We start from the raw sequence: 115,343 nt of genomic DNA, 5'->3' as shown, positions 1-115,343 counted from the left end.
TTTCGCCGGCTCATTGCTAAAGGAAAAGTCAGTACCTGCAGGCTCCTCGGGAGCCCCTGAAACCGTCATAGGCTGGGATACTGCTATTCGGTAATCCAGTTTGCCTAGCTGACCTTTGGCATACACGCTCAATTTTCTCAGAAACTGGTCATTAACACCATTGGTTGCCTGCTGATAGAGCGGTGCATCAAGTGTTAAAATACCACCTGTACTTGGTGAAGCGTAGCGGTTAAGGCCACTCCACCCTGTAAGTCCGGCGCCAAACGAGAGCTTTTCCTTATCAACTGCATATTCAATCAATGCATCATGAAAGAAGGCACCATCGTATTTAGGTGAATGAAAATTGAAGTTATTCTGACCAAACTGGGTATAGAAAAACACTTTATCGCTGACCTGGGCAAATACCTGGAACCTGAGCCTGCGAATGCTAATGTCGCTGTAACTGTCTGTATCGTATCCGTTGATCGTGGTGCCCGGGTTCATTTGCGTGTTTCTCAGCCAGATCTGGCCCAGCCCGGAGAGCTTTACGTAGCGACTGCCATCTTCATTGAGCGAAAATACAACGCCTCCTCTTTTTGGTTTTTCTTTTTCCGAGTTATCCTGTGCCCTCGAAAGCACTGATACAAATATCAAGCATGCTATTAACAAAAAATGTTTTTTCTCCATTGGATGAGATTTTTTTAATTCAGTTTAAATTTTAAATTTTCAAATAGGTCAAGGTCAGTCTCTTCGAGAAGATTAGGTTCCCTGTCATCAATAACTATCCCGGTCACTATAAGTTTGTCCTTTTCGATTTTTTCACGGATATAAGGTATACCGGAAAGTTTTTTGACCTGTAAAGCTACATGACGATGCATAAGATACCAACCCCTGTCATACAGCCCAAAGTTTAAACCGACTATCTCTTCCGCAAGGGCCTCCACATAGCTACGGGCTTCTTTCCATAATGTTATACCGGAGTGGTCATCGAGCAAATATTTCAGCACCTGACAATTGAGGTGTCCTACAAAAACGAGCTGGCTCACTGCTTCTTCCTCAATACAGCGCCTGAGCCAATTCATATTATAAGCATTCGTTTCGGTAATTATTCCTCCTAATACATTATGAATGATCAGGTTTTTGCTATCCATAACCTCCAGTGGGCTCTTACAGTCACTACAAAAAATCATGACCGTTTTTTCCGTGATCTGATCGCAGTAAGATTTTAAATTATTCATGCTTTTGCTATTTTTCGTTTTGACATTGGGTGGCCAGACCATGAAATTTCTTTACCACCTTCATAAATGTTTGGTACTTTTCTGGTTATTGCTACACTAACCTTTCCTGAGTATATTCTGGCATTCCGCGACAGTGCCCGCCCGAATATTACCTGATTGAGATCATGGCTGCTCTTCTGCCCCGGGGAGAGGCTTACCTCATCATAAAACTCGATCTCATCGTGAACAGCGTCATATAGTGCACCTATAAACACCACTTCATCTGGGATGTCGAGGCCATCCTTTCTGAGCCGGTCTCTTACAGTTTTGAGGTTCGCCATATGTGAAAATACCCTGGCATTAACTGCATTTATATTATGCCCTATCACATAGATAACCGACGCAAACCCCCTGATAAGTCCGATACTGCGCAGGATGCTGCCAACACGCCGGGCCATCTCCTCCACCGCAAAACCTACCTGTAATCCCCCCACTTCTTCGCCCTCGTATTCAATAGTGAGGTAGGATTGCTTATCTATATGTGGGGCAGAATGGGATGTGGCCGAATGTAATGCAGGCCGGAAGATGCCGGACAAGCGCTTAACAGCCGACCAAACCAGAAGTAACCTTAATATGAGCCGACTTAGCGGAGACTGATCACTGTTATACAGGTGCCTCAGATTATGTCGGCCAGGTTCCTCACGGATCAGGTATCCGGGTGTAGTTCTGGAAGGGCAGGCCCTGGTGTAGTATTTACTTTGCTCCGGTTTAAAATAAAACTCAACACCAAAATATCCGGGTGTATCAAAAGTTTCAATGTCGGGTCTTATTTGCTCAATGCAGTTTTTCAGGGAGTATTCCTTATCATTCATGCAAAACATAACCTGAAACCTCTTAGGATCACTCTTTTGTGTCGGGGGCTGTAATATACTTTTAACCACATTATCAAAACAACTCCACTCAAAAGCTTCCTGCCACAGGAGCAGTACCTCTTCTGGCTCTGTAAGTGGCCCTGTTTGAAGCAAGGGATCGGCCAGATACCCGGCACCGACACCCAGTGGTTCCCAAGCCTCCCCGAATTTATGGTCAAGGGCATCTATTTCCAATAGTAGCTCCAGACATATCAAATCATGTAGTGTGATATTTTTGCCATCAGGTAATTTGTCTGGCTGGTGCTCTATGGCTGAAACCATGCCTGACCACCCGGGGTGAGAGAATTGCTGACAGAAGAGGTATTGCTCAAACAAGGCCTGATCTTCTACTAATATCTTAAGCAAATCCCCGATGTTGCATTGTCCTTCCACAAGCAGTTTCCGCGGTCTGGAGCTTTTAAAAATTCTACCCTGTTCATTTTGCTCAACTTCCTTAACGAACATCAGGAATTCTTTACCGGCAGATGCCTGTAGAGACACATCCTGATCAAGATATTCGGTAAGCAAGCTGAAGAGAAGGGGGTGCACGGACTCGTCAGGATTAATCTTATACTGTTTTTCCCATTGGATTCTCATGCGGCCTAACCGGGAAACCGTTTCTTCATAATTGTGCCTGAAAAGCTTTTCTTTCCAGGCAAGGAAACCTTCTTCTCCTTTTTCTCCCTGATCACCCTGTCCAGAATATGTTCATGGATCTTGCCCTGGTAAAACAGGTTCATAAATTCAGCGATCGATAAATAGGTTTTGTAACCAAACATTTGAGAAGTCTGGCGTAATGCTTCGTAAAATTTTAAATACTGAACGGCATGTATGGTATTATGATGAACAAAGTCCCTAAGTGCTGACTGTGCAGGCAGGTTGTGTGAAATTTTGAAAAGGACATCCTGTTCATCAAACAGATCTTTTATGGATTCCATTTGATAAAATGTTTTAAATAATGTTTATAAGGGGAATGTAAAGGGGTTGCTCTTTCAGGAGCTAAGAGGCCCGAAAGAGGGCATCAGGCAAGGAAATTCTTCCACGAATGAAAAAGTATGTAAAGGGGTATAAGGCTTTGATATTCGATAAATATCAACCTGAGTGAAGAAAATCTAACGGCTAAATTTGACTGAAGGATCGTCGGTACCTTTGACCAGCACCCTGAAGTTTCAGTTTTGCAGGTATCATCTTCCTCAGTTTTATTATTATAGCTGTCTTCACCGGCTGAACGTAGAGGTAAACCATCTCTATGAGTGCCCCCTCCATAATGATAACAAAACCAAAGCTGGTCGTCATCCGATAACTCATCCAAGGGACCAAAATCAACCTGAACATGGGTAAAAGCCTGATTGGATCTGCCTAAAGTAAGTAGTAGTACTAAGGCTAACAGCACCATGCCCGGAATGGAATATATTTTCTTTATTGTCATTTTAAAACCACCTGAGTCTTACCCCTCATTTTCAATATTTTCTAATGACCTGGTAACCTTAGGCTAAACGTAAAAGACAGAAGACTGGTTGAAAAACCATGGAGAAAATTAACAACAAAAAAGTACTACCAGCTCAGCATGTATCTGAACAGTCTCATCATCAAATAGATATATAAGGCTGATCATGAAATCAAAAGCAACATTGAGGCATCAGGTAATCCGGAAGTTAAGAGCATCTGCTAGTAATTATTTACCGAATCATAAGACAAATCAAGATTTTCTTAATCACCATGAATTCCTTCTATCAGCGTACAAAGGGCTTATTATCAACCGTGCCGATGGAAAAAAGTAAAAGAATAATCATGGTTATGACGTGGGAAAATATTAAACCCCAGTCACTACTCTTTCCAATCCGGATACCTCAAATCCAGTTTTTGCAATTCATCTAGTAAGATTTTGGCGGCGGTGTGGTTGCGGTACCAGCGTTTGTCGGAGGGGATGATATGCCATGGGATGTCATTACATTTGTTTATCACTGTATGGTAAGCTTGCTGGTAGTCGTCCCACTGAAGTGGTATTTTTTCGTCTTCCCTGGCGTATTTCCAGCGCTTGTGAGGTTTGGCTTTTCGGTCTTCTATACGCTCTTTTTGTTCTTCGGATGATATATGGAGATAATATTTGAGGATCAATGTATTGCTTGCCGTGAGGTGATGTTCCAGCTCGTTAATCAAGCTGGTGCGATGTTGTAATATTTCATCACTCAGGCTTTGATTAACGGTGGGCACGAGGATGTCTTCGTAATACGACCGGTTAAAAACCCTGATCATGCCTTTTGCAGGAAAGTGAGGGTAGACACGCCATAAGAAATCGTGCTTCATTTCATCTTCAGTAGGCTTTTTAAACGAAGTTACCTGTACTCCCTGGGGGTTCATACCGCTAAATGCATGACGAATTGTGCCATCTTTCCCAGAGGTGTCCAGTCCCTGCAAAACAATAAGCACACTATAGCGTCCGTCTGCATAGAGCTTGTTTTGCAATTGAAATAATTCATTGCGCAAGCCGGATAGCTGCTGCGTATATTCTTCCTTAACGGCACTTTCCGGTGGAAGTGTAGAAATTTTATCGAGTTCAACCATATATCATCCCTGATAAAAGTTTCGCACTAATTGAGTTTAAATACAAATAGACCTATTTGCTTCAATATACAATTAAATCACTGTCTAAGCAGCATGCCGGTTATCAAAATGTAGTCAATATCACCTCATCCGTCTCAGCCTGTATACGAAAATATACCAGGTTAATCCAATAAATACCAGCCAGCCAACCGTAATGACAGCCAGGGCCATAGCAGAAGCATTGTACCTGTCAATGAGCATGAAATACATAAAAACAAGCAAAGCTCCATAAACAAACGTGTTAACATAAATCCAGCCTCCCATCTTTATTGCTTTTTGTTTGGCTTTACCTTTCACCTTTCTTTTCAGGCTTATCCAGATGCCAGTAAGAATGAGTGATGATATGCCCAGTCCAAAAATAAACCAGATGAATTTGGTGGTGAGCCCACCCCAATAGCCAAAATGTAGTGGATCGGCGATGTCGTTGAGCCATGTAACTGTGTTGAGTGACTCTGCACGCTGTACCTTCAATACTTCATAAGTAAAAGGATCGAGGTATACGCGGTTGGCGCGGTTCCGAACCAACGGAACACCACTTGTCCCGTTAACATAAAGTGGCTTACCCGGGGCAGAAGGTGGCAGGATGTCTTTGATGACCAGACCGGGAATTTCCCGTTGGGCTACGGCTATGGCACTATCGTAATTCACGCTGTAAGATAGAATCTGCCCTTCGGCAAGCCTGACTGTATCTGCAGCTTCCGGTGATGATGTATTGGCAATATCGGATACACCTCCGATGTTTGCCCTTTCTATAAAATACCAGATTCCGGTTATGGAAAATAACAGCGTAAAAGGCACCGACCACACACCTACCAGCCGGTGCAGGCTGCGGAAAAACACCAGCGGACCTTTGTTTATGGTCAGTTGGAAAAGCTTCTTGTACCACTTTTTGTAAAACAGCAAGGCGGTAACAAAAGAGATAAGCAGCAAAAAGGCAAAAATAAGTACGGTAAAATGCCCTACCTGAAACGGAATGAACAGGTAGTAATGCAGGTCACGGAAAAATCGTGCAAAGGTAAGGTTGGCATGCCCCTGCAGAGCGCCGGTATAGCGATTTACCAAGCCATAGGTAAGCTCGCCCTCCTCGATGATATAGACAATATCGCAGAGATATGGTTCTTCTGTTGCACTCCAAAACTGGATGCGGCCATTGGGGAACTGCGCTTGAATATTACGTACGATCTCATTTTTTGAAGCCAGCTTATCCTGCGGCGTTACCCTCATTTCAGGTATAAAGAGCCAGTCCATCTCATGGCTCAACGTAGCCAGGGTACCAGAAAAGCATACTATAAAAAATAGTATGCTTAACTTGATACCAATCCAGCTGTGGATACGGAAAAATAACTTCTTGTTTAATTTGAAGCTCAAAGGTTCAAAATTTAAAAGGTCAAACTAAGTCTTGCCCCATACAAGACTTAAAAGGTATAGCCAACACTCAAAAGGTAGTTACGGGGTGCTCCGGGGAACAAACGGGTATAGCTATAGCCACCTGCCCAGTGTGTTTTATCAAAAACATTGTTGAGGTTGGCTGAAATATTGAATTTGTTCACTTTATAGAAGAGCGCTGCGTCAAACACCACATAACCCGGCAGCATCAGTCCCAGGGTGTAAGTATCGAAGGTTACCCTTTCAGTTACAAAGTTACCACCAAAGGCTATTCCCAGGCCGCTAAGCTTACCTTTGTCTATGGTGTACTTGGCCCAGAAACCACCCTGATGCTCAGGGGCATTTTCCTTGATATTTCCTACCTCCTCTTCATTATCACTTTTCGTGATCTCTGCCCTGTTGTAGGCATAGTTAGCGGTTATGCTCAAATTCGGCGTAATAGTACCCATCAAATCCAGCTCAACACCTTTTGAAACTTCCTGACCTCTCTGCTCAAGCAGATCAGGGTTGGTGGCATCATTTGCACTTACAAGGATGTTGTTTTGCTCAATCCTGTATAAGGCAATGTTAGCTGCTAATCGCTTATGGATAAGCTCAGTTTTGGAACCAAACTCTACCATGTTTGATGACAACGGGTCAAACGGCCCACCGGCGTTGGGGTCTAAAAGGGATGACGCGGTTTGTGGCTGGAAGCTCTCTGTATAAGTACCGTAAAGGTTGATCTTATCATTGAGGGAATAAACCACTCCAACACGTGGAAGTAGCTTGTCCTGTTTTACTGTATTCTCATCCGGTGTGTCATAGTCCAGTACATCGCGGTAGTTTTCATGTCGGAGCGACAACAATACTTTTAATCTATCAAAGCTGATCTGGTCCTGGATGTAGAACCCGTAGGTGTAATACTTCGTCGGTGCATAGCTTGTTTTGTTGTTAAAAATGTATTCATGTGCATAAGTCACATTGTATTGTGGGTTTTCCAGATCAAAATGCGGGATGTTGGGCACCGGCATGCCGTTCTCAAACAGGTATTCTTCTGCATTTGCAGGGTTATAGCTGTTGGCAATAGAGCCGTCTGTTTTTCTGTAGCCGTATGCCCTGGACTGTCCGCCACCTACAGGCTGCTTCTGCTGGATGTAATCAACCCCGGCCACCAGATTATGGTCGATGGCTCCTGTTTTTGCATGGTAAACCAGGTAAGTGCTCAGGTTATCAGATACGAGTTTTCTCATTCTATTGATCACCTGCATGTTCATCAGCGTAGGGATCTCATTGCCCAGGCTATCCACAGCAAAACTGTTGGAAGTCCTGTGCTCAAAAAGGTCTTCATCCCAGGCAAACTTCATATATGAAGCATTAAATGAAAGAGCATCTGTAAACTGGTGGTTTAATGACAATGTAAAGTACTGCACGTTGTTGGTATGATAATCGTTGGTCTCTCCAATAGCAAAAGAGATCGGTGTACTGTTAAGGTCAGTACCGGAAGTAGCTCCGAATATCGGCTGGCCACGATCAAGCTTTCCGTCATATTGGGTCACCACCAGGTCAAAGTTGATCCTTGTTTTATCAGTAGGTAAAAACGAAATGGAAGGTGCCACCATCAACGATTTGTTCTTTTGCAGGTCACGGTATGAGTCAGAGTTTTCATAGGCCATGTTAAGTCTGTACAGCAAAGTCCCTTCTTCATTCATAGCTCCGGTAAAGTCAGCATTGGCACGCAGGGTGTTAAAACTGCCTGTAGTAAAACTAATGGCTTTGCGATTTTCGGTGAGAGGCTTTTTGGTTACATAATTCATAGTACCGCCAGGTGTGGTATTAGCAAAAAGCGCTGATGCAGGGCCTTTGATTACCTCTACCCTTTCAATATTGGCAAGGATAGGCTGAGGCCCAAAAATACCTACAGTTCGCAACCCGTTGATCATTTTACTATCACTGCTTCCACTTCTGAATCCACGAAATGTGAAATCATCATAACTGGAAAACATATTCACACCACTGATATTTTTAACAATATCTCCAATGCGATAGGCCTGCTGGTCGGCAATAACTTCTTTCGTTACATAACTTACCGCCTGGGGTATATCCTTAAGCGGGGTAGCAGTTTTGGATGCCACGTATGACACCTCATTCTTATAATCGGTTTCCCTTCTTCCGATTACTTCTACGGTTTGAAGTTGCTCCGTATATTCTTTAAGCTTAAAATCAAGATTGATAGTAGCTGCCATAGCCAGGGCAACTTTTTTGGTCTGTCTTTCATAACCAATACCGGAAACCACTATGGTATAATCTCCGGCGGGTACATTGTAAATGTGGTAAACGCCCTGAGCATCGGCTGGGGCACCGTAAGCAGTACCCTTAAGGCCTACCGCAATGCCCGGCAGAGGCTCTCCCTGCTCATTGGTTATTTTACCGCGGATGGTTCCGTTGTCAGATTGCGCCCATAATGAACTTATTGCGGCAAAAAGCAACATTGAAAATAATAGTAAAGCTTGTTTCATTATTTTATAAGTGATCTAATTATATGAATTTTATTTAGAATTATTCTAAACAGCGCAAAGATGGGCAGGTGAAAAACTTCATGCAATCGCGATCAATAGGTAATTGCATAACTAATAGTAGGTATTTAGTCTGGAGTCGTAAGTTTTTAGTAGTGAGATGATTATGTTTGGACCATATTTCTTTCTCTCCCGCTGATGGTATTTTCAGTGCTGTTAACTTAAGACCGGATTAGATATATAGTATGATACCCGCATAGTCGTCGATTAAATAAATACGTGAATTAACAACACACATTCCTATCTACAATGTCTGTATGTGTGCCAAATAGCGTTGTATTCTATGGCATGACTTTTCTATGACACAGATTTGCTTTTCGTTTTTCTATAAATATTATGTCCTTACAGGACACTGTGCGTCTTGTCGTTACAATTAATTGCAAATCCCTTCTACAACGATAATCCCGTAGGGATAAAATATTTATAGAATAGCCATATAGATGAGATTGTCTTATATGGGCAAAACAAACAGGCCATTGAAGTGAGACCTTTTCAGTGCTTTATGCCTGATGCCAAAACGATCAGGTATTTAACTAACTTTTGTAAGAATTTAATCGCTGGCATTGGTGATTACAGTGAACTGATCGTTCCTGCCAACCCTGGTAATTCGCGTGAGGTATTTGAAGAATCACTTGACAGGGAAGAAAATAGATTGGCCCTGAAGATATTTTAGCGCTTTCAAACTAAGCACTGTTGACCAAGGCAAAACAACCAAATACCATGGGATAAGTCGTAAACAAAACTGAGCAAAGTCAGCCCCGTAAGCTTATTCCGTACAGGTAAAGTACGTACTTTTGCAGTATGGTAATAGATGAAGGTATATTAGAAAGCTACGGGGCCAAAGCCATTTCATTGAAGAAGAATGAGGTGCTTTTTCTTGAAGGGAGTGCTTCTCTCAATTATTATCAGGTCGCAGAAGGCATCATCAAAATGAACAATTTCAGTACCGATGGTCAGGAGTTTATCCAAGGTATTTTTAAGAATGGAGAAAGCTTTGGAGAACCCCCTTTGTTCGGCGGCTTCCCCTACCCTGCCAATGCCGATGCTGTGGTTGACTCCGTAATATGGAAACTTTCAAAAGAGAATTTTATCAGGCTTCTGAAAGAGAATTTCGAACTACACCTGAAATTCTGCGCCATACTAAGCAAGCGTCTTCAGTTCAAAGCTATGATGGCCAAAGAAATTTCCAGCTACACTCCTGAACACCGGGTGCTTACGCTGATTGACTACTTCAAAAAGAAAGAAGATACCAAGGATAGCAAGACGTATGAAGTCCCCTTTACCCGGCAACAAATAGCCGATATGACAGGTCTGAGGGTTGAAACAGTAATCAGGACGATAAAAGCATTAGCCGCTAAAAAGGAGCTGCAGATCATTAAGCGAAAGGTTTTCCGGGACTATGCGGCTTAGTTTTCAACATTGCCAGAAACCCTAACACCCATCATTTCCGAATTTTTCATAACAAAACTTTATTTCTATATCCTGTTTTGGTGAAAATATCAGGAATAGCTACCAAATAGGCTTAGAATGGCCGGTGAAGACACCGGCCATTAGAAGGTAACTGCATCGATGAAATACCCGGAACCTCCCGAATCCAGATAAGTGCTGCAGCTTTATTTGACACACATAATCATGGGATCCCTAACCTTCGCTGCACTGCGTCTGGGATGGTAAAGACTAATTTGCGAAAAACTGGTTTATACTTTCATTAATTTGATCCATTACTTCTTCGTAGTGTTCTTCATGGCTATCAGTTGAAGCTGCATCATAATTGCTAAGCGTGAAGAAACCTACGTTATGTTTGGCACTAAAGTGTAGTTCCGTAGTAGTTCCAATATCCCCTCCCCGACTACCGTATGCATTTTCTCCGGGGTCTACATCCCAAAATATAGTATAGGTAGGAGATGTTTCTGAGAACAGCAGTTTATAATACTCCTCTCCAAACAACGTATTGGTCTCTCCTCTCGCTCCGGCTATCATGTTCACCATATACTTCATCATATCTTCATTAGATGTTTTTATTCCTCCATCAGGGAAAGATTCGAGGTCATAAAACGGTAAAGGTGTGGCTTTATCCCAGTAGAGTATAGCATAATTGTCATTGGGCAATTCGTACTGAAACGAAGTGTTATCCATACTCAACGGATCAAATATGTGTGTACTCACAAAATCCCGGTAGTTCATCCCGGAAGCTTTTGCTATTAAATGTGCCATCAAGGAAGAAGCAGCATTTGAATAGTTCTCACTTTCTCCCGGGGCTGTATTCTCAAAATTATCCAGGCTATAATAACTTCCTCCTTCATAGAAATAAGAAGTTATGAATTCCTCCAATGTCTTAGGTTCGCGTTGCGTAATTCCGTAATCCTGAAACATTTCGGCACCAGCGGATGTCGTGCTCTGTCCATTTAAAATATAGTAGGAGCTTAAATAGGTATCTTCGGCATCCACCAGGCCGGACGTATGGTTGACCAGGTGCTTTACGAGTATTTTGGCCAATGGATTTTTGGGGTTGACCAAATCCTCAGACAAAATGTCGTTTATTGGGGTATCTAAAGTAAAATACCCTAACTCTATACATTTTACGACAGCTACACCAATGAATGATTTACTGATTGATGCTATGGGCTGGATGGTTTGATTGGTATATGCAATATTTTCTTCAATATCCTGAACACCAAAACTTCTTTGGTATACCGCAGTACCTTTCTTGACAATTCCCACGGTGAGGCCTGGAAGCTCTGATTGATTTAGAATCTCTTCCAGCCTAAGGGTTAAGCTCTTCTCATCCGTCACATTAACAGGGGTACCATCATCTTCTCTACAACCCGACATAATCAGGGCGGTAACCAATAAAAAATAAATTGCTCTTTTCATTATTTTGTTTTTTTGATTGAGCCTCTAAAGTATAGGGCATCGAACAAACAAAAGTTACTTTATGGGCACTAGACGTCCTAAAACAACAGATTTGAACAAATCAGGACTTTTCACGGCGCTTTCTGTACGCTCCCGGTGACATGCCGGTGGCTGTTTTAAAGATATTATAGAAAACGCTTTTGGACTTAAAGCCGGCTTCCATACCAATGGCTTCAATCGAGTATTTGTCGAATGCCGGATCTCTCAATAATTTTTTGGCTAACCCAACCCTGTATTCGTTCACGAATTGGATCGTACTTTTATTAATTTCCTGATTTATAATCTGGGACAGGTGCCCCTCACTGATGTTGAGCTGCTTTGCCAGATCGTACCGGCTTAGAAGAGGATCTTTATAAAGTTCTTCTTCATCCATTAATTTGTACAGTTGTTCAATAATCCTGGAAGCAGTAGCAATGGCTTTCTTCTTTTTTTCAAAAGGATCTGTTGCCTCTCCCGCCATCAGGCGTTGGTGTATTTCATCCTTTTGAACTATTATTTGCAGCCTGAACACGCCATAATATAGTACCCACCATGACAAGAAGGAAAGCACCAGCCATAGCAAATCTGAGGAAAGCTCGGAATCGAGCAGAAAATCTTCTATATCTGATAGTAACCATATCAGAATGATGACTATGATAAACAGATTTAATCTTAACAGCCAGTGCTTTTTCTCTTTAGAGGTGGTTTCGGAATGCTCGATCAAACGCCTGCTCCAGAGGATTAAAATAATATTATATGCCAGGGAAAAAACGGCTTCTAAAGTATAGATTACTTCAACAGCCGTATCTTCTATGTCAAAAGAAGAATCATAGAGGTTGAAGATAAAATCAAAGTCCAGAAAGGTGTCTATGAGCAAGGTAATTATAAAAGGAAAGTATAGCCATTTTAGCCAACTTCGCTTTAAATATTCGTGTTGAATATGAATCAGAAAATAATGAAACAGGGTTGTTGCTATAAGAAACTCCCACATTATGCCTTGCAGGAATTCAAAAATACCGCCTTCTGCTCCATACCAGCCCAACAAGGTTATCCCAACCAGTATTAGCATGGAGAAAGACAAGTAGGCGTTTGCTTTACTTTTGTAGAACGGGGTAGTTAATAATGATATGCTTATAAAGCAACCCAGGACTCCGCTGGCAATGACTACTAGTTCCAGAATTATGTCTAACAATGTTATTTATTTTGTAGTTCTCGGTAAGCTATGAAAGCCAAACTTAGCATTTTTAATCAATATGGTTGCTGGAGGTGGGCGGAGAAGACATTATTCAAATTGATGCTTCAAACTTGATTTTCTCATGGATACTGTTCATTCCCATCTGCGACATTTTGTGTGCATCTATCTGATACTATACAGGTCAGGCTTGGCAAGTGTTCTTAAGTTCGGGATTCCGGATATTTCTCCGCTACTCTACGAACGCGTAGCGCCGTTCTTCTTATGATCCCAATCATAAAACAATTAGTTATGTAGTGGTGAGGCAGGTTTGGATGTGCCGAAATGATACCAATAAAGGTTTGGTATTGAGGGGTAAACCCCTTAAAGGAGATAAAGATGCTACTGTTGTTTTCAACAAATTCTCATAAAAACTTACAAGCTAATTTCATAAAATTTAACAAATTCCTGACAAACACACTGATTTTATCGCATATTGATAATAAAAAATAATATACATATAGTCATATATAAAAGCATTCCGCCCAAAACTGGATTTAGTGTATCGAGGTCAAAAATAAAAGCATATTTATCTGACAAATAGAATATTGCATTTTGAAGTGCAGATTATTTTCATTGCTTAAATATTAATATGAAGGGTTTATTTATTGAAAGTGAGCCAATAAATATTAAGTCTTACAAAATAGTTACTCCAAAACCACTTAACTTACATAAATTCAATATTAATAACAGAATAATTACATTTGCATTCCCCATAGAGAAACTATCCTTCCCCATAGATAGCTATCACCAGTTAATAATATTACGCCCCAGTAATTAAACTTTCTAATCATGAAAAACACCTTGACTGAATCAGTTAAAAATTCTTTATTGGCTTTAATTCTATTTATGGCCCTGTCCATTATTTCATCATGTGGTGGAGATGACGACGGAGATACTGCCCCTCAACAACCTTCCATTACCGGAATAGAGCCTGCGAAAGGCGAAGTTGACGATGTAGTAACTATCACAGGTTCCAATTTTAGCACTACCGCTTCAAATAATACCGTCAGTTTTAACGGAGTGGAATCCACAGTAACATCGGCAACAGCCACTGAGATTAAGACCACTGTACCGGCTGCAGCTACTACAGGGAAAATTACTGTTACTGTTGAAGGAATGAACCCGGCAACCAGTACCTCAGACTTTGTGGTATACAACTGCTACGAACTTACCCTCACACTTAAATCCGGAGGCTACAGCATAGAAGCTGAAGCCAGTGGTGGCACCACACCTTACGAATATGCCCTTGACAATGGCAGCTACCAATCAGAAAGCAGCATAGATGCGGATGCAACAGACCATACGGTTAAAGTAAGGGATGCGAATGGATGTGAGGCTAGCGCTAGTATTGCTGCCGATGCTCTAAAAACTTATACCGACAAACGGGATGGACAAATCTATAGTGTGGTCAAAATAGGAGATCAGGTATGGCTGGGTGAAAACTTTAACCTCAATACCAATACTGCGGACTCAACTTCTTCATGGTGTCCTGAAGATATAGCTGCTAACTGTGATACATATGGCAGGTTATATACATGGTACGCAGCGTCTGAAATGGCGCCCGAAGGGTGGCGATTGCCTTCTCAGGCCGACTGGGAAACTTTAATTGCAGCAGTGGGAGGTGCTGCAACTGGTGGTAAAGCAATCCAGGAAGGCGACTTTGCAGCATTGAGAAGTGGGGATCGAGATAAATCTAATACATTCAGCGGTCTTGGTACTTATGGGTATTACTGGGCCTCTACAGTTGATTCTAATAATGAGAACCTAAGAGTTTATTACTTAATAGATGCCGATGATCCAATTGATAATTCATCTATTTCAGCGGCTTACGGGTTTAGTATTAGGTTAATCAAAGAATAAATAAATCATGGCAAGATGCGGCTGTTTAATTATTTGTATCTGTCTTGTGATCGTCTCAAAATCCTGGGCTGGTGTGGCTGTAGTAGAATCAACTTCACCAGCCGAAGGCTCTAAAGTATCTGTTAGAAATAGAGTTGTATCAATCTCATTTAACGGAGCCGTTAGGATGATCAATGATGATGAAATTAATGATGAAAATGCGAGCAGTTTGATATCCATTACAGCAAAAGGATCAAACATTACATCAGGATATGTAGTGACTATGAGAAATGACAGCAAAAAAATAACGATTACTTTTAGTGATTTGCTTATTCCTGATGCCGATTATATTATCAGACTGGAGCCAGTGGAGTATAACGATGACCAGGCCAGTGACCCTTTCACTCTAAACTTTTCGACAGGTGCTCTGGTCAGTATAAATGACCTGACATTTTCAAATAAACTCTGTGCCGGAGATACGGCAAATCTTGCCGCTATTACTATCAATGAGGGATTTATAGGGAACTTTTACAATGAGGGAGGAGGTGGAGCCCACCAGGATATTCAATTAAAGTTACCAGATGGCCTGAGCTTTGATATTAGTAATGCCACGCTATCAGTAAATGATGGTACCTCAACAGATTTAATGATTGACGGCGTAAGATTTTTTATAAATGATAGTAATTTTCCTGGCGCTTTACTGATTGGCTTTGTACCCAATTCAGCATCAGGAGCTTCATTTACTGATATTATACGATTGACAGGAGTGAAAGTAGTTGCCAGCCCTAATATTACCCCGGGCGACTATGAAATAAAATTGGTCAATGTTGATCTTTCATATCCTGGACTTTTCGTTGATGATGTCGTGGGTACAGTCACTGTCAGCGGGTATGAAACAGTAAGTCTGAGTCATGATGGTGGCGGCTTTGATTCATTGGTATCCATATGTGCTGGGGATCCGGTGACTTTTACCGCCAGCGAAGGAACATCTCCTTATGTATTTTATAAAAAAGGAAGTGGGGATGAGTTAGAAACAGGTAACACCTACACATCCACAACTTTAAGTCACGAGGATGAGGTTTATGCTGTATCATCGGGTAGCATCACCGAATGTGGGGGAGAAAGTAATGTTATATCTGTGGTTGTTACAGATAGTACTCCTCCCGTAATCACACTTACAGATATTGAAAATAACACGGAAAATACGGTTGGGAGTGGTCAAACATTTGCTATACCTACTACTGCGGTTGGCGTGAAGCTTTCAGCAGATCAAGTTGGCTCGTTTTCAGGGGACAGTTTAGTTATTAGCGAAGACAATGTGGAGTTTTTAACTAATAAAGTAGGCAAGAAGCCAGGTTTATATTCGGTAATTTTTCACAGTGAAGATGAGTGCAAACCTGACGTATCTTTTACTATTGAGGTTTATGATAATTCCAGAAATCAACTCTTAGGGCTTAAAAATAATGGCATTTGCTATCATGCTACGACCCTCATTCCAATTGGATGGCTGGGTGAAGGTGTGGATGGAGAGTTGGATAGCATTAGTTCAACACCAAATGTAGTTACAGGAAGCTTAAACCCAGCCTATAACGGCGGACTTTCCAGTGGCTATTATATTGACCCAAACATGGTACGTGACACTTCACTGGTGGGAAAAGAAATTACTTTTAATATAGTATATATTAATAATAGTGGAACTAAAGATACTACCGAACAGACTGTTTCTGTACAGGGAACAGCTCAGCTTGAGATTATTTTGGCCGGTGACATACCATTGGAAGATCGCTACTGCGAAAATGCCTCTCCTATAAGGATTGTTGGTAACCCTCTGGGCACAAATGATGTTATAAAGACTTTTAGTATTTTAGATCTAAGTGAATCCACTAATATTAATGATGCAAAACCTTTAACTGATCTCACCTTCATTTTTGATCCGGAACAAGAAGATTCATCTACAATAAACAATCTTACTTATAACAATGATAAAGGCTATTTAATTGTATATGAGTATGTGAGTGAATATGGGTGTGTTGCTCAAATAACAGATACCATACAAGTAGTTCCTCTACCTGATTCACTTTCTGCAACCCCTGTACAATTTGATTATTGTATAGGCGATGAGATCGGTTTTATAAAAATAGATAAGCCTGATACCATAGATATTGCATGGTATAATAGTCAAGGCTTTCTATTAGATGTCGCCGATAGTTTATTCCCAAGTGTCAACACTTCATTTCCTGAAGTTTTTGATTTTTCTGTAAGACCCCAAAATGTGGATATTGGATGTATGGGCCCGGATACTAAACTCTCCATTCGAGTTGGAGAATTTCCTAAAGCAAATTTTACTTTTTTAAGTAATTGCAGTTCAGATAGTAAAATAACCTTTAATAGCTCTAAGTCGCAGGGGGGAGCAGCACAGCGAGATAAAATTGAGAATGTTTATTGGAATTTTCACTCCCCCGATACTTTAGTGCAAACAGAGGATACTCTAGTGAGTCATATATTTCCTGGAGGAGGTACTTATGAAGTTTCCCTAGTTGTAGAGACAGTCCTTGGGTGTACAGATACTTTAAGCCAGATTGTGTCGGTATTTGAAACCACTAATGAGACCATTAATAATGAAGTATATCTTGAGACCTTTAATATTGGAAATGGAGGATGGATATCTACTCGAGATAATAACAATGCAAATGGGCTGGCCTCTAATAGCAGCTGGCAGATCACCCATATCAACAATAGTCCTGCTTGGGTTACGGCTAATGATACCACAGGTGTCTTTAATGACAATGAAAATTCCTGGGTGGAAAGCCCATGTTTCAACCTTGATCTTTGGGAAAGACCCAAAATTGATATGGATATTCGGTACTTTACCGATAAGTTTGAGGGTGCCACATTGCAATATGCCATTAGTGACGAAAAAAATGATGAAAAGTGGGAAACACTTGGAGAAGTTGAAGGAGGCATTAATTGGTTTAACTCATCAGGTGTAGCCGCATCTCCCGGAGAGCAAACCATCGGATGGGAAGGTGGTACAGGAGAATGGAAAAAAGCTAGGATATCCTTAGACGACGTAAAGGAAAATGCTGGAGGCAAGCCTGTTAGGTTTCGCATAGCATTTGCAAGCCTTGAGCTTGGCAATGGAAGAGAAAATAACTACGATGGTTTTGCCTTTGATAATTTTGCTATCAGAGAGCGAAACAGAATGATAGTTCTTGAACATTTTACCAATGTAGAAGCAGAAAGTAATGAATTTGAAAATAACTATGTAGACGATTTTGCCAATGCACGCCCTTATGAAGTCATTAAAATTGAATACCATACCTCATATCCTGCTTCTGATCCGATTTATCTTTTAAATAAAGCCGACCAAAGTGCTCATACGCTTGAGTATGGTGTAAACGAAGTTCCCAGAACAATTATAGATGGTATATATGGCGTTAAGCATAGAAATGATCCTTTCAGTATGGATGAATGGGGAAGGAACGAATATGCTAAACGAACCATTATTGATGCACCTTTCAATTTAGTTCTTTCCGATACTGTTATAATAAGTGGCGAAAATACGAACAATCCTGGCGAAAGTTTAAAAATTGATGTTACTATCACCAAAAGCCCTACGGCGGACACCATTTCTTCGCCACTTGTGCTTGAAGTGGGGGTACTTCAAAAAAGTCTGGAAGTTAATGGCCGCACATATCATAATGTACTAAGGAAGCTTTTGCCAAATGCCGCAGGAAATTATATTTATGGTGATTGGTTGCCCAACGACATATCACGTACAGAAACTATCACTCAATACTGGAGCCCTGACTTCACGTATGATGCGGCTGATACATTTTTAATCGTGGCTTATGTTCATGATACTCACCTATCAAAGACCCATACAAAAGAAATTTACCAGGGCGCCTATAAACAGATAGGTATCATGCCTCCAACTGCACCCATCACCGGCTTGAACGATGGCGTGTATCAAGGCATTAAAATTTACCCAAACCCATCAAAAGGTGATGCCATACTAATGTTTGACCAGCCCTTAATTGAGGACAGTCCAATAAAAGTGTATTCATCAACCGGTTTGCTTGTATATGAAGGAAATATAACCAAAGGCGCAACATCCTTTAAAATTCCTTTGGAAAGTCGTCCGGAGGGGCTCTATATAGTATCCTTTTATGCTCAAGGCCGAATGATCAGGCTCCCCCATATCCTGCGCTAAGGATTCATATATTTTTTAATACGATTACCATAAATATGAAAGAGGAGGAGCTTCCATTATTTGCGACTATAGAAACTGACATCCATTGGGCCAAAGAAATCATTGCCCAGCGTTGTGAAAGCCTGAACGGCTACCAGGAAGACAAGGTGACTGAGGACTTTTTATTGAACAATTATCCTCCGGAAGTTGCTGAGACAACTTATTACAGCCAATTGATCACTAGTTTATCTGATGCCCACAAGGTTGATGATCCTGCCTGGCTACCTGTTGCCGAGCGTTTGCTGCTAACGCTGACTTTAGCTTCTCATGTATGTCCCACCTTATTTGAGCCTTTCTCCTACTTTCAGGCTCAGGGCATAGGGATCAACCGCGTGGGCGGAGTAAAGAGCAATGGACTTTTGGGCTTTATTCCAACCGGGGAAACCGTATTGTTTTTACTTGCCGGAGAAAATGTCACACTTCGTCAGCAAATCATTAGAAAAATATTCGATAATACCCACCCCCTTATGCGCATGGGTGTTATTTCACTCCATGAAGTAACTCACAACCTGTCCCGCTTTCATGGTGCATTGATATTGTCCGATGAGTATTACAGTTTACTGGTAGAAGGCCGGCCTTTTATTCCTGCATTCAGCCAATCGTTTCCGGCGCAGTGTATAGATACGGAGGAAAGCTGGGATGACCTGGTAGTTGGCAGTCAAACGCGGTTTGCCCTTGAGGAAATCAATATCTGGCTCAAAGAGAAAAAGCAGATGATGGATGATGACCATGTAAACCGTAAAATAAAAAAGGGGTACAAGGCATTATTTTACGGCCCATCAGGCACCGGTAAAACCATGGCGGCCAGCCTTATTGGGAAAGAAGCAGATGTACCTGTATTCAGGATAGACCTTTCGCTGGTGGTGAGTAAATACATCGGGGAAACGGAGAAGAACCTTGCAGCCATTTTTGACAAAGCCGAAAACCGCAACTGGGTACTTTTCTTTGATGAGGCTGACGCCTTATTTGGAAAACGTACACAAACCAGTAGCGCCAATGACCGGTATGCTAATCAGGAGGTTTCATATCTCTTGCAGAGAGTGGAAAATTTCAATGGACTGGTAATTCTCTCCAGCAACTTAAAAGCAAATATGGACTCCGCTTTTACGAGAAGGTTTCAGACGATGATCAAATTCCCTGTTCCTAGTGAAGTACTACGCAAGGAGCTTTTTAACCGCGCTTTTCAAGGCAGGTATACCATTGTAAACACTGAGTTACTGGATAAGGTAGTGAAGAAATATGAACTGACCGGTGCGGAGATCAACAATATCTTTCGCTACTGTGCCATGATGACGCTGCATTACGGTCATGAAAAGGTCACTGAAGAGATCTTTACAGATGGTGTTATCAAAGAGTTAAGAAAAAAAGGGAAGGCCATATAAACCAACTACCGATGTTTGAAGACAAAACACCATCCCCCGGATCGACCCAGCCACATCCTTTGGATGCTTCTCTGGGGTTAACCGGTGCCTTACCCGAAAGTCAGCCTTTTTTTGATCCTTTTGCCCCTCAATGGGACGATGAGGTCAATCAGCGTGTTCGGCCCAGGCCTAAAGGCTCGGTACCTCCCTTTAAGTCCATGTATAAGAATATGCCGGGCATGATCTCAAAAATAGACCTGAACAAGGTGCCCGGCCTGCTCAGGATTAGGGATAGGGATAAATCAAAAGAAAAACCGAAAAAAGCACCTCCGGTCGCCAGCCATACTACCGTACCCGGAGATACGCTGGCCTCTCTGGTATCAAAATACAAAGTCAGTGAAGATGCTTTAAGACAGGCCAATGCGGACAAGGTAAAGAAGTTCAAAAGAAACAATGGCCAAGGGCACCTGGAAGGGTTCGATGTTGGGGTTGAGCTGGCAATCCCTTCAGGAGAAGCTACCCCTGTAAAGGCGACTACAGCACCGGTAACTGAAGCACCCTCTGAAACCCAGGTAGAAAAAGGGGGCATGGCCAGTACAGAAAACATGATCCTGGAGGAGTTGGTGACTACCGGGGCATCTTCTGATACAGCAAAAGAAGATAAAATTAAAGAAGGTGGTGCATCGGCCTCTGCAAAGATGGCCGAAAATGATTTGAAGCGGGTAAAACCCCATCTCACCAAACTCACTGCAGTAGCCAAAAAACATGGCTTGCCACCGGCCCTGCTGGCAGCTCTTGCCAGCAGGGAAACCCGGGCAGGCAAATTCGTGAACGATGAGGGATATGGAACTTATGACCCCAATGGCTATGGGCTTTTACAGGTAGATAAAAATGCCCACACCCCGGAAGGTGAACCCTTCAGTGAGGAGCATATTGAGCAGGCTGCAGGTATTTTGCTGGGGATGCTGGAAGTTATCAAAAGAGAATTTCCGCAGTGGACAAGGGCTGAACAGCTCAGGGGAGCAATAGCCAGGTATAACGGAGGGCTTCGGAAAATAAACGGCCTGGCAGCAGTTGATAATATCACCACAAAAAAAGACTACTCCGCAGATGTATGGGCAAGGGCACGGCATTATGCCGGGCTGGAGGAGTTTGGAGGCAAAGGAGAGCTGCCTGAAATACCAACTCAAGCCACCACAATAGAAGAGAAAGAAGCTGCCCCTGAGGCCGATACCTCCCTGATCTGCTCATCAGTAGGAAGGCCTTCCGGCAATTTGAAGAAGGAAGAGCTTCATAGGGAGAGGATCAACTATGCCGATGATGTGATGTTGATCCAAGACAGGTTGCTGGAGCTTGGGCTACTGTCCAGGGCTGACCATAGCAGTGAGAGGAATGCCATGGTTATTCCTGAAAGCACTAAATCCATAAAGCCGGAAGAATTGTTTGGAACAGCCGAACCTGTAGAAAAGGTCAAAAGCGATACTCAATACCGGGCTCAGATGGCGCCGGAGCATTTAGTGGCTACCATTAAGGCGATAGAGGTCTTTCAGCGAGAGGTAAGGGGGCTAAGTGGAAAGGGTGTAGATGGACGTATTGATCCGGGGCAAAACACTATAAAGGCGCTGATGTCCTCATCTATGACCGCAGAGGCCGTTCAGTCGGCACGAAGCACATACGCTGCCAGGAAAGTTGAAGCAGAGAAGAAAGCTGAAGAAGTGGCTGCCGAAAAGGCGAGAATTGATGCCATAAGAAATGAACCGGTTACGGAAGAAAATATAGACAGGATCATTCGATCACCAAGGAGTACGGAAGGCGTAGCGGCATATTTATCAGAGTATTTGGTCTACAACCCAAAATTTGTACAGAAGGCTTTGGAGAGGCTAGGGGGTGGTGGCGCAAAAAAAGAGGTGATCATAAACCTGCTATCTATATCTTCTGACTCGACATTGATGCGCTGCGATATTGAGGTGTTGGAGACTATGAAAAATGCGTTTAACAAAGCGTTTTTAAATTATAGTTCAGTCGTATACAGTGTCCGGGAGGAGCAGCGGCAGGTCGAACGCCTTATAAAACTGCTGGAAAGGACAAAAAGCCTCAATTTAAAGGATTTAGCTATTGAAGCTGTAGACAATCAAAAAGACCAGAGAAAATACAGGTGGAACTGGGAAGATAAAAATGCCGGGACAGGTGTAGATTGCTCACACTTCATTAAAGAAGTGGTAGCTACGGCCGAATCAGAGGAGGCCAGACGCCTTAAGCAGGACAAAGGTTATTTGACTCCCGAAGAGATCAATACCTATAGCAAATCTTTTAATGATAAGAACCTAAAAGAATTTGAGGATGAGGAGCGCGGCACAAGAAGAATGGCCAGGTACCTGGAGAAATATGGGTATTATAGCACGTCATTAGAGGATGTGAAAGAAGGAGATATTGTTTTTATCGGCCCTGGGAAAGAGAAGAGTATAGGGAGTATTGGGCATATTGTGATAATTATTGAAATAAGAGATACTAAAGATGGAAAAGAGTATCAATTTGCCGATGCAGGAATGCAAGAGGCTAAGTATGTCGATGGTAGCTATTCTGGAGGAGGTAGAAGTGTGAGAGGGATAAACATACTAGACTCTGAAGGTATTGTATGGAAAGGGAGCAAGGTTGAAAGGCATTTTAAAGGAACGGGAAACCTTAAAAGAGAGACTAAGTAACTAACTATTAAAATGATAAAAAATAAAATTCTGTATTCGACTCTATTTCTTTTCGTCCTTGGGTGTAAAAACGACACACCAAAAAGGGAAAGTATGACACATGATAACTCCATTATCTATAGCAAAAAGCAAATAGAAGAAACTACCAGCGGCCTCCCTTTATCCTTTTGGGATTTAGAAAATTACAATGTCTACCGAGATGGAGATTTGCAGAGTTTTGAGGGTACTTATTTTGGCAACTATCTTTTGTCGACCAAAGAACACGCTAAATACTATCCAATTGCTGAACTTTTGTATACTTCTCAGACACTTTCAATATTTATAACGATTGAAGAAAATGAGGAGCAAATTAGTGCTCTTTATTTATCAGTGTCTAAGAATAATAAGCTTACATCTGAACTTGATTTATGGAATCTCGCAGGATTAACTAATGTAAAAGGATTGTCAAATAGCATAAAATTAGATGCAGGTGTTTTAAAAGACCAACCATATACAATTACCGTTTTTAGCACAAATTATCCAGATGGTTATTATTTAGTAAAAGTTCTCCTAAATGGGAAAATAGAGGTTAAGCAAGTAGAGTTACAGGAAGGAGCCATTCCATAATGTTGCAGCCTTTGAAACAATTTAAAAAGTTTAAAAACTGATATCTTGAGTAGATACATGAAGCATTATTTCCTTGCTATAATTTTATTGCTGAGCTGTTCCAAGGTCAAAAATGACCAATCACAAGAAAAAGACATAATAAAGGAAGTTGTAAACCAATTTACATCTATAACACTGGACACTGTAGCCATCGGAGGTGCTTTACCGTTCTCCCTTATTGATAATTATGAAGAGATACTGCAAGAGAGCATAAAACCCTTAAGGACTTCTGAAATACAACATTATATTGAGAAGTTTGACACAAACAAAACATACTATCCCCTGTTGCACCTAAGGCATGACTCAAAAGAAATTGATATTTATTTTTTAATTGCAAAAGGTGACACTAATGGCTTTTCCATGTCCGTCTTCAAAAATGAAAGCAAAACAGATGAGGCCGATCTATGGTCATTAGGTGGTTTTGAGAGCTTTTCCAACATGTCTGATATGGTCACTCTTCAGGAAGGTTTGTCGAAGGACAACCTTTATTCGTTTCCTTTTTTTAGTAATATATATACTGATGGCTATTATAATATTACGGTGACTTCTGAAGGCAAAATTGAAGTAGAAAAAATTGAAGTTGCCGAGGGAGACATACCATAATCGATATATTAAAACCTCTCTAAAATCCACCTAAATAATAAGAAGCCTTAAAGTGATCTTTCTACAACCAACAATTTAATGAAACAGAAAATTATAAGCTTTTTAAGCAAAATCATGCTTATGGCATCAATTGCCGCATGTACTAATAGTAACAACAGTCAAGAAAAGTTAGAGAAGATGGATGATAAGCCCGTATTTGAGAGAATAGTAATAGAAGAAACAGTTATGGGTAAAGGTTTATATCTAAACGATATAAAGCTGTATAAAAAATTCCGTGAAGGTACAGCTATGACTTTTAATGAAGATGAGCTGAATAAATATTTATCAGCAGGTAAAAGCTACTCCTTCTCGTTATTTGGCAATAATTATGACAGTGGACATTATTGGATAGACATTTTGCTCAATGGAAAAATTGAAGTAGAAAAAGTTGAAATTTCTGAATGGGAAGTCCCATAAGCGATAGGCAGAAGGCGATATCCCATAACCATCCCTCAACTCCTGACAAAGCAATCCAACCCACAAATCACAAAGTATAGGCCAACTACTCCGTAATACCCCAAATAGAAAGGGGAAAGACAAAGTATTCAAGAAAATTGGTATGCACACGGCCTACGTGCCTGGCGTAGCTTTTGAGGCTAATGACCATATCGAGTTTGAAATTTTCATCAAGCTTGTCCAGAATGGCATAAACGCTTTCAGTTTCCTCCTGCAAGGCCTCCTGTTGCTCTTCGGTGATGGGCGAATATTTATCGATCAACCTTTCCAGATCACGCTGAAAAACCTTTTCCACTTCTCTGTAGTAGGGTTGCAGGGTAGGTGGTGCTGTAAATGTCCGCAGGTGGGAAAGTTCTATGGCTTCGGCCTTTTCCGACCTTGTGATAGGGCCATCTGTACTGGCTGCCAATAGTGAAAATAATGCAGGAGCCCTCAATAAAAGTTCTCTGTCTTCTTCGGACAATTTACTTAGCTGATCTTTCATGATTTCTTTCCCTTTTGAAGTGTAATAGTTATAAAAAAGAAACAACTATCTGGAAATGAATGTTCCTGAACCATGGCAGGCAAGTACTCTGTGCCTTACTTCAATAAAAAAGAGGAGCCAATCCCCTCTTTTTATGAAATATTCAGAAACCTGGCCTTCACGATCTCCATTTTCTCACCTTCCACTACTGGATGTCATATGATGCCTTGCAATTGACTAGGTAGTGGGAGTCTATGAGCTTATACTCCTTATCTCTATAAACAAATCCACTCCCTCTGAGCTTCTATTAGCACGACCTTTCCTCCTTCATTCAATTTTGAAAGATACAACTTGTAGTATTTATTGAGTTCTTTGTCCCACGCCTCGGCCGCCCGTATCTGGCAATCAATTATTTCACTGGTAGTGCCGGCAATTTCAAGACATTCTTCAAGATCCTCATCTACAGAGCCAGACTCCTGAGCGCAAAATGAATACCCCCATACCAGTAAGCTTACAGTGGTAAAATACTTTTCATTATTTGATCAGATATTTAGTGTGCTGACAAACGCCAAAAGACTAAATATCTGATCTTTTTAGCTCTTTTGAAAGCTCCGAAAATACTATAGTTTCCCGGAATTGACACTAATGATGATGATGTCCACCCTCTCCTTTTTTCATTTCCGACAGGAGATAATAGGCACCCTGGGTTACGATCTTTACGTCTGCTGTCAATGCTGGTACTTCCACGATTTGAATAAAACCCTGATCCCTCTCTCCTATTACTACCTGTATCCTCTTAAAAGAAGTGCCATGTGTTTCTTCATGTTTATTGTGAGTATGCTCCTCTTCACCTTCATGGGAGTCTCTTTTTTCATGACTATCCTCCGTAAATATGAAGATATATGAATTTCCTTCATCGGAAACCACCGCTTCCTCTGGCAAAGCAACTATCTTTTTATCTTCGGTATATATCTTTGCTTCGGCATAATACCCGCGAATAAAGCCGTGATCTTCATGCTCTATATGGGCATGCACCTTGACGGTTTTGCTTTGTTGGTCAAACGATTTACCAACCAGAAATACCCTTCCATTGTAGCGTTGCTCTCCCATAGCAGGAACCGCAAAGCTGATCGGTTGCCCAACTTTAACTTTAGAAATATCCTGCTCGAAAACGTTTAATTCCAGGTGCATATGATCCGTATCCACTATTTCATAAAGCTCCTGCCTCTGTTCGGCAAAGGCACCATTATGAACATTCAGTGCAGTAATGTGTCCACTTAAAGGGGCACGGATGCTTATGGTAGCAGAGATTTCTCCGGATGCTACCCGCTTTGGAGATATACCCATGTATTGCAACTGCTTTTCAAGTGCCTTCTTCCTGGCCATAGCACCTTCATAGGCCGCGCTGGCAGCCTGGTACTGTTTCTTGGCCGTTACCCGGGCAGAATCCAGCTGCTTTTGCCTTTGATATTCCGATTCAAGATAGCTCAGGTTGTTAATCACGCTCAAATACTCTTCCTGAAGCTTGATGTAATCCATATGTTCCAATACCGCTAGCACAGTACCTTCCTTGACGTAGTCACCCACCAGGTAATTCGCTTTTTTCACAAAACCATCCATTGGAGCTGATACAGCAGCAATATTTTGTGGTGGAAGGTCCAGTATACCATTTGCTTTTACATAAGCCGAAGTGTTCAGGGTATCCATGTCGCCATATTTAAGACCTGCATTGGCTATCTGTACGGCATTCAGTTCCACCATACCTTCTTCTGAGTATTCTTCTTCCTCATGCGCGTGTTCATCCTGGTTTTCCTCTGTATGTTCATGTCCATGCTCATCAGGTGACTCCGTTTGCCCACACTTTAGCAAGGGAAATGATAAGGTCAGAAGTATTAATATATATGTTATTTTAAGTTTCATTCTTTTAAAATTTTATCTGTTTCCGGATAGTTCATACTTTTCTAACTGCTTACCGGATAGCCGGTTGAGTTCTATTATGGCGAGGTTATAAGCACTCAAACTATTAAGATAGTCTGAGCGGAGATCCAGGGCCTGCCCCATGTTTTGAATGAAGGCAATATAATCCACCTCCCCAAGCTTATAGCCAAACTGCGCTGTGCGTATTTGCTCCTCAGCAAGCTCGATGCCTTCATTTTCATAAAACTGTAGCGAAGCCGAGGCCTTCTCCAGTGCTGCCCTCGCCGCAGCATACTGCCGATCCAGTACCAGTTCTTGTTCCTGATATTCCTTTTCAGCCACAGACTGCCTGATCCGGGCTGCCTGAGTTCGTCCTTTCTGCCCGAAAAATAGTAACGGTACGTTCAAGCCAATCCTGTACATGTAAAAGCCTGACCGGTCATTAACGGTTTGGTCACTGTAGCCGAGGTTAATCTCTGGCAGGAACTGGGAGCGCTGAACTTTAAAAGCTGCCTCTGCCAAATCTCTGCTTTGTGAGTAAAACGCTATCGTCGGGTTGTGGTCAAGGTCAATACCTGTTGCCGGCATGGTCTCATCAAACCTGTACAAACTGTCCTCCTCAGGCTCAATATCAGCCCCAGTATTCAGCCAGCTCTTCAAAGCTTTTGTGGCTGCTGTATATTCTGCCGATGCCTGCTCCAGCATTACAGTCACTTTTTTAGCCTGACCTGTAGCAGATAACATCTCTAGTTTGCCGGTCTCTCCGGTTTCGAAGCGCAAACGTGCAGCAGATTCAAAGTCTCTGTAAATACTATCCTGCCGCTTCATCAGGGCCAACTTGCTCCAGGCCAGTAGCCAGTTGTTATAAGCAATACTGGTCTGGGCAATTAATTCATTGCCTGAAATACCCTTGTATTTGAGGCTTTGATCGACCTTCTTCTGTTGGTATTGTGACTTCCTCAGGTAGGTAGTGGGGAAATCAAAGTTTTGCTGTACTCCATAGGACGCAACACCTTGTATTTCCGAACCGTTGGTTTCCTCCCGCTGGTGAAAAATGCTGGTTTTTTCAAAATCCCATGCTGTCCTTTTTAGGGCTCTTTGCTCTTCTATTTGAAGATCTGCCTTCTCCATGGCCGGGTGGTTTTTCAGTGTCGATCTGATTGCTTCTTCAAGCGTAAGGATCTGCAGGCTGTCAGTTGCCGACTGAGCCATTGCTGAACTTCCTCCTGCTCCGGCAAGACCCATAAAAACAGTCAGCGTCAGGGCATTTGCTTTGAGCTTCAACCTTACCCCTTTTTCAAGGTAGTAGTACAACACCGGCAAAACCACCAGGGTTAGCAGTGTTGCAGTAATGAGGCCTCCGATAACCACAGTGGCCAGCGGCTGCTGTACCTCAGCACCGGCAGAAGTAGAAAGTGCCATGGGTAAAAATCCAAGAGACGCCACTGAGGCTGTCATAATCACGGGGCGCAGACGAATATAAGTTCCTTTCATTATCCGTTCATACACATCTGTCATACCTTCCTTTTTTAATGTATTAAACTCAGAGATCAAAACGATCCCATTCAGAACAGCTACACCGAAGAGTGCAATAAACCCAACCCCGGCAGAGATGCTAAAAGGCATGTCACGGATCCAAAGCGCAAGTATGCCCCCAATGGCTGACATTGGTACAGCGGTAAAGATCAACAGGGACTGCTTCACTGAACGAAATGTAAAATACAACAATACCAGGATCAAAAGCAGAGCAGAGGGAACAGCCACTGACAGTCTTTCCCTGGCTTTGATCAGGTTTTCAAATTGACCGCCATAAGTAATATAATAGCCAGCGGGTAACTCCAGCTTTTCTTCCAGCATCTGGCTAATATCCTCTACCACGCTCTCCGTATCCCTGTTTCGGGTATTTACACCTACTACTATCCTTCTCCGGGCATCATCACGGGAGATTTGTGCCGGGGCCTCTTTAAAATCAACTTTTGCAATCTCTCTGACGGGAACCTGTCCACCGCCGGGCAAGGGTATATACATGTTTTTTACATTGTCGATATCCTGCCTGAAATCATCATCAAACCTGACCATGAGATCAAAGCGCTTTTCCCCTTCAAACACCACCCCGGCCTGCCCTCCGGCAAATGCTGTATTGATGGCCTGATTTACATCCTGCACATCCAGACCGTATTGCGCCATCTTATTTCTTTTGTAGCTGACCAGGATCTGAGGAAGGCCTGTCAGTTGCTCCACCACCGTACCTCCTACACCCTCTATCTGGCTGATCAGCGTATTGACTTCATTGGCCTTGCTAAAGAGTATGTCAAGATCTTCTCCATAAATTTTAACGGCAATATCCTGTCGCACGCCCGTGATAAGCTCATTGAAGCGCATTTGTATGGGCTGTGTAAACTCAGTCCCCACACCCGGAACGGAGTAAATTACCTGTTCCATTTTTTCAAACATCTCGTCCTTTGACTTTGCACTTATCCACTCCTTTTTGTCCTTCATCACTATGATGATATCCGCCAGCTCTATGGGCATAGGATCCGTTGGAATCTCGGAAGTACCAATCTTGGTTACTACCTCTTTTACCTCCGGAAACTCTTCCATGAGCCGGTGCTGAATCTTTTCGGACACCGCAACCATTTGTTTCAGGGAGGTACCTGTAGGCAAGATCTGGTGTGAGGCAATATCTCCTTCATCCAGGGTAGGGATAAATTCCCCGCCAAGGCTTGAAAAGACAAATAAGCTCCCAGCAAACAGGATAACCGCGGTTAGAATAACCAGTTGCTTGGTTTTTAAAGCAAACCTGATAACGGGATCGTACAACCGGTGAAAAAAGTCCATGATCTTGTCGGATATATTCCTCTTCACCACTATTTTCTTCTTCAATACCAGTGCAGACATCATGGGTACATAGGTCAGTGAGAGAATAAATGCTCCGAGTATGGCAAAGCTTACGGTTTGTGCCATGGGCCGGAACATCTCTCCTTCAATACCCACCAGTGCGAGGATGGGCAGGTAAACGATCAGAATGATGATCTCCCCAAAGGCAGCCGATGTTCTGATGTGCTTTGAGGCCAGACCAACTTGTTTGTCCATTTCTTTCTGGGTGAGTTGCTGACCATTAAATGTGCTATAAATACGATGAACTATGGCCTCCACAATAATGACGGCACCATCAACGATCAGCCCAAAATCTATGGCTCCAAGGCTCATAAGGTTGGCCGATACACCAAATATATTCATCATACATAGGGCAAACAGCATAGACAGTGGAATTACCGAAGCCACTACCAGACCTGCTCTCAGGTTGCCCAAGAGCAACACCAGGATAAATATTACGATCAGACCTCCCTCCACAAGGTTGGTGGTAACGGTTGCTATCGCTCTGTCTATCAGTTCGGAACGATCCAGAAATGGGTCGATATGGATCCCTTTTGGTAAACTTTTCTGAATTTGACTGATTCGCTCTTTTACAGCCTGGGTTACCTGATAAGAATTCTCTCCCTTCAGCATCAATACAAGGCCACCGACAGTTTCTCCTTCGCCATTACGTGTAAGTGCTCCAAAGCGTGGAGCATAGCCCAATTGCACTGCAGCTACATCGGTAACGGTTATAGGGGTGCCATTGACATTTTTGATCAGTATCTCCTCAATTTCGTCGATAGAGTTCACCATACCTTCTCCCCTGATAAAATAGGCAGTATTGGTTTTCTCGATATATGAACCTCCCGTATTTTGATTATTACGCTCTATGGCAACAAACACATCGGACACGGTAAGGTTGTATGCCCTGAGCCGTTCGGGATCAAGAGCTATTTCATATTGCTTGAGATACCCACCCAAACTGCTCACTTCTGCCACACCGGGCACTCCGGCCAACTGGCGTTTTACTATCCAGTCCTGGATCGTCCGAAGCTGCATGGGAGTGTAGATGGTATCGGCACCTTCATCCTGCACCAGTGTGTACTGATAGATCTCGCTAAGACCGGTAACCATCGGCGCCAGTTTTGGTGAACCAAAATTCTCAGGAATACTTTCCTCCGCCACCCTGATCTGTTCACTCACCAACTGCCTTGCCAGGTACGGGTCTATCTTTTTCTCAAATACTATGGTGATCACCGAAAGACCAAAACGTGATATAGACCGGATCTCTTCCACATCCGGAATAAACGACATAGAGACTTCCAACGGGTAAGTGATGAACTGCTCCACTTCCTGGGTAGCCAGGTCGGGAGCCTGAGTGATTACCTGTACCTGATTGTTGGTAATATCTGGCACAGCATCCAAAGGTATTTTTGTAAGGGAATACAAACCCCAACTGATCAGGCCTATGACAAATAGCCCGATGATCAGTTTATTCTTAATAGAAAAACTAATTATTTTATCAAACATCCATTCTTGGGTTAAATCAATTTAACTTCAACAAAATATGACAGGGGCATACCTGTCATGTAAAAAGCCGTTTGATTTAAACCCGGGGAGGTTGGAAAAGTGAATCGGGAAACTGTGATGAGAAAAACGATTTATAGCAATCTACTTTATCATCAACGATAAAATTGATCACTGTAGCTGGTATTTCCTGGTTGAAGGTATAAAAAACAAAGGAATGGCAACATTGATGATCTCCCTGGAAAGGCAGGTTGCTATGATCATTATCATCATGATGATCATCAGCATTTTTTTGAAGGTCGAAATAATCTTCTGCCAGAAATTGTAGAAAAGAAGCTCCTCCGTTACAGTCTTTATGCTGCTGGTAGTGCTCCAGTAAATTAGGTAGTTTCTGCAACTCACAGCAAATATCCATACTGGGCGCCAGTCCTCTTATCAGCACAAACGTGACCATCATTATGGATACAAAATTCTTCATGTGTCGCAAAACTAATGAAAAATGACATGCAACGATACTGCATGTTGCATTTGCTCTTTAAAATTCAGTAAAAATTAGGGCAAAAAGTCCTTTTGTACATACTCTCAGCAAAAATTCCCTCCGATTATTGTTATGCCGGTTGTAACTTTCGGGGTTTTACGGTTTTATTTATAACACTCTTGCTTTTTGGCGTTGATATTCCAGCAGATTCTTCTTTTACTTTGGGTTTTATTTTCAGGAAAATCAAAAAGCTTATTATTGATGTTGTAAGCCAAAATGCGTCCACTACAAAGATCTGTAACTGCTGCTCGTTGAATGTTTTCCATAGCCAGGTACCGGAAACGACACCATTGGCAATTGGTATAAGAAAGCCCAACACGCTGCCTGACAGCAAGCAGTATTTGTTGGTAAAGTAGTTGTCCTTTTTGATTGAAAATAAAATAGACAGTACCAGCCATGAGATAAAGAATGTCTTAAAGATGAGCAAGTGTGGAGTCGGGTCATTTACTTCTTTAAATAACTTCACCACTGTAAAGCTCAGCGCTGTTACAGGATACATGCTTAATGAAATAGCCAGAAAGATGGAGGCCACCCATTGATTTGATTTCCTCTTCCAGGGCGCTGTGCTCCTTTTCTCACGTGCCTCTGCCCAAAGCAGTACTCCTGACAAGATCACAAAGCAACTGATTATACCAAAAACAAAATAGATGATCTTGAGGCCATACCCTCCGTAGTTACCATAATGAAGTTTGATCATCACGTCCTGAACGGCTGAGGCGTAGCTGGTGCTTTCATAAGGATCTTTTTCATGCACAACCTCTCCTGTTGATGCCTGATATACTGCCTGCCCCAAGCCGGTAAAGCGACTGTCATCGTGTGGCTTTACTTCTACTACCACACGCATGCTGGTGTCTCCATAATTTTGGAGTACCACCTTGGAAGCCCTCACATCCTGCCACTTCTGTTCGGTCTTCGTCACCAACTCGTTGATGCTGAGATTATAATTTTGCGGGTTATTTACAAATGCCAGTGTTTCTGCTTCCGGGAAAATTTCTTTGTATAACTTCTCTGTATCACCATCGTAGAAAAATGAAGTAGAGGCTGCCATCATCACTGTAGTGCCAATAATTAATACTGCGCCGGTAACAGCATACATAAATTGGAAGGGCAGACCGATAACTCCCAGAGTAGTATGGGCATCAGTCCATACGGTTTTCAGTTTTGCCAGCGGCCTGAACATATAAAAGTTACTGATTATCTTCTTCCAATGAACGATAATGCCTGTAACTATGGCAAACAGGAAGAAAAATGCTACAAAACCTGAAAGCAGATATCCGTAGGGGTAAGGGATCTGTGCAAAAAAATGAAGCCTGTAAATAAATTCTCCAAGAGTAAAATCCTCAAAATAGCTATAGTTCTTCTGTGAGACTGGATCCTGGTAAAGGAAAAGACTGCGTTTGCTCTCATCTGCTGCGGTAGTATCCTGGGTCGGTGTAGCGGACACCATCACCCTCCGCTCCTGGTGTACCTGCCTGATAGTGATATTCCTTCCGTATAAGGCATGGCGCGCTGCCAGTGTATCAATAACCGTATCAAAGTCAACATCCATTTGTGAATCCTGTACTATGGACTGCTGGCGCTCCCAGTTGATTATGTCATCACGAAAGAAGCTTATTGACCCGGCAAAGAAGATCACAAAAAGTGCAACGCTAATGACTAACCCACTGACAGTATGGGTATGAAAGAGGACGTTATAGATACGATTGCTCATTATATGGGAAATAATTCAGGTGACTCTATTTTGGCAAAGTAAAGAATGGAAGAAAACAGCAGGATCGCGGCAAGGTATAACCCCCAGGCCTTCCAGCCGTTTCTGAACAGAAAGGGGATGATCATTAGTGCACCCCACAATATAAAGCCTGCAAACCTCAACGTAACAAGCGTGGCTGCCCGGTCAGTGTATAGTGCCAGCACCATAAATAAGGAACTGGTAATAAAATAGCCTCCGACAAAACCCGCCGTGATCTTGGCAAAACGTTGATGGAATGAAGGCGTCAGATGTTTTTTATTGGCTGGCATATCTACAGGGCTATTTCTAAAATGGTGCAAATCACAAGGGCAACGGCAATGTTCCGCCTGGTCATTAAACCGAGCGGAGCCAGTATGATCATCAGACTGGACACTACAGTGAGGATCATTAAATAGGCAAAAATGCCAGACCCAATACCAAAAGTGACCATGCTTAGCATCAGTCCGGCCACCATACCTGCGATGCCGATCCTCTGCGCTTTGACGCGGTTCTGCCGAAGCCATTGTGCTACACCGGCAGCCGCTTTAAGCTCGGCCCGGTGAGAGGTTTGATAACAACACCAAAATCCAAGGAATGTGACTAAAGTACTAAGCGTGACCATCATCATTACAGGGCTATACAGTAAGTGGCGCAATGCCAGATAAATTCATAATCTTCACCTTTGTAGGAGCCGGGAACCTCTTCCTTTTTTGTGGTTTCAACCGTGTACTTGGTCTTCCAGGGCAAAGAGAAGCTTACTTTTCCTTCTTTATCCGTGGTGAGTTTTTTACTCCACAGATCAGATACATAAATGTCTACCTCCTGGTCTGCCAAAGGCTCACCTTTGTAAAGTACCTGAAGTACTACGGGTGAGTTTTCACCAGCCTGTTTGTCAGAAGCATTCACCACTACAAGGCCTGCATTATTATCCGCCGCGGTAGGCGTAACCTTATCTCCTACTACTACTTTTGCAGTAGAATGATAGTGCGTTTTGAAGATACCAAAGTCATATTGTGTGTAATCTATAACGTCGATCTCGTTATTGTTAAGCACCACAGTATAGGTACCATCCTCCTTAGGAATAAAAGTGCCCTGAAAGGCATTATCCTTAACAGATGTGGTTATCGGTGTTTTCTTACCCGAAGGTGAAATCACCCACAGACTGAAATTTTTAACATTCTCGTAGTTCTCTCCATTGGGGTCTTCAATTACACCGTAGGTATATTCCCCAAAAAATACTTTAACTACATGCTCCTTGTTTTTTTTACCAGTCTCAGCGGTTTCAAGCCATAAATAGTGAGCAGATGCCTGAAGTACAGCTATCAGCAAAAAGGAAAGAATTAATAATAGTTTTTTCATAGCATAGGATTTAAGGAGCCTCATTCCCTTTCAGCCAGGAATAAGGCTCACGTAGCAAGTTCTTATTTAGCGGAGAAAAGGGCCTGAAATTGGTTGCCTATCAGTTTTGCTCCTTTAGTAGCCGAACCGGAGGCTGCATCTACCTGATAGATATGGGCTTCAGTTCCTGTATTAACAGAAATATATACTTTACCGTTTTCCACAAGATATGGGGTCTGGTATTGTCCTCCATGTAAAGGCACATCCTCAACAATAGTCACGGTTTCCTTATTAAGATCTAGAACTGCCACATTCAAAATAGGTGTAATCTCGCTAAAGGCAGCCCATTGAGATTGTGCTCCGGCGGCTTCATCCATTTGCAACGAAATAACACGTGCCACGGCAAGTCCATTACCAACGTAGGTCGCAGAAAGCACCTTGTAACCAGACTCTTCTACATTAAAGAAATAGTCCGCATCAAATTCATCTTCTCCGGCATTGATTTTCAGTACACCTGAAGGTTTTGTTGCCTGAGTATATCCGGCAGCTTTAGAGCTAACAGAAAGTGTGAAATGGTTGCCACTTTCGTCCTCTAAAATGCTAGGTGAAGCACCATAGTATCCAATCGGGGCAGTTCTGGAATCTTTAATGGTTTTTATATACTCAATTTCCGGGTAAGAATATACGCTTACGTAAGCCGTGTCAGTGTTGGGGGTCTCCCAAGAGGTGCCGTTTAGAGGATAAAACGCTACAAAAAGTTTATCACCGTCTACATAAGCACCGGTAGGCCAGGCATTCAACTGGTCTCCGTTATCAAATGACTCATAAATAGGGTGTTTAACATTTTTAGTAATAGCAATCTCAGCCACATCCACTACCTGAAGCTGACAGTCATACGATCCTCCGCCCCATGGAGCACCTATAGCAAGAAAGCTCTCGTCGTCTATCGCACTCATCACATCGAATCTCTCAAACACAAATTTTCCCTGCTCGACCAATTGGTTGTTTATCATTTTATAACCGATACACTCATTTAAGTCATAACCAAAAGCAAAATATGTATCACCGAAATGGCCATTGTAATTCCAGCCCACCAGCTCTACACCCTGACCTTCAGCACTGATCTCACCGGTCATGAGATCATCAACTGTTATATAATAATCAGCACTTTCCTCATCCGCATCTTCGGTACGAAGTGACATTACATAGCCACTGGCAACAGGTGTTACTGAAGAATCGTCATCTGAGCATGAAGTGAACAATAATGTCAACCCAAGGGCGGAAAGTATCAATGAATTTTTAAAGAATCTTTTCATTTAAGTTATAGTTATAAGTAGTATATAAGTTTTATTGCATAAAGTAGCTGAACTTCACATGGAAAGCCCTACCGGGTTTTTGAAGCATGAAGTTGTCAAAAAGTTTACTGTCCATCACATTTGTGCACGACAGAGACAGGTTATACTTGCCGTCAAGCATGGCATAAGAAGCAGAAAGGTCATGGGATACCTGTCTCGGAATATCATATTTACTTTCTCTACTCCCCTGACTTGGCCACTTGAGGTAAAATGCTTCCACGAAAAGTGTATTCCAGTTGATGCTTAATTTGCCGATATCATTGCCTACATTATTGAATATTACTCCTGCTTTTGCATTTCCAAATAGAAAAGGCATATTGGGAAGGCGATCTTCGTACAAATAGTTTTCCCCTCCTGATGGAGTATATTGTTCATTATTCACAATATTCTGATAAGTGCCATTTACCTCAAGGTTCAGCCTGTTATTGTAGCTATATTTTATCACGCCTTCAAAAATGTTGGCCCTGGCTGATTGTAGGTTTTCATACGAACTGGTCTGTCCCAGAGCAGCATTTCTTATCAGGTTTTCAGGCAATCTATACAAGTAACCTGCTTCTACAAGCAGGCTGTTTTTTTTGAATCTTTTTTTACCCAGGATACCTACATTAAAATTTTGACTCTTTTCAGCAGTTAGGTTAGGGTTGCTCAATATCTGGAGTCCGTTTCCGAACATCTCCAATACCTCCGGCAGCCTGTAGGTATTTTCATAAGAGGCTTTAACCTGAAAATTTGGACTAAAAAAATAAGTTGTCGCAGCCCCAAAACCGTATTGAGTTTGTGTGTTGGTTATTGCCACAAGCGCATCATCATCACCTGTACCCTCACCGTCTCTTGTCAATGCATCCATATAGAGCAGTTTACCAAACACTACTGAGCGTAGTTTGTCGTCTAACAGATCAAGGCTATATGAAATTCCTGTTATATTTTTGGTTAGTATGTTAGGCTCACTAAATGGAACAGCATTGTAGCTGATAGGATCCTCGCCGACCCTTTTATATCGGGAAAATGTATTATTTAAAGCTACGGACTGCCTTTCGTTTATGGTATAGCCGATGTTGGCAGAAGCCATAAATGCATTATCGTCAAACCGGAATTCCGTCTTGTCCCAGCTAATCTCACCTGACCGTACGTCGAGAGCTTTGGTAGTATATTCACCTCTCCAGTTGTACTGTCTGCTGCTGGTGTCAATACGCATACTTTCACCATATTTATAGGTGGCATTGACTGTTAATGACAGTCCGTCCGCAAACAGATCTTTCTTTTGATACTTGAGTGTGGGGATAAGGGCCTTGTCAGTAGTAAATGCATCCCCTACCACTTTTGTCAGATTGTAACCAGACTGAATTTCCTTTTCATTGCTTGATAAGATCACCCCCAAAAAAAGACGGTCGGCATAACTTTTATTTTCAACCCCTCCTTCTAACTGGATTGTTTGCGATTGGTATGCATCATGAAAACGCTCCACTTCCTCCTCGGTGACTTTGCCGGTCTGTATATTCACCACTTCTGCGTCTACTTTATAATTATTATCAGAGTAATTAAAAAACGCATTGGCATTAACAACAAATCCCGTCTTATTCGTAAACCTCCCAATCACGGATGCCCTGTGAGTATTGAATGAACCAAAAGCATAGGACACGTTTAAATAATTCTTAATGGCCCTGTTAGTAGTAACATTTACCGCTCCTCCCAACGCATCCGAACCTAAATGCACGGGCACAACACCTTTGTAAACTTCTATTTTGGAAATAAGATTGGAGGGAATATTGTTTAATGATAATGACGAGCCAAAATAATCCATTGGTATACCATCAATAAAAAATTTGACCTGGCTCCCATTGAAACCGTTCAATGAGAAATTAAAATTAGAACCAAGCCCGCCTTCCTCACGAATACGTACACCTGTAGTTGTATTCAATATCTGATTAATATCAAGGTTTTGAATCTTCAGAGGTTTTACATCTATGGCTGAAACAGTGAAGGGCTTCTCCAAAGTCTCTGTAGTTTCTGACTTACCCACCACCACCACATCATTTAATATACTGGTATCTTCCTGCAGGCGTACGGTTAACGTTTGTTTTTTTCCAGAAACAGTGACTTGCTCAACATGAGGTTTGTAACCAACAAAGCTTACGGTAATTCTATAAGTACCCTCAGCAACATTGATTTTATATTCACCTTTAACATCAGTAACCACCCCTTTTTTTAGTTGTTCTATAACTACAGAGGCACCTATTAAAGGTTCTCCATTATTGTCAGTGATTTTACCCGAAAGATTTACTTGCCCGTAACAAACGGAAGAAATAAAGGAGAAGAGAAATATGAAGAAACTATAACGATTCATTGGGGTTGATCATCATTATTTAGACTAATTAAAAATTACAGCAAAGCTATACGGGTAGAAATTGATTATCAATAGCTACTCATAGGCAAATTAAGATCACTAGTACTAGTGATCTTGGGATAGCTAATACGTTTTTATTTAAGCGTTTATGCTTTATGCGCTAACCATGTATTGTCATCAGGAGTATGCTTCCAGGGAATAAGCTGAATGTGACCAAAGTCATAACCTGCTGTCGGTGCATCTCAGCGGCAAGTATCGCCTCACCTTCTGGAAGCCTAGTAGAGTCGGTACTTTAAGTCTGTTGTTCCTTCCTTAATTCAATCCTCCCATAATGTTCTGAAAGGGAGGCTATTTCCTTAAATACCTGCGTGGCTACCTATTCTTTTACCATTAATAAAATGAAGTAGTTGATTTTATTAAATTTACGGGCATGATCTCTAAAAAGACCAAATACGCCATTAATGCACTGGTTCATCTGGCCAAAAGGAAAGCCGAAGGACCAATCATTATCGCGGAGATTGCCAAAGCTGAGAATATTCCTCAAAAATTTCTGGAAGCCATACTGCTCGACCTGAAGAAGGCTGGTATACTGGCCAGCAAAAAGGGCAAGGCCGGTGGCTATTACCTGCTCAAAGCCCCTGAAGATGTGAATATGGCTGATGTAATGCGGCTTTTCGACGGACCTATTGCTTTGCTGCCCTGCGTTACATACATGTACTATGAACGCTGCGAGGAGTGTAAAGATGAAGAAACCTGCGGCATCAGGGATGTCTTCCTGGAGGTAAGAAACAAAACAGTTTCCATGCTCAAAAAATCTACACTCCTGGAAATCATCAGGCGCGAAGACAAACAAAAAAAGCGCATGAATGAAGATTAAAAAAAATTAAATCTTTACTCTACTAAATAGATAGACTTAATATTTTACTACCTTTGATGGCCAAAAATCTGGCACTAATATTTTATTGGTAAAGGGCAACCGCTTTTTACCCCTGAGTATTAACGATTTAACCATTAAGCCCAATGTCCACGGATGCCATTATTACACTTTGCGTAGTTTTAGGTGCAGTTATCCTCTTTGCTACGGAGATCCTTTCCATCGACCTGGTGGCGTTGTTGATCATGGTTTCGCTTATTCTTACCGGAGTAATAACGCCGGAAGAAGGTGTAGAAGGTTTTAGCAATAAGGCCACCATAACCGTGGCGTTTATGTTTATACTGAGTGCTGCCTTGTTGAAAACGGGGGCGTTACAATTACTGGCTTTCCGGCTATCGAAGGTTTTCCGCTACAATTTCAATTCAGGCATCATTCTCATGATGATACTCATAGCCATTATTTCGGCCTTTGTCAATAACACACCGGTTGTAGCCGTATTTATACCTGTCATTATCCAGATAGGCAATGCCTCAGGCCAAAGTCCTTCAAAAATGCTTATCCCTCTTTCATTTGCTTCGATTTTTGGCGGTACCTGCACTTTGATCGGTACCTCTACCAACATCCTGGTCAGTGGCATAGCAGAGAAGGCAGGCCTTGACCCCATCACTATGTTCCAGCTGACCCCAATGGGGCTTGTTTTTCTTGGCGGAGGTATTCTTTACATGGTATTTATTGGTATTAGGCTTTTACCTTCACGCAAAGAGGAGAAGGATCTTGCCGAGAAATTCGGCCTGAGGGATTACCTCACTGAAATTGAGCTGCTGGAAAACGGTGATTCGGTAGGGAAAAAAATCATGGACTCAGAGCTGGTCAAGGAGTTGGAAATGGACATCCTTGAAGTAAGGAGAAACAAGCATGGACGCTTCACATTACCTCCCGGTGATTTTGTATTGCAGTCACGTGACATATTGAAAGTCAAGTGCAATGTGGACAAGATTAAATCTTTAAAAGGACGAGCCAAGATACTAGTTAACTCTCCGGTAAAAATAGGTGACGACGATCTGAAAGGAACCAACTCCACACTCATTGAAATGGTGATCACTTCTAATTCGGAAGTTGATGGCAAAACCCTTAAGGAAGTGGATTTCAGAAGGCGGTTCCGAGCTACTCCATTGGCTATCAAGCACAGGCAGGAAGTGGTGCGGGACCACCTTTACAATGTACCGTTGAAAGCAGGTGATGTAATACTGGCAGAAGTAAAAACACACTTTGTAAAGGAGCTGAAGCAGATGGAAAATGAGCAGGATGCTCCTTTTGTGTTGCTGTCGGAAGATTCTATCACGGATTTCGACAAGAAGAAATTTATAATCGTTATGGTTTCCATTCTGAGTATTATTGCGTTGGCTACTATCGGGGTGGTGGATATTATGGTAGGTGCTATAAGCGCTGTTTGCGTGCTGGTACTTTTGAAATGCCTTTCCATGAGGGAGGCCTATGATGCGGTAAGTTGGAAAATAGTGTTTTTACTGGCAGGAGCACTAAGCCTGGGCACGGCTATGAACAATACCGGACTGGATCAGATCATAGCCCAAACGCTCGTGGGCAACCTGGGGCACTGGGGCCCTGTGGCTATAGTTTCCGGCCTCTATCTGGTCACATCGCTTATCACGGAAATCATGTCTAACAATGCTGCTGCCGCCCTCCTGGCTCCCATTGCCATAGCTACCGCTCAAAACCTGGGGCTGGATCCTACACCTTTTATCATGGCCGTTACTTTTGCGGCTTCGGCAAGTTTCATGACACCCGTTGGCTACCAGACCAATACCATGGTATACAGCGCTGGCCAGTACCGGTTTATGGATTTTATAAAGGTAGGCACATTGCTAAACATTATGCTCTGGATATTGGCTACTATATTTATACCTCTGATGTATGGTCTTATTTAGGAAATCAAATTCAACAAATCGCCACCACCCCTACTTCCATGATTTGGTTGAAAATGAACCGGACCAGTATTGAATATAACAGCCTGATGCGGTAACAGAATCAAAACTCCTCTTCCGGCACGGAGGGCATTCCGGCCAACGTCGGTCTACAGGCCTTTGCCGGGGCTGGTGATACACAGAAAGGCGGAGGCCTCTTTTTTGAGCATTACCTTAGTCAGTGCTACAGAACAGTAAAGCTTACCAAACTTCTGGAAGTTTAGTAATGCCGCGATTTAGTTCTGCAAGCTTCTCATTCTAAAATTAAATTTACCAGCATAAAAGTAGATGTCCGCTTAGTAGGATTACTCTCGTTCCGGGCACTATAAATCTTTAAGCTCCTTCTGTAGCCTTTTAGTACCTTTATTAATCTCTTTGCCCACCTTTTCAGACTCCTTCTGTACTTTTTTTCCTCCCCGTTTGATCTCCCTGCCGAGTTGCCTGAACTCTTTTTCCAAAGCATTGAGCCAAACTTTAAATTTCAGTTCCCCCTTTCTTTTTTCAATGGCTTTCCTGCCTTTCTTCCATACTGCCCGTTGACCTTTCTTCACTTCTTGAATTTCTGATGAGGTTTTCAACTCCACCACCCCTTCCTCCACTTCTACTTCCAGCTCGTCAGTAGCAGTTTTTACGTTAAATTCAGTCCCAAGCACCTTAACCTCTCCATGAACCGTTCTAACCACAAAGGGAATATTTGCTTTGGCTACTTCAAAGAAGGCTTCTCCGCTAACTTCTACAATCCTCGCTTCAAAACCTTTATTATAGTTTACTGCACTATGATGGTTTAAATACACTATCGAGCCATCGGGCAGTTCTACAACTTCAAAATTGTCATCCGTCTCAATAGAATGCCCCGCGCACGCACCAAGAATTAAGGCCGGCACAACAAATACGAGGACCACTTTTAATCTGTTCATATTGTTTTGACTTTTAGAAATTTCATTTAATCTACTCAAGATATATTCAAATAGCGCATGTAAACGCCTGAATTCCTAAACCGGATCGACTACAAGCATCATGTCTTTTTCTTCAGTTATGGATTTTGAATTTACAATATCGGCCTTCTGACTGCATTTACCCACCACCCGGGCGTCTAAAATCTATATTACTATATTTGCAAAGCATTACTAAAACAAACCTAAAATTAATATGAAGCTTTTAAAATCAACCGCCTGGCTACTTCTGGTCTCTGCGGTGCTATTCAGTTGTAATAAATCTGAACAAAAGCAGACTGAAGTTGCCCCTGAGAAAGAGCCGGAATCTTTTGAGTACCTGGCCGAGCAATTTGCTGACCTGAAGATCATCCGGTATCAGATTCCCGGATTTGATCAACTGACCACCCAACAAAAGACACTTGTCTACTACCTTACACAGGCTGGTCTGGCTGGTCGTGACATCATGTATGATCAAAACTACAGGTACAACCTGAAAATCAGACATGCGCTTGAAAACGTAGTAAAGAATTATTCCGGCGACAAAGCAACTGAAGACTGGAAAAATTTCATGACTTATGTGAAAAGAATATGGTTTTCAAACGGCATCCACCACCACTATTCAAATAACAAGATCATGCCGGATTTCTCAAGAGAATATTTCAATTCTTTATTGAGTGCCACCTCTACAGAGCTTGATAGTGCCATCACTGAGGTCTTGTTCAACCCTGTAATTGATAGTAAAAAGGTCAACCTTGACCCTGAAAAGGGCTTATTGAAAGGCTCTGCTGTTAACTTCTATGCTCCGGATATTACAGAAGCGGAAGTAGATGCTTACTATGCGGCCAAAGTTAACAAAAATGATAAGGCCCCTGTATGGTATGGTCTTAACTCAAGGATGGTGAAAGAAAATGGCGAGCTTAAAGAGCAAGTGTACAAAGTAGGTGGTCTGTATGGCCCTGCTATCGAGCAAATCGTTTACTGGCTGGAAAAAGCAACGACCGTAGCTGAAAATGAGCAACAAAAGAAAGCTCTCGAGCTATTGATCAAATATTACCAGACGGGCGACCTGAAAACCTGGGATGAATATAATATTGCCTGGGTAAATGCTACAGAGGGAGACATCGACTACATCAACGGATTCATCGAGGTATACAATGACCCTAAAGGCTACAGAGGTTCTTACGAATCCATAGTGGAGATCAAAGATTTTGAAGCTTCCGAAAGAATGGCCAAGCTTTCTGCCAATGCGCAGTGGTTTGAAGACAACGCTCCTATTTTGGAAGAGAACAAAAAGAAGGATGTAGTGGGCATTACTTATAAAGTAGTAAATGTTGCCGGTGAGTCAGGCGATGCTTCGCCTTCTACCCCAATAGGTGTTAACCTGCCTAACTCTGACTGGATCAGGGCTCAGCACGGTTCCAAATCGGTAAGCCTTGGCAATATCGTTTCTGCCTATGACGGTGCCTCCGGTTCAGGTATACTTGAGGAGTTTGCGTTTTCAGAAGAGGAAATAAAGCGTGCCAGAGAATATGCTGAGCTGGGCGATAAACTTCATACTGCCCTGCACGAAGTTATCGGCCATGCTTCCGGTAAGCTTAATGAAGGTGTAGGCACTCCCAAGGAAACATTAAAAAGCTATGCTTCGGCACTGGAAGAAGGACGTGCTGACCTGGTAGCGCTTTACTATCTGATGGATCCTAAAATGGTGGAGCTGGGCCTGATCCCGAGCCTGGAAGTGGGAAAAGAAGAATATGACAGCTACATCAAAAATGGCCTGCTGCTCCAGCTCAGAAGACTTGAAGAGGGTGAAGTGATTGAGGAAGCCCACATGCGTAACCGCCAGATGATCGCCAAGTGGGTGTACGAACAGGGCAAAGAGGAAAATGTGATCGAGAAAAAGGCCAAAGACGGAAAAACCTACTTCGTGATCAATGATTATGATAAGCTAAGGGTGCTCTTTGGCGCACTGCTAAAGGAGATCCAGCGCATAAAATCTGAAGGTGACTATGAGGCCGGCAAGAACCTGATCGAGAACTACGGTGTACAGGTTGATCAGGACCTGCACAAGGAAGTGCTTCAAAGGGTGGAAAAATTGAAAACTGCACCTTATGGAGGCTTCATTAATCCGGTACTTGTACCCGTTACTGACGAGGCAGGAAACATTACAGACATCAAAGTAGAGTATCCTAAAGACTTTACCGAGCAGATGTTATATTATGCAGAACATTATGCAAACCTGCCAGTTAAATAAGTAGCTGATTGGTTAAAGAAAAGAGCCTGTTTCTAAAAATTGAAGCGGGCTTTTTTTATAAGCCGAAAACCAGGAAGTAATCGGCGCAGACATTTGTTGACTGGTTTCATTTTCTATTCCAACTCACGGCCCTCACGCAGACACATTTTAAACTGGGATGTGGAGTAATTGCATCTCGGCCGGTGCTTCTGTGCATTAAGCTTTAGCAAATTTTTGGAAGTTGAGTAAAGCCGCTGTTTAGTTCTGTTGGTGACTAAGTTTGGTCACACCCTAAAAATTTGTGCTTAGACAAGAAATGATGAGTAGAATTGGGGTGATACATGCCAAAACTTACATGCCGCTCATGTAAATTATGTATCCAAATGGCCTGTTTCAGGAGCAGCAAAACAATTAAAGGTAAGGTTGTCAGGAAATTGCAATAATCATAAAAAATGAAACTACATAAAAAGCGCTTCAAATGGTACGCACGGTTATAGATCAATTGTTTTACTAACCCTGCTCGTGTAAATTTAGAACTGCTAAAACCAATAAATGCTACGATTATGAAAAAGAAGTTAAAACTTAAAGATCTGAAAGTTAAGAGTTTTGTAACCCTGGATAAAATCAGGGGTGGAGCAGACCGCTGCACTGGTTGTGATTCTACATGCGGAATCCTGCCTCCGACAGGAACTGTTTGTGAGTAAAATCTGAGGTGCCTTAGAGGGCACCTTTTTAATATCCCTCGCAGTTAACATAAGCTAAGAAGCATCTCAGAGGACTTAGACAACCCGCAGTTCCGAAGTGATTGCGCCACTTCGCTCTTAGTTTTAGGAGGTTTCTTCAATCGATTCACCATTTTATTAAAAGCTACGCAGGAAAGCTTTTTATTCAATTGTATCAGATTCGAAACTAATTCATCGGGGCTTTGAATTTCAATGTCATATTTTTCAACAATTGTACCTGGAAAATCTTTCAGATTATTTGTCACAATCAAATCAGCATTACACTTGATAGCTGCCGCAACCACATGCCTGTCATCTTTATCAGGAAGCCTTAGACCTTCTATTAAATCTTCATAATTTTCTACCGCAGCATCCGGAAAAGCAAGGTTCATTGCTCTTACGGTTTTAAACAGTACTTCTTCTTTCAAATCATCCCGCCTTTTTAATAAATTTCTCACCCACTCATCCTGAATCTCCTTTGTCCACTTCGGCTTAAACAGCCCTTCTGCTGCCATAGAAAGAAAAATGTCTCTAACAGGAGCCGGGTATAAAACACACGCATCCAAAACAACTGCAAACCTTGGGGAATGGATCATTCGTAGCCAAGATTTAAATCTTGCGCCTGTTTGGCTAGAAAATCAAGTTGTTTTTCACGTTCTGTTTTTAAACCTTCCTCATAATTTAGAATATCCTTCAACAATATTCTTCTATGACTCCCCACTTTTTTGAATGGAATAGCTCCAGCCTCCAGTAATTTAACCAGATGAGGCCTGGAAATATTAAGCATATCCGCCGCCTGTTGTGTACTTATTTCCGAATCAGAGGGGATTATAGATATTGATTTGCCCTCGGCCATATTTTGAAGAATAGCAGAGAGCAGAGCTAGTGCTTTTTTGGGGATAATGATATTCTCACCTGTTTCCTGAATTTTAATTTTAACCCCTTTAGCTTTTGATCCTTTAATACTGTGGGATGCAGACCTTACCCCCTCCAAAGATCGCCGAGCAATTTTCTGATCCTCCTGACTTGTTCGTTTAATTAATGCATCCATTATTTCTACTGTTTAAAAACATAACATAAATTTATTCGAAATAATCGAAATAATCAAAACAAAAGAAACATCAATTATTCGCTTTTACATTAAACACTTACCTTCAATTTATTAATCATATCACTGCTCAGCCCTTCGCTGTATGCACCATAAGCATCTACTAATATGCCTTTCAGGCCGTCTTTTCCGCTAATGGCGTAAATTATGCTGCTATCGTCAGGATTACTCATTCCCTCAAAGCGGTAGTATGAGTCTACCTGAAAATCTTCAGGATGCAATTCCAATTGTGATGGTGCACAATGCAAGCAATGAGAATCAAGGTTAAAATCATTAACATATCCTGCTTCACGCAAGCCGGTGACGGCCTCTGATAAAGTATCGTAACTAATATGTTCCATGGGTTCGGTGTTTTTACGTTCTGTCAAGTTAGTTTTTTTTCAAAATGAAATAAATGACTTATGTCATAAGAACAAAAGATTGGGCCTGAACCTTCACTTTTCATGGTATTTTATGGAGTAATTACAAAGTGCCAGGGCCTCCTTTATGACATTCTTCTGACGACTCGTATGCACTCTTGCCATATTTAGCAGTTGAGGTGAATCGCATATATCCCTGCACAATACATGGTTTGCCGACAAGATTATTTGCTTTTCCTGTTTTGTAAGTGTTGTGAGGCAGGTTACCGGGTGTAGTCCTGATCTGTCAATGAGGTCCTTCAGGCCTTCCTTTTTGGGGTAATCCCACCCTACCAGCATCAATCCTGAGCAACTACCATATTTAGTGGCATCATTGGTAAACCGGGTATTGGTAAAAATCCAGCCTTTATGAAATTTAGTGCTATGTGCTTCATGTTTCCTCCATTGCTTTTCCACGTCTCTGAAGCGCGAATGAATATATAGCGGAACCTTCACATCACAGTGCCTGGCCTGATCGCTATGAAACTTACACTCTACTATATAATGTTCTGAGGCTTTCTCTGCTACTACATCCAGTTCATGTTGTACGCAGTGTCCCTGCACTATTACTCCCACCTCAACCTTAAATCCCTGATCTCTGAGTATTTCACCTACAAATCGCTCAAAAGGATAACCAGTGGGGCCCAGTTCCATCAGGGCTTTTTTGAGCTTATATTTTGCAGCCAGGGGTCGCGAGTGTTTACGCAGTCGTGCAAAGGCTTCTTTGTAAATAGCCTTCGTGGCTATTCCTTCATACAAACCTGATTGCACTTCCTCTAAAATATCTTTTGCCAGGCTCTCATTTGCCCCTGCGCGCTTTAATGATGCCAGCAACTTAGCCGGCACAAACGGGGCTTTCTCTCCGGAGACTTTGGTCACGTTAACCATTTTTTAGTATTGAGAGGGTAGTATTGAGTATTGAGAAGGCTTACACTTCACTTAATATTACCGCTAAGTTTATGATACAAATATGGTTACATCTTCAGAATTGGTGAATGACCGGCCTCAGCATAGCCTATGACATTCATCAGCTTACATTAAAGTATTGAAATTGGTGAGGCTTGAAATGGAAGTAAAAAAAATTGAGACCGTTTCAAAAGAACGGCCTCAACAATATTAGTTACTTAAAACCTCTCCGAGCCAGGTTTTGGCAGATTCTTCGTCTTTGAAATTACGGTTAACTATTTGCTCTCCCATTTCCTCCTGAGAATATTCCGTGTAAGTTTCTGCAGAAACATTGGCCAAAGCATATTCATCTTCGGTCAATACAAATGCCACATACCTGAGTCCTGCCTGATATGCACGGGGATTAAAATCGTTGGCCACCCATAGCATATCTTCTTCCAGAAAGGCATCTGATTCTGCGAGATTAGACACCCATCCAAATATTTCGTGCTCCTGCTTTTTCTCTTTTATCAGTTCCAACGCTTTGTTCAGAAACGTCCTGAACTCTGAGCTGATCATAAATCCCTTATGTTTAAATGTCAAGCAAGGTATAACGGGATCATAGTCCAGGGTTGACTTACCAAGTGTATAAAGTACTTCTGTCTGCATATCAATTAATTAAATTTGTTATATATTCTTTCTTAATTGTTCAACTAAGACGACAGCTTAGTTATTCTTCTGTTTTCGTCAAGGGCTGTCTTAACCCTCCGCTATTACTTAAGTATTTCACTCATTGTTCAGAACCTCCCTAAGCCATTCTTTAGCAGATCCAATATCTTCAAATTGTCGGATTGTCAAGCCTTCTTCACAGGAGTTCTCTGAATTCTCAATGTATGTTTCCTGACTGATCGCCCCAGAATCATTTTCCGGTGTTACCAGTGCAATATATCTTACCCCTGCCGCCATTACTTTAGGATTCCAGTCAGTTGCTATCCACTCCATATCTTCTTCAAACAAAACATCCATTTTCTGCGTATTCGCCTACCATGATATTTTCCCCAATTCATTTTTCTTGTCTATGAGAAGGTTCAGACCTATGTTCATCTGCACTCTAAACTCTGTACTCATCACAAATTGTGACATACTATGAATCAGGCAGGGAACTGAAGGGTCAAAATCAATTGTAGATGTTCCAAGCTCATGTAATCTTATCTTTTCCATTATTTACCGGCATGGCTTTTCATTTTTGGCGCTAATAATTTCACATTTCATAAATTTCTTTCATTATTGGCAGCTTCAGCCATTGACAGGCATCCGACAAAGTGTTTGCCATAACCATTTTTACAGGAGCCTCAATCTGTTCCCGGTACCGGTCGATCGCTATCCTCATTAAAAGATCAAGGGGCAGGATCAATATTTCCCGAAAGAGTTCATTAGGGTAGTTCTTAGTAAAGTCCCCGTTTATGTAATTGTTAACCATTCTGGCGGCATAGGTCTGCATGGGTGCCCCGGACCTAATAGCCAGTCTGAGATCCACTATGGTACCTTTAATGGAATATTTGTGTAAACACGCTGATATAGCATCTATAGCTTTGATATAGTTTTCATCTGTTGGCCGTCCTATCCACTGCTGGTACAGGTACCTGTTGTCCAGATTGTAAAGGGTAAGGAATGGATTATCATTTTGTTTTAATTGTATTTCTTTTCTTATTAACACCGGTAATTGTTAGTCGTAAGTTTCAAGTAGTAAGTCTAAGGCTCCTGCAGCATCTGTCAGGCCCGAAGTAATACCTCTCTGAGCCAGGTTTTCGCGGCATCCATATCTTTAAAATGGTTCACGGTTAGTTCCCCTGCCTCTTGTGTTTGCTCAGTATAATCATCCGCAGTCATCTCGGCCAGGGCATTTTCTGAAACTACAAACCCTATGTAGCTGACTCCTGCTTTGCTTGCCCGGGGATTCCAGTTTTCTGCTACCCAGGATACATCTTTGGGTGAAAAAACATCGGCCTGACTTAAGTCGGCTATCCAGCCTATTTTGTCAAGTTCGTTTATTTTTTCCCTGACAAAACCGAGCCCGCGTAAAGGCCCGAAACTCTTCCGATGGCGTAAACCCAGTCCATGAAATTGTAATACAGGGTACAGAAGAGTCAAAACCCAATGATCCCGTGTCAATAGCATCTAGTCTGATATTGTTTGTTTCCGATTCAATATTCATGAGGTTATCGTTAATGTTGTTTATTTGTTTTCTCTTATTTATATGTCTTCTTTCTTTTTATAGTCAGTCTCATATCTGAATCATCGTAAGGACAGATTTTGACTGTCAGAAAAGACTGTCAGGGCCGGAATAACGCATCTCTGAGCCAGGTTTTCGCTGATGCTTCATCTTTGAACATGCGAGTAATCATATGCTCTTCCTTAGCCTTTGATTCCGAGAGTTCTGCGTATGTTTCAGCGTTCATTTGGGCAAGTGCATAGTCATCCTCAGGCAATATGAATGCAACATGCCTGATACTCGCTGCAAGTGCACGCGTAGTCCAGTCAGTAGCAACCCATTGAAGATCGGCATCAGCCTGAGCATCTCCCTGCCTCAGATCTGCAAACCATGCCATTTTTCCATGAACTTTCTCTTTTTCTATCATCAGTTCCAGACCTTTGTTCAGCCATTCCCGAAATTCACTACTGTCCAAAAAACCCCATTGACGGGCTATGATACATGGTACAGATGGATCATAATCAAGGGTAGATTTTGCAATTGTGTGAAGTGTCGTTATTTCCATTTTATTATTGTTCTTGAGTATGTAAAATTTAATTGTCAGTGATTAGCCATTCAAATCCAGCTTCTAAATTGTGAAAGTAAGCTGTCCGGATTGCACTCCCGGCATCGTCTATAGTATCCTCAACAGAGATTTGGCTCAACTCAGCATCTAATGAGACATCTGACGACAAGATAATAGCTATTTGAGAATAACCTGCCTCTATGGCTTCGGGCATCCATTCAGCTACCGACCAATTTTGATCCTCCGGATGGATAGTTCCAAGTTTCCTGGTATGGCAACTAATTTGCCAGTTTTAAAATGCTCCATAGCTTGTGCAACGGTATTTAATCCTTCTCTGACTTCTACTGATAAGGGAGGGACATTCCATGTTAGTAAAATGGCATTATGCTCTCCATAATAGCCAACTGTGGCAAAATCTGAATTAAAATAAACTTCCATATTAATTGTATTACTGTATTGTTAATTTAGGTGTAGATCCAATGTTTTCAGCTTCCTACAGACGAACGCTATCCTATTCCTGCCTCAAAACCTCCTTGAGTCAGTCTTTGGCTGATTCCTCATCTTGGAAGTAGTTTACAACTGTTTTCTTACCTAAGATCAATTCACTGCTATACTTTTTTGAAGTATTCCTGTGCATGGAAGAAGTTGTATCCTTATCTTCAGGTAGCACAATGGCTATATTAGCCATACTTATTTGAAAAGCTTGGGGCTTTCAGCGATCCATTTCATACTTTCTTCACTGGTCGCGTCCGCTTCTTTCAAGTTTACAAGCCACCCGTTTTTTTTGTCCTCAGGCATTTTTTTCACAAACTGTTCCAGTCCCATATCCAGCCACCTCCAAAATTCTTTATCCTGAAAAATTCCCTTCTGCCTGATTATTATACAAGGCACCGAACGCTCATAGCTGATCGCAGATGCGAGCAAAATTCTTTTTCCATTTGGTATTAAATCAGTGGTTCCGATAATAATTATTGCAAAGCCTCCCTGAGCCAGGCTTTGGCTGATTCCATATCAGTAAATTGCCTAACCTGTAACCCTTGCTGGTTCAACTCTTGTGAACCCTCCATATAGATTTCCTGAGATACACCACCAAACGCATCTTCAGGTACTATGAGTGCGATATGCATTATACCAGCTTGAAACATCCTTACATTCCAATCCTCGGCTATCCATGTTATATCTTCGTCAAAAAGAGCGCTCATCTTCCTTGTATCGGCTAGCCATGCTATTTTATCCAATTCAAGTTTCTTTTCTCTTACAAGCTCAAGCCCTGTATTTAAGTGTTCCCTTATCTCATCACTTGTGAGAAATTCTGTTATGGTATGAATGAAGCACGGAACTGAAGTGTCATAATCAATAAAGCCATGATCGGCAGTGTGTACTCTTGTTATTTGTTTACTTCCATAATATGATGCGAACTAATAATTTATTGTATATCAAATAGTTGCGACCTAAGCCAGGTTTTAGCCAGTTCAGTGTCAAAAAACTTATTAATGACCAGTCCTTCACGGAGTACGGATTGTTTTGTGTATCTCTCAATACTGATCTTTACAAAATCACTTTCGGGCTCAACAAAAGCTATGTACCTTAAGCCGGCATTGATGGCCGCAGGGTTCCAGTGCTCTATCATCCATTTGGTATCTTGGGGGTCATAAACATTTGCCTGATTTAAATTGGCAACCCACCCCAATGCCGGGTATTCCCTTGTTTTTTCCTTATATAACTGAAGGCTATGTAACATTGCCGCCCTGAACTCATCTGAAGGTACAAATCCAAACTTCCCGGCAATAACGCAGGGAACGGCAGGATCAAAATCAAGGTATACTTTATCTGTGGTATAAAGCCGGGTAATTGTACTGTCTTTCATTTTCAATTTGTTTAGTTACTGTACTTTACTGATCAATTTTAAGTCTCCTGCTGCCCACACACCCACTCCATAGCATTTTTCATATTGTCAAAATATTTGGTTTTTCTTATCCCTGCAGTATTTGCGGTGCCCATTTCAACCGTCTCTTCAACCGACATTTTGGTAAATACCTCTTCCGGCACCACAAATGCTGCATAGGTATAGCCTGACTCAATAGCCTCTCTTAACCAATCGGTGGCTATCCACTCCTGAACTTCATATAAAAGGGCGCCAAGCAGCGTAGTATCCCACACTACCTTAGTAGCCCTGAAATGTTTTAATGCTGAGATCACCTCCCTCATAGAATTTTTAAACTCATCCGGAGTAGGCGCCAGGCCCCAACCCGGGATTAAAACATCATTGGTATGATCATACTGAATAACGAAGTAGTCATTTTTCAGATAGGTTGAAACCGAAGCTTTATCTGTCATTAGTTTTATGAATTTTATATGTAACTAGCTTGAAAAGGCAAATCAGCTTAAATATGAAATACTTTAAACATCCTTAACCAGAGGCCAATGTTAAATGTATTTTAAGTTGATTAATAAAAAGACCGGTAGACAAAAAGGTGGACGATTACTAAAAACAGCCCATAAACCTACCAAAGACCATTAAATAAGGGTTTTGGTTTGGTTCTGTTGGATCAAAATTATTAGTAATAACAGCTGCTGAACTAATACTACTCCACTTAAGCTTCCAAAAATTGGCTAAAGCTTAACTGCTCCGTAGCAGAGAGAGATGTACAAATATAATCGACTGCCCAAAAGGTGGCTATCCGGGACAGTCACCGGGTATGGCTTCGCACTTTTTATCTGCATGACTTAACCCGGCAACAGACAGTATATAATGCTTAAAAGAAGCCCTGTCAGGCACATGAAGAGAGTATTCTGGCACTGCTACAAAGCTATAATAGCCCATGAACACCTGGCAATATATTACAGAAACATGGCTCATCAAAATTCAAAAAAAATGGCTTTAAATTATTGAAAGTCAGTATAATCTGAAGTAGCTTTACGAAATTTCTCAAAACCCGAAAACGAATTGAATGGATGTGTTTGTACAACCTTTTTAATTCATGAGAAATAATGCCGGAATTACATCACCTACCCCATAAGTGATAAAAATACCGGTTCCTGATATCAAAAATTGCAGGTAAACTATTCCCCTTAAAATTATACCATGCAGGATTCGTGCTTTATGATATGGCACATGGATCAGGCTTTTCGACGTCTTGGCTGGCTCGCACTTTGATATTGTTTAATGTATTAACAATTATTATTAATGAAAAGAACCTTTTACCTGCTTTTTGGGATCGTATCTTTGTCTATGGCTCATGTCACCGGTCAGGACCTGTGTGACCCCACGGGCTGGGCTACCCAAAACGGGGGAACTACCGGGGGGGCAGATGCTACACCCGTTGTAGTTGACAGTTATCATGATCTTAAAAGTGCTGTTACCTCAGCCTCAGTACCGGTAGTGCATATTCAGGGTACTATTACTTTTCCGGCCGGCGGCAGAATCACAATTCAGGACCTTTCCAATAAAAGCATCATGGGCCTTCCCGGCTCAAAACTCATTTCAACCGATCTGTCCTCTTCCGGTTCCGGCATTTTTTATATTAAAAGTGTAGACAACCTTATAATAAGGAATATATATTTTGAAGGCCCGGGAGCGTATGATAACAATGGCAACGACAACCTTACCATAGATAACAGCACAAACATCTGGGTGGATCATTGTGAGTTTCACGATGGTATGGATGGCAACTTTGATATTAAGAACCAGGCAGATTTCATATCGGTTACCTGGTGTACTTTCAGTTATGAGAAAGATCCTATTCCTGATGGCCCGGACGGTACAGATGATCACAGGTATTCCAACCTTATTGGTTCGTCTGACGGAGCTACTGAAGACGAGGGCAAATTAAGGATCACATTTCAATATTGCTGGTGGGGAGAAGGCAGTAAAGAGAGAATGCCCCGCGTGAGGTATGGTAAAGTACATATAGCCAACAGCCTGTTTTCAAGCGCTGTATCCAATCACTGCATCCGGGCGGGATACAAAGCTGATATTTTGGCAGAGGGTAACTACTTCGACAACCAGAAAAATCCCATTGACCTGTTTGAAGGGGATTATAAGGCAGTATATGCACAAAACAACTCCGGGGCTTCAAATATTGAGAACGGAACAGCTTTCGAACCTCCCTATACCCTGACCATAGCCGCACCGGAAGACATTATTACACCAATCCAATCGTGCGCCGGGGCAACACTGCCCTCCCCCTCCGGTTGCTCTTCATGTACGGAGAGCTCCCCTGAGGTGACTGACTGCAACGGTGATATCGGTGGAAGCGCTTATATTGATGTATGTGGAAAATGTGCCGGAGGGAATACAGGTATAACACCGGTAACCAGCCTGGACGAATGTATTACCACGTCCATAGAAGAACCTGATGCAAAACAACTTCCGGTTTACCCTAACCCTACCCGAGGCCTGATCTTTTTAAATGAACCTGCTCGCTGGCAGTTGTTCAACCATCTGGGGAAAAAATTAGCAGAAGGCGAAAGCCAGGTGTTGGAGCTTACCCACTACCTGCCGGGTACTTACTTTCTAAAAACGGAGGATGGATATTATAAAATAATTAAAATGTAAAGGCTACTGCTAGTTGCTCTATAGTGGCTGAAGCTTAAACGGAAGAAGAATGCTTAGGCAAACTTCTTCTACGTGTTTGCGATTCTTCACTATTAAATCACTGAATACGTGTCATTTTTACTTTATATATTTCAAATACAAACTTATTTAAAACGAAATTTCAACAAAGCCCTTCTGGCTATTCCTGCCATTTTGGGTATATGCTTTATCCTTGGCACTTATAAAAAAGATCTTGTCATTTTTCCCGGAGAAACAATCTCCTCTTATACCGACCAGCTATATAAAGGCACTTCTCAAATAAATGATTTAAAACTGCTGGATACAAACTGGCTTTTCTTTAGCTATACCCTTGACACCGGCTTTAAACATCCTTACGTAGGTGTCCAGTTCTACACCTCGTCAAAACCAACCTTCGACCTGTCGGAGTACGACTATATTGAAATTGATCTACAGGCCGAGAGTTCCAAGAGTATCCCTGTGATCATCAACCTGGAGTTCTCAAATTTTTTCATAGGGTCTACTACTGTTAGCCAGCGGCCTATGTGGCAGGAACTGGAATATGAAAAAGGCCAAAACGTATACAGGCTCCCGCTGGCAGATTTCAGGACTCCCAACTGGTGGTTTATTTACACTAAGGTCACAAAAAATGACATAGCCTCTCCGGACTACAAACGTGTTACAGACCTTGCTATTCAAAACTGTCAGTTACTCCCTGTCAATCAAAAGGAAAGTGTCATCGTTAAAAATATTCTGGTAGGTAAAGATTGTTATAAAGGTGCTACAGCTATTGTTTTAATGCTTTCTGCTTTTTATTCATTAGTCTTTCTTATTGTCAAATTTAAGCAGGCCCAACCGGTTATTTTTCCACACAAGACCTTGAACCTTTGTAACATTGAAGATGAAGAGACAAGAAGTATTATCAACTATGTTTCTGAGAATTATAACCATACTGATTTATCTCTGACCATACTGCAAAAAGAATTAGGTTTGACAGAATCAAAAATCTCCTCCGTTTTCAAGAAAGCCTGCGGAACTACTTTTAAAAAATACCTTAACCAGGTCCGCCTCAATGAAGCAAAACGCTTGCTTAAACAAACCGACAGGCAAATTATGGAGGTGGCCTTTAGTGTTGGCTATGGTAATGTTTCTCATTTTAACAAGGTATTTAAAGCATCGGAAGGGTGTGCCCCCAATGAGTACAGGAAGATTAAGAAAAATCGCTAAAAGAACCATAGATATAAAGCCAGGTATCTATAAAAACCAGGAAAAGGACTCAAACAGATTGAACTCTTCCTGTTGAATCAGTTTATGACACTAACTAAAGAAAACATAAATATAACTGGTGATAAAATTTTCCAGACCGCTGATATGTCAGCTATCCATACTTCATGTGATCCATTAACAATTCCTCAATAGCCGGTGATATATATGGCAACAGGCCACCCTCAACAGAACAGTAAGGTTTAACGGCACTTGCTTTGGATGGGCCGTTAAAGCAAATCCTCATTTCGAAAAGTTACACCGTATAGCGTCCTTGGCTTATTGGGGTTCTCTCCCAGGAATCGTCATTTACGTTTTGTCTAAAATAAGATAGAATGGCATCCCGACTAAATTGTCTACCTTTTTGTCTCCCCGGTGTTGCTGCAAACAGGAGGTTAATATACTTATCCTTGCACATCTATTGAATTTACATGAAAGCCCCTAAGATTCAGAAGTGTACAAAACTTACTAAGTAAAATTTGAATTAACCCAAAAATGCAGATAGATCTAACCTACATTTTAATCACATTTTCCCTTTCTTCTTAAGTGCGGCCATATGCGGAGTTATGCTTTTTCTTAAACTAAGATGGGGAGATTCATCTCGATGTCAGGATATGTGCATAGTGCGTTCCTTGCCTCCAAACTGTAAAAAGGGAATTAAACTTGTGCTCATATTTTATGATGAGTTTCTCATCAAGGCCATGTCTTTAGACTAACATTCAATTGCTTTCACGGGTATTCAGCAAGGATTTACAAAATTTCATCCAATTCTAAATTTGATTAATATATGAAACATCGTTTAATAATTTGTGGACTATTGCTTTTCTCAAGCTGGTTCTTTTCTTCAGCCAAGGCACAAGACCTTAGCAGGTATCATGCCGTTTTCATTGGCAAGTTTATCGATTATATCGCCTGGCCAGACAAGGGAGATCACCTGACTATTGGTGTAGTGGGGGACTCTCCCGTGCTTAAAGAGTTGCAGGCGAATGTTGAGCAGCGGGGAAAAGGAACAATAAAGATAATTTCCGATGTAAGTGATGCTGCTAACTGCCAGATCATTTTTTTGCCATCAAGCCAGGGGAAGCTATTTCAGAAGATAAAAAATGCCATAGCAAACAAAAGTGTATTGCTGGTGACCGAAGAGGAGCAGTTTGTCTGGGAAGGGGCCGGCATCAGCTTTTATGTACAGGATGGTAAGCTCCGGTTTTTACTTAACCAATCAGTTGCCTCTGCGAAAAACCTTAAAATAAGTTCAAGTCTTCTTGCACTGGCAAAGGTTATATGAGAGCGAATAACACCCAAATTCAATGTAATCAGAACAGAAAAAGAAATTTTAAAAAATGAAAAACATATACTTTTTATTTGCACTTGCTTGTCTCCTGACAACCGGACAGGCATGGGCGCAGCAGTCGGATCGTGAAGAACTGCTAAATATGTCGCTTGAAGAACTTATGGACATACAGGTAGTCAATGTATCCAAAGTCAATCTTGAAAGTCTGCCGGAGGTTCCATCGGCCGTTACCGTGATCTCTGCGGAGCAAATCGCTAACAGCGGTGCTAAAAATATGGAAGAAATTCTGCGTAATGTTCCTGGATTTGATGTGGTAAGAACGGGCTTTGATCCCAGTACTAACTTAGGTGTAAGGGGGCTTTATAGTACAGAGGGCACTAATGACAAGATACTTTTCATGATAGATGACCATCCTGTCAGATCAGTGATTTACGGTGACGCTACGGTATTTATAGGCAACTATCCAGTAGAAAATATCAAACAGATAGAGATCATACGCGGGCCTGGGTCTACCTTGTTTGGTGCAGGGGCATTCCTTGGAGTGATCAATATCCGAACTAACCAACCGAAAAAAAATGCCGGTGTGTCGGTATCAGCAGGCAGCTTTAACAGATACAACCTCAATGCGCAGGTTACACACAATTTTGGTAAAGATTTTAATGTTACGGTTTTGGCCAACTACCTGACCACTGATGGCCCTGACCCATTATTATTTTCAGACCTGGAAACTGAAATCAGCGAGACACTTGCAAGAAGTCTTGGTTATGAAGAATCACCTTCCATTGCTCCCGGCCCTCTTAAGTACGGCCGATCGACTTCGCAGGTGAACCTGAATGTGGACTACAAAAACTTTTACCTCCTAACCAACTACATGAATTCTGATGATGAGGTGCCTGTTGGTCCTGCAGGGTCACTGGTTAGAGAAAGTGATGTTCACAGTGTGGCTCAATACATGGAAGCAGGGTACAGGGGAAGTATCCAAAACGACATGGGCGAATTGCTGGTGAAGGCTTATGCCGATCACTACGAATATGGGTATGATACAGAGTTACAGCCTTTAGAGGCTTCCAGGTGGCATGATTACTACCTTGATTTAGTTATTTATCCGGGACCTGATGAACATCCACTTTCACGGGGAGGTATTGCACCGCGGCGTGATCGCGGCGCTTCGGGGAGAGTATTGGGCGCTGAGGTCAACTACGCCTACAATTTCCGAAGCTATGTGAACTTTCTGGCCGGGATTATGTATGAGCATTACAATCTTACGGATATCTATACAAGGGCTAATGTGAACTATATGTTTGGAAAAACAATGACCTTCGATGGCTATACATCGGATTGGTTGGAGTCATTGGGAGGCATGCGCGACATCAACGATGATTACGCCTGGATCACCGAAAACGAAAGACATGTGTATGCCGGCTTTGGCCAGGCTGATATCAACCTGAAGAATATTTTCCAAACATATGGTATGGATCACTTCAAACTGGTGGCTGGTGTGCGCTATGATCACTACAGTAGTGTAGGCGGATCACTCAACCCCAGATTAGCGTTATTAATAGCCCCAGATAATCATTTCTATTTCAAAGGGTTATATGGACGGGCTTTCAGGGCTCCATCCTTTATAGAATTGCATTCTCAGAATGATATATACATAAACGGGGATACGGAATTGAAGCCTGAAAATGTGACCACTATCGAAGGGGTAGCTGGCTATCGGATAAATACTTCTTTGGATGTCAATGTTACCTTGTTTAAAACCAAGGAGACCGACAATATTCAACCTGTCACCTCTACAAATCTTTATACTAACATCGGAAAAATCCAGACCAGCGGTGTAGAAGCGGAGTTGCGCTATGCGTTCGGCCAGGGGGCCTATGTCATGGGAAGTTGTACATTCCAGAATGTGCTTGATGTTTCTCACAATGAATTTTCACCCCAGTATACACAGGAGGGAGATTCACTATATACTGTTTCTACGCAGAAGGATTTTAACCCCGGCAAAGCGCCCGGCGTTATACTCAACCTGACAGGAAACTACCCGATTACCAGAAATATTAACCTCAATACATCATTGAACTATCTGGGTGAACGGAAAAGGTCTCAGGAACTTGCCTATGAGTTGAATAATGCATTAGTGCCTACCGGAAGGATCTCTGTTGGCGACACAAGAGATCCTATTCCGGCACGTACACTCTGGAGTGCGTCCGTTATATTGGGGAATTTTGATTTTATAAAGGGCCTGTCGCTACAAATGACCGGATACAATTTGCTGGATGCCAAAAATTACAACCCTTTATATAATGTTAAGAAAGATGACCTGTTGAGGGCAGGAAGGCACTGGGACGTGCGTCTGAAATACAGCTTTTAAGTAGTAATTGGGTCTGAAATAGAAACTATTGATAGTCATATTGCTATTAATTAGGGATTACTATTCATGAAAAGTATAAAAGCCCGGACTACTTAAATCCGGGCTTTTGTTATGTAGTATCCTCAAACCTTTAAATAAACTTGCATTTTACTCAAGTCCATGACCTGACAGATCCATAGCATAAAGATGAGTATCTCCATCGTCAGCAACATTAACGGCCAAAAACTTATCATATCCCTAATTATCCGCAGAACCAGAAGCGGCCACTATCACCGCCTTGGCCAGTACCAGTTGCGCATCGCTAAGTTCACCAAATTCCAGGCCGTTTCTTATACTTACTCCTCCTGGCAGGTTAGTCTATCTGGTAGCATATTTATAAACTTAATAGTATGGGGATTTTAAATAAGGGTGATTTTTTTCGCTTCCAAATAACCGGTACAACCGCCGACATCTAAAAAGAAGATGATCGGTTTTAGAGAATTTTTAACTTCAAAAATACCGCTTAGGATGCACCTTAACCATCTAAGAGGTAAAGCCGGTTTATCGGATTTTGGGTTGTTAGTTAAATGACTGCCTGAACATTAAAGGAGACAGGTTGGTTTTTATTTTAAACAGCTTGCTGAATGACTGTGGGTGTTCAAACCCCAGTTCATAGGCAATTTCGCTTACTGACAGATCGGTGGTTGATAGTTTTTCCTTAGCTTTTTCTATTATCTTGTCTTGAATATGCTGTTGTGTGCTTTGTCCCGTCAGCACTTTGAGCAACCCACTTAAATAACCGGGTGAAATATTTAGTGCTTCAGCTACATATTGAACAGTCGGCAGTCCCTTTATGGCTAAATCATCATTTTTAAAATAGTCTTCAAGGATTTGTTCCATTCGGTCCAGAGTTTTGTGGTTTGTTATTTTTCTCGTGATAAACTGCCGCTGATAAAACCTTTCTGAATAATTGAGCAAAGTTTCAATTTGAGAAATGATAATATTCTGACTGAATTTGTCAATATTGGAATGGTATTCCTGTTGGATATTCTGAATGATGTTATTAACCATGCTTTCTTCCTTTTCAGAAAGAAATAGTGCTTCATTCGCTGTGTAGTTAAAATACTCGTATTGCTTTATGGACCTGGCTAAAGGCGTATTCCAAAAAAAGTCAGGATGAACAAACAAAATCCAGCCGGAATGACCTGCCGGAGTATCTTGATCTATATCGACTCTTATGACCTGATGTGGAGCGGTAAAGAACATTACACCTTCGTCAAAGTCATATTTTTGCTGACCATACATCATTTTAAATTTCATGTTCCGTTTGATCGCTATGGAGTAACATTCAAACATGATACTTGCCGGAACGTCTCCGGGATTGATCTTTGAATAATCTACCACACTAATCAAAGGGTGCTCTGGCTGCGGCAACCCCCACAGTCTATGAAACTCAGCGATCGATTTTACCCTGACCGGGCTTGAGGCCTTCATAAAGTAAAATTAGGTTTTATATTGCTATGTTAAAAGGTTATGACAGCCCTGCCTTTGGTCCGGCTTCCTTTTTCAACCCTGGTAATTGCTTCAATAGCCTCAGCAAAACTTGTTTCCGAACCAATTACCGATCTTAATTTTCCCTGGGCAGCTAAATAAGCAATCTCCGGAAGTTTTTGGGTTGCCATTGTCGCAAAAACAAGTTTGTATCTTCTTGATATCATTCCCCGGATCATCCGCTTCGGTGTTGGATTAATATCGATAAACCTTCCTTTAGGTTTAAGCATCGTGAGCCCTCGGCCCACATTCATAGCTCCGGCTGTATCAAAGATTAAGTCAAATGGTTCCTCACCCTTTAAATATCCTTCATCGTGGTAATTGAATACCTGACTTACACCGTTAAGCCTGGCGTCTTCCATAGACGCCTGGCCGCATGTACCTACCACATAGGCTCCATTGGCAACCGCCAGTTGCACCGCCATTGAACCTACCGCACCGGTGCAGCCATTGATAAATACGCGTGAATTGCGCGAAATCTCTCCCTTGCCAAAAAGTGCGGCCCAGGAGGTAGTACAAGGAATGGGAAGGCATGCTGCTTCCGAAAACGATATATGCGCAGGCTTCTTTGTCAGATAGCGAGACTTAGTGACGAGCCTTTCAGCAAATGCCCCCGGGTTCTTCACATCCATCGTTCCAAACACTTCATCACCGATTTGCAGATCTTGCTCATTTTCTCCCAATGAAAGAACGGTGCCTGAAAAATCATTTCCTATGCCTTTAGGAAATTTGCGTCCCATAAACAGTTTCATGGAGCCTTGTCGTTGTTTCCAGTCCAACGGATTGATAGCCGCTGCCCTGACCTGCACCATTACTTCATCTCCTTTCAATTTTGGCAATTCATATTCGCCCATATACATTTGTGAGGGCTCCCCGTAACGATTAAACTGAATTCTTTTGATTTTCATTTTTCTGGCTTTATTTGATAACAAAGGTCAGAAATAGTAAAAAGACGGAAGTAGCTAAATCTGCTTTTGTTGTAGCCAAATATGCGGCTGAGTACATGTAACAGGTTATACCTGCCCCAAATCAATTAGATTAGTTACGCGCATCAGAGGTTACTGCACTTTTTGCGTCAGGGCTTGTGTGGTGTAAGCAGAAAAGACCCCAAGAGCATCGTCACCTGTTATGTTATTTGGCGGGTTGGAAGGTGTTGTTCCTCCACCAGGGCCTCCATCTGTGATTTGTGACAGGGTATAGAAATAGGTGTAGGCGGCCAGATCAATGCATCGCATTTCCACTTTAACGGTATCGCCTGATTCAATTTCTGCATCCGGGCTAAAAATTGGCCGTTTATTTACCAGTCCATTTCCTATTATGTCATTATCCACCAGATAGGAGTCCTCCGCTTCACCATTGATTGTGAGTAGAAAGCGATAGTTATTTCCAGAAGTGGCCGGATCTTTGAAAATCGGTAATACAGAATAAAAATCTTCTCCACCAGGGGTAGACAGAGGCTCAAATTTCAATGAGTCCAGGTTAACTTTAAGAGGCATTGTTGATGTTGCAAAATAATTTTTTTGTAGGGCAGCTATGCTTAGAAAGTAGGTATTACCAGGTGTGCCCACTATTTTACTGGTTTGATATACTCCCGCTGATGCTTCGGTTAGCGTATCGGTCGTCCCCTGGTCGTCTGAAATGATCACCATTGCATCTGTAATAGGCGGATAGTCATTGGCATCATTGAAGTTGACAGATCTTGTAATTCTGACATAATAAGGACCGGGGGTATCAGTGATACTTCCGTCAATTACAACCTGAGAGTCGGATGAATTGAGGTCAATGCTGATTTCCTTTTCGCATGATGATAGCATTGCTACTGCTATTATGATTGCAACTATTGATTTCATATGCATGGTGTTTATTTTTTTAGCGGTGATACGGAACCCCGGTGAGGTTAAAATTTAAAATTATAGGTGACTGACGGGACCCAACGGAAGAGGGCCGTCTGCAATGCCCTTGTACGTGTAGGGTCATCGGGGTGATCTTCAAAAGTTATAGTGTAAGCATTCTGCCTTCCATAAACATTGTATAAGCTGAAATTCCATGATGATTCAAATTTCTTGTTCTTATGCGGCCTGGTATAGGTAGCGCCAAAATCCATACGGTGATAAGCCGGCATTCGGTACCCGTTGCGTTCTGTATAGTAGAACACTGTATTACCCTCTACATTGTATTTGCCGCTGGGAAAGGTTACGGCATTGCCTGTATTGTATACAAAAAGTGCCGATAACGTCCAACGCTTAGAAAGTTCATACATGGTAACTACAGACAGATCATGTGTTCTGTCCTGGCGGGCCGGATACCAGTTATTATCATTGATACCATCAATTTTACGTTCGGTGCGTGAGAGTGTGTAGCCAATCCATCCCGTGAGTGTACCTGCCGTTTTTTTAATTAAAAATTCAGCTCCATAGGCCCTTCCTGTACCATAGAGCAGTTCTCGTTCTACGTCAGTCGTTGATGTGATATCTGCACCGTTTCTGTAATCCACCTGGTTTTGCAAGTCTTTGTAATAGCCTTCCATGCTCATCTGGTATTTGTTATCATCAAAATTACGGAAGTAACCTATGCTGATCTGGTCACTTATTTCAGGTTTTATGTTGTATGAGTTGCCAATCCACTGATCCGTAGGGCTTGTGCTGGTGCTATTGCTCAATAAGTGTAAGTGCTGTGTATTCCGTGCATAGCCGACTTTGATGCTGCTGACCTTATTTAACAGATAGCTAAACTGCAAACGAGGTTCAAAGTTATAATATGTTTTTCCGATCTCGTCCGAAGCTAAAACTACGCTGTCTGTTAAAACGCCCTGGTCATATCTGTAATAAGTATCACCCCCGAGTATACTGTAAAAGGAGAGCCTCAGGCCGTAGTCCATGGTAAAGCGGCTGCTGAATTTGCTGGAATTACTTATAAAAATAGAATTTTCTAAGGATGACCGGCTTTGCTGCTCTTCCTGAACCAAACTATCCCCTTCAAAACGGGTCGGTGTAATGGTGTGATAAATACTATTGAAACCAAACTGTAGGTTGTTTTTTGAATTCAGGAAATATTGAAACTCCTGTTTAAGGTTCCAGTCCTCAATATTGGAATTTATATTAAAGTCAGAGCCATCACTGTTCAGTTCAATATTGGAATCGTAATCACTGTAGATTATGGATGTATTGGAAAACAATTTTGGAGAGATCAAACTGTTCCAGCGTATGGTACCTGTTGTATTTCCCCAGTCGATGCCGAAGTTATCTCCAAACCCAAGAACATCCTTGCCGAAGTAGCCGGATACAAAGATCCTGTTTTTATCATTGACCCATATGTTTGCCTTTGCATTCAGGTCGTAGAAGTATAGTGAATTGTCTTCAAAATCTTCACTGGCCTGAAGAAACAGATCAGCATAGGTTCTTCTTCCGGATACGATAAACGAAGATTTACCTTTTTGTATAGGGCCTTCTATACTAAGGCGGCTGCTGATTAGACCTAACCCTCCGGCCACACTATACTTTTGGTTATTGCCTTCCTTCATTTTCACATCCAATACCGAGGAAAGACGACCGCCGTATTGTGCAGGGCTGTTACCTTTTATAATGGTAACATCTTTTAAAGCATCACTATTGAATGTACTGAAAAAACCGAGCAAATGTGATGCATTGTAAACCGGAGCCTCATCCAACAAAATCAAATTCTGGTCGGCAGAGCCTCCTCTCACAAAAAAACCACTATTCCCTTCTCCTGCCGATTTGACGCCCGGCATCAATTGAATGGTCTTTAATATGTCTCTTTCACCAAACACAACCGGTATTTTCTCTACTTCCTTAACATCTATCTTATCTACACCAATGTCCGTATTTCTTATATTGTCATCTTTCTTTTCAGCGGTTATTACCACTTCAGAGAGCTCGGTTGTGATCTCTGAGAGGTCACGGTCAATTTTAATGTTCTTGTTGAGTATTACAAAAGCCGTATCGGATTCATATCCGATAAAACTATACACTATATGGTATTCTCCTTCAGGCAATGTAAGAGAATAAAAGCCATAAGCATTGCAGGAGGCACCTGCTTTCAACTCCTGCACGTATATGGAAACTCCTATCATTGTTTCACCTGTTGCTACGTCTTTGATGGTTCCGCTGATGGTGTGTTTTTGTTGGGCGAGTATAATATTTCCGCTTAACAGGAAAATAAAATTGGCAAGAATTATATGTTTCATGTTCCTTAATTATGTGTTTTCAGCAGTCACATAGAGCCTTCATTTACTAATTATTGCCTGGTGTGATACTACCTTTGTATTAATGACACAAAAGTGAAATCATAAAAGAAGATGCGGAAATTTACACGATGAAGTCAGGGAAACAGGCGAAGAAATTGATCTGAAGCCAATTTGAGAAACCTTCGTCACTCTCAAACTGTGTCGAACAAAAAAAGCCTGAGGTCACACCTCAGACTCCATAGATACCATGTATAGTGGTTATGCTTAATGATTGTTATAGTTTTTCAAAGCCGGTCATTTTACTCAAGGCCTTTCTTGTCAGGGTTCCAAAATGGTTTGACTTTGATTTGCTTTGTACCCCAGTTTAACTCCTTTAAGAAATATCTGTTTAGCGCTGTACACACTCTGCTATCCCCGGCTATATAGACCATCTTTTTGCCCTTCATTTTAGGTATGAGCTCATTGACTTGAGTGATGATTTTGATAATAGGATTCTGGGGCATTTGATAAAAGTCCAAAGGCTGCCTCCCGTCAATATCAGCAAACAGTTCACTTAATTGCTGACTATAGACTATGCTTTCGACTTGCTTATTCTCTGGCAAATTTCGCCTGATCATATACAGGTGTGATAATGCTGACAGGTCTCCGATCATTAAATAACTATCAGCGCTGCTGTCGACAAGGAACTTTCCTTTTTTCCATGCGAAATGAACGCTGTCCCCTTCCCGTTGCCGGGCGGCCCAGCCGGCACCTGCGCCCTGGCTGTGAGTGGCTATGGCGATATCCATTGTCCCGCTGGTTTGGTCTATATTCCACACTGAGTAGCTTCTTACAGCGTCTTCTCGCTGAAGACTGTCCTCAGTAATACCTATTACAATCCTTAAAAAGTACCCCGGAACAAAATTTATGCTTTTTACAGCTTCACTTTGTATGCTAATCTTATAGACCGAATCTGATATTTTCTCATTGCCTGAAACCCTGCCTTCCTTCAGGATTTGTTTCAGAATAGTTTTTATTAATCCCATTGTGTTAATGTGGTGTCCTTAAATGAAGGAATTAGTGAGGAAATTTATTTTATTTCCGGGGCCACTTGGTATACCCTGGTTTCGCCTTCCTGAAGAGTAATAAAACTGTCTTGGGAAAGCATCTCTTTCTCCAAAGCTTCTGCAAGATCTCGCTGAGGCTGATCAATAGCTTCCGAGGAAAGTTGAAAGGTGCCAAAATGCATACCTATACCTTGTTTAGCCCCTAAATCTTTGTGGGCTATTACAGCCTCAGCCGGATCCATATGTATGGCCTTCATAAATGAACGCGGAGCATAGGCTCCAATCCCAAGAATGGCAAACTCGGGTGCCCCCAGGCGTTCCTTTATGTCTGCAAAGTGTGTGGAATAGCCACCGTCACCTCCAAAATAGATACTGCGCTCTCGGTGGAGTATAAAAAAGCTCCCCCAAAGGCTTTCGTCCTTATCAAAAAGCCCTCGCGCAGAAGAATGCTGGCTCGGGGTAAATGTAATGCATGTTTCGGAATTGACCTGTACGCTCTCCCACCAGTCAAGTTCCTTAACATTTTTAATCCCTATGGACTTAATCAGGTCTTTATCACCAACCGGAACAATTACCTTTGGAGAGAACCGTTCGTCAAGCTGCTTTAATGTTTCCGTATCCAGGTGATCATAGTGATTGTGACTTATCAATACTATATCAATATGGGGAAGGCTATCTATTTCAACACCCGGCTTCCTGACTCTTTTAGGACCAAACCAACTGACTGGGCTTGCTCTTTTTGACCATACCGGATCGGTGAGTATATTCAAATCAGCCGTTTGGATCAAAAAAGAGGCATGGTTCACAAAGGTCAGTGCAATATCATCAGGCTTCAGGTCTTCATTGAGTGAAGGAACTCCTTTATTCTCTAAATTTTCCGGCCACTCTTCTCTGCCTTCTTTCATCATCTGAAATATATCTGATATGCCCGGAGAAAACTGCTTGTCAAGAGTAGGGTTAAAATACTTTTTCCCATTATAGTGATCCGAAACTTTTCTCTCCATACCTGAATCCGAACCACTGAGCTGAAGCGCTCCAAAGCCAAACAGCAATCCTAGCGCGAGAAACAATCCTATACCTATTGTCATAAACTTTTTCATGTCTTGTTCTTAACCGATATAAAGATGAAAAAGGATGAGAGCATGAACCAATTAAAGCGATGAAGTAAGAAAAGTCAGCGAAGAAGCCGCTTGATTGGCGCAAACCATATGCACATCACAACAGGTTTTGCATGTCAGCCAAGGTTGGTTAGCTGCTCACTTTTTTCCCACAATTGCCTCCACAGCACTTCATTATCAACCTGCGCTCCACTTATCGGTACTTCTTTGCATTTGGAAAAATACTTACCGGTAACTCCGGTTATTTCCGGGTCGGTCGCCAGAAATACCGGCGTACGGGCAGCCTTTTCCGGCGTACCCGAAATCAGATGTACGAGTGTACGCATCCACCAGGGCTGTTCATTCATTATAGTGGTTTTAGCCAGACCGGGTTCCAGTATGTTGGCGGTTACTCCTGTGCCTGACAGTCTTTTTGCGAGCTCCCGGGAAAAGAGGATGAGAGCAAGTTTTGCCGGACCCAGCGCGCCGAAGGCAGAGTACTTGCCCTTTTCCATGTTCAGATCGTTAAGGTCTATTTTCGCACCGGGGATGAGATTTGCCACGGTTACAATCCTCGCGGGCGCAGATGCCCTGAGCCGACCGAGCAGGAGGTTAGTCAGGAGGAAGTGCGAAAGGTAATTGGTAGCAAACATCTTCTCTATGCCATCGACAGTCAGTTCACGCGTGGCAAGCATAACTGCAGCATTATTGATAAGCACATGGATCTCCGGATAATTTTGCAAGAGCTCAGCAGCGGCCCGGCGTACATCGGCCTGCACGGCAAGGTCAGCAATTACAATCTCCACCTTATCGTTGCCGCTCTCTCTGGTTATTTCGACCTGGGCCTGTTCCCCGCGTTCCCGCGAACGGGTGAGAATAACCACGGTGGCACCCTTTTTGGCCAGCGCCAGAGAGGTAGCACGACCAATGCCGCTACTCCCTCCGGTGATCACACATACCTTTCCGTGCATTTGATCCATAGTATTATGTTTTTTAGTTAATGTCTGCCATAAATGCACTTTTTTGCCACAGCATATCCTGGGCATTATGGTTTTGCGCCAGCTCTGAGGGGTCGGGGAAAATAGGTTCGCCCTTAACCAGGATCACATATATACGCCCTTCAGGAGGGGTGATTGCTCCCAGCGCTACTTCTGCCAGTGCTTCCCCGGATCGCTCGGGCGTACCCATAATGTATTCGGGACGGAACAGCCCTACAATGCGAAAAACAGTATGCATTAGGAATGTAACCATTACACGCATTATCAGAGAACTGTCACGCCCAAGTCTTGTACCCGGGGTAAGTCCGGGGCTATAGGCAATTACTTCAATTTGACGCTTTTTCACCTCATCCTACCTGGTGAAAGACAATGCCGTTAGCAGGTTGCAGAGCTTTGAAGCAGAATAAGCCCGTATACCGGAACCAAAACCATTCTTGTCAGGATGGGCCAGTCTATCCGGTTCGAGTGTTTTAGGTGCAAACCTGAATACCTTAGGGTCATGGGTTTCACTGGTTGTGATTACGAGCCGCCTGTGAACCGCCATGTAAGGGGCCAGCAAGCGTGCCAGCAGATAATGAGCCAGATGGTTGACCGCAAAGGTCAACTCATAGCCATCGACACTCTTTTTGTCATTAGTAGAAGTTTGCATGCCGGCATTGAGTACAAGGATATTAATTTGGGAATCACCAATCTTCTGTATTACCTCCCCGGCAAATTTCCGAACACTGTCCAGAGATGCCAGATCCAGCGGTACGACCTCGACATATTGAGGTTTTGCTTGTCCGCTTTCCCGGGCTCCGATTATGATCCGGGTATCGGGCTGAACAGCTATGTGCTCCAATGCATGTACACCAAGTCCTGATGTAGCTCCGGTCATGATTACGACACGCTGTGGTTTAGTATTGCCCATTCCTGGTGGTTGGTTTAATATATTATTTCCGTTTTCCATATTCATTTAAACTCTTCGCAGTTTATGGAGGCGTCAGTAAATCAACAGAGGCGTCTGACCAATAAACTGAGAAGATTTTGCCTGTGCCTGTATGAAATCGACTACATCCGCATGTGAAATTCTGCCTCGGTGGATACCCTTCACAAGTGCCTGTCACTAGCAGGCATACGCCTTGGGTCTCGAACCAGCACTATGACCTCATGACCATCAGCCAGAGCAGCTTTTACCAGCTCCAAACCAATGCCGCGAGTAGCTCCAATAATTGCTATTTTCATAAGATATATATGCTCTCAACGGTGTTCGGCTACTCGCATAGTAACCGTATCAAACCCTGAGTATTATTAATTAATACAATTTCGGACCTAAGAGAGACATAAAATAAATTAAAGCGATAAAGTCAGGGATATTAGCGAAGAAATCAGGTTTCAGGGTTCAAATGAGTAGGGAACATAAGAAAGGTTAGCTCTCAAAATTTCAGTTCTGCATGGTCACTAAAAAATCCAAAAGCCGTATAACGACCAAAACAGCTCTAAGAACAGATGCATATTTCCTTCGGCCCCTGAAATATTTAAAAGCACCAAGGCTCTGTAAGGCTCCTTAAAATTCCTGCTTATAGTTCCTGTTGAGACAGAAGCAAATTATCTAACTTATTCACAACGTTCCTCCAGAGGGCATCTTTCATATTTCTTCTAAAGAACCCGAAATGGCCTATATTTTTCAGCCCGAAATCGGACGGCTCTAACTTCGTAAAGCCAATTTCCTGATCGCTTTCAACGTGTTTCCAAAAAGCGTTGATGTTTTTTTCGTTAGAAATCGTATCGTCTGTTGTCCAATAAGTATGGATGGGTAGGTTATAATTTTTGAAATGTCCGCCGGGCACGGTTTTTCCGAAGAATTTTTTATCAAAAAAATAATCTTCCTTTTCCAGCCAGTCTCTCCACTCGTAAACCACATTTTTTGGCAGATTTTCCATCAGCCCAAATGGCTTTGCCTTTACGTATCCTGTAAACAAAACACTTACAGGAGCAAAAACATAAAAGTATAAATAAGCTTTCATCCGGTACGCCAACGGCATATTGGGATAGTAGCCTGAGGAAACTGCAAAATTGACTATACCTTTTACATGGTCCAGGTCTTCCATAAATCCGATCTGTTGTCCTCCTGCACTATGCGCAACAATAAAAAGTGGCAAACCGGAAAACCTCCGGCTTAAGAAAGTTTTGATAGCGGGCATATCTTTCGTCCCGTAGTCAGAAAAAGTAAAATCACATTTTCCCAAATTTTCCGCTGAAGAATTTCCACTACCCCGATAGTCCCAAAGACAACACACATAACCATTTGCTGCTAAGTAATTTAGAAATGAAAGATATACCTCTTTTTTGGTTCCGGTGCCACAATTGAATTGTACAACGGCTTTGGGAAACTCCGGAATAAGCAAAACTCCTCTTAATTTTACGGAATCACTGCACACCACCTCAAATTCTTCTTCTGATATCACCAATAGATGTTTTTTTTTACTAAAATTAGCCAGATCGTCTTATTTTTAAAAGTAGTCATATTTAATGGTCATAGAACAAAATATTAGACCAATGGGAAAAGGCAGAAAAAACAAAGATTTTAACCCCTATAACTGTGGGGTAACTCATTTTTTAAACCTAATTGGTGGAAAATGGAAAATCATCATTCTTTATGCTGTTAGCAAAGATTGTAATCGCTATAGTTCGTTACAGCGAATGATACCTGCTATTAGCAAACAAATGCTGGTAAATCAGTTAAGGGAATTAGAAGAGGATAAAATCATTGAACGCATTGTTTATGCCGAAATTCCACCAAGAGTAGAGTATAAGCTCACCCCCTATGGGAAATCGATGATTCCGGTTATTCAAACTATTAGGGAATGGGGTGATAATGACCTAAAGATGAAAACAGCCGGCAGCCAGGTGTAACTAACTCTTGGGGAATCTTTTGAAAAACTCTTCGAGATAAGTATTTCCGATAGGCACTTCCCTATCAGCAAGATGCACTGTTTTATTTCGGATTGATTGAATTTCATTTACCGGAACGATCGCCGACCGGTTAACTCGCACAAAATCCTGTTCGGGGAGCTTTTCGGCAATGCCCTTCATAGTCATTCGGGTCATTACTGTTTTCTGGTCTTTGATAAATATTTTGAGGTAGTCAGCCATTCCTTCAATAAAAAGAATGTCTGACAACGGGATTCGCACGAGACTGAAATCAGCGCGCACAAAAAGGTGCTTATCTTCGCTAAGGCCCGTGTTATGGATAAAATTGAAGTAATCTTTTGCCTTGTTTACTGCTTGTTCGAAACGCTTCTTGTTAATAGGCTTCAGAAGGTATTCAATAGCATTCAATTCGTAGCTCACGGCGGCATATTCGCTAAAGGCGGTGGTAAAGATAACCATAGTATTCTGTTGCAATGCCTTTACCAGGTTAATTCCGCTGATGCCCGGCATATGGATATCTACAAATAATAAGTCTGCAGGAAATTTTCGCAGGTGTTTCAGCGCTTTGTTAGGCTGTGTAAATGTCTTTTGCAACTCGATGAAATCAATCTGCCTGCAGAGGGTTTCGATCACTTTCAAAGCAAGAGGTTCATCATCTATGGCAATAGCTTTTATCATGCAAGATTAATACGTAGTGAAACCGAAAAATCCTTTTCGGTTTCTGTTATTGACAATAAATATTTTAAAGGATAGATCAATTGCAAACGACGCTTCGTGTTTTCGATCCCTAACCCACTTTGCTCTGTAGTTTCTTTTTGTATTTCTACCTTACGGTTGCTCACCGACAAATGCAATTCGCTTTCTTTCAGTGCAATTTCAATTTTTATATGACTGCGCTGCTCCGCATTTACTCCATGCTTAAAAGCGTTTTCTATAAATGGTATTAGCAGCATGGGAGCAAGCTGGTAAGTTGAGAAGTTTCCATTGAATGTATAATCCAATTTCACCCTTCTGTCCAGTCTGATTTTCTGTAGTTCAATATAATTACTGATATAACACACTTCTTCTTCCAGCAATACAAAATCCTTTTGTGTTTCCCTCATGGTATACCTCATCATCTCAGAAAGCTTATCCACCATATCCGCTGCCTTTGGTGAAGTGTCAATGGCGGTTGCGTAAATATTATTTAACGTATTAAATAAAAAATGAGGATTTATCTGAGATTTGAGAGATGCTATCTGTGCTGTAAATTTTTCTCCCTCTGTTTCTTTAAGGCGATTGTTGACTGCCAGTAAAGTTGATGTTACAATTGAAATGACCAACATTAACAAGGCATTGATCTTAATTACAGGTTGAATTTTTTCAATCAAAGGACTGATATCGGCTAATTTATGCGGGTTAAAACCAGAAAGCGAATTAACTACCCCTGAAAACAAAAATGTCGCAAGAATGGCCAGTAAAAGAAGTGAGAAATATTGCCAGTATTTCTTTTTAAAAAGATACCTGGGAATAAGTAAGAAATAATTGAAATAAAATATAGTAATCAAAACGGCACTAAGCACCAACAACGGAATTCGGGAAATCTCAGCCGGAACAGGGGCAATTGACTGGTATACCTGGCGGGTCAAAAGATACGGAACCAACAAAAGCAGGCACCAACCGATAATGTGTATTTTTATGGTTAAAAGACTGTTCTTCACTTTAGTTTAATTAGACCACAAAGCAAGGATGATATGTGGATGTTACTAAATAAATGCGAAGTAATGAATGATTTTGTAGAGAAAATAAAGCAGGCTGGTGCAACACCCCAAATAAAATAAGTTTTTTTCCTCCTGTTTCCATCGGCAACCCGGGATAAAGCCCCCATGCTTAGGCTGAGGTTGTCATTTTTATTGAACTCTCAGATATTTAGATAGTTATTTTCCTTTTGCAAAGCTTTTTCAGAAAAAAGAAAACCCTTAATCGCCCGTTTTATTCATTCTTGCAACACTTAAAGATGTAGCCGGTACGAGTAATTTCTCTGAAAGTTTGCCTTTCACTTCACTACCCCATAAGTAAGGTGCTTGCTACTCTCTCAACATTTTAATGCAAAACAAGGTGCTCGTTTTTTCTCAAAAGAAGGCAGCACCACTAACTATGAACATATGGACAATAAAAATTAATGACCTTTTTTTAACTGTCTTGGTGGCAAGGGCGGACAGTATTTTCGGCTACCGCTCAGTAATATTTTTAATAAAATCAACCAAAACAAATTTGATGAAACGAATACTATACTTAATACTTCCAATACTCTTTTTAACCGTTGGAAATATCTATAGTCAGGATGTTTGCGCTCCTGTAGGCTGGGCAACGCAAAGTATGAATGTAACAGGAGGTGGGGATGCAATCCCTGTAGTTGTTGAAAATTACAATGAGCTCAAAAATGCACTTAAATCTTCTTCTGTAAAAGTTGTACATATTTCAGGTACGATAACCATTCCACCGGCAGGGCTGATCTATTTCCAGGACCAGGCTGACAAAACAATTTTTGGACTACCTGGCTCTAAGCTGGTCTCTACTGACAGAACATCCGCCGGTTCGGGAATACTTATTGTAAAAAGGTGCAATAATGTGATCATCCGAAATCTAACTTTTGAAGGCCCGGGAGCTTATGATGTGGATGGTTATGACAATCTGCTAATTAGCAAGTGTACCAATGTGTGGGTAGATCATTGCTCTTTCTATGATGGTGTAGATGGGAACTTTGACATTAACAACGGATCAGATCTGATATCTGTAACATGGTGTAAATTTGGATACAATAAAGATCCGCTAGCTGGTGGTTCCGGAGGATCCAATGACCACAGGTTCACTAACCTGATAGGGTCAAGCGATGCTGCTACAGGAGACAGAGGTAAGCTCCGCATCACCTTTCAAAACTGCTGGTGGGCACCAGGTTGCAAGGCACGTATGCCCAGAGTACGATTTGGACAGGTACACATTGTAAACAATTACTTTAACAGCACCGCATCAGCCAGCTGCATACAGGCAGGTAGTGAAGCTAACCTGTTAATTGAAGGTAATGTCTTCGAAAATGTAAAGAACCCTGTTGACCTCATGGACAACCGTTTTACCGCAGTTACGGTTAGAAACAACCAATTTACCGGCTCTACATCAGGCTCCAACACAGGCAGCGGCACGGCATTTACTCCTCCGTATGCTCTGGAAGTGGCTGAACCAGGTACCATAGTCGCCCCTATTACCTCATGCGCGGGAGCTACATTACCTGGTCCCGGGGAGTGCTCTTCTTGTAGTACCTCCCAGGGTGATAGCAACGCAAGTACAGGGTTAGTCTCTTCATTGGTAAAACATGGAAGCGGTTCATCTTCTCAAACCATCAATTTAGGAGAGAGCATCGTAAGCTTTTACTATGACTGGTCCGATGCCAGCACTGTATCTGTAACAGGCATGCCGGCGGGTATTCAGGTTGATATTGACAACAATGCCCGGCAGGTTGTATTTAGCGGTACACCTACTAAATCAGGTGTCTTTGCTTACACAGTTGCCACTGTAGGCGGAAACACTGAGGCTGTTAAAAACGGGACTTTTACGGTAAATGCCAACAGTATGCAATCACGACTTGGTGGAAGCTCTACCAGTGCGAATGAGGCTAATATGCCCGAATTAGAAAACCTGTCCCTGAAGGTTTACCCTAACCCAGTGGAAAACACACTGACTATCGAAGGTAAATTTGAAGGGAACTGGATCTTATTTGACATGCAAAACAGGAAGGTGATAGAAGGAAGCCAATCTACCGTACAATTGGAAGGAATGAAGCAGGGTATATATATCCTGAAAGTGGAAGAGAATATGATCAGAATAATAAAGAATAACTGATCCGGCATCTGATCTTTGAATTGAAAACAACCTTCGCGCAGGCGGGGGTTGTTTTGTTTTATATAAATCGTCCTTTCATATCCCAAGTAATTCACTATTTACCATCAAGCTGAGACTCTTGCGGCCAGTACTTCCTAATGCAGCTCACATACAAATTACCTGACAATTAGACGGTTAATACTTTTTGCAAAGCTTTTTCAGGAAAAAGCAAATTGAGAAACCCTAATTTTTCCATAATTGAATTTCAGACCGGCAATAAAAATAAATTCTTAACAATGAGGCTGCCATGCAGTGTCGCAAACTAATCTACTTATGTAACAGAAACCTATTTCATTACCCTTAACCTAAATCCATTTTTAAATTTTAACCTAATCCAATGATGAAGAAAATCTATTATCTAATTTTTCTGGTCGTTATTATTACAACCAGCACAGTATTTAGCCAGGATCTTTGTTCTCCTGTGGGATGGGCCACTCAGAGTGGCTCCATAACAGGTGGCGGAAATGCCACTCCGGTAGTTGTGGACAGTTACGACGAATTAAGAGATGCGCTTAAGTCATCATCTGTAAAAGTGATCCATGTATCAGGCACCATCAATATTCCATCAGGAGGCCGGGTCTACTTTCAGGATCAATCAGACAAAACGATCTTCGGTTTACCGGGGTCCAGGTTGGTTTCAGCAGATAAAACCTCAAGTGGCTCAGGAATCCTGATCGTGAAAAGATGCACCAATGTGATCATCAGAAACATGACCTTTGAAGGCCCTGGAGCTTATGATGTGGATGGCTATGATAATTTACTGGTTACCAACAGCACCAAAGTCTGGGTTGACCACTGTGAATTTTATGACGGGCTGGATGGTAATTTTGACATTAATGACCAGGCAGACCTGGTATCTGTCACCTGGTGTAAATTTGGTTATAAGAAAGCGCCCCAAAGTGGAGGTTCAGGAGGGTCTGACGACCACAGGTTTACAAATCTGATTGGCTCCGGTGATGGTGCCACTAACGACAGAAGCAAACTCCGGGTAACTTTTAAGAATTGCTGGTGGGCTGAAGGTTGTAAGGCACGTATGCCAAGAATCCGGTTTGGCAAAGTACATATCGTAAACAACTACTTCAACAGCACCGCTTCAACCTACTGCATACAGGCCGGGTTTGAGTCTAATATTCTGATCGAGGGCAATGTTTTTGAAAATGTAAAAAACCCAATAGATCTGATGAATAATACCTTCACTGCCGTGACGGAGAGGAATAACCTTTTTACCGGAAGCACATCAGGAAGTAGATCAGGGAGTGGTGTTGCATTTACACCTCCATACCAGTTAGATGTAGCCAACCCAAATACTATTGTGGGTCCGATCACATCATGTGCAGGAGCAACTCTTCCTGGTCCGGGAGAGTGCTCTTCCTGTGGTGGCGGAGCAGGCTGTACACCTACAGCCATCACTCCATACACTCAGATCAATGGCGGGAGCTGGAATGTAACAGCAACTGCGACAGTTGATGCCGGTAACACTGTAAAATTCGGTCCTCAGCCTATTGGCGGATCGTGGAAATGGAGCGGCCCTAATGGTTTTTCTGCCACCAGCAGAGAAGTAACGATCAGTAGCATCCAGTCGGGTAGCGCAGGAAACTACGTAGCTACCTATACCAATAGTGAAGGATGCAAAAGCACGCAGACATTCAAAATTACCCTTAACTGTACACCAACCTCCATCACACCATATGCACAGATCAATGGGGGAAGCTGGAATGTGACCTCCTCGGCAACTGTAAATGTTGGTGGCAGCGTCAAGTTCGGTCCCCAGCCTATAAGCAGTGGCTGGAGTTGGAGTGGTCCGAATGGTTTCTCGGCGTCCACTCGTGAGATAACTCTTAGTAATGTGCAAACCAGCGCTGCCGGAAACTATGTTGCTACCTTTAACAATAGTAGCGGTTGTAAAAGCTATCAAACCTTTACCGTAACGGTCAATGCTTCTGATCCCGCCGTTTTGGAAAAACATGGATCCGGTTCATCATCACAAACAGTTAGCTTAAGGCAAAATATTGTTAGTTTTTACTATGACTGGTTCAATGCCACTTCTGTCAACGTCAGCGGTGTTCCTCAGGGTATTCAGGTTGCTATTGATAACTCAGCCCGGACAGTTTCTTTTAGCGGAGCACCTACCCAGACGGGTACGTTCAACTATACCATCACAACAGTGGGTGGCTCTCCTAATGCCTCCAAAGGTGGGACGTTTGCGGTAAATACAACTTCCGCAGCAAGGTTAGCAGGCGAATCAAGTATGAAAGACGACACAGATAACAGCCTGAATAATCAGGTTTTGGAAGTATACCCTAACCCATTTGAGCAGATTACCACCTTTAAATTCAGACTGGCGCAAAAGGGATCGGTTTCTCTCGATATCTACAGCGCTACCGGCACCCATATAGCAGAAGTAGTCAATGCCACTTTTGAGGCAGGGGAGCATGAGGTGGCCTTTAAAAGAGACGCACTTGAATCAGGAATTTATATCTATGTGCTGGAATCGGAACAGAACACTTTACGTAAAAGATTGGTAATAGAATAGTATCTCTTTACCAGAAATAAAAAAGAGGTTTTAAAGTAACCTCTTTTTTTACAATCTTCCGTAATCTATTTTTTTACTTTTCAAAACCACTGTTAGGACCAACCGATACTCTGTAACTATATCAAACCTGACTTTCGGATGTTTCAAGGTTTTCCCACAACTACTTAGCTGCTTCAGATCTTAAGAAAACTACCATGGACTAACCAAATTTTCCCGGGCAAAATAAATGTGATTTAAGTTAATGATGCCAATCTTAGCTTTATAGTTTCTTACACCTGTTCAATTCTATAAGCATCTTTCTTGAGTCAATTTATGGTGGCCTAACGCCATTTCAAATTTTCGGTCATTGCATTCTAAGATTTATTTTTATAGTTGATCGTGCCATACTTCCCTTTATAGAAGTCGTTATAAGCTTGAGAAATTTCATGCTCCGTATTCATTACAAAGGGCCCCATAGCAACAATGGGTTCATCATAGTGTTCCCCGCCAAAGAGTAGAATGTCTAATACATCTTTTGATGTATTTTTGATTTCTATTTCTCCTTCATTCCTGTCAAACTCTACAAATTCACCTGCAAGATACTCCGCATCATTAATTTTCGCATTCTGAGCAGGAAGAAAAGCCGCCACCTCGGTTTTTTCAGTAAAAGAAACGGAAACCCGCTTATCGGGTTCAAGATGAATGTGATAAAGGAACTGCTCTGAATAGTTCGGAATCCCGGATTTCAGATCCTCATAGCTCCCAACAATTACCTTAAGCCAACCGCTATCATCAGGCAGTTGTTTCAGTGGAACTTTAGCAGCCTGAATATCCATATATTCAGGTTTTTCTGTTTTAATTTTTGAAGGCAGGTTTATCCAAAACTGAAATCCGTGCAGGTAAGGGTTAGCTGTTTGAGAATCCGGATTAGCCGTTTCATCATGAATAATCCCGCTTCCTGCTTTCATCCATTGTATTCCTCCAGAACGCACCTTAGCATGATTCCCTGCACTATCATAATGCTCACCTTCTCCGCTGAGAATATAAGTAAGGGTTGCAATTCCTCTGTGAGGGTGTGCACCAGTTCCTGCTTTCATTTTTTTGGTTAGCATTTGAGGCCCCATGTGATCAAGAAAAACAAAGGGGCCTACTGCGTTAGCATAACGATTAGGCAGAATACGATGAATGGCAATATCACCAATATCTGCCCGATTTCCTTTTCCTGAAAAACTAATTTTCTTTTTCATGTCAGTTAGTCATTTAATCTAATACACATGTAATAGTAATATCCACTTCGTCCCCCACCATGAATGTTCCCGTTTCCTCACCAATTTTGTAATCCAGTCTTTTCACTTTCAAGGTTCCCGTTAACTGACTTCCTGATACAGCAAATGGTATTGTAACATCCTTTACAACGCCGTGCATTGTTAACTTACCTTTAACCTCATAGCCATGACCTGACCTCGTGATCAGTGTCGACTGAAAGCATATTTTGGGATACTTCTCTGCATTAAAAAAATCTGCTGTCAGCAAATGTGCGTCCCTTTTTTTATTGCCTGTATTTACTGTGGATGCATCGATACACACATCAAAATCTGAAAGTTTAAGATTATCGGGGTCAAATTTTATCGTGCCGCTCATTCCTTTAAATGTGCCCTCCACTGCATTGATTTTCATATTACTGATTTCAAAATTGACTATGGAATTATCTGTATTGATACTTTGTGCTGTTAATTGAAAAACAGATAAAAGGAAGAGGCCATGTATGATTACTTTTAACATAAACTTTGTTATTTAATTGATCATTATTTTATTTAACCATGGGTAAATACTTCTCTCGGTTTTCGATGATTACCCAAGCATTAATAAAGAACAATACTAGTCCCATACCAACTCCTGCTACGTCATGGGTCAGGTGATGGATCACAATGCCTGCCATTACAGGCAGCAGTACAATGGCACCTAAGGCTCTTGTTTTGGGGATTGCAATCAGGACACCTCCTACAATTTCTACAAGCGCAACCAGGGGCATCAGCCATTTAACAGTCAGTAGCGCACCAAATATGGCCATCATTTGCTCAGGCATTTCCGGCATAGGCATGTAGTTAAAGAATTTGTTTAATCCGGAATTGACCATCATCAGCCCAAACAGGATGCTTAATACTAAAATGATTTTGTTTTTCATGTCTTTGTGTTTTTAAAAGTGAAACGATTGAAAATAACAACACAAAGTTGGGGTGACATCAGCATTCAAAGCGATGACAAATGCTAAAAAAAACTGTTGACAAATGTCAATGAAAAAGGATCTGGCAGGGTATTACTTCTTTACTGCTTTACTACGAACACGGCTTAGTGTTTCTTTTGTAATGCCCAAATAGGAGGCGATGATATGTTGTGGAAATCGCTGTATAAATTCCGGATATGTTTTGGATAGCTCATCATACCGTTCCTCAACAGAAAGGCTGATTGTTGCATTTACGCGTTTTTGCAGAGCAAAAGCATGGTTGTCGTCAAGGCGGTTTTTTGTCTCAATAAAGGCTGGGAGCTCATTCAGGGTTGACAAGTCTGCCTGTGTGGCAATCAGCAAATCAGTTTCTTCCCAGGCATCTATGTAATATAATGACGGTGTAAGCATGGTAAAGCTTTCTCTATCACCGGCCCACCAATTTTCTATTGACAGACGAATAATATGTTCGTTCCCTCTGTCATCCACACTATACTGCCTCAAAGCTCCTTTTACAACAAACCCAAGGTATTTACATACTTCACCCTGCTGCAAAAAATATTGTCGCTTTCTCAATTTCTTAGGTAAAAAAATGCTCTTTATCCGCTCAATTTCGCTGTCATTGAGTGGAGTTGTTGAGTAGTTGTTAATATATGAAACTAGTTGATTATACATTTTGGTAACCAGATATCTACTGCCTTCTCTTGCTGCACCATTAAGTGTACAATTCAGCAGTTAGGCTCACAAATTTGCCTGGTACCGGAATGATTCATACATATAAAGTGTGCCTGTACAGACATCGAAGATACCAAATTATTTAGAGGGTGAAAATCTCTTGCCTGCAAGATTATTTGATTCGTTTCTTAGACCATCTATTTTTTATTAAGTAAAGTATACCAGCTCGCAAAAGACTTCGCAAGCTGGTATTTGAAGTTGTAGCGGACCGACCTTCCATTGCAGTAATGCAACCCTTCAGATAGGGAGGCTCCGGAAACTTAGTAAAGCCGATATTCAAACCACTAACAAATAATTACCACTACTCTATCATACTATATACAGCATCCCCTACCTGCCGTTCATTTTTGTAATCATATCCCAACAAGGCTGCTGCTGTTTTGGCAAATTGGTTTTGATAGTATTGCCCTGATTTCACTACTCCCAAGGCAGGGGTGTCCGGGCCAATGATCGCAAACCATATCTGGTCAGCACCTTCTATATCAGTACCGTGCGACTTCCAGGTTTCTTTGGGTACTGTGCCCCGGCCATGGTCAGTGGTGATCAGAAAGGTGGTTTTGTTCTTGTACTGCGGGTGATGCTGCACATAATCCCAAAGCTCTTTAATAAACTGATCTGTTTGGTGTGCTGACTTTAAGTACGCCTGATAGTTACCATTATGGGCAAAATCATCCGTTTCCCCGTAGGCGATATAAACTACCCTGGGTTGATTTTTCTGAATGTACTCCTTGGCAAAATGATGTGTAAAGGCATCAAGCCGTACACCGCCCCATGGGCTGGGAATTTCCTTCTGAAGCTGGTTCAAAAATTTCTCCCGTTCTGTTAAATCCTTACCGGTGGCAGACTCAAAGCCTGCATTTACCGGTACACCGCTCCTTTCCTCATTGATGATATAAGGGAAAACATCCCATGAGCCAAAGGCTGCAACTTTTCCTTTCAGTCCCTTTTGTCCGTTAAAGAATTCCAGCACGGTTTTGTTTGGGTTAGGTATTTTTTTGTTGCTGTTGATGTTTTTATCATCAGCAAAGCCACAAAGTATCTCATTGTATCCCGGATATGAAAACCACATGCCGTTGGAGCAATTCACTTTACTCCCCAGGTTACGGTCGCCGTAAAGCTGGCCTTCACTGGCCAGAGTGCTCCAGAAAAATGGCATGAGTGCCTGTCTTCTTTCTGTAGCTGTATTTTTCCAAAACAGCTTCTTCAACTCTTCAGGATTATCTACATATTCTTTGTCACCGATAAGGCTTGAATCCGCTCCGGTGTAAAGCTCCTGCCAACGTAATCCATCTAATGTAATAATGATTAAGTTCTCAGTTTTGCGCTGGCCAAACACCATCCCTATAACCATCAACAAACAGAGTGTAATAGTGAATCTTTTCATACAGTTTTTTAGAGTTTAGTCTTGAGTTATGAGTATTGAGTACCCTACTTAGGGGTAAAGGTATTATAGCCTGACAGGCTTTTTCAGCCTGTCAGGCGTTTTTTTAGTCTACATCCCACCACACTCTTGTGGTGATGAGATCAGCACCTTGTCTTTTAATTGCTGCCTCATAGGCTTCAGCATTCAGTGCCTGGGCATCCGATGGGTACTGAAACCTTACCGGAACCGTATTGATCACTGCTCCGGGACCCGGGGTAATTTCAGGGTATCCTGTCCTTCTCCAGTCAAACCATGCTTCCATGCCGTTAAAGAACAGCGCAATCCACTTTTGTACACCGATTTTCCGCAACTTCTCCTGTTGCGTACCGGTGTAAGCCACATCAGCCTGGGCATAGTAGCCGGCCTCCGGCTGAACTACCGCGGCAAGTTCTGTAAAACCTCCTGCCTGCAATCTGGATTCGTAGTAATCAAAAGTAGAAGAAATACCTTCCATATAATAATCCTCTGCAGTACCGGCAGAAATAAACCCTCTCTCGCTGGCTTCCGCAAGTATGAATTGCAGCTCTGCATAGCTCATGATCACTGTTTCGGCAGCGATTGGGGAGGCCAGTTCATCACATGCCCGGCAGGAGAACATCAGCCCTACCCGCGAGATAAAGTTTGAACCGCCTTTGGCCGGGTCGCCACTTGGAGAGTACTGCAGCGCTTCCTCATCGGGCAAACCGTTGGGCACTCCTTCATAATCTTCCGGGGCACCTGCCAGGCCGGCATCCGAATCCGTGGTAGGCTGGGCGTATACATATAGCCTCGGGTCATTTAGCGCCTTTAGCCTGTCTTCCATATTTTCGCTCAGTCTGTATTCATCAAAAGAGCCTGACCGGGTGGTATACAACGGCTGCTGATTCGGTGCATCTGGCAGGTACGTAAGCGCAGCCTGATCATCATTGCTTTCAAAAACCGGAGTTGCAGGATCATTGAGGATGGCCTGCATGGCACCTGAAGGATCAAGCCTGTCTGACAATCTCATTAATATTCTCAAACGCAGAGAGTTGGCAAACTTCTTCCATTTGGCAACATCACCATCATACAAAATATCACCTGCCAACGTTTCCCCGCTACTTCCAAGCAATGTATTGGCCTCCTCCAGATCAGCCAAAATACCGGTATACACATCGCTCTGAGGGTCAAAGGCAGGCAGATTAATCCCGTCTTTGGCCTGTAAAGCATCGGTGTAAGGCACATCACCATAAGCATCGGTCATTACATGATACATCCAGGCTTTCATAACCAATGTGACACCTCTATAGTTGTTTTCTCCTGACTCTTCAGTGATCTGAAGTATATTGTTTACATCTCTAAGGGCAGTGAAGAAGGTATTGTAAGGGTTGCCCTGCGGCCCCCAGTTGTATCTGTCCTCATTGGTAAACTGGATTTTGCCGGTATACTGCATCACAACGTTTCCATAGCCCCAGGCCAGGCTTGCCGACTCGTTCACAGGGTTATTGATGATGGTAGGGAGCAACAGCGACGGCGGTACATCCTCAGGGCTGTTCGGGTTTTTGTTGATTTCCTGAAAGTCGTCGTCACATGCCGCTACAAGGAACATTAGCAAAAAAGCTCCCAGTATTTTGATGTTTATTTTTTTCATGATCATTTCCTCAGTTATTAAAGATTAAAACTCAAATTGAAGCCTATGCTACGGGCAGATGGATATGCCATATTTTCAATACCCGGCTGCAAAGTACCGCCACTCATAGAGAGCACATCAGGGTCGAAGTGAGGGTTTTCTGTCCATAAAAGCAGGTTACGCCCTACCACAGAGAGGTTGACATTTCTGAATGGCAAATTTCCGAAGAATTTATCCGGGAAGGTATAGCCAATCTTCACTTCACGTAGTTTCACATAGGAAGCATCATATTTGGCAGCCTCAACATTATTGCGCTCGTAATACCTGTTGTGCCAGTTTCGTGATGATATTTTCACGTCATTAGGCCTGAAGGTACCATCACCGTTTTCGATCACACCTTCGCTGATAATTCCGTTTTCGGCAAGCGCAAGGTCATAACCATTAGGGCGGCCGTACAGGGTTTCTTCAAGCTGTCCTGAAGTACTTCCAATGGTTTTGGTGCGAGACACTACGATACCACCTTCCCGGACATCGAAAAGGAAGCTCAGGGAAAGCCCTTTGTATGAAAGCATATTCTGCACACCCAGCATCCAGTCAGGGTTGTAATTACCCTGATATACCAGGTCAGGGTCGCGAAGTGGCGTACCTTCTTCCGAATGTATGATCTGACCATAATAAGGGCTGCTCTTATCTTCCACACGGGCAAAACCAACTCCATAGATAGCCCCCATCTGCTCTCCGACCCTGGCTTGTATGTAGGCTCCGTTTCTTTCTGTAAGGGTGTATGCATCTATACCATCCGCCAGCTCAAGCACTTCACTCCTGTTCCTTGTCCAGTTTACATTGATGTCCCAACTCAGTCCGTCTTTGTTTTGCAACGGTCGCCCGTTGAGCATCAGCTCTATGCCATGATTTTTAATTTCACCGGCGTTGATGATCTTGGCCGTATAGCCTGTAGACTGGTCCAGCGTAATGGGTAATATCTGATCTTTGGTACTGTTCTGGTAATAAGTAAAGTCAATGCCAAGCCTGCCGTTAAAAAACCTGAGGTCAGTCCCAAATTCGTAGGAGCTGGTAGTTTCAGGCCTGAGGTCAGGGTTTTTAAGTATCGATGATTCCCCTTTGGCCTGATTTGGTCCGAAAGGTGTGCCTGACATGTAAACATTTCGAAGTTGGTATGGATCGGTATCATTTCCTACCTCTGCATAGGCTGCCCTTAGCTTCACAAAGGCTATCGGCTCCGGGAGCTGCACCATATCGCTGACCACTGCACTTAAAGTCACCGACGGATAAAAATAGGAGTTGTTCTGCTCCGGCAGTGTACTGGACCAGTCGTTCCTTCCGGTAATATCCAGAAACAGCATATTCTTGTACCCGATCTGGGCATATCCATACAAACTATTGATTCTTTTTTCCTGGTTGCTTTCATCTATCTGAAGCTGAACGGCAGAGTTGGAGAAGTTATATATTTCAGGAATAAGGAGCTGCGGTGCCACAGTTTGCTGGTATTCCTGCTTCTGTCTCATCTGGTTTCCTCCTACCGATACGTTGAGGGCAAAGTTTTCGGAGAGGCTTTTCTGATAGCTCAGCAGGAAATCTGAGTTTCGCTCCATAAAGAATATATCGTCCTCCCGGTACATACCTAAAGGGAACCTTTGTGTGCTGTATGCCCTCCTCTTATCCCTCAACTCATTATAAAAATCTGTCCCTGTCCTCAGCATCAGGCTTAGCTCATCCGTAAACTTGTAGGTAACCGATACATTACCAAACAGCCTGTCCTTAGCCTGTCCATTGGTGTTCTCATACATGGTAAAGTACGGGTTGTCATGATAGTTGTAATTGTAATTGAACTGCTGTCTTCCTTCCAGGCCGGGCATCCAGTAGTCTCTCAGACTTCCCGTGTTGATCTGCCTGCCGTACCATATCCACAAGTACATGATACTTTCGGTACCATAGCTTATTGCCGGTCTGTTGTCGCTTTGGGTATTAATGTAATTGATCGAAGTTTGTACATTCAGTTTCTCGCTTAGTTTCAGTCCTCCACTCAGGGAAAGTGTATTTCTATCGAGGTTAGTGTTGGGCAGCATACCGTCCTGGTTAAGGTTGGTCCAGCTTAGTCTCATATGCCCATTGTCATTGGCAGCAGTAATCGCCACGTTGTTAGTCAGAGTTACACCTGTTTCGAAGAAATCGCTGATATTATCTTCATTTTTTGTCCATGGTGTAGCTGTAATTGTACTACCTGCCGGGGCATTGAGGTCCCCCCCTCTGAAGCCGGGTATGTTGCGGGGTGAATCAAACTGAGGGATAGCCTGACCTTCCATTCTTGGGCCCCAGCTTTCATCAACACCATCTGCATTACCAGAACCGGCACCATCAACGAACTCGAACTGACCGTTGTTACCCTGCCCGTACACATCCTGCCAGTCAGGAAGTATCAATGGCCTTTCGAATGAGACATTGCTGTTTACAGTGATGCCCAATCCTTTTTTGGCCTTTCCTGATTTTGTAGTTATAATAATCGCCCCATTGGCAGCCCTTGATCCGTACAAAGCAGCGGCGGCAGGCCCTTTTAATATATTAATAGAAGCTATGTCGTCAGGATTGATTTCTCCTGCTGCATTGCCATAGTCTACCTCAAGGGTACCTGTACCCGATGCCCCTACTACTTCATTACTAATGGGTATTCCGTCTACAATAAACAGCGGCTGGTTGGCATTGATGTCAAGTGACGATTCGCCCCTGATGGTTACCCTGGATGACCCACCTATGGTGGTACCGCTGTTAGCCACCTGTACACCGGCAATCTTACCGGAAAGAGAACTTACGAGGTTGGTTTCTCTTGCTTCCGTAAGTTCATCCCCATCTATCTCCTGGGTGGAATAGCCCAGTGCTTTGGTCTCCCGCTCTACACCAAGGGCAGTAACCACCACCTCGGAAAGCTGCACGATACCACTGCTCATGGCAATATCTACAACTGATTTTGTGCCAACATTAACTTCCTGGTTTTCATATCCTACAAAAGAAAAAATAAGGATTGCATTATTGTCATCAACTTGCATGGTATAGTCGCCCTGATAATCAGTAACGGTACCATTGGAAGTGCCCTGAACAACTACATTGACTCCGGGTATACCGTTTCCGTCGGCTTGATCTGTTACCTTTCCGGTAACGGTTCGGCTCTGTGCATAGGCGGCTACACACATAAACCATAAACAGCAAAATACCAGTAACCCCCCAAGAGAGGGTTTTGCCAATACATTTGCTTTAGCAGGTAAAAGGTTTTTCATACATTTTGGGTATTTGTGGTTAGAAATAGAACTCTTTAAAACAATCTCACGGCTCCTCCTCTTGTAAGAGGCAGCGCTTAATTTTGCCACCAAGTTTGCTTTTATTGTTGACTGATGTTTTGGTCTCAGATTATCAATTCTTTAAAATTCCAGTGGCGTCTTTAATAGTATTTTAATTTTGATCTTTTAACTATTAGTAAATAAGGCGATTCTGCTTTTTGAAATAAGAAAAAGGCTTAACAAACTGTTAACACCCACCATTTCAGCCATCTACACTACTCTTACCCTTATTGCTTTAGCCTAAAAAAGTTTATAAATATGAAACTTACTTTGTCACTAAAGCAAAAGCCATATGAAGCAGGAATTCATATCATCAATAGGTAGAAAGATTAAGGAGGAACGATTAAAAGCCAACTTAACGATAAGAGATATCAGTGAGCGCTCCGGATTGAGCAAGGGGCTGATATCCAAAATAGAAAACTCAAGAAGCATACCTTCCATGCCGGTGTTTTTCTCCATACTCAAATCCATGTCAATAGCTCCGGTCAAATTTTTTGAAGGTATCGATTGTGCAGATGATGATGGTCATATACTGATAAAACCGGCTAACCACGAACCACTGTTAAAGGAGGAGCGGCCAGGTTTCCATTACCGCTATATCATGAGCCGGCAACTTCATGATATAAACATCGAAGTTGTACTTCTGGAGCTGGAGCCCGGTGTCAAAGGCAAGGCTACCTCTACTGATGGTTTTGAACTTAAATATCTGCTGAAGGGCAGGGTGGCCTACAGGCTGGCAGAGAAAACTATAATTCTGGAAGAAGGCGACACCTTATATTTTGATGCCTCCAAGCCACATCGGCCTGAAAACTTATTGAATACAAATGCGTTGATGCTGGTATTTTATTTTATGTACCCGAAGAGTTAAGTATCAGCACTTCACCTGCCGCCAATCCGGTGAATTGTAACAACGCATCTAAAAGAAAGAAGGATAAGTCGTTGATTATCAACAGAACATATAAAATTAGTCTGTTCATCAGTTTATTTTTATGTTAAAAAAAGTCTGCATTGAATAATATAAAGTTGATCGTTGTGCAATAATTAGTTAACGGGTACTTGATATATTGGCTTTTATGATTTGGACTAACTACCACGGACACTGCAAATATTGTGATGGTAATTTCGCACCGGAAGAATATGCAAAACGGGCTATTGACAAAGATTTTTTGGCCTATGGGTTTTCTTCTCACTCTCCTCTGCCTATTGAAAACGGGTGGAGCATGAAGGAGGCCGACATTGAAAAATACTTACAGGATATTGAGTTGCTTAAAGGGAGGTACTATTCTAAGCTGGAGATCTACACCGGGCTGGAAGCCGACTATATCGAAGGGATATCCTCCCCTAAAGAACTGAAAGTCAGGTATAACCTTGACTATGTTATCGGATCAGTCCACTATGCGGGCAGGTACCCTGACGGAAAACTCTGGGAAATAGATGGTGACACCAAAAGTTTCCAGGCCGGCCTAAAAGCTATCTATAACAATAATATCAGAAAGTGTATCAGTACCTATTATGGTTTGATACGGGATATGATAGATCTGCAAACACCTGATATTGTAGGGCATCTGGACAAGATCAAGATTCACAATGCTGATAATATCTACTTCTCTGAATTTGACAAGTGGTATCAGACCGAAGTGATCAGCACGTTGAAAGCCATTAAGGACAGGGGCTGTATTCTTGAGGTTAATACGAGGGGCATCTATACGCGGAAAAACTGGCAGACCTACCCGAGCCGGTGGATCCTCGAAAAGGCTTATGAACTTAAAATACCGGTGACTCTAACCTCTGATGCGCATCATCCGGAAGAAATCAACATGGCCTTCGAGAGAAGCGCGGCTATGCTGAACGACGTTGGGTATAAGAAAATGACTATTCTCTGGCAGGGAAAATGGCAAAATGTGCCGTTTGATCAAAAAGGATTGAAAATAGACATCGGAGACAAAGACACAAAGATGGCATCTTAGGAGGTTTCCGTCAAGTAATGTAGATTCCCCAGTCTACATGGCTGAATGTATCTGCAGCTTTTCCTTATAATGTGCTTGATGCGCTTCACAAGAAAGAAATATCTGCTAGTTGCTAATTGCTAAATCGGTAGCCTGCCGCTGCCTGATGAATTGGTTATAATACAATATAAGTTGTATTACTGCCGAAGGTTGGTTTACATTCAATTTATGTTTGTCAATGTATAAAGAAATATGATCTGCTTCTGCCTCTATAAGCGGTCTCACTTGCTTACCAAACCTTTCCAATGGTATTAGGTCCATTTTAAAAAACAGGTAATAGCTGTAGTTATATGCTTCATCTGACAGGCTTATTCTGTTATTGCCGGTGTAGCTGTCATTTTCAAATGAATACGGACTGGATGTGCTTTTCTTTAGCCGAAGGACATGGATCGCCCCTTCTTCCACTATCTCATAAAACCTTCTGACAGGAAGCTTCCCGTTTACGGAAGTCAGTGCCAGGTATTTTCGGTTAATATTAAAATCTCTGTCATAAAACCTAAAGGAATTCACTTTGTGCGATGGCAGTACGCTGATCCCCTCACCATTTTTGAGGATTAGCGAATGGTATTCATGGTTAATGCTGAATTCTCCTGTTATAACTTCATTTTCACTGGTTACCACAGAACCTTCATACCATTTCTCGGCCGGTCCGGCAGTATTAATAAAACCTATAAGGATTAAAGTGATTAATTTCATTGGCCCTCGTAAAATGGATTGTAACAATAATTTAACATTTGTTTAACAAAAAATCAACAAACAAATTAAAGCACTGCCCAACCGACTTGCTTTGATCAACCACTTGTATTAATACGGAAGTTGTATTTCTTAAGAATTTGATAAACTCAGCTTTACGGCTCAAAACTGAGCGCTTCATAATTTTGAGCATGCTTAAAGAGAGAGAAACCATTAAAGAAATATTCAGCTTATACGCTTCGAATGGCCATGAAGAATATTATGGCGAGGCTGTGTCCCAACTTGAGCATATGCTGCAGACGGCAACACTTGCCCATAAGCAGGGCTATGACGAAGAGGTGGTGTTAGCTGCATTCTTTCATGATATCGGGCACCTTCTAAATGTTCCTGAGAGCTCAAGAATGGAGCACTATGGAGTTATCAACCATGAACACATGGGTGCAGAATATCTAAAGACGGCCGGATTTTCCAAAAGAATAACGGCTTTGGTCCGCAGCCATGTGGAAGCCAAGAGGTACCTCACTGCTATGAACCCGAAGTATTTGATGGCACTATCTGAGGCAAGTAAAAAGACCCTGAACTACCAGGGAGGCCCTATGTCTCAGCAAGAAATTAACAGGTTTGAGGAGAATCCTCTCAAAGACATCATACTGCAAATGCGTAAGTGGGATGAGCAGGCTAAGGTTGTAAATGCTCATACGCTGTCTCTTGACACCCTCAAGAAGATGGCGCTTCAACACTTAAGCGTAAGACGGGAAGTAGCCTGAAGTACTCATATAAAGTACCAGAGGCACGGCATATAACAGTTTCCCCTTCCTCCCCGATGTCTGCCCCGTACATCCACCAGCAATACGGCTCCTGCTGAGTCATAGCCAGGCTTTTGCAAACTTTAAAAGCTTAGTAAAGCCGCAATTTAGTTGGTGCTCAGTATCATTCAAATTCTACACGATTTGCCATCCAGCAGGCTTTTTTTAAATGCCGCAGGATTACAGTAGCAGGTTTCTATTTCTTATTGCACGAATATTTATCATGCAGCCCTATTCCTTCCAGGATTTGCGGAGTATACTTCTCAATCCTGGCTTCCCGGGTTTTGGACTGTTTGGGTGCAGAAAAATAAATAATGTATGCCCTTTGCCGCCCTGGGGTCAAAGCCTCAAAAGCGGTCTTTAACGCCGGGTTTTCATCTAATTTCCGGTGCAGCTCTTCAGGCATTGGTTCCTGGTCTTTTTTAAAGCTTACTTTCAGGCCTGCCTTTTCCACTTCTATGGCTTCATAAATGTAGGCTTTCAGAATAGGCTCCAGCTCCATAATTTCCTCCACATTGGTAAATCTGACGAGCCGGTCAGACTGCGTGTTTTCGCCGGGCTTGACGAGGATATTATGGGCATCGTTTAGCAAAGCGCCTTTAAAGAAGCTCAGCGAGCAGTACTCCTTGAATGCTGCCACTATGGATACATTGCTATTTTGAAATGTATAACAGGGTACGCCCCACTTCAACTCTTCCGTCAGCCCACAGCCGAGTACAATTGTTCTCAACAGCTTTAATTCCTTCTGCCAGTTGTGGACTTTGCAGTCAGGTGTGCCTCCCAGAGGGCAGCGTCCGCACCCTTCTGCAAGGTATGCATCGATCTTCGGGTTCTTTACTTCCATTTTAGCAACTATTTCTCAGTCTTTGCTTACCAAATTTACTGGTCATTCAGCCCCTTGCCTTCAAAAATATGTGGCATACACTTCTCTATCCTGGACACCCTCGTTTTAGACTGCTTCGGTTGTGAAAAATGAAGCAGGTATCCTCTTTGCCTTCCCGGCGTCAAGGCTTCGAAGGCATCTTTCAAACCAGCTTTTTCATCCAGAGCTTTCTGAAACTCTTCCGGCATGTTAAATTCCGAGGTCTTTTTCATTTCTACCTTCAGTCCGGCTTTTTCCACTTCTATGGCTTCATAAATGTATGCCTTCAGTATGGACTCCATTTCCGTGATTTGCCGCAGATTAGTAAACCGAACCTGACGTGCCGACTGCACATTCTCAGTTTGCTGAATAAGAATACCTTCGGCATCCTCAAGCAAAACTCCCTTGTGAAACAGAAATGCGCAGTATTCTTTAAATCCGTGTATTAAAACAACATTACTATTCCTATATGTATAGCATGGAACACCCCATTTCAGCTCTTCGGTCAGGCCACAATCCAGGGCGATTGCTCTCAACTTCTTATATTCTTTCTGCCACTCAGTATCTTTATTAAAGAACCAATCAACTTTAGAATTCATATTTTTAGTATTTAGAGGTATGTATTGAGTATTGAGACCAGGATGTACTGATCATCCGGGCAATTAAGATGGTTAAAGTTTATTCTCTTTTCAAGAGTATATGCTTTTTTTACCAGCCATCAGTGCATCACGAGTCGTTTTATTAGGCCAATGATTACTGACTGACCACGGAAAATTTTCTACCGGATGGCCGGAAGTACCAGGAAATCACCGTCAGGGTCAACAACAAAAGTGATGGAAATATTTCATTAGTTGTACCCATGGCAATGTGTGAGTATGCAGCTCCTGACATGGCAAAGAAAAAACCTGCATAAGCCCACTCTTTGAATAGTGGAAACCGAGGCATTAGCACCACTATCACTCCCAAAATTTTCCAGATGCCTAATAAGGTCAGGAAATATGCGGGATATCCTAATTGCAACATAAACTCTGTTTCTTCCTGCGATTTTAATAATTGTACAATACCTGTCGACAGCATGCCTAATGATAACCAGATAGTTGCTATCCAATAAATTATTTTATCTCTCTTTTTCATGTTTTTAATGGTTGGTGTTGGACTATGATGATACGGTAATAATGTCGGTCAAGCCTTGAGCTTACCCACCACACTTTCCAGTTTGCTATGGGCCATATTGATACCTTGTATAAAAGGGAGCTGCAGTATCTGGTCCCTGATCTCCACCGAGCGATATACCACATGCATTACAAGCTTGCTGGTATCATCAGTCAGTTTTTCAAACTCGAGGAACTCTAGCTGAGCACCAAAGTTTGCATTCTCCATTTCAAAGGTCCGCGTGATCCTCCTGCCGGGGCTAAATTCGTGGATTGCACCACTGAATCCATGCTTGTTACCCATAGGATCGGTCGTTTCGAATTGGTAACCGCCATGCTTTTTATTTTCCAGCTTCAGTACTTTTGTCCCCATCCACTGTTCAACAATTTCAGGCTCAATATAGGCCTTAAAAAGCAGGTCAAGCGGCAGGTCAAATTCCCTGGTGATCAGTATTTCCTGCTTGTCCTTTTCGGCATGTACTTTCGTTTTCATTTCCATAAAAGTTTCTATTTGTTGGTTTTATATTGTTTCATAATGGCCTCCAGCTTATTAAACCTGTCATCCCAAAACTTCCTGAAGGGTTCGATAAAGTCTGCAATTTCTTTCATTTTAATAGGATTTAAGTGATAGTGCACCTCCCTGCCATTTTGCTCCTGCCTAAGCAATTCACACTCTGTGAGTATTTGCAAATGCTTTGAAACAGTTGGCCTTGCGGTATCAAAGTTTGAAGCTATAGCGCCTGCTGTCATCGACTGAGAGGCTACCAGTACAAGGATGGCCCTTCTGGTAGGGTCTGCTATGGCCTGAAATACGTCTCTTCTTAAATTCATTATGTAGCTATTTAACTACACAAATATATATGTAGTCATTTAACTACGCAAATATTTTTAGATATTTTATTAGTTCAGGCTTATTGCTGCGCTTTGAGGTTTTTGAAAAGAACAAAAGCCAACTGAGGTTAATGAACTAATGAATAAACTTTATATAGCAAGTTTCTACAAGCTGGAGTGATCGCCACACACTGACAAAGCATTGCCTATGGCGTTTTGAGGTATGAATTGAAATAAAAAAGCCTCCCTGATCTTTTTGAATCAGGGAGGCTAAATTTGATACATGTACTCTACTAACTATCTTCGCTCAGCTCTCTTTTCTCCTTTCCTGTCCACATTTTTCTTACGAAAGCTCCAATACCTACAAACCCCATTAAAAGGAACTTCCAGAATTTGACGAGGAAGATACCTAAAGTCTTGAGAATACCAGCTTTAGCGGCAATTTTACCAGCAACCAGGGCACCTACGCCGTAAGCAGCAACTTCATCTACATCGGGATCAAAGTCAAAATAGGTATGTCCTTCGGCAAACTCCACCTTAGCCAGCAGGTCCTGCATTGCCGGTTTTACCATCTCCAGCTGGTCCATACCGGCCACTGCATTGAGCCTGAGATAGCCACTTCTGCCCAGTACCCTAATGTCATAATTCAAAGTATTAATGTCAGACCCGTCAAAGGCCAGCTCTTTTGCCCAATATAATTTTTTACTTTCTTTATCATAGTATGGGTTTTCTGCCCAGCCGACAACCGCATAGCCATCGTAGCCCTGCTCTTTTCTTTGCTTACTGCTCTCCACGGCCAGGGTCTTCATTTCAACCAGCATCTCATTATAGTCAATATCATTGGCATCATCGTCTTCTATATGACCCTCAGCGTCGTAAGCAAGGATAACCCCCCACCCTTCCGGTAAATATGGATTTACAGAGTCAGGAAAAATCATGCCGAGCGTTTCCTGCGGCGGGTTTCCCCAGGCTTCCACTATGATTTTATTGGCCTCTTCCGGGTCCAGGTACTTAAATGATTCTCCCAGGTTTAGGCTGGCGATACCCTCGCCCAATTCTATAAACCCATGTTGGTAATTCAGCAGGGAATCCTTGGCGTAGGCTTCCTTATAAAATTGAATAATTTCTGCCAGGTAGGTGCTATCTATACCTACTGTGTCCTCTTGCGCTGTAGCCGGTATGGCTAGCACAAATAATACAATTCCTAAAAAAAAATGACGATGCTTCATACGTTAACTGATATAATTAAAAAAAATATTAATGGATATTATTATAAAAAGGTAAGCAGCAGAAGGTAATATTTTACAGGACTCAATTTCCGTCGCATGGCTGGTTACTAATAACTGAAAACTTCATAGGGTACTGAAGGAAGAGGCTGACGCCTTGACCCGTCTTACTCTTTTTCGGCACCTCGCCCAGGAAATAAAAAAATGACAGGAGCAATATTTAAGGTTAACTACTTATACGCTTGTAAAATCGGCCTTTGCCTTCAAAAGGGCAATTAGTATTTTATTCCTCCTTGGGCCTTTTAAAAGACCTTTGGGCAATCTCTCCTGCCAACTTTGCCAGTAATGCTCAAGGCCGTTATTCATGGCTTTGGTCGATGGGTTAACTTTATGAGAAACATATTCGATCATATCATCCAGTTGCTCAAGGTTCACACACTGAAATGTAAATGAACCTACTCTGACAAAGTAGACCCATTCTCCTGTTTTATTTCCCTCAAAATTTATACTTATTCCTCCTACATGAGAGGTACTCATATAGTCGACATGTTTGTCTGTGTCTGCCCTTTCCTTCCAATGTTTTGACATGTTATTTGCTCAACTATGCAACAGCCTTTAATGTTTACTTCGAATCGCCCAAAAACAGTATTTCAGACAAGCCCTGCGTTTCATCAATCATCTTCAAACCCTGAGCATACACCTCAGCAAACCTTCTTGCCGACTCCCTTTCGGCCTCTGAGGGAGCACTGACATTGGCGTATTTTCCATCATATTTCAAATCGGCTATAAACCCCCTGAGATCTCCTTTGTCACAGTCTGACAATATTTGCTTTACCTCACCCAGCACCGCCTCATGGGCAGGGACCGGGCCCTTTCTGGCAATCGACCTGAAAATTTCCACAAAATGTCTTCCGCCAATGTTTTCAGCCTGATACCGGTCCAGCCCTATCTTAATTAATTCCGGAATATCTGATTCAGTCGCCCTGGCAGCTATCCCCCTGGATAAATAGGGAAAAGCATCAAACTCCTTATTCTTTTTAAGCAGCTTAACAAGGTCATCATTCATCCGCTCGTGCCGGAAATATATGAGGGCTTCCGTAGACCAGCGTGGGTGCTTTTTAGCCGCACTCAACACTTTTTCATAGTTGCTCTTATCCTCCAATGCCTGCCAGGCCTCACCACCAATTTCATGAAGGCATTTGGCCGCGGCAGAAACGCACTGCGGGGAACCTTCACAGAGTTGCATTACTATTTGAGGAATAGCCGCCACTGCTTTCTGAATACCCAGGCCTTTTAGCGTCTCCCGGCGAACGGCCTCATTGCCCTTGCTAAGTGCAGACAGAAGTATTTCAATAACTCTTTCATCCTTAAACCATCGCAGTGCGCATATCACGTCATACAAATCATAGTTATCAAGCCCCTCACGTTCAGCTTCTTTTATCAGGTAGTCTACAGCTACTCTGACTTCTTTTGACTCAACATCTGACTTATGCATGACTTCACCTATGACTTCCAGCAGCTTTACGGACTTATCATGCAACGCAGGGGTTAATGCTCCAATCGCCTTTTTATCTCCCACCTTTTCAATGACATCCTTTACTGCGGATACCCTGAGTTCTGCCGGCAACCCCGGGTCAACAACAAAATCACATATTTTTTGCAGGTCTTTTTTCACCAGATCAACTACAACTAAATCCTTTTGGATGACCAAACGAGAGGCTGCATTAATTACATTGGCAGGGTGAAAATGAGCCAAAGCCGCTTTTTCATATGCCCATGAATCACCGGAACTTGAATCATATTCGACTGGTGGCGGTGCCAGCGCTATTCTTATCCTTCGTTGCCTGACATCAAAAGCTTCCTCCTGATATATCTCTCCATGCAGATAGCTATCAATTAATTCTACCAGCTCCGTACGAAGCGTATGTAGTTCTGGTAATTTTTCCAGAGCAATAGCGTTAAGACTTTCGTAGTCGCTCAAGGCATCTTTTCCATGTGACCTCAAACCCCAAAGGGCTATTTCAGCGACCTTTTCTACAGGAAGCTGCTTTATCGAATCCAGCATTTGGTAATCAATGCTACCCAGGTGTCCGGGGTCTGTATATTCGTACCGGCCTTTCCAGGCCTGAATGAGCAAATCATCAAACGCACCATTCCTTTTTGCCTTTAAAGTTTCCAGCAAAGCAGAAAAGCCCTCAAAATAATCAATAGACGTATTGAACGTAACAACCTTAAACAAATGCAGCAATGCTTCTTCACTGACCTTAACTCCATTGTTTTTTATCAACTCAGAAATACTGTCATCACCATAGTCCTCCCAACCGACTGCTCTTACCGGGATTTCCTGATCAAGCTGCAATATTGTTTGGCTGATCACACCGTAGTCCCCGCTCGCTAAGATCTCTGCGAGTTTATTAGATTCCTTCCGCGCTTCCCCGATAATCTCCAGAAAGTCATCATCATCTAAAAACCCTTCAAAATCCACGTCCTCCTCAGCCATTTCGCGATAGTCTGTAAACTCATCAAGGTCTATAGCTTTTTGGAGGTGCAGCAGCATTTCTGCTTTTCTGCCTTCATTAGCATAAAAGCAAGCCAGGTTGTAATAGGCACTGGCAAACTCAGGATTTAACTCAACAGACTTTTTCAGCATTGTAATGGCTTCTTCCTTGCGGTCGGAATGCCAAAGGGCCAGCCCCAGCCTTTTGAAGGCCAAAAAGTTATCCGGGGCCATTTCTACCGCAAGTTGCGCATATTCAAGGGCATTGTCCCACTGTTGACGATAAGAGCAATGTAATGCCCTTTCCAGAAGTTCATTGACTGTCATTTAATATTTTATTTTAGATCAATTGCACCAAAGCCATCGCAATATATTCCAATCCATCTAAAATCTTATATTATTCACATATCAATATTAAGTTCACGGTTTATAGTTTGAAGTTCAAAATTCAGCTACCGGTGTTTAGCCACTGACAACTCCAATTTTCTTTAAAAAATCAGCTCGACCTATAATCGTTTTGTGAGCAACTTTCTATTATTGGAGGTATATCCTTTATTGAGATAAAGCATGGCTGCATTTTCATTGTGCGCTTCTACTTCCAGGTGGATGGCGTTTACTCCCAGCTCACGGGCTTTAGCTTCTATGAAGTCCATAGCTATTTTACCAATACCCCGGTTTCGGTAACCTTCCTTGATGAAGATCTCATCAATAAAAGCATCGCGGCCTTTGTACTCGAAGCTAAAGCCAAATGCCAAAACGATATAGCCTACTGTACTATTTTCATAAGTGATCAGAAATATCCGGCCTAATGATTTGTTTGTTGTAAACTCTTCCAGGTTCTTTTCCCAAACAGCCGGATTAAAAGGATATCCCTCAATCTGGTTAAACAAGGCCATCATTGCCAGCACATCGGCTTTATCTTCTGCTGAGTAGGGTGTAATGGTGATTTTCATTAATGATTATAATAATCCTGAATGACAGCCTGATCAGGTAGTATTCATCTCTAAATTTACAACCTGTAATTCATCAATTGTTTTATCATTTGCATTTTTTTACGGGACCATTAAAAACGGTCTAAGTTCAGCCCTAAACCGCTTTTTACCAGGTCAAAGGATTATCATTAATTCAAATTCCATTTCTCGGCCAAATCTGCATTAAAACCGTCTTTGTTTTTAGGGTTTGGTTCTCCCTTGCCCTCAGTGATCAGCTTGTAAAGGCTGTTGGTGATGTATCCTGTCCAGGCGTCGTTGCAAACCTCATAGCACTCATACGATGGCACCAAGCCTTTGTGGGTAAACTTAACTTTTGTCTGGCTGCCCTCTTCTGTTATCTCAAAGATCAGCCGGGTGCCCACCCATTCGGTTTTGTCTTCTATGAAATTAAACTCATTGTCCAGCACCTCATACATCAGTTTGCGGTTCTCCTCCATACCTATGAGTTTTATTTTGCATAGATGAATGTCTTTATAGTGGTAGAAAAACTCCTCATTGAGGCGGTCAGTCGGCCCTTCTATGTCTTCCGACCACCAGGCACGGAAATCTTTAATGGAGTTATAGGCCTTTTCGGGGGTAGCATCTACAAAGATGGTGGCAGTAAAATCTTGATTATTCATGTCGGTTTGTTTTGAAGTATTTTCTGTTAATTGATTTTCAGTGTTTTTCTGAGCATAACTACCATAAGATAGTATCAGTGAGATTATCAGTATATGTACCATTTGCATGGTTTGCTTAATCATGGTTTCCATTTAATATCTGCTTAAGTTGATCCATGTACATCGTCCAGGCTGACGAACAACTGTCGTAACATTCTGTTTCAGGCTCCAGGCCAACGTGGGTAAAAGTCACTGTTGTTTTATCTCCACTTTTCGCAATATCAAAGCGGAGTTCGGTATTGATCCACTCATCAGGAGCATTCAGGAAGGTAAGCTTGCTTTCGATCACCTTCCATACAATTTTGCTATGTGGCACCAGTTCAATCAGTTTTTGCCTGCTAGAGTGCTTGCCGCCGCCTGCAAGAAAAGAAAACTCATCGTTCACCTGGCTGGCATTACCTGCAATGGTTTCTTCATAAAAACCAGACCACCATTTTTTAACATCAAGTAGTAGTTTATAAACCTCTTCCGAAGGTTTTGTGGTGCTCAGGTTGTAAGTAAAGCTTACGGATTTGAATTTTTTAATAGCTGTTTCCATTGTGATTTTCTTTTTTGAATTATAAAAATCCTGATTACATTTATTTACAAATGTATTGTCTGAAACAGCCCTTTAAAATAGCTATATTAGACAATACAACAGGTTGATTTAGACATTACTTCCTTTTATTTTTGTTAATAAAAAGTCGGTGAAACATTTATCTATAATCGTTCCAAATGGAGATAATAACCTGAGCAGCATCGTGGGGTCATACAAAATCTTCTCCAGAGCCAATGCCATTTGGAAAAGCAAGGGTAATGATGAACTCTTTAAAATTGAGCTGGCGGGTATATCAGAAAAGGTCAGCTTTCATGATGGACTTTTTTCAGTGCACACACACTGCAACATCAGGGATGTCAGGCACACTGATCTGATCATCATCCCATCGCTAAACCATAACTATGAACGGGCACTCAAGGAAAACGGACAGCTTGTCAATTGGCTTGCAAAGCAGTATAAAGAAGGCGCCTGTATCGCCAGCATCTGCACGGGGGCTTTTCTGCTGGCTGCAACAGGCCTGCTCGATGGAAAAACCTGCTCCACCCACTGGTCTGTAGAAGAAGAATTCAGGCAGATATTCCCAAAAACAGACTTGAAAACGGATAAACTGATTACCGACGAAAATGGCATCTATACCAACGGAGGAGCTTTTTCATTTCTGAACCTCATCATATATCTTATCGAAAAGTATTATGACAGGCCCACAGCGATCCATTGCGCCAAAGTGTTTCAAATAGATTTGGACCGCAACATGCAGTCGGAATTCTCGATTTTTAACGGACATAAAAAGCATGGTGACAGCTCCATTCAAGAGGCTCAGAAATATCTTGAGGAAAACTATAAGAACAAAATCTCCATGGAATCCCTGTCGGGGAAACTCAATATTGAAAGAAGGACTTTTGACAGAAGGTTTATCAAGGCCACAGGCCTTACGCCACTGGATTACCTGCAAAGGGTAAAGATTGAAGCTGCGAAAAAATCATTTGAAAGCACCAGGAAAACAGTAAATGAAGTCATGTATGATGTGGGGTACAATGATACCAAAGCTTTTAGAAATGTATTTAGCAGGATCACCGGCATTTCCCCGAATGATTACAAGTTAAAGTATAATAAGGAAGTATAGCTGATACCCGCCAAAGACCAGTGGCCAAATTGAATTTCTACGGGGCACTGACATGACGAATATGTATTCGACAGACATCTGTTAATAGAGCGGTTGGCAAACCAAGTGCGGGTTACCAAGGTAAAAGCCAATGCGCTACAGAGGCAAAATAAAGAGCGCAGCCCCAAAACTCCTTTATTGATTTATCATTTTAAATATGTTTTCTTACTAATGTATTTCAATGAAGAAAATATTAAAATAGCGAACAATATAAATGTATATTGCGAAAAACTTACCTTATGCATGCATACCTAAAATGGAATACATTCCCAAAAAGAGAATTAATAATCAACAAAACAATCTAAAAACAGGCTTATACCATTTTTTTAAACTTGGCATACTTTTTACATTCCAATAAAATAACTTCTTAAATCTTACATAAGTAATGAAAACACATATACTAAAAATTCAAGTCTCCATATTTGCAATTTTTATTATCACGAGCAGTGCTTTTGCCCAAATCACTTATACAAGTAACGATAACCAGTTAAATAATTGGGATGATATTTCCAACTGGTCATCAGCTGACGCCTGGTCTACAGCGCCTAAATCACCTGGTAACCCTACCAATAGCAACTGCGCACGAATCAATGTATATGGATTTACAAGAATTTATTCAAGTTTGAGCGTCAATAATGCTAATCCTGCAATACACATTTACGACACCCTATTTGTAGACGGCAATGTCACACTTGGCTCAGGAGCGAGCATGGAGGTACATGCAAACGGTTTATTGATAGTTACAGGTAACTATACCTCCTCCGGCAGCTTTAAGACAACCAACTCCGGCCGTGTAATTGTAGTAGGTGATCTTAACATAACTGAAGGCACAACTTTACACACCAATAACCAGACATACATTTTCGGGGACTTAAATAACACCAACGGTTATGTAGGCACTGGTCCCTCAGACCAATGCTATACCTGGGGCTCGTGTGATCCTACCACATATACGTCAACAGAGAATGACCTGTATAACAATGATAAACTTACATATGACTTTGTCACCAGTGGCGGTGTGCTACCAGTGGAAATCGCTGATTTTAAAGCTGTAGAGAACAAAGGAAAGGCCCTACTAAGCTGGTCTACACTCAGTGAAGTTAACTTTGATTATTTCACAATAGAAAAATCAACAGATGGTGTTCGCTTTAATGAAGTGGCAAGGATCAAAGGTGCGGGTAATTCTAACGAAAAAATCGATTATAGCTGGATCGGTATCGCATCAGAAACCGCCTATTACAGGATAAAAGCTACTGATTTCGATGGATACACAGAGTATCATGGTACCGTTTATATGGCCATGGAGGAGACTGCTTTTGATTATAAAGTCTATCCTAACCCTGTTACCGGACGTATTATAAATATTAAATCGGGCAGCAGGTTATATACCGCAACCCTTGCCGGAATGAACGGACAGAACATAGCATTGAAGATTAATGGTATGGACTATCAAACACAACTGGAGTTGCCTGATAGTGTGAAGGAAGGCTATTACATATTAACTCTAGTATTTGAAACTGAGACAGCAACACAGAAAATTTTAATTCGCTAACGTCTGTCAAACCCCTTTGAGAAGTTTAATAGAACAATTCCAGCATATAAAATTGAGGCCGCCCGAATTTGAGGCGGCCTTTTATTTGTTAAATATCAGAACCTTCTCCCATCTGCTTAAAAATACCCTCCAGAGACCCTGTTACCTGATAAATATGCTTCCGTTAACTTTCTCTACCCGCCCCTATTATGGTTAATGGATGACCCGGCAGGCCCCTTGATCAAATCCGAAATGCCAGATGTACAGGGGATTGACCCCGACCTCTTTTTTGATGACGACGGTCATGCGTATGTGACCGCAACAAGTTTTCTCCGCTTGGCCAGCTCCGGGATCACTGTTGGGTAGACACCAAAGGAGCTGGAAGATTTCTGAAGCGGCACATCAGGGATCTTTTGCATCCCGGTTTATGCTGAAAAGCCGGGAAAAGATAAACCCGCATGAGGCTGTAAACCTCTTTCAAATACCTGCGTTACCAAACCTTTGGAAGTTTAGTAAAGATACTGTTTAGTGTTCATCAAGACAGTTTTCCATTTCCCTGATTATGGCAGCCTGATCCATATCCCGGCCAATAAATACGATCTCATTCATTCTGTCTCCCCACTGCTTGTCCCATTTTTTCATTATGGCTTCCTGGTTTTGCATGTAAGCCTCATTCATCGCCCGCTCTTTGAGGGGGACGGAAGCCCACCACCTGCCGTAAGGATCTGTTTTGACAGAACCTCCAGCCTGGCTCCATAAGTATGCACGATCAGGCTCTGAAGCAAACCAGAACAGGCCTTTGCTCCTGATCACACTCAAGGGCCAGGAATTGGAGGCATAGTGCAGAAATTTTTCACGATCAAAAGGCCTGCGTTCACGATAAACGAATGAAGTTATACCGTACTCTTCCGTTTCCGGGGTATGCTCATTGTTGAGCTCACGGATCCACCCCGCAGACTGTTCTGCCTCTTCATAGTCAAACAGTCCTGTATTCAGGATCAGCTTCGGATCTACTTTACCAAAGTGCGTCCTGATTACTTTTGCACCGGGATTAAGCTTTGCAACAATGCCTTCCAGAACGGTTAGCTGAGGCTCATCCACCAGATCAGTTTTGTTTAGCAGTATCACGTTCGCAAACTCCATCTGGTCTGTCAGCAAGTTTACAATCGCCCTTTTATCCTCCTCGTCATCGGTCATTCCTCTATCCAGTACAGTTTCTGCACTCCCGAAGTCCCTGAAAAAATTAAAAGCATCCACTACAGTCACCATGGTATCCAGACGTGTAAGGCGGGTAAGATCGTATAGCTCATCTCCCATGGCAAAAGAGAAAGTTTGTGCCACAGGTATAGGTTCGGAGATACCCGTGCTTTCAATCAGCAGGTAGTCAAATTTATTTTGCTTTGCCAGTCTTTCCACCTCTATCATCAGGTCTTCCCTTAGGGTGCAGCAAATGCAGCCATTGCTCATCTCTACAAGTTTTTCGTCCGTTCTTGAGAGTCTGACTTCATTGGCAACCTGCCGACTGTCAATATTGACTTCACTCATGTCATTTACGATCACGGCCACTTTCAGCCCTTGCCGGTTATGAAGCACATGGTTCAAAAGCGTGGTTTTTCCGGCTCCGAGAAAACCGCTCAGTACGGTCACGGGTAACTTCTTATACTCCTTTAGCATCTTCTTTTATGTCTCTGTTTTGATGAATACAATCGGGATATTGAATGGCCGACTGGCGAACATGCCTCCAGTTGATCAAATGGGCCAGGGCCACCATCAAGGCTCCGACAGTGCTGAACAAAGCCTCGCCCCATGCAACGGAAACCCAATGGCCCGCACCTATCAGAAGAAAGCCTGCCGCTACTATTACCAGCGATGTAATCTTGCCGTGATGGTAGCGATACCCATGCACCAGCGCATATGAAGCGATCACAAAACTCACGGCTATAATCCCATATTCGAATCTGGGATCATGAAGAAAGCTCAGCCCTGCCAATGGTGCCAGCGTGAGTAGAAAAGGAAGTATAGCACAATGAATGGCACACAACAACGACGTAATAAACCCTGCTACATCAGGGTTGATTTTACTCAACAATACTTTCATAAGTCTTATCCAATTAAATGATTGGGTAGTGTATGGTCAGCTTTTGCTCCATACCGGGCGGCCTTCCCGATTATATTTTGAAGCAAATATAAATAGATATTTAACAAATGCAACATTGTTGCATTTAAATACTCCATTCATTACTTTTGCTAAAAAATCGGACAGTATGCTGAAAACCAAATCTTTACATTATGCTTACAATCACCATCAGAAATTTCATTTTCCGGATTTTGAAGTGCGGGATAACGAAAACATGCTGATACTTGGCGAATCCGGAATAGGTAAAACCACACTGCTTCATGTGCTTGCGGGCCTGCTAAAACCAGTTTCAGGTTCGATACAGCTGGACAGTACGGACTTCACGAAATTATCATCGGGCCAGCTGGATCGCTTCCGTGGAAACAATATTGGGATCGTATTTCAGCGCCCCAGGTTTATCCATTCACTCACGCTGGAGGAAAACCTGCATCTCGTGCAGTACCTGGCCAACAAAAACCGGAGCAGCCAGAGATTGACAGAAGTACTTAACAGGCTTGGCATTGGCCGACATCGTAAAGCCAGCCCGCACCGGTTAAGCCAGGGCGAACAGCAGCGTGCAGCCATAGCACTCGCCCTGGTCAATCAGCCCCGCCTTATACTGGCGGATGAGCCTACTTCCAGCCTGGACGACAACAACTGCAGCATAGTATCTGACCTGCTCCTGGAACAGGCATCGGCCACCCAGGCCATGCTGGTAGTAATCACCCACGACCAGCGACTAAAAGAGGTTTTTAATAACAAATTGGAGCTATCCAACAGCAATACTCTGGCTCCGCTCCAACAAGTACGTTAAATATGGATATACTCAGGCTAAGCTTAAAAAACATAATCGCACGCCCGCTCTCGGCAGTTTTGAGCCTTGTTTTGCTTACGGTAGGTGTAGGCATAATATCTCTGCTACTACAGGTGAACCAGCATGTCCGCCACCAAATGGATAATAATTTAAGTGGGATAGACATGGTGGTAGGTGCCAAAGGAAGCCCGCTACAACTTATCCTCTCTGCGGTGTACCATGTGGATATGCCTACAGGCAACATTCCCCTGGCTGAAGCCGAAAAGCTCAGCCGCCATCCACTGATAGCTTCGGGCATCCCTCTCGCTTATGGCGACAGCTTCGAGGGTTACCGCATAGTAGGCACCAACTATGATTACCCTAAAAACTATGATGCACAAACTGCCAGTGGTACCTTATGGAAACACCCTTTTGAAGTTACGGTAGGTGCTACCGTGGCCGCAAATCTTCAATTGAAACCCGGAGACACCTTCACCGGAACGCACGGACTCAGTGAAGGTGGAGAAGGCCATGAAGATCACCCCTACAAGGTAGCCGGCATTTTCAGCTATACTCATTCCGTACTTGACAACCTCATCCTGACATCGCTGGAAAGTGTGTGGGAGGCACACAATGAGGACGACCATCGGCATCATGAAAACGAAAACCATAAAGAAGAAGCAGACCCTGAAATTACCGCCATGCTGCTCAGTTTCAGAAATCCTTTAGGTATGGTCCAGCTGCCACGGCTGGTGAATGAACGTACAAGCATGCAGGCCGCCGTACCTGCTTATGAGCTCAACAGGCTGTTTGGCCTTATGGGCGTAGGCATAGACACTATAAATGCTATTGCCATAGCCATCATTGCCATTGCAGGGTTAAGCATGTTCATTAGCCTTTGGAATGCTTTAAAAGACCGAAAATACGAAATGGCCCTGATGCGTACTTATGGTGCATCACGATGGCAAGTGGTATGGGTGGTATTGCAGGAAGCCCTGTTGCTTACATGGATAGGCTTCGCCTGTGGCCTGCTGTTCAGCCGTGTTGGCCTATCCATATTATCATCCCACACCCAGGCAAGCTACCACTATGAATTATCCGGTTGGCAATTTCTGCCCGAAGAGTGGGTGTTGCTATTCATCGCAACAGGCATAGGATTAGTTGCAGCATTTATTCCGGCTATACAGACTTTTTATATCAATATTTCAAAAACTTTGGCAGATGCATAGATTACTTATTATCACACTGATGGCTATAACCAGTATGGCTTCGGCCCAGACAGCAATCACCTGGGAGACGCTGGGTGACGTTGAATTTACAGATAAATACAGTGAAGAAGTAGAAGCATATTACTACTATCCGCACTTTGGCCCCAATGTAAAAGACCTCGATGGGCAGATGGTTTACATCAAAGGGTACATGCTGCCAATCGACCCTAAAAAGGGGGTTTACATCCTTTCTAAAAACCCGTATGCTTCCTGTTTTTTTTGTGGCAATGGCGGCCCCGAATCCATTATAGAGTTAAAGCTCCAACCGGACCACCCTAAGTTCAAAATGGATGAGGTAGTAACTATCAAAGGTCGGCTAAAACTGAACCGGGACGATATCTATCAGTGTAATTATATTTTGGAAGAGGCCGAGGTATATTAAAACCCGGCAAAAGTCGGATCAGGCGGAATTTCCGGGGAGACTCTAACTTTTCACCACTATGTTTGACAGGCAGTTGGCAAACCAGCTTATATTGACAATAGGTATGATTTATTGATTTTCAGTGGAAAACTTCATATTGCATACTTTATTTCCAATCCATTTGCTCCACAGGTTTCAGCTTGATCCCAAAAGTAACGAAGTGAAGAGTTGAAGAAAAAGAACAGAAGCCTCTGTGAAAAAGCTATGGAAATAATAATGAGTGGTTTACCGTGTTTTCTAATTAATAATTAAGGAGCAAGTCAACAGAACCACCTGAATAAGTATCAAACCCCAAAATAAGGTCAGAGAAGGTTGGGTAGTATCGGTTATAAAATTGTGAAACTTATTTTGAAGAATAGTGGACAGTTTGACGTTTTCGTCCTGAAAATCCACATCATCCAGGCTTATTTTTTCAAACCCATAGCCAATTACTTTACGCTGCAGTTTAGAGGTATTCGGATCATCTTTACTGACTTGCAACAGTCTTGCTTTCAATATGGCTTTACTTGAAATTTCCCTTCTCCACCCTTCTTTATCAGTAATTCGGCTCGCTATCGCTCCTACTTTTTCAGAAATATAATCTCCTGCCTTACTTTTACATAATAAGTAAATAACATTCTGAATAGATACTTTATTGGCTATTACAAAGTATAGAGCTATAAAAGCTGGAGCTCCAAAGATCAGAATAAAGGCACAAATATTATTGGTTAACAACCCCATAAATAACGCTACGACCTGACCATGACCGCCACCAGCCAGGCCGATATTATTAAAGAGGGCGATCAGGAAAACGGTTAAGGTTACCAAATTACCTGACATAAATATGAGAAGCCACTTTACTACCGCTTTCCCTCCAATCTTTGTGGCTAACTTGATATTTTCTTTCATTAAAGTCTTTTATTAAATATTAATAACCAGGCATCCCGATTTGCCATAAAACATATCTGTACCCATACACCAAACTTATAAAGCAAATAAATTATAATGGATTTTTTATAAACCATGCGAATATGCACAAACAATTCGAATAAATTTGTAGTGTTTGCGGACAATATCCACACTTACAACTCTCAAATGACTATTGACATTATAGGAGCCGGAATCGGAGGGCTAACAACGGCTATAGCTCTTGAACAAAAAGGACTTAAAACCAGGATCTTCGAACAGGCTGAAGAAATAAAGCAGGTAGGGGCAGGAATTATATTAGCCAACAATGCCATGCAGGTTTATGAGAAACTTGGTCTGCGAAAGGAAATTGAAAACAATGGAAATATAATTTCCTCAATGAACATTACCAAAGCCAACTTAAAGCCTGTTTCCAGAGTGGATTTATCATACTTTGAGAAAAAACATAAGGTGAAAAATGTTGCCATTCACAGAGGGGTATTGCAGCAAATCTTGCTAAACAGGCTCCGGTCAACAGAAATAAATTTAAAGCACAGTCTTAAACATATCAGCCAGACCGACCGTGTGCCTTTATCAACATTTGAAAATGGAAAGTCAATCCAATCTTCGGTGCTAATAGGTGCTGACGGATTAACCTCCGTGGTGAGGCAGTGTTTATTCTCCGGAAATGAACTGAGAAATGCTAACCAGATCTGCTGGCGGGGAGTTGTGAATTTCGATTTACTATCCGAATATAAAAATGAGCTCAATGAAGCATGGGGAAGAGGAGGGCGTTTTGGGTTAGTCCAAATTGATAAGGACAAAGTGTACTGGTATGCTCTGAAATCTTTCAAAAAACATAAAAACGAATATGCGGTAAGTGATATAGACAGCTATTTCCGTGATTATCATGCGGTGATCAGGGATATTATCGCAGCTACCCCAAAACAGCAGGTACATACGGCGGTAATATCTGATCTTAAGCCTACCAGCACCTGGTACAAAGATAATGTTTGCCTAATAGGCGACGCCGCTCACGCCACTACTCCAAACATGGGGCAAGGGGCCTGTCAAGCTATTGAAGATGCCTATGTGCTCTCTGAATACTTAAAAAAATATGATACACATGCTGCATTTGAAAAATTTCAAAGTTTAAGATTACCAAAAGCCCATTTGGTAGTAAAAACAAGCTGGCGTATTGGTAAGATGGCACACCTATCCAGCCCTTTATTAATCAGCATTCGTAACCTTATGATGAGTATAACACCATCTTCAATAAGCAGAAAGCAACCTGAGCAGATTTTCCAGTTGCCCGGTTTATAGTAAATATCCCTGCTTTACAATGTCTACCTGAGCAATATTTACTTACATTATATTTACCAAAATAAACTTAAAATACTATCATTACAGTTTGAGCCAATTATAATTTCGTTAAAACCATTACCCAGCACATGATTAAAGCAGACATTGAGTGGGCCAGACAGCTGATTAACAAAAGGTTAGAAGAATTTAATAGTGCAAACTCAGGCCAATGGGCCATGGAAAACCACTTACCTCCTGCATGGGAAAGCAACACACCTTATGGGGAGTTGTTTGAATTGTTCAGACAAGAAACCGACTATAATGATGCTCCCTCATTAATTGCCGAGCGCTTAATTTTAGTATTCGCGCTATGTCCTTATTTAGACCCTTCTCTGCTTGAACCTTTCACAAAGGCCCTACAAAGTGGTCAGGGACTGGATATCCTTGGAGGTGTTCAGAGCGAAACGCAGTTTGGGTTTATGCCCACTTTACAAACTGTTTTGTTCATAGTAGCCGGCAGTGACATCGATGCCCGGAAAAGCCTGCTTTCAAAGGTTTTTAACGAGGCACATCCACTCTGGACTATGGGAATAATTGATGTGCACCATGACCCCCGAACTAAAAATCCGTTATTAACACCGTTTGAACTTAACGAAGAGTTTTATAACATTCTCGTTTTAGACCAACCTTATAAGCCGCAGTTTAGCAGGACTTTCCCGGCGCAGCTCGTACAAACCCGGGAAGATTGGGACGACATGGTAGCACCCAGCGATACACGTTTTGCCCTTGAAGAAATTAACATTTGGCTTAAAGAGCGTGAAAGACTTGCCAAAGATGAGGTGATCAGCAGAAAAGCCAAGCGGGGTTACAGGGCCTTGTTTTATGGCCCTTCGGGTACGGGAAAAACCATGGCTGCATGCCTTTTGGGCAAAGAAGCAGGTTTACCGGTTTACAGGGTAGACCTTTCTATGGTAGTCAGTAAATACATCGGTGAAACCGAAAAGAACTTATCCCTGATCTTTGAAAAAGCGGAAAACAAAGAGTGGATCTTGTTTTTTGACGAAGCTGATGCCCTTTTTGGCAAGCGTACACAGGTAAGTACTTCCAATGACCGCTACGCCAACCAGGAGGTATCGTATTTATTGCAGCGAATTGAAGATTTTAATGGATTGGTTATTCTATCCAGTAACTTTAAGGCAAATATTGACAGTGCTTTTACCCGACGCTTTCAGTCTATCGTCAAATTCACCATGCCCAACAAAACCCTTCGTTTGGAGCTATTCGGACGGGCCTTTGAAAAAAAGTATTTACTGGAAGATTTACAGCTCATGGAAAATGTAGCCAATAAATATGAACTGTCGGGAGCAGAAATCAACAACGTATTTCAATATTGCGCCATGATGTGTCTGCACAAAGGGGTAAAAAAAGTGTCGAGCGAAATATTTTCTCAAGGTGTGATCAAAGAATTGAGAAAAAAAGGAAAAGCCCTCTAAATTAAAAACAAGTCCAAGCTAACTCATGGCAGGAACAGAAGATAATGTAAAGGCGCCCAAAGAGACCGGCAGTCCGCAAAACAACACCCGCACCCGAAAGCGACCGGGCAACGGCCGGATATTGGGCATCAATACCGCCAGCTTAACCTCTAAGGTGAAAAACCTGCAATTGGGAGAGAAGATTCCCGGCCTCATTAACAAGATCAAAGAGTCTCCCCTGCTAAACCGTGACCCCGAAGTATCTCAGGAAGAGCAAGACCATTTGAAAAACGAGTTTCTCGTCTACGTCAGCACTAAAAAGGCACTGATCACCGACCCCGAGCAGTTACAAGATTTCGACAAGCAGGTTGAAAAGTTCCTCAAACGCATGGATGGCAGGGCACAGGATCACTGGGGCAACGACCGCTATTTCCGCTTGCTTGAGAAGTGGTTTTCTGATTATGATCAGGTAATCAGCGGTAAGATAAAATCAGTAAAATCATCCATCAATTCGGTATTGATCCAAACCAATGATACGATACAGAAGCTTGTGCTGACGATACAAACTGCTATATCAGAAGCCAATAAAGATGGAGCCAAAGCACAGCATTTATTAAGCAAAGCTTCATTATATGCAGCAGAGGCAGGCGTGAAAAAAGAAGCCGCCGGTAAGGTACTTGATGAATATGGAAAAGAGCAGAAAGAAACTATGCTGGGGCAATATGATTTATTGATAGTACAATACCAAACACTGATTACGAGCCTTCAGCAAAATATAGAAGGGGTTCAAAAAGATGCTGAATCTTTTAATTCTGTTATTGGAGAACTCCAGGCACAAAGCACGTCTATTGCCAACTTTAGCACAACAGTAAATGCAATTCAAGACGTCCAAAGTCTCATCCAGGTGTCCAATGTAGAATTTGTGAGCTTGCGTGCCAATGTGGGGAAAGTCATAGAGAAAGCGCAGCAAATAGGCCGCAAAACCGGAGCGGTAGATGCTGTTCAGGTAGAACAAGAGATGGAAAGCAGCTCTGATAAAGTAAAACTAGTTGATGGAGAAGTAGAAGGAATAAAGCAAGCTGAAATCAAACGAAGGGAAGAGGAAAAGAAAAGGAAGGAAGAGGAACGTAAGAGAAAAGAAGAAGAAGCCAGAAAGCAAAGAGAAGCCGAGGAAGCAAGGCTAAAAAAAGAGGCCGAAGAAAAAGCCTCGACACAAAAAGGACAGAAAAAAAAATACCGCAACCCCGGCATCAGGCCAAACCTTTGATGCCGATGTTGTAAAAACACGAGGAGGAAAGGATTACTCCAAAAAGTTGTGGAATACCTCTTCTTTTGCAACTGAATCAAAAGCAAAAATTGATGAAAGTAATTATACAAAAGAGGAAAAAGCCTTTTTTGAGCATTACAAAAACACCGCCGACGCCTATTTAAAGAGCTGGTACAAGCAACAAGGATCCCCTAAACAACAGCTAACAGCAGACATGTATGTGAAGGCGGCCAAACGCGTATTTAAGAAATATGGACATTTAAGTTATGTGGTGCCGGTAGAGTTGGCTTTGATACAAGGACGTTTGGAAAGTAAATTAGGTATGACTGGCGCCAGTGCCTATACCAACCCTTACAATGTAGGAGAATATGATGGTGGCGCAAGATCATGGGTAAAAGACATCACAACGGCTGAAATGGGAATTTTCGCCTACATGGATTTGATGGCTCATGATTATTTATCAGATAAAACAGCCGATCAGCTTTTGGAGAAACAAGGGGAAAGCTTTGTTAATGAGGAGAATAGTAGGTATGCTTCGGCCCCAAGATATGAGATGGAAATAAAGGCCATGATGGGTCAGGTGATGTTAGTTGCTGATGGGAAAAGAACCAAAAAACCCGTAGGAAAAGGTAAGAATAACGCTACCAAGGATGGTGAATTTGTTCGAACCTTATTGAAATCTGCCGGATATACCGATAAAGACTTAGGCACAGCAATATTAAAATTCCAATCCGAAGTGATGTACCCACCTTTGACTGCCAAGCAAAAGAGGTATGTAACTAAAATGAATTCAAACGACCTTAAAAGCCATAATGATAAGGAGGCAACTGGAAAAGATGGTATAGCCAGTACCAAAGCAAACACTTTGGGCTTATTGTATTACATGTACAAAAAGACAAGTGCAAAAACAGAGAAGGCTTCTGCCGATTCTTGGGACATAACCAAAGACAATCTGTGGCAAGCCTATTCTGATTTTAAAAATGACAAAATAAATATGATTGCCTTCGCCAAAGCATGTGCTCCACATGGAGGTACGCATGGACATGATATTAATTTGATAGTAGATAAATTAGGATTCACAACCCGTGATAACTTTGCCATTGCTTTGATGAACCATACTTCCGATTCCCTATTAGCACAGTTTGACAGCGAGTTGTTACAAAATTTACATGATAATCTCGGAACATATTGGTTGACCAATGCTACAAAATCAAAAATGTATGAAGAAGCGAGGGAACGAATCAACAAATTACTTGGAGGAAAAACAGACGAAGGAGCTACTGCAAAAAAAGAATCAGAGGTAAAAAAATCAGGAAAAAGCGCACGAGAAATCATCAGCTATGACAAAATCCCGGAGAACTATAGAAAGCAATTTGCCATAAGTGAATCTGTAGGGCCAAAAAAATGGGGTAAAAACAAGAAAGCAGATGTGGAGATTGTTCAACAACTACTAAAACTTAATGGATACGAACTCAGTATCGATGGAGGAATTGGTGTATTAACATTAAATTGTATCTTCCATTTTCAAAAAATTGAAGGATTGACTGGTGATACAAAGATTGGCACCTCAGGCGATACTTTAAAAAGACTGGTAGAAAAGGCCTATTTTAATGGCGCATATGATGAAAAAGAGGGAGAAATAGATAAAGCTAAAGCCACCGAACTAAATGCAGCAAGAAAAGGGAAAATCAGCGATATACCTGCGTCTCTAGTAGCGAATGTTACAGACGGACATCTTATTGGCATTGACAATAGTGACTATTTACTACCGAAGCCTTTGCACGCTGATGCAAAACGACTAAAAACTGCACTAGAGACCATCAAAAAAGATGTGGGGGATTTCACGATAAGTTGTGGATACAGGTCTCCTGAACACAATGTGGGAATTGGTAGCACTGCATCAAAAAGTCAACATGTATTTGGCATTGCAGCAGATATTCATTCACCGGCAGGTTATACACCAAAAACTTTGAAAAGTGCGATTGAAAAATTAATTAGCAATGGTGATATTCCTGAAGGAGGAATAGGAACTTATTATTGGGGATGCCATTACGACATTCGAGGCACCAAAGCTAGATGGGGTTCATAACATAAGGACAGGGCATAAAACACCAACTTGTTTGTTTAAAACGCATACAGTTATAAAAAATACAACAAAACAGATATTGAACAATCATGAAAGCAATAAAAATTGAATTCTTTAACAAAATAAGGTGGTTCAGCATATTTATATTTACAACCTGTGTATTATTCATTTTAATAACAGGGTGTCAGGTAGAAAAGACTGAGAAAACCGCCTCAATGGATTCTGAAGAGGTAGACGAAGAGGTTGTTGATAATCGATATTTCGGAGGGTGTGGTCGATCTAGAAATACTAAAGGAGATGAAGCTTACATGTCTGTAACACATACCAGAGGTGAAAAGCATTTAGAGGGTGTTTGCTTTGGAAAAAATGTAGATGGCCCTATCTGGACTGGTAAATTTACTGGTGAAGTAGTGTCTTCTGATGCTTATCTTTTTAAAATAAAGGTAGAATATCAAATTAATGGGAAAACCATAACAGTGAAAGAAAAATGGGAAAAAGTAGACGATTTTATTGAACTGAATGAAGCGGAACCTACTAGACCTGATATCCCCACTGATTACCTCTTGGTAAATTGTTTCACCGAATTCGCCGAGCAGCAAGCATTTGTTGATAACATGGAAAAAAGTGCAAATATTAAGGCAGCAGAAAAATATTATAAAGCAATAGATATCAACGGATCAGTAATAGTAAAGCTTAAGTATTATGCAGGAAAACCCGAGGTCACAGGAATGATATTAGGAAAGATGGGAGAGGAAGATATGTGGTACGGTTTGGTATCAGCTAGGTGTATTAATGGAAAAACAGATAGTTTACGTGTTAAAGTAGAATATAATGAAGGCACCGATGAATATACCACTAGCTGGCAAACTTGGCACATAGATAAATTCTCATTACTTAAAATCAAACCCGATCACAGCGACAATAAGCCTGGGTGGGTATTCATGCCAATAGACTTACCCAATGGTTTTCCAGATAAGGAGACCTTTGAAAAGACCTATAAGGACTATCACAATGAGATCGATTAAGTCATAAGGCCTGCATTGACAATAGAATCAAATTTCTATAAGTACATGTCGCATAGAAAAAGCTCTTCATCCGTTATACTCGCAGT

The 115,343-nt window shown here is 42.1% G+C and carries 108 protein-coding genes (2 of these 108 cut by a window edge); 34 read left to right on the top strand and 74 right to left on the bottom strand.

Going from position 1 to position 115,343, the window contains the following annotated elements; all coding sequences use genetic code 11:
* From LVD17_RS15245 to LVD17_RS15215, 8 genes are all read right to left on the bottom strand, one after another.
* A protein-coding gene (locus LVD17_RS15245) for a hypothetical protein (protein WP_233759871.1) crosses the window boundary here: on the bottom strand, window positions 1–666 show its 5' portion. It extends 657 nt beyond the left edge of the window; only the first 666 of its 1,323 coding nucleotides appear in the window; its start codon is at window positions 664–666; its stop codon lies off the left edge, out of view.
* Window positions 667–680: 14 nt separating this feature from the next.
* The gene (locus tag LVD17_RS15240) at window positions 681–1,217 is read right to left on the bottom strand and encodes a carbonic anhydrase (protein ID WP_233759870.1); all 537 of its coding nucleotides are present in this window, start codon (window positions 1,215–1,217) and stop codon (window positions 681–683) included.
* Complete coding sequence (locus tag LVD17_RS15235) at window positions 1,214–2,704, bottom strand: putative inorganic carbon transporter subunit DabA (RefSeq protein ID WP_255702458.1); 1,491 nt, start codon at window positions 2,702–2,704, stop codon at window positions 1,214–1,216. Before LVD17_RS15235 ends, LVD17_RS15240 begins: the two co-directional genes overlap by 4 nt.
* A gap of 5 nt (window positions 2,705–2,709) precedes the next feature.
* Complete coding sequence (locus tag LVD17_RS28495; protein WP_255702457.1) at window positions 2,710–3,045, bottom strand: putative inorganic carbon transporter subunit DabA; 336 nt, start codon at window positions 3,043–3,045, stop codon at window positions 2,710–2,712.
* Between the two features lie 83 nt (window positions 3,046–3,128).
* Window positions 3,129–3,536 carry a hypothetical protein gene (locus LVD17_RS15230; RefSeq protein WP_233759869.1) on the bottom strand — a complete coding sequence of 136 codons (408 nt, stop codon included), beginning with the start codon at window positions 3,534–3,536 and terminating at the stop codon, window positions 3,129–3,131.
* 398 nt (window positions 3,537–3,934) lie between these two features.
* On the bottom strand, window positions 3,935–4,672 hold the full coding sequence (locus tag LVD17_RS15225) for a PPK2 family polyphosphate kinase (RefSeq protein WP_233759868.1): 738 nt from the start codon (window positions 4,670–4,672) through the stop codon (window positions 3,935–3,937).
* 120 nt (window positions 4,673–4,792) lie between these two features.
* Window positions 4,793–6,079, bottom strand: a complete 1,287-nt coding sequence (locus LVD17_RS15220) for a PepSY-associated TM helix domain-containing protein (RefSeq protein WP_233759867.1) — start codon at window positions 6,077–6,079, stop codon at window positions 4,793–4,795.
* A gap of 47 nt (window positions 6,080–6,126) precedes the next feature.
* Window positions 6,127–8,592 carry a TonB-dependent receptor gene (locus tag LVD17_RS15215; protein WP_233759866.1) on the bottom strand — a complete coding sequence of 822 codons (2,466 nt, stop codon included), beginning with the start codon at window positions 8,590–8,592 and terminating at the stop codon, window positions 6,127–6,129.
* A 538-nt stretch (window positions 8,593–9,130) separates the two neighbouring features.
* On the opposite strand from LVD17_RS15215, the gene LVD17_RS15210 reads away from it, so the two are divergent.
* Both LVD17_RS15210 and LVD17_RS15205 read left to right on the top strand, forming a co-directional pair.
* Entirely contained in the window at window positions 9,131–9,322 is a 192-nt protein-coding gene (locus tag LVD17_RS15210) for a hypothetical protein (protein ID WP_233759865.1), read from the top strand.
* 128 nt (window positions 9,323–9,450) lie between these two features.
* Entirely contained in the window at window positions 9,451–10,059 is a 609-nt protein-coding gene (locus tag LVD17_RS15205) for a Crp/Fnr family transcriptional regulator (RefSeq protein WP_233759864.1), read from the top strand.
* Window positions 10,060–10,326: 267 nt separating this feature from the next.
* Here the strand turns inward: LVD17_RS15205 and LVD17_RS15200 are convergent, their stop codons facing one another.
* Both LVD17_RS15200 and LVD17_RS15195 read right to left on the bottom strand, forming a co-directional pair.
* A complete protein-coding gene (locus tag LVD17_RS15200; protein WP_233759863.1) occupies window positions 10,327–11,523 on the bottom strand; it encodes a serine hydrolase domain-containing protein in 1,197 nt (398 codons plus the stop codon).
* A gap of 100 nt (window positions 11,524–11,623) precedes the next feature.
* Window positions 11,624–12,733 (bottom strand): helix-turn-helix domain-containing protein, encoded by a 1,110-nt coding sequence (locus tag LVD17_RS15195; RefSeq protein ID WP_233759862.1) that lies wholly within the window; start codon window positions 12,731–12,733, stop codon window positions 11,624–11,626.
* 831 nt (window positions 12,734–13,564) lie between these two features.
* Here LVD17_RS15195 and LVD17_RS15190 point away from each other — a divergent pair.
* The 7 genes from LVD17_RS15190 (at window position 13,565) to LVD17_RS15160 (ending at window position 24,633) form a co-directional block, all read left to right on the top strand.
* The gene (locus LVD17_RS15190; RefSeq protein WP_233759861.1) at window positions 13,565–14,635 is read left to right on the top strand and encodes an FISUMP domain-containing protein; all 1,071 of its coding nucleotides are present in this window, start codon (window positions 13,565–13,567) and stop codon (window positions 14,633–14,635) included.
* 73 nt (window positions 14,636–14,708) lie between these two features.
* Entirely contained in the window at window positions 14,709–18,827 is a 4,119-nt protein-coding gene (locus LVD17_RS15185) for a T9SS type A sorting domain-containing protein (protein ID WP_233759860.1), read from the top strand.
* A 35-nt stretch (window positions 18,828–18,862) separates the two neighbouring features.
* Complete coding sequence (locus tag LVD17_RS15180; protein WP_233759859.1) at window positions 18,863–20,248, top strand: ATP-binding protein; 1,386 nt, start codon at window positions 18,863–18,865, stop codon at window positions 20,246–20,248.
* Between the two features lie 11 nt (window positions 20,249–20,259).
* Complete coding sequence (locus LVD17_RS15175; protein ID WP_233759858.1) at window positions 20,260–22,929, top strand: LysM peptidoglycan-binding domain-containing protein; 2,670 nt, start codon at window positions 20,260–20,262, stop codon at window positions 22,927–22,929.
* Window positions 22,930–23,022: 93 nt separating this feature from the next.
* Complete coding sequence (locus LVD17_RS15170; protein WP_233759857.1) at window positions 23,023–23,535, top strand: hypothetical protein; 513 nt, start codon at window positions 23,023–23,025, stop codon at window positions 23,533–23,535.
* A 45-nt stretch (window positions 23,536–23,580) separates the two neighbouring features.
* Window positions 23,581–24,177: a hypothetical protein gene (locus tag LVD17_RS15165; RefSeq protein WP_233759856.1), complete on the top strand. Its 597-nt coding sequence runs from the start codon at window positions 23,581–23,583 to the stop codon at window positions 24,175–24,177.
* Between the two features lie 78 nt (window positions 24,178–24,255).
* The gene (locus LVD17_RS15160) at window positions 24,256–24,633 is read left to right on the top strand and encodes a hypothetical protein (RefSeq protein ID WP_233759855.1); all 378 of its coding nucleotides are present in this window, start codon (window positions 24,256–24,258) and stop codon (window positions 24,631–24,633) included.
* Between the two features lie 85 nt (window positions 24,634–24,718).
* Here LVD17_RS15160 and LVD17_RS15155 read toward each other — a convergent pair whose 3' ends face one another.
* The 11 genes from LVD17_RS15155 to LVD17_RS15110 form a co-directional block, all read right to left on the bottom strand.
* A complete protein-coding gene (locus tag LVD17_RS15155) occupies window positions 24,719–25,156 on the bottom strand; it encodes a hypothetical protein (protein WP_233759854.1) in 438 nt (145 codons plus the stop codon).
* A gap of 254 nt (window positions 25,157–25,410) precedes the next feature.
* Entirely contained in the window at window positions 25,411–25,569 is a 159-nt protein-coding gene (locus tag LVD17_RS28705) for a lysozyme inhibitor LprI family protein (protein ID WP_370688833.1), read from the bottom strand.
* A 208-nt stretch (window positions 25,570–25,777) separates the two neighbouring features.
* A complete protein-coding gene (locus LVD17_RS15150) occupies window positions 25,778–27,055 on the bottom strand; it encodes an efflux RND transporter periplasmic adaptor subunit (protein ID WP_233759853.1) in 1,278 nt (425 codons plus the stop codon).
* 12 nt (window positions 27,056–27,067) lie between these two features.
* Window positions 27,068–31,441: a CusA/CzcA family heavy metal efflux RND transporter gene (locus LVD17_RS15145; RefSeq protein WP_233759852.1), complete on the bottom strand. Its 4,374-nt coding sequence runs from the start codon at window positions 31,439–31,441 to the stop codon at window positions 27,068–27,070.
* A gap of 76 nt (window positions 31,442–31,517) precedes the next feature.
* A complete protein-coding gene (locus LVD17_RS15140; RefSeq protein WP_233759851.1) occupies window positions 31,518–31,916 on the bottom strand; it encodes a hypothetical protein in 399 nt (132 codons plus the stop codon).
* 130 nt (window positions 31,917–32,046) lie between these two features.
* Window positions 32,047–33,687, bottom strand: a complete 1,641-nt coding sequence (locus tag LVD17_RS15135; protein ID WP_233759850.1) for a PepSY-associated TM helix domain-containing protein — start codon at window positions 33,685–33,687, stop codon at window positions 32,047–32,049.
* Window positions 33,687–33,995, bottom strand: coding sequence for a hypothetical protein (locus tag LVD17_RS15130; protein WP_233759849.1), 309 nt, complete (start codon window positions 33,993–33,995; stop codon window positions 33,687–33,689). The genes LVD17_RS15135 and LVD17_RS15130 overlap by 1 nt, the downstream gene beginning before the upstream one ends.
* A 2-nt stretch (window positions 33,996–33,997) precedes the next feature.
* Complete coding sequence (locus LVD17_RS15125) at window positions 33,998–34,333, bottom strand: hypothetical protein (RefSeq protein WP_233759848.1); 336 nt, start codon at window positions 34,331–34,333, stop codon at window positions 33,998–34,000.
* On the bottom strand, window positions 34,333–35,064 hold the full coding sequence (locus LVD17_RS15120; protein ID WP_233759847.1) for a DUF4198 domain-containing protein: 732 nt from the start codon (window positions 35,062–35,064) through the stop codon (window positions 34,333–34,335). The genes LVD17_RS15125 and LVD17_RS15120 overlap by 1 nt, the downstream gene beginning before the upstream one ends.
* Window positions 35,065–35,126: 62 nt before the next feature.
* Window positions 35,127–36,359 (bottom strand): DUF4374 domain-containing protein, encoded by a 1,233-nt coding sequence (locus LVD17_RS15115; protein WP_233759846.1) that lies wholly within the window; start codon window positions 36,357–36,359, stop codon window positions 35,127–35,129.
* 31 nt (window positions 36,360–36,390) lie between these two features.
* The gene (locus tag LVD17_RS15110; RefSeq protein WP_233759845.1) at window positions 36,391–38,742 is read right to left on the bottom strand and encodes a TonB-dependent receptor; all 2,352 of its coding nucleotides are present in this window, start codon (window positions 38,740–38,742) and stop codon (window positions 36,391–36,393) included.
* A gap of 430 nt (window positions 38,743–39,172) precedes the next feature.
* Between LVD17_RS15110 and LVD17_RS15105 the strand changes: the two genes are divergently transcribed.
* Together LVD17_RS15105 and LVD17_RS15100 are read left to right on the top strand one after the other, a co-directional pair.
* The gene (locus LVD17_RS15105) at window positions 39,173–39,619 is read left to right on the top strand and encodes an RrF2 family transcriptional regulator (RefSeq protein ID WP_233759844.1); all 447 of its coding nucleotides are present in this window, start codon (window positions 39,173–39,175) and stop codon (window positions 39,617–39,619) included.
* 143 nt (window positions 39,620–39,762) lie between these two features.
* Window positions 39,763–41,562 (top strand): SLC13 family permease, encoded by a 1,800-nt coding sequence (locus LVD17_RS15100; protein WP_233759843.1) that lies wholly within the window; start codon window positions 39,763–39,765, stop codon window positions 41,560–41,562.
* Between the two features lie 359 nt (window positions 41,563–41,921).
* Here the strand turns inward: LVD17_RS15100 and LVD17_RS15095 are convergent, their stop codons facing one another.
* The gene (locus LVD17_RS15095) at window positions 41,922–42,515 is read right to left on the bottom strand and encodes a FecR family protein (RefSeq protein ID WP_233759842.1); all 594 of its coding nucleotides are present in this window, start codon (window positions 42,513–42,515) and stop codon (window positions 41,922–41,924) included.
* 232 nt (window positions 42,516–42,747) lie between these two features.
* On the opposite strand from LVD17_RS15095, the gene LVD17_RS15090 reads away from it, so the two are divergent.
* Entirely contained in the window at window positions 42,748–44,784 is a 2,037-nt protein-coding gene (locus LVD17_RS15090; protein ID WP_233759841.1) for a dipeptidyl-peptidase 3 family protein, read from the top strand.
* Between the two features lie 542 nt (window positions 44,785–45,326).
* A complete protein-coding gene (locus LVD17_RS15085; protein ID WP_233759840.1) occupies window positions 45,327–45,467 on the top strand; it encodes a pinensin family lanthipeptide in 141 nt (46 codons plus the stop codon).
* Window positions 45,468–45,511: 44 nt separating this feature from the next.
* Here LVD17_RS15085 and LVD17_RS15080 read toward each other — a convergent pair whose 3' ends face one another.
* From LVD17_RS15080 to LVD17_RS15000, 17 genes are all read right to left on the bottom strand, one after another.
* Window positions 45,512–46,081 carry a PIN domain-containing protein gene (locus LVD17_RS15080; RefSeq protein ID WP_233759839.1) on the bottom strand — a complete coding sequence of 190 codons (570 nt, stop codon included), beginning with the start codon at window positions 46,079–46,081 and terminating at the stop codon, window positions 45,512–45,514.
* On the bottom strand, window positions 46,078–46,536 hold the full coding sequence (locus LVD17_RS15075) for an excisionase family DNA-binding protein (protein ID WP_233759838.1): 459 nt from the start codon (window positions 46,534–46,536) through the stop codon (window positions 46,078–46,080). Before LVD17_RS15075 ends, LVD17_RS15080 begins: the two co-directional genes overlap by 4 nt.
* 89 nt (window positions 46,537–46,625) lie before the next feature.
* Window positions 46,626–46,934: a phosphoribosylpyrophosphate synthetase gene (locus tag LVD17_RS15070; protein WP_233759837.1), complete on the bottom strand. Its 309-nt coding sequence runs from the start codon at window positions 46,932–46,934 to the stop codon at window positions 46,626–46,628.
* A gap of 93 nt (window positions 46,935–47,027) precedes the next feature.
* Complete coding sequence (locus LVD17_RS15065) at window positions 47,028–47,879, bottom strand: restriction endonuclease (protein WP_233759836.1); 852 nt, start codon at window positions 47,877–47,879, stop codon at window positions 47,028–47,030.
* A gap of 228 nt (window positions 47,880–48,107) precedes the next feature.
* On the bottom strand, window positions 48,108–48,545 hold the full coding sequence (locus tag LVD17_RS15060) for a hypothetical protein (RefSeq protein ID WP_233759835.1): 438 nt from the start codon (window positions 48,543–48,545) through the stop codon (window positions 48,108–48,110).
* A 117-nt stretch (window positions 48,546–48,662) separates the two neighbouring features.
* On the bottom strand, window positions 48,663–48,902 hold the full coding sequence (locus LVD17_RS15055; protein ID WP_233759834.1) for a hypothetical protein: 240 nt from the start codon (window positions 48,900–48,902) through the stop codon (window positions 48,663–48,665).
* Between the two features lie 15 nt (window positions 48,903–48,917).
* Window positions 48,918–49,097, bottom strand: a complete 180-nt coding sequence (locus LVD17_RS15050) for a hypothetical protein (RefSeq protein ID WP_233759833.1) — start codon at window positions 49,095–49,097, stop codon at window positions 48,918–48,920.
* Window positions 49,098–49,137: 40 nt separating this feature from the next.
* Entirely contained in the window at window positions 49,138–49,593 is a 456-nt protein-coding gene (locus LVD17_RS15045) for a hypothetical protein (RefSeq protein WP_233759832.1), read from the bottom strand.
* 56 nt (window positions 49,594–49,649) lie between these two features.
* Window positions 49,650–50,054, bottom strand: a complete 405-nt coding sequence (locus tag LVD17_RS15040) for a hypothetical protein (RefSeq protein ID WP_233759831.1) — start codon at window positions 50,052–50,054, stop codon at window positions 49,650–49,652.
* A gap of 155 nt (window positions 50,055–50,209) precedes the next feature.
* The gene (locus LVD17_RS15035; protein WP_233759830.1) at window positions 50,210–50,653 is read right to left on the bottom strand and encodes a hypothetical protein; all 444 of its coding nucleotides are present in this window, start codon (window positions 50,651–50,653) and stop codon (window positions 50,210–50,212) included.
* A 28-nt stretch (window positions 50,654–50,681) separates the two neighbouring features.
* Window positions 50,682–50,867: a hypothetical protein gene (locus LVD17_RS15030; RefSeq protein ID WP_233759829.1), complete on the bottom strand. Its 186-nt coding sequence runs from the start codon at window positions 50,865–50,867 to the stop codon at window positions 50,682–50,684.
* Between the two features lie 324 nt (window positions 50,868–51,191).
* Complete coding sequence (locus LVD17_RS15025; RefSeq protein WP_233759827.1) at window positions 51,192–51,341, bottom strand: hypothetical protein; 150 nt, start codon at window positions 51,339–51,341, stop codon at window positions 51,192–51,194.
* Window positions 51,342–51,343: 2 nt separating this feature from the next.
* The gene (locus LVD17_RS15020; protein ID WP_233759826.1) at window positions 51,344–51,577 is read right to left on the bottom strand and encodes a hypothetical protein; all 234 of its coding nucleotides are present in this window, start codon (window positions 51,575–51,577) and stop codon (window positions 51,344–51,346) included.
* Between the two features lie 44 nt (window positions 51,578–51,621).
* Window positions 51,622–51,855 (bottom strand): hypothetical protein, encoded by a 234-nt coding sequence (locus tag LVD17_RS15015; protein ID WP_370688756.1) that lies wholly within the window; start codon window positions 51,853–51,855, stop codon window positions 51,622–51,624.
* Window positions 51,856–52,079: 224 nt separating this feature from the next.
* Entirely contained in the window at window positions 52,080–52,520 is a 441-nt protein-coding gene (locus LVD17_RS15010) for a hypothetical protein (protein ID WP_233759825.1), read from the bottom strand.
* A gap of 38 nt (window positions 52,521–52,558) precedes the next feature.
* The gene (locus LVD17_RS15005; RefSeq protein WP_233759824.1) at window positions 52,559–52,990 is read right to left on the bottom strand and encodes a hypothetical protein; all 432 of its coding nucleotides are present in this window, start codon (window positions 52,988–52,990) and stop codon (window positions 52,559–52,561) included.
* Between the two features lie 340 nt (window positions 52,991–53,330).
* On the bottom strand, window positions 53,331–53,477 hold the full coding sequence (locus LVD17_RS15000; protein ID WP_233759823.1) for a hypothetical protein: 147 nt from the start codon (window positions 53,475–53,477) through the stop codon (window positions 53,331–53,333).
* A 363-nt stretch (window positions 53,478–53,840) separates the two neighbouring features.
* Between LVD17_RS15000 and LVD17_RS14995 the strand changes: the two genes are divergently transcribed.
* The 4 genes from LVD17_RS14995 (at window position 53,841) to LVD17_RS14980 (ending at window position 60,133) form a co-directional block, all read left to right on the top strand.
* A complete protein-coding gene (locus LVD17_RS14995) occupies window positions 53,841–55,211 on the top strand; it encodes a pectate lyase family protein (protein ID WP_233759822.1) in 1,371 nt (456 codons plus the stop codon).
* 108 nt (window positions 55,212–55,319) lie between these two features.
* Window positions 55,320–56,435, top strand: coding sequence for a helix-turn-helix domain-containing protein (locus LVD17_RS14990; protein WP_233759820.1), 1,116 nt, complete (start codon window positions 55,320–55,322; stop codon window positions 56,433–56,435).
* 823 nt (window positions 56,436–57,258) lie between these two features.
* Window positions 57,259–57,756, top strand: a complete 498-nt coding sequence (locus LVD17_RS14985) for a YfiR family protein (protein WP_233759818.1) — start codon at window positions 57,259–57,261, stop codon at window positions 57,754–57,756.
* 55 nt (window positions 57,757–57,811) lie between these two features.
* Window positions 57,812–60,133, top strand: a complete 2,322-nt coding sequence (locus tag LVD17_RS14980; protein ID WP_233759817.1) for a TonB-dependent receptor plug domain-containing protein — start codon at window positions 57,812–57,814, stop codon at window positions 60,131–60,133.
* 558 nt (window positions 60,134–60,691) lie between these two features.
* Here the strand turns inward: LVD17_RS14980 and LVD17_RS14975 are convergent.
* From LVD17_RS14975 to LVD17_RS14925, 11 genes are all read right to left on the bottom strand, one after another.
* On the bottom strand, window positions 60,692–61,606 hold the full coding sequence (locus LVD17_RS14975) for a helix-turn-helix domain-containing protein (protein WP_233759816.1): 915 nt from the start codon (window positions 61,604–61,606) through the stop codon (window positions 60,692–60,694).
* A gap of 29 nt (window positions 61,607–61,635) precedes the next feature.
* On the bottom strand, window positions 61,636–62,571 hold the full coding sequence (locus LVD17_RS14970) for an NAD(P)-dependent alcohol dehydrogenase (protein WP_233759815.1): 936 nt from the start codon (window positions 62,569–62,571) through the stop codon (window positions 61,636–61,638).
* A gap of 150 nt (window positions 62,572–62,721) precedes the next feature.
* A complete protein-coding gene (locus LVD17_RS14965) occupies window positions 62,722–63,513 on the bottom strand; it encodes a DUF4249 domain-containing protein (RefSeq protein WP_233759814.1) in 792 nt (263 codons plus the stop codon).
* A gap of 47 nt (window positions 63,514–63,560) precedes the next feature.
* Window positions 63,561–65,867, bottom strand: a complete 2,307-nt coding sequence (locus LVD17_RS14960) for a TonB-dependent receptor (protein WP_233759813.1) — start codon at window positions 65,865–65,867, stop codon at window positions 63,561–63,563.
* Between the two features lie 299 nt (window positions 65,868–66,166).
* Window positions 66,167–66,892 carry a siderophore-interacting protein gene (locus LVD17_RS14955; RefSeq protein ID WP_233759812.1) on the bottom strand — a complete coding sequence of 242 codons (726 nt, stop codon included), beginning with the start codon at window positions 66,890–66,892 and terminating at the stop codon, window positions 66,167–66,169.
* Between the two features lie 44 nt (window positions 66,893–66,936).
* Entirely contained in the window at window positions 66,937–68,013 is a 1,077-nt protein-coding gene (locus LVD17_RS14950) for an MBL fold metallo-hydrolase (protein ID WP_233759811.1), read from the bottom strand.
* 134 nt (window positions 68,014–68,147) lie between these two features.
* Window positions 68,148–68,990, bottom strand: a complete 843-nt coding sequence (locus LVD17_RS14945) for an SDR family oxidoreductase (RefSeq protein ID WP_233759810.1) — start codon at window positions 68,988–68,990, stop codon at window positions 68,148–68,150.
* Window positions 68,991–69,003: 13 nt separating this feature from the next.
* A complete protein-coding gene (locus tag LVD17_RS14940) occupies window positions 69,004–69,354 on the bottom strand; it encodes a hypothetical protein (protein ID WP_233759809.1) in 351 nt (116 codons plus the stop codon).
* Between the two features lie 6 nt (window positions 69,355–69,360).
* Window positions 69,361–69,918: an SDR family NAD(P)-dependent oxidoreductase gene (locus LVD17_RS14935; RefSeq protein ID WP_233759808.1), complete on the bottom strand. Its 558-nt coding sequence runs from the start codon at window positions 69,916–69,918 to the stop codon at window positions 69,361–69,363.
* A gap of 179 nt (window positions 69,919–70,097) precedes the next feature.
* The gene (locus tag LVD17_RS14930; RefSeq protein WP_233759807.1) at window positions 70,098–70,232 is read right to left on the bottom strand and encodes an NAD(P)H-binding protein; all 135 of its coding nucleotides are present in this window, start codon (window positions 70,230–70,232) and stop codon (window positions 70,098–70,100) included.
* A gap of 335 nt (window positions 70,233–70,567) precedes the next feature.
* Window positions 70,568–71,455: an alpha/beta hydrolase family protein gene (locus LVD17_RS14925; RefSeq protein ID WP_233767966.1), complete on the bottom strand. Its 888-nt coding sequence runs from the start codon at window positions 71,453–71,455 to the stop codon at window positions 70,568–70,570.
* 91 nt (window positions 71,456–71,546) lie between these two features.
* On the opposite strand from LVD17_RS14925, the gene LVD17_RS14920 reads away from it, so the two are divergent.
* Window positions 71,547–71,903 carry a winged helix-turn-helix transcriptional regulator gene (locus tag LVD17_RS14920; protein WP_233759806.1) on the top strand — a complete coding sequence of 119 codons (357 nt, stop codon included), beginning with the start codon at window positions 71,547–71,549 and terminating at the stop codon, window positions 71,901–71,903.
* On the opposite strand, the gene LVD17_RS14915 is transcribed toward LVD17_RS14920, so the two are convergent.
* The gene (locus LVD17_RS14915; protein WP_233759805.1) at window positions 71,904–72,599 is read right to left on the bottom strand and encodes a LytR/AlgR family response regulator transcription factor; all 696 of its coding nucleotides are present in this window, start codon (window positions 72,597–72,599) and stop codon (window positions 71,904–71,906) included.
* Window positions 72,596–73,621, bottom strand: a complete 1,026-nt coding sequence (locus tag LVD17_RS14910; RefSeq protein WP_233759804.1) for a sensor histidine kinase — start codon at window positions 73,619–73,621, stop codon at window positions 72,596–72,598. Before LVD17_RS14910 ends, LVD17_RS14915 begins: the two co-directional genes overlap by 4 nt.
* Window positions 73,622–74,177: 556 nt before the next feature.
* On the opposite strand from LVD17_RS14910, the gene LVD17_RS14905 reads away from it, so the two are divergent.
* Both LVD17_RS14905 and LVD17_RS14900 read left to right on the top strand, forming a co-directional pair.
* Window positions 74,178–75,797, top strand: coding sequence for a pectate lyase family protein (locus LVD17_RS14905; RefSeq protein WP_233759803.1), 1,620 nt, complete (start codon window positions 74,178–74,180; stop codon window positions 75,795–75,797).
* A gap of 376 nt (window positions 75,798–76,173) precedes the next feature.
* Window positions 76,174–78,369, top strand: a complete 2,196-nt coding sequence (locus tag LVD17_RS14900; protein ID WP_233759802.1) for a pectate lyase family protein — start codon at window positions 76,174–76,176, stop codon at window positions 78,367–78,369.
* 353 nt (window positions 78,370–78,722) lie between these two features.
* On the opposite strand, the gene LVD17_RS14895 is transcribed toward LVD17_RS14900, so the two are convergent.
* The 7 genes from LVD17_RS14895 to LVD17_RS14865 all read right to left on the bottom strand — a co-directional run bounded on the left by LVD17_RS14895 (window position 78,723) and on the right by LVD17_RS14865 (window position 87,608).
* The gene (locus LVD17_RS14895) at window positions 78,723–79,595 is read right to left on the bottom strand and encodes a pirin family protein (RefSeq protein ID WP_233759801.1); all 873 of its coding nucleotides are present in this window, start codon (window positions 79,593–79,595) and stop codon (window positions 78,723–78,725) included.
* A gap of 13 nt (window positions 79,596–79,608) precedes the next feature.
* Window positions 79,609–80,130 carry a YceI family protein gene (locus LVD17_RS14890; RefSeq protein ID WP_233759800.1) on the bottom strand — a complete coding sequence of 174 codons (522 nt, stop codon included), beginning with the start codon at window positions 80,128–80,130 and terminating at the stop codon, window positions 79,609–79,611.
* A gap of 28 nt (window positions 80,131–80,158) precedes the next feature.
* A complete protein-coding gene (locus tag LVD17_RS14885; protein WP_233759799.1) occupies window positions 80,159–80,533 on the bottom strand; it encodes a DoxX family protein in 375 nt (124 codons plus the stop codon).
* A 132-nt stretch (window positions 80,534–80,665) separates the two neighbouring features.
* Window positions 80,666–81,247: a Crp/Fnr family transcriptional regulator gene (locus tag LVD17_RS14880; RefSeq protein WP_233759798.1), complete on the bottom strand. Its 582-nt coding sequence runs from the start codon at window positions 81,245–81,247 to the stop codon at window positions 80,666–80,668.
* A 361-nt stretch (window positions 81,248–81,608) separates the two neighbouring features.
* On the bottom strand, window positions 81,609–82,691 hold the full coding sequence (locus LVD17_RS14875; protein ID WP_233759797.1) for a sulfatase-like hydrolase/transferase: 1,083 nt from the start codon (window positions 82,689–82,691) through the stop codon (window positions 81,609–81,611).
* A 103-nt stretch (window positions 82,692–82,794) separates the two neighbouring features.
* On the bottom strand, window positions 82,795–84,339 hold the full coding sequence (locus LVD17_RS14870; protein WP_233759796.1) for a SusD/RagB family nutrient-binding outer membrane lipoprotein: 1,545 nt from the start codon (window positions 84,337–84,339) through the stop codon (window positions 82,795–82,797).
* 17 nt (window positions 84,340–84,356) lie between these two features.
* Complete coding sequence (locus LVD17_RS14865) at window positions 84,357–87,608, bottom strand: SusC/RagA family TonB-linked outer membrane protein (protein ID WP_233759795.1); 3,252 nt, start codon at window positions 87,606–87,608, stop codon at window positions 84,357–84,359.
* 352 nt (window positions 87,609–87,960) lie between these two features.
* Between LVD17_RS14865 and LVD17_RS14860 the strand changes: the two genes are divergently transcribed.
* Together LVD17_RS14860 and LVD17_RS14855 are read left to right on the top strand one after the other, a co-directional pair.
* Window positions 87,961–88,536: a helix-turn-helix domain-containing protein gene (locus LVD17_RS14860; RefSeq protein ID WP_233759794.1), complete on the top strand. Its 576-nt coding sequence runs from the start codon at window positions 87,961–87,963 to the stop codon at window positions 88,534–88,536.
* 205 nt (window positions 88,537–88,741) lie between these two features.
* Window positions 88,742–89,635, top strand: a complete 894-nt coding sequence (locus tag LVD17_RS14855; RefSeq protein ID WP_233759793.1) for a histidinol-phosphatase — start codon at window positions 88,742–88,744, stop codon at window positions 89,633–89,635.
* A 105-nt stretch (window positions 89,636–89,740) separates the two neighbouring features.
* On the opposite strand, the gene LVD17_RS14850 is transcribed toward LVD17_RS14855, so the two are convergent.
* The gene (locus LVD17_RS14850) at window positions 89,741–90,370 is read right to left on the bottom strand and encodes a hypothetical protein (protein ID WP_233759792.1); all 630 of its coding nucleotides are present in this window, start codon (window positions 90,368–90,370) and stop codon (window positions 89,741–89,743) included.
* A 188-nt stretch (window positions 90,371–90,558) separates the two neighbouring features.
* Here LVD17_RS14850 and LVD17_RS14845 point away from each other — a divergent pair, with 188 nt between their 5' ends.
* Window positions 90,559–91,134 carry a phosphonate degradation HD-domain oxygenase gene (locus tag LVD17_RS14845; protein WP_233759791.1) on the top strand — a complete coding sequence of 192 codons (576 nt, stop codon included), beginning with the start codon at window positions 90,559–90,561 and terminating at the stop codon, window positions 91,132–91,134.
* 235 nt (window positions 91,135–91,369) lie between these two features.
* Here LVD17_RS14845 and LVD17_RS14840 read toward each other — a convergent pair whose 3' ends face one another.
* The 11 genes from LVD17_RS14840 to LVD17_RS14790 form a co-directional block, all read right to left on the bottom strand.
* Window positions 91,370–92,017, bottom strand: coding sequence for a YdeI/OmpD-associated family protein (locus tag LVD17_RS14840; RefSeq protein WP_233759790.1), 648 nt, complete (start codon window positions 92,015–92,017; stop codon window positions 91,370–91,372).
* Window positions 92,018–92,052: 35 nt separating this feature from the next.
* Complete coding sequence (locus tag LVD17_RS14835) at window positions 92,053–92,634, bottom strand: YdeI/OmpD-associated family protein (protein ID WP_233759789.1); 582 nt, start codon at window positions 92,632–92,634, stop codon at window positions 92,053–92,055.
* A gap of 154 nt (window positions 92,635–92,788) precedes the next feature.
* Complete coding sequence (locus tag LVD17_RS14830; protein WP_233759788.1) at window positions 92,789–93,169, bottom strand: DoxX family protein; 381 nt, start codon at window positions 93,167–93,169, stop codon at window positions 92,789–92,791.
* 48 nt (window positions 93,170–93,217) lie between these two features.
* Window positions 93,218–93,685: an SRPBCC domain-containing protein gene (locus tag LVD17_RS14825; protein WP_233759787.1), complete on the bottom strand. Its 468-nt coding sequence runs from the start codon at window positions 93,683–93,685 to the stop codon at window positions 93,218–93,220.
* A gap of 8 nt (window positions 93,686–93,693) precedes the next feature.
* The gene (locus LVD17_RS14820; RefSeq protein WP_233759786.1) at window positions 93,694–94,017 is read right to left on the bottom strand and encodes an ArsR/SmtB family transcription factor; all 324 of its coding nucleotides are present in this window, start codon (window positions 94,015–94,017) and stop codon (window positions 93,694–93,696) included.
* 293 nt (window positions 94,018–94,310) lie between these two features.
* Entirely contained in the window at window positions 94,311–95,246 is a 936-nt protein-coding gene (locus tag LVD17_RS14815; RefSeq protein ID WP_233759785.1) for a DUF2167 domain-containing protein, read from the bottom strand.
* 231 nt (window positions 95,247–95,477) lie between these two features.
* Window positions 95,478–95,831, bottom strand: coding sequence for a hypothetical protein (locus tag LVD17_RS14810; protein ID WP_233759784.1), 354 nt, complete (start codon window positions 95,829–95,831; stop codon window positions 95,478–95,480).
* A 34-nt stretch (window positions 95,832–95,865) separates the two neighbouring features.
* Window positions 95,866–98,067 carry a TPR end-of-group domain-containing protein gene (locus LVD17_RS14805; protein WP_233759783.1) on the bottom strand — a complete coding sequence of 734 codons (2,202 nt, stop codon included), beginning with the start codon at window positions 98,065–98,067 and terminating at the stop codon, window positions 95,866–95,868.
* A gap of 179 nt (window positions 98,068–98,246) precedes the next feature.
* Window positions 98,247–98,693, bottom strand: coding sequence for a GNAT family N-acetyltransferase (locus LVD17_RS14800; RefSeq protein WP_233759782.1), 447 nt, complete (start codon window positions 98,691–98,693; stop codon window positions 98,247–98,249).
* Between the two features lie 167 nt (window positions 98,694–98,860).
* Window positions 98,861–99,484 (bottom strand): SRPBCC family protein, encoded by a 624-nt coding sequence (locus LVD17_RS14795; RefSeq protein ID WP_233759781.1) that lies wholly within the window; start codon window positions 99,482–99,484, stop codon window positions 98,861–98,863.
* Window positions 99,468–99,929 (bottom strand): SRPBCC family protein, encoded by a 462-nt coding sequence (locus LVD17_RS14790; RefSeq protein WP_233759780.1) that lies wholly within the window; start codon window positions 99,927–99,929, stop codon window positions 99,468–99,470. The genes LVD17_RS14795 and LVD17_RS14790 overlap by 17 nt, the downstream gene beginning before the upstream one ends.
* Before the next feature lie 148 nt (window positions 99,930–100,077).
* Here LVD17_RS14790 and LVD17_RS14785 point away from each other — a divergent pair, with 148 nt between their 5' ends.
* Complete coding sequence (locus LVD17_RS14785) at window positions 100,078–101,052, top strand: GlxA family transcriptional regulator (RefSeq protein WP_233759779.1); 975 nt, start codon at window positions 100,078–100,080, stop codon at window positions 101,050–101,052.
* Between the two features lie 424 nt (window positions 101,053–101,476).
* On the top strand, window positions 101,477–102,643 hold the full coding sequence (locus LVD17_RS14780) for a T9SS type A sorting domain-containing protein (protein ID WP_233759778.1): 1,167 nt from the start codon (window positions 101,477–101,479) through the stop codon (window positions 102,641–102,643).
* 504 nt (window positions 102,644–103,147) lie between these two features.
* Here LVD17_RS14780 and LVD17_RS14775 read toward each other — a convergent pair.
* Together LVD17_RS14775 and LVD17_RS14770 are read right to left on the bottom strand one after the other, a co-directional pair.
* A complete protein-coding gene (locus LVD17_RS14775; RefSeq protein WP_233759777.1) occupies window positions 103,148–104,296 on the bottom strand; it encodes a GTP-binding protein in 1,149 nt (382 codons plus the stop codon).
* A complete protein-coding gene (locus LVD17_RS14770; RefSeq protein WP_233759776.1) occupies window positions 104,280–104,720 on the bottom strand; it encodes a MerC domain-containing protein in 441 nt (146 codons plus the stop codon). The genes LVD17_RS14775 and LVD17_RS14770 overlap by 17 nt, the downstream gene beginning before the upstream one ends.
* 166 nt (window positions 104,721–104,886) lie before the next feature.
* Here LVD17_RS14770 and LVD17_RS14765 point away from each other — a divergent pair, with 166 nt between their 5' ends.
* From LVD17_RS14765 to LVD17_RS14755, 3 genes are read left to right on the top strand one after another with little or no spacing between them, the layout of a single operon-like run.
* Window positions 104,887–105,552 (top strand): ABC transporter ATP-binding protein, encoded by a 666-nt coding sequence (locus tag LVD17_RS14765; protein WP_233759775.1) that lies wholly within the window; start codon window positions 104,887–104,889, stop codon window positions 105,550–105,552.
* 2 nt (window positions 105,553–105,554) lie between these two features.
* Entirely contained in the window at window positions 105,555–106,760 is a 1,206-nt protein-coding gene (locus LVD17_RS14760; protein WP_233759774.1) for an ABC transporter permease, read from the top strand.
* Window positions 106,753–107,181, top strand: a complete 429-nt coding sequence (locus tag LVD17_RS14755) for a DUF3299 domain-containing protein (RefSeq protein WP_233759773.1) — start codon at window positions 106,753–106,755, stop codon at window positions 107,179–107,181. Before LVD17_RS14760 ends, LVD17_RS14755 begins: the two co-directional genes overlap by 8 nt.
* Window positions 107,182–107,457: 276 nt before the next feature.
* Here LVD17_RS14755 and LVD17_RS14750 read toward each other — a convergent pair whose 3' ends face one another.
* A complete protein-coding gene (locus LVD17_RS14750; protein WP_233759772.1) occupies window positions 107,458–108,108 on the bottom strand; it encodes a hypothetical protein in 651 nt (216 codons plus the stop codon).
* A gap of 114 nt (window positions 108,109–108,222) precedes the next feature.
* On the opposite strand from LVD17_RS14750, the gene LVD17_RS14745 reads away from it, so the two are divergent.
* The 6 genes from LVD17_RS14745 to LVD17_RS14720 all read left to right on the top strand — a co-directional run.
* Window positions 108,223–109,428 (top strand): FAD-dependent monooxygenase, encoded by a 1,206-nt coding sequence (locus LVD17_RS14745; protein ID WP_233767912.1) that lies wholly within the window; start codon window positions 108,223–108,225, stop codon window positions 109,426–109,428.
* A gap of 128 nt (window positions 109,429–109,556) precedes the next feature.
* Window positions 109,557–110,900 carry an ATP-binding protein gene (locus LVD17_RS14740; protein WP_233767911.1) on the top strand — a complete coding sequence of 448 codons (1,344 nt, stop codon included), beginning with the start codon at window positions 109,557–109,559 and terminating at the stop codon, window positions 110,898–110,900.
* Window positions 110,901–110,925: 25 nt separating this feature from the next.
* Complete coding sequence (locus LVD17_RS14735) at window positions 110,926–112,146, top strand: hypothetical protein (RefSeq protein WP_233767910.1); 1,221 nt, start codon at window positions 110,926–110,928, stop codon at window positions 112,144–112,146.
* A gap of 46 nt (window positions 112,147–112,192) precedes the next feature.
* Window positions 112,193–114,235, top strand: a complete 2,043-nt coding sequence (locus LVD17_RS14730) for a D-Ala-D-Ala carboxypeptidase family metallohydrolase (RefSeq protein WP_233767909.1) — start codon at window positions 112,193–112,195, stop codon at window positions 114,233–114,235.
* An 86-nt stretch (window positions 114,236–114,321) separates the two neighbouring features.
* Window positions 114,322–115,257, top strand: a complete 936-nt coding sequence (locus tag LVD17_RS14725) for a hypothetical protein (RefSeq protein WP_233767907.1) — start codon at window positions 114,322–114,324, stop codon at window positions 115,255–115,257.
* Between the two features lie 45 nt (window positions 115,258–115,302).
* Window positions 115,303–115,343 carry the beginning of a hypothetical protein gene (locus LVD17_RS14720; RefSeq protein WP_233767904.1) on the top strand. 679 nt of this gene lie beyond the right edge of the window, so only the first 41 of its 720 coding nucleotides appear in the window; its start codon is at window positions 115,303–115,305; its stop codon lies beyond the right edge, outside the window.

Origin of the sequence: Fulvivirga ulvae (genome assembly GCF_021389975.1) — a bacterium.
GTDB classification, from domain to species: domain Bacteria; phylum Bacteroidota; class Bacteroidia; order Cytophagales; family Cyclobacteriaceae; genus Fulvivirga; species Fulvivirga ulvae.
The sequence above is the reverse complement of the archived record's forward strand: the minus strand, read 5'-3'. Positions and strand labels throughout refer to the sequence as shown.

Bases quoted from the DNA above. Each gene is read 5' to 3' on its own strand.
- LVD17_RS15240 (WP_233759870.1), bottom strand. From the start codon at position 1,217: ATGAATAATTTAAAATCTTACTGCGATCAGATCACGGAAAAAACGGTC.
- LVD17_RS15235 (WP_255702458.1), bottom strand. From the start codon at position 2,704: ATGAGAATCCAATGGGAAAAACAGTATAAGATTAATCCTGACGAGTCC.
- LVD17_RS28495 (WP_255702457.1), bottom strand. From the start codon at position 3,045: ATGGAATCCATAAAAGATCTGTTTGATGAACAGGATGTCCTTTTCAAA.
- LVD17_RS15230 (WP_233759869.1), bottom strand. From the start codon at position 3,536: ATGACAATAAAGAAAATATATTCCATTCCGGGCATGGTGCTGTTAGCC.
- LVD17_RS15225 (WP_233759868.1), bottom strand. From the start codon at position 4,672: ATGGTTGAACTCGATAAAATTTCTACACTTCCACCGGAAAGTGCCGTT.
- LVD17_RS15215 (WP_233759866.1), bottom strand. From the start codon at position 8,592: ATGAAACAAGCTTTACTATTATTTTCAATGTTGCTTTTTGCCGCAATA.
- LVD17_RS15205 (WP_233759864.1), top strand. From the start codon at position 9,451: ATGGTAATAGATGAAGGTATATTAGAAAGCTACGGGGCCAAAGCCATT.
- LVD17_RS15200 (WP_233759863.1), bottom strand. From the start codon at position 11,523: ATGAAAAGAGCAATTTATTTTTTATTGGTTACCGCCCTGATTATGTCG.
- LVD17_RS15190 (WP_233759861.1), top strand. From the start codon at position 13,565: ATGAAAAACACCTTGACTGAATCAGTTAAAAATTCTTTATTGGCTTTA.
- LVD17_RS15180 (WP_233759859.1), top strand. From the start codon at position 18,863: ATGAAAGAGGAGGAGCTTCCATTATTTGCGACTATAGAAACTGACATC.
- LVD17_RS15175 (WP_233759858.1), top strand. From the start codon at position 20,260: ATGTTTGAAGACAAAACACCATCCCCCGGATCGACCCAGCCACATCCT.
- LVD17_RS15170 (WP_233759857.1), top strand. From the start codon at position 23,023: ATGACACATGATAACTCCATTATCTATAGCAAAAAGCAAATAGAAGAA.
- LVD17_RS15160 (WP_233759855.1), top strand. From the start codon at position 24,256: ATGAAACAGAAAATTATAAGCTTTTTAAGCAAAATCATGCTTATGGCA.
- LVD17_RS15155 (WP_233759854.1), bottom strand. From the start codon at position 25,156: ATGAAAGATCAGCTAAGTAAATTGTCCGAAGAAGACAGAGAACTTTTA.
- LVD17_RS15150 (WP_233759853.1), bottom strand. From the start codon at position 27,055: ATGAAACTTAAAATAACATATATATTAATACTTCTGACCTTATCATTT.
- LVD17_RS15145 (WP_233759852.1), bottom strand. From the start codon at position 31,441: ATGTTTGATAAAATAATTAGTTTTTCTATTAAGAATAAACTGATCATC.
- LVD17_RS15140 (WP_233759851.1), bottom strand. From the start codon at position 31,916: ATGAAGAATTTTGTATCCATAATGATGGTCACGTTTGTGCTGATAAGA.
- LVD17_RS15135 (WP_233759850.1), bottom strand. From the start codon at position 33,687: ATGAGCAATCGTATCTATAACGTCCTCTTTCATACCCATACTGTCAGT.
- LVD17_RS15130 (WP_233759849.1), bottom strand. From the start codon at position 33,995: ATGCCAGCCAATAAAAAACATCTGACGCCTTCATTCCATCAACGTTTT.
- LVD17_RS15125 (WP_233759848.1), bottom strand. From the start codon at position 34,333: ATGATGATGGTCACGCTTAGTACTTTAGTCACATTCCTTGGATTTTGG.
- LVD17_RS15120 (WP_233759847.1), bottom strand. From the start codon at position 35,064: ATGAAAAAACTATTATTAATTCTTTCCTTTTTGCTGATAGCTGTACTT.
- LVD17_RS15115 (WP_233759846.1), bottom strand. From the start codon at position 36,359: ATGAAAAGATTCTTTAAAAATTCATTGATACTTTCCGCCCTTGGGTTG.
- LVD17_RS15110 (WP_233759845.1), bottom strand. From the start codon at position 38,742: ATGAATCGTTATAGTTTCTTCATATTTCTCTTCTCCTTTATTTCTTCC.
- LVD17_RS15105 (WP_233759844.1), top strand. From the start codon at position 39,173: ATGATCTCTAAAAAGACCAAATACGCCATTAATGCACTGGTTCATCTG.
- LVD17_RS15100 (WP_233759843.1), top strand. From the start codon at position 39,763: ATGTCCACGGATGCCATTATTACACTTTGCGTAGTTTTAGGTGCAGTT.
- LVD17_RS15095 (WP_233759842.1), bottom strand. From the start codon at position 42,515: ATGAACAGATTAAAAGTGGTCCTCGTATTTGTTGTGCCGGCCTTAATT.
- LVD17_RS15090 (WP_233759841.1), top strand. From the start codon at position 42,748: ATGAAGCTTTTAAAATCAACCGCCTGGCTACTTCTGGTCTCTGCGGTG.
- LVD17_RS15085 (WP_233759840.1), top strand. From the start codon at position 45,327: ATGAAAAAGAAGTTAAAACTTAAAGATCTGAAAGTTAAGAGTTTTGTA.
- LVD17_RS15080 (WP_233759839.1), bottom strand. From the start codon at position 46,081: ATGATCCATTCCCCAAGGTTTGCAGTTGTTTTGGATGCGTGTGTTTTA.
- LVD17_RS15075 (WP_233759838.1), bottom strand. From the start codon at position 46,536: ATGGATGCATTAATTAAACGAACAAGTCAGGAGGATCAGAAAATTGCT.
- LVD17_RS15070 (WP_233759837.1), bottom strand. From the start codon at position 46,934: ATGGAACATATTAGTTACGATACTTTATCAGAGGCCGTCACCGGCTTG.
- LVD17_RS15065 (WP_233759836.1), bottom strand. From the start codon at position 47,879: ATGGTTAACGTGACCAAAGTCTCCGGAGAGAAAGCCCCGTTTGTGCCG.
- LVD17_RS15060 (WP_233759835.1), bottom strand. From the start codon at position 48,545: ATGCAGACAGAAGTACTTTATACACTTGGTAAGTCAACCCTGGACTAT.
- LVD17_RS15055 (WP_233759834.1), bottom strand. From the start codon at position 48,902: ATGGATGTTTTGTTTGAAGAAGATATGGAGTGGATAGCAACTGACTGG.
- LVD17_RS15050 (WP_233759833.1), bottom strand. From the start codon at position 49,097: ATGGAAAAGATAAGATTACATGAGCTTGGAACATCTACAATTGATTTT.
- LVD17_RS15040 (WP_233759831.1), bottom strand. From the start codon at position 50,054: ATGCTATTGACACGGGATCATTGGGTTTTGACTCTTCTGTACCCTGTA.
- LVD17_RS15035 (WP_233759830.1), bottom strand. From the start codon at position 50,653: ATGGAAATAACGACACTTCACACAATTGCAAAATCTACCCTTGATTAT.
- LVD17_RS15030 (WP_233759829.1), bottom strand. From the start codon at position 50,867: ATGCCCGAAGCCATAGAGGCAGGTTATTCTCAAATAGCTATTATCTTG.
- LVD17_RS15025 (WP_233759827.1), bottom strand. From the start codon at position 51,341: ATGGCTAATATAGCCATTGTGCTACCTGAAGATAAGGATACAACTTCT.
- LVD17_RS15015 (WP_370688756.1), bottom strand. From the start codon at position 51,855: ATGAGCGCTCTTTTTGACGAAGATATAACATGGATAGCCGAGGATTGG.
- LVD17_RS15010 (WP_233759825.1), bottom strand. From the start codon at position 52,520: ATGAAAGACAGTACAATTACCCGGCTTTATACCACAGATAAAGTATAC.
- LVD17_RS15005 (WP_233759824.1), bottom strand. From the start codon at position 52,990: ATGACAGATAAAGCTTCGGTTTCAACCTATCTGAAAAATGACTACTTC.
- LVD17_RS15000 (WP_233759823.1), bottom strand. From the start codon at position 53,477: ATGGGCTATTATAGCTTTGTAGCAGTGCCAGAATACTCTCTTCATGTG.
- LVD17_RS14995 (WP_233759822.1), top strand. From the start codon at position 53,841: ATGAAAAGAACCTTTTACCTGCTTTTTGGGATCGTATCTTTGTCTATG.
- LVD17_RS14985 (WP_233759818.1), top strand. From the start codon at position 57,259: ATGAAACATCGTTTAATAATTTGTGGACTATTGCTTTTCTCAAGCTGG.
- LVD17_RS14980 (WP_233759817.1), top strand. From the start codon at position 57,812: ATGAAAAACATATACTTTTTATTTGCACTTGCTTGTCTCCTGACAACC.
- LVD17_RS14975 (WP_233759816.1), bottom strand. From the start codon at position 61,606: ATGAAGGCCTCAAGCCCGGTCAGGGTAAAATCGATCGCTGAGTTTCAT.
- LVD17_RS14970 (WP_233759815.1), bottom strand. From the start codon at position 62,571: ATGAAAATCAAAAGAATTCAGTTTAATCGTTACGGGGAGCCCTCACAA.
- LVD17_RS14965 (WP_233759814.1), bottom strand. From the start codon at position 63,513: ATGAAATCAATAGTTGCAATCATAATAGCAGTAGCAATGCTATCATCA.
- LVD17_RS14960 (WP_233759813.1), bottom strand. From the start codon at position 65,867: ATGAAACATATAATTCTTGCCAATTTTATTTTCCTGTTAAGCGGAAAT.
- LVD17_RS14955 (WP_233759812.1), bottom strand. From the start codon at position 66,892: ATGGGATTAATAAAAACTATTCTGAAACAAATCCTGAAGGAAGGCAGG.
- LVD17_RS14950 (WP_233759811.1), bottom strand. From the start codon at position 68,013: ATGAAAAAGTTTATGACAATAGGTATAGGATTGTTTCTCGCGCTAGGA.
- LVD17_RS14945 (WP_233759810.1), bottom strand. From the start codon at position 68,990: ATGGATCAAATGCACGGAAAGGTATGTGTGATCACCGGAGGGAGTAGC.
- LVD17_RS14935 (WP_233759808.1), bottom strand. From the start codon at position 69,918: ATGGGCAATACTAAACCACAGCGTGTCGTAATCATGACCGGAGCTACA.
- LVD17_RS14930 (WP_233759807.1), bottom strand. From the start codon at position 70,232: ATGAAAATAGCAATTATTGGAGCTACTCGCGGCATTGGTTTGGAGCTG.
- LVD17_RS14920 (WP_233759806.1), top strand. From the start codon at position 71,547: ATGGGAAAAGGCAGAAAAAACAAAGATTTTAACCCCTATAACTGTGGG.
- LVD17_RS14915 (WP_233759805.1), bottom strand. From the start codon at position 72,599: ATGATAAAAGCTATTGCCATAGATGATGAACCTCTTGCTTTGAAAGTG.
- LVD17_RS14905 (WP_233759803.1), top strand. From the start codon at position 74,178: ATGAAACGAATACTATACTTAATACTTCCAATACTCTTTTTAACCGTT.
- LVD17_RS14900 (WP_233759802.1), top strand. From the start codon at position 76,174: ATGATGAAGAAAATCTATTATCTAATTTTTCTGGTCGTTATTATTACA.
- LVD17_RS14895 (WP_233759801.1), bottom strand. From the start codon at position 79,595: ATGAAAAAGAAAATTAGTTTTTCAGGAAAAGGAAATCGGGCAGATATT.
- LVD17_RS14890 (WP_233759800.1), bottom strand. From the start codon at position 80,130: ATGTTAAAAGTAATCATACATGGCCTCTTCCTTTTATCTGTTTTTCAA.
- LVD17_RS14885 (WP_233759799.1), bottom strand. From the start codon at position 80,533: ATGAAAAACAAAATCATTTTAGTATTAAGCATCCTGTTTGGGCTGATG.
- LVD17_RS14880 (WP_233759798.1), bottom strand. From the start codon at position 81,247: ATGTATAATCAACTAGTTTCATATATTAACAACTACTCAACAACTCCA.
- LVD17_RS14875 (WP_233759797.1), bottom strand. From the start codon at position 82,691: ATGAAAAGATTCACTATTACACTCTGTTTGTTGATGGTTATAGGGATG.
- LVD17_RS14870 (WP_233759796.1), bottom strand. From the start codon at position 84,339: ATGAAAAAAATAAACATCAAAATACTGGGAGCTTTTTTGCTAATGTTC.
- LVD17_RS14865 (WP_233759795.1), bottom strand. From the start codon at position 87,608: ATGAAAAACCTTTTACCTGCTAAAGCAAATGTATTGGCAAAACCCTCT.
- LVD17_RS14860 (WP_233759794.1), top strand. From the start codon at position 87,961: ATGAAGCAGGAATTCATATCATCAATAGGTAGAAAGATTAAGGAGGAA.
- LVD17_RS14855 (WP_233759793.1), top strand. From the start codon at position 88,742: ATGATTTGGACTAACTACCACGGACACTGCAAATATTGTGATGGTAAT.
- LVD17_RS14850 (WP_233759792.1), bottom strand. From the start codon at position 90,370: ATGAAATTAATCACTTTAATCCTTATAGGTTTTATTAATACTGCCGGA.
- LVD17_RS14845 (WP_233759791.1), top strand. From the start codon at position 90,559: ATGCTTAAAGAGAGAGAAACCATTAAAGAAATATTCAGCTTATACGCT.
- LVD17_RS14840 (WP_233759790.1), bottom strand. From the start codon at position 92,017: ATGGAAGTAAAGAACCCGAAGATCGATGCATACCTTGCAGAAGGGTGC.
- LVD17_RS14835 (WP_233759789.1), bottom strand. From the start codon at position 92,634: ATGAATTCTAAAGTTGATTGGTTCTTTAATAAAGATACTGAGTGGCAG.
- LVD17_RS14830 (WP_233759788.1), bottom strand. From the start codon at position 93,169: ATGAAAAAGAGAGATAAAATAATTTATTGGATAGCAACTATCTGGTTA.
- LVD17_RS14825 (WP_233759787.1), bottom strand. From the start codon at position 93,685: ATGGAAATGAAAACGAAAGTACATGCCGAAAAGGACAAGCAGGAAATA.
- LVD17_RS14820 (WP_233759786.1), bottom strand. From the start codon at position 94,017: ATGAATTTAAGAAGAGACGTATTTCAGGCCATAGCAGACCCTACCAGA.
- LVD17_RS14815 (WP_233759785.1), bottom strand. From the start codon at position 95,246: ATGAAGCATCGTCATTTTTTTTTAGGAATTGTATTATTTGTGCTAGCC.
- LVD17_RS14810 (WP_233759784.1), bottom strand. From the start codon at position 95,831: ATGTCAAAACATTGGAAGGAAAGGGCAGACACAGACAAACATGTCGAC.
- LVD17_RS14805 (WP_233759783.1), bottom strand. From the start codon at position 98,067: ATGACAGTCAATGAACTTCTGGAAAGGGCATTACATTGCTCTTATCGT.
- LVD17_RS14800 (WP_233759782.1), bottom strand. From the start codon at position 98,693: ATGAAAATCACCATTACACCCTACTCAGCAGAAGATAAAGCCGATGTG.
- LVD17_RS14795 (WP_233759781.1), bottom strand. From the start codon at position 99,484: ATGGAAACCATGATTAAGCAAACCATGCAAATGGTACATATACTGATA.
- LVD17_RS14790 (WP_233759780.1), bottom strand. From the start codon at position 99,929: ATGGAAACAGCTATTAAAAAATTCAAATCCGTAAGCTTTACTTACAAC.
- LVD17_RS14780 (WP_233759778.1), top strand. From the start codon at position 101,477: ATGAAAACACATATACTAAAAATTCAAGTCTCCATATTTGCAATTTTT.
- LVD17_RS14775 (WP_233759777.1), bottom strand. From the start codon at position 104,296: ATGCTAAAGGAGTATAAGAAGTTACCCGTGACCGTACTGAGCGGTTTT.
- LVD17_RS14770 (WP_233759776.1), bottom strand. From the start codon at position 104,720: ATGAAAGTATTGTTGAGTAAAATCAACCCTGATGTAGCAGGGTTTATT.
- LVD17_RS14765 (WP_233759775.1), top strand. From the start codon at position 104,887: ATGCTGAAAACCAAATCTTTACATTATGCTTACAATCACCATCAGAAA.
- LVD17_RS14760 (WP_233759774.1), top strand. From the start codon at position 105,555: ATGGATATACTCAGGCTAAGCTTAAAAAACATAATCGCACGCCCGCTC.
- LVD17_RS14755 (WP_233759773.1), top strand. From the start codon at position 106,753: ATGCATAGATTACTTATTATCACACTGATGGCTATAACCAGTATGGCT.
- LVD17_RS14750 (WP_233759772.1), bottom strand. From the start codon at position 108,108: ATGAAAGAAAATATCAAGTTAGCCACAAAGATTGGAGGGAAAGCGGTA.
- LVD17_RS14745 (WP_233767912.1), top strand. From the start codon at position 108,223: ATGCGAATATGCACAAACAATTCGAATAAATTTGTAGTGTTTGCGGAC.
- LVD17_RS14740 (WP_233767911.1), top strand. From the start codon at position 109,557: ATGATTAAAGCAGACATTGAGTGGGCCAGACAGCTGATTAACAAAAGG.
- LVD17_RS14735 (WP_233767910.1), top strand. From the start codon at position 110,926: ATGGCAGGAACAGAAGATAATGTAAAGGCGCCCAAAGAGACCGGCAGT.
- LVD17_RS14725 (WP_233767907.1), top strand. From the start codon at position 114,322: ATGAAAGCAATAAAAATTGAATTCTTTAACAAAATAAGGTGGTTCAGC.